Below are 115,343 nucleotides of genomic sequence, written 5' to 3'. Positions count from 1 at the left end.
CGGGGATGGAGATATTGAATATTGAAAATGTAGAGGACTCTATCGTGTTCCACGCAGGCACCAAATTGGTGGACGGGAAAGTAGTAACAGCAGGAGGTCGAGTAATCGCAGTAACAACGCTGCAAGATAACTTGCTTGATGCACTGCAACAGGCGACTGCAGATGCAGGAAGAATCTTCTACGAGCGTAAATATTTCCGTAGAGATATCGGCTTTGATCTTATTTAAAAAATAATCTTTTCAATGTCAATAGATTACAAAAAACTGCTTTAATTTATTTTGGTGATACAAATATTGCTCTTATATTTGCATCACCAAAAGCAATTGGCCCGTTCGTCTAGGGGTTAGGACGCAAGATTTTCATTCTTGAAACAGGGGTTCGATTCCCCTACGGGCTACGAAAAAAGCAACTCAAATGAGTTGCTTTTTTTTATGTTATGAAGAGCTGAAAATCACTAGAGCCAACCCGAATATATTATATACACGATCCCAAACCCATCTAGCGACAAGATGTATTCAACATCTTAGAAAAATAATCAAGATATAAATCTTTCATCGATGGATCGTAAATGATCCATTCTCACTAAACTTGAGTTAAAGAACACAATACCCGGCCATTTCTTTCACAAAGATTATTTCAATGCTTTTTTTGTGCACTGAGCAAACCTACTTTAGTGTTATACTTAAGGATTGCAGAATTCCGAAAAGGCAAAATAGAGTAGGAATAAATTTGTTGCTGCTGGAGTTGGTTTTTATAATGGTTACAGAAATGCAGCAAAATAGTATAAAATGGAGAACTTATTAAAAAATGGCTTAGTTAGTGAATTAGACTTCACAGAAGCAAGGAAAACGGAAGGTGGCATAAAATCTCTTGTTAAGCTCGTAATTTTAGTGGGCGGAGCAGCATATGGAGCTGGTTATGCCGCAGGAGAATTTGTTTACAACATCACACATCAAAGATAAGAAATGGAAAATTCCGTAGTAGATTTCTATATTAAGAATAGAAAAATTATTATAATTTCAATGGTCTCATTGTTTCTTATATATAAATTGTTCTACCATTTAGGCGAACTGTTTTACAAAGAATTGCATTATTAGACACCACCTCAGTAAAGTGGAAAACAAATTGTTTCAAAGATTAGTATAAGTAGCGTTCAACTCCCCTACGGGCTACGAAAAAAGCGACTTCAAAAGAGTCGCTTTTTTTATGTTATGAAAAGCTGAAAATCACCTGTTTTGTAACCTTGTCCTTTTTCAAACAATGAATGAGCATAAAAGCACATTTGAGCTACACTTCACTCCCCAAAAATGTGGGCTTTCCCTTCGTATCACCTCAACAAGCTACTAAACTAAAAAAAAAACGCAATTACAAAATTATCTTCTTCCTACTAATACTCCACACTAAAACCGAACACGTTGGTAGACCAAATTCTTCTCCCGCGGGATAGTTAATCTCGCTTTAGTACGTTGACAGAGAACAATCTCTCGACCAAGGGGACTAAAGGTTCATTTTAACTACTTCCCAATTTATTAAGGGAATTATTATTTCTTGAGGCTGTTTTTAAAAATCTGCCCATCCTTCATAATTAAAAGGAAATTCTTGTCCGGATTAGCAATCACCGATAGATCCTGCAACGGGTTACCATCCACCAAAAGTAAATCTGCCATTGCCCCCTCTTCGATTACACCTAGTTTCCCAGGATATGGGCTACGTAACCCTGCCAATTGTAAAACATCAGCATTATCCTGGGTAATCATTTTTAATATTTCGGCATTCGTAAACCATTTCTGCATACGCAAGATAAATGCATTCTGTTGTTCATTCAATTCAGGCTCGAAAAGGAAGTCCGTGCCCCAGGCCAATTTCACCCCATGTTTCTTCGCTAAAGGCCATACCTTCTCCTGTCCTTCAATTACAGGCTTACGCTTCAAACGACGTTGGGGATCCATATCAGGCGTATCATCCACCAAATTCTGTAAACTAAGCCAAATACCTTTCTGCGCAATAAGCGCTAACGTTTCCTCATCCAAAAGTTGCCCGTGCTCAATACACCGTACTCCCGCTTCTATAGCCCGTCTAATGGCACGTGGGGTATAGGCATGTACTGTTACATATGTCCCCCAATCTTCTGCCGCTTCAACCGCAGCCTTCATTTCGTCTAACGTATACTGCGTGACATCCACTGGGTCATACGCCGAAGAGGTACCACCCCCTGCCATCAGCTTGATCTGGCTCGCGCCAAACCGTAGGTTTTCACGAACAGCGGTCAGGACCTCATCACGTCCATCAGCAATAAAAGTTGCGCCATATCGCTCTGCCCGTGAAACTTCTCCAAAAAACCGTCGCGAGCGTTCATTTGGTGTCCGGAAGTCACCATGTCCCGCCGTCTGACTAATCGTTGCACCCGAAGGCCATATACGCGGCCCAGGAAGCTTTCCTTTATCGATTGCCGCCTTTAGTGGAAAAATAGGCCCTCCAACATCCCGAACGCTCGTAAAGCCACGCATCAACATCTGCTGTGCCGATTTTCCTACTTTATCCAATAAGAACTCATCCGACAAATCATTAGTCATCATCTGTGGCATCGTCAATGCGCCAAATACCATATGCACATGCACATCAATCAACCCCGGCATCAACGTTTTACCACCACCATTAATTCGTTCAACATCCTGCCCATTTACAGAAATAGGAGTCTTACTGATGGTCTGAATCACATTGTTAGCAATCAAAACATGCTGCGGCGCAGTAAGTGTCTGCGATGCATGATCTAAAATCCGCACATTTTCTAATAAAACAGACTTCTGCTGTGCCATGGTTGGAAAAAATCCAACCGCGCTCATAAAGACCGCACATAAATGTCGTAAAAGCATAATCAAAGAGTTTCTGAAGTAAATATTATAGTGATATAAATACATTTTTTCCGAAAAGGTTTACCAAACCCTTTGGATAAAAACCCTAAAATAGCTTTTTATAGGGATAAAAGGGAATATTTACATTTTCTTCACACGAAACATAAGCCCCATACTGTATGTAAAATATATCTACTAGAATTCACGGCAAAAAAAGACAGCGGAACAACCGAAGTCATCCCGCTGCTTAAAACAAACATATGAAGTTAGTATTTTCCCGTACGTTTATCCCACCACATCTGTTCACCCCAAACAAAGTCTTTCACTTTGCTTGCTGCAGCCTCTACATTTACTTTATTATTTTGGTACTCACTATTTGGATATGGAGCGCGCCATGGTTGGTCATTATGTGCTGTTCCATAAATAGAGTTTAGCGACGGATAGTTTGTGGAAGGAATACCTGTTCTACGGTATAAACTCCATGCTTCAGCATTCTCTTTAAAGAGTGCCACCCACGTATCCCACCAAATACGCTCTTTCGTACCATCCCAAGCTCCCGCTCCTGCTAAATAAGTATCGATATCTGCTTGTGCCACATCATGTTCCTCCATAGACAAGGTCACCGCTTTCTTATAGGCGTCCGCAGCGGTAGTACCTACGTTATAGCCTAAAAGCGCGGCTTCGGCCAATATGTAATACGTTTCACACGATTTATAGAAAGGCACAAAACCGCCAGCGTCACTCATATACTTCTCGCCGATCCAAGAAATAGACCGCAATGAAGGAGGTCCCGATTTTTCACCATTAGGATAGCCACGATAGGTATTATCATTGGTTTTCTGTGCAATAGCCGCAATCCGCGGATCTTTAGTCGCCATCATGTGATCAATAAAGATATCCGATAACCCCCAGTTGTCAATCCGCTTTCCTTGAATACCGGCGTTATACCAGGGTTCCAGGTAAGGCAAAGCTCCAGGGAAATGAACGTAACAGTTCTCCGCATTGCTTTCGATTAAAGGATACTTTACAGGATCACCGGCAATCTCTTCGATCGTAGTCTTCGCTAGACTGGCCGAAACACCCGATATACGCATCGCCATACGCAATCGCAAAGAGTTACAGAACTTTTGCCACATCTTCATATCCCCTTTATAGATAATATCGAAATCCCCAACATCATCTGTTCCATAACCAGCAGCCATCTCATCCGCAATAACCTTCAATTCCGCCATCACCGCGGGATAAATATCCTCCTGCTTATCATACTTCGCTAAAAAAATACTTCCATCCGTCGGCATCCCTTTCAAGGCTTCCGAGTAAGGGACATCCCGCCAGCCCTCCGTTAATAAAAACCACATATAGTTTTGCCAAACACGGCTGATTGTCCGCACATTTTTAAACCCGGCAGCATTCGGTTCTGTTTTTGCCAGCAGATCTTTAATCTGGGTATGGTTATAATAACAATTATACCACCTATTACCATATGTGTTATTGGTGGGAATAAGCCCAGCCATAAAATCCATATACTGTATTTTTACAATATATCCGGCAAAGGTTCCATAACCATCCACATCACCTCCATAGGACTCCGCTGTATTACGGAGAATATTAACTAACATATTATTCGGTGGTACACTTACTAATGCATCCGGATTAGTATTAATTTCTGCAAAATCTTTCGTACAACTTGCGAAGAACATCGTCGATGCTAAAGCAGGTATACCTAATTTTATCCATAAACTTTTCATAGTTTCTTATCTTGATCAGGACAACATTATTCATGTAGTCCCTTATTTACATTAAAATGAAAATCCTAATTTAAATCCAAAGCTTCTTGAGGTAGGAACTGTTGCTTGCTCAAAACCAACACCCCTACTATCACTACCTACACCGCCCGTTTCTGGATCTAAACGCATTGTATTAGATTTATCAACCCACAACAATGCTAAATTAGAACCGATCAATGACACATTAGCCCGCTTAATTCCTTTCAGTCTGCCATATATGTGTGCAGGAATAGTATAAGTTAGATAAGCTTCTCTAAGCTTCAAGAAAGAACCATCGAAGATATAGGACTCGGCAATTCCACCTGACTCATACCAATCCTGTGCACTTGTTTCTATTGTATTGGTTTTCCAGCCACCATTTCCGTCCGACATTACAAAACGTTCATGGCTCATCACATCTTTACCGGCAACAATAGCGCGTTCACGAATACCATCTGCTGCAGTGATCTCAGCCACCCCTGTTACATACCCATGATTCATTGTTTGTGACCAAATATCACCTCCCTTCCTAAAATCGAGCATAAAACCAAAACTAAAATCTTTGATTCTAAAATCATTGCGCATACTAGCCAAGTAGTTTGGTGTTGTATTTCCAATAATCTGATTTGGCTTGGACATGACTAATCCACTCTCATTTACCTTAATCGCTCCCTTAAACTCTCCGTCTTCCACACGATCATATCCCGTACTCCTCAAGGCACCCCAAGCTTCACCTGCTGTCGCCGTATTAGCTACCCCCCAAGTCCATCCCAACTGATGCGTCTTTAAATCTAACGCCGGATACAATTCTAGGATCTTATTCCGATCTTTTGCAAAGTTTATCGTTGTGGTCCAGTTCAACCCATTTTCCTGCTTCAGGATATCTCCCCGTAACTGCAACTCGACCCCTTTACTTTCAATTTCACCGGCATTCAACACCATACTGCTAAAACCAACAACATTAGACGTTGCAACGGGTAAAATCTGATTGAATGCCGTTTTATAGTAGTAGGTAAAGTCAGCATGAATGCGATCATTCAAGAATCCAAGTTCGGTACCGACCTCCCAAGTTTTGATGGTCTCTGGCTTCAACCCAGGAATAGCATACGTCATACTCTTGTACATCTGTGCCAAACCTGAATAAGCATTCGTCTGTGCAAAGTAATAGTTCCCATTTCGGTATGGGTCTGTTGCATTACCAATTTTCGCTAAATTAAGGCGAAGCTTCCAAAAAGACAGCACATCACCTTTCAGGTTGGCAAAGGAAGATGTTGGAATCCAGCTTAGGCTTGCAGAAGGATAGAAAAATGGATCATCAACCGTCGAAGACCAGTCATTACGCCCTGTTAAGTCCAAATACAATTGATCTTTCCATCCAAGAGACGCCTGCCCAAATACGGAATTGGAGCGCTTATTTGAGTGTCCCATATGTGTGACAGCATCCCCCATTTTATTGGTAATGGTATATACGCCCAAAACAGTTAATCCATCTGCACCTAATGTGTTTGTTTCATACCTACTGTCATTGTAATTTGCGCCCAAAGTAGTCAAGACATTAAAGTCCCCGTACTGCTTATTAAAAGTTGCCAAGAAATCTGCATTAAACTCTGTATTGCTTCGCTTAATTTGTCGAAAACTACCATCCGGATGATCATAATTATGATAATTACGCTCAAATATTTCTGTATGGTAGTAATCCATCCCCACACGTCCTTCAAATTTCAAAAATTCATACGGTTGATAGTAAAGCGATGATTTTCCAAAAATACGATTCGAATTCAACGTGTTTAAGGAATTATTCATTGTATAAAAAGGGTTCATATGATAACTGGAGTTCCAATTGTAGTATGTATAGTTACCTTGTTCATCACGCTGATCCCAATTGTTCTTCAGGTCCTTCATATCCACTTGGCGACCAAACCAGATAAAGCTATTCATCGGGTTAGAAGCATCATAACCCTGGGATATCAAGTTATCACTTTGTGTTCGTGTATAATTAGACATGATATCGTAACTCCACTTATCACTAATCTTATACATATTATTCACTTGTGCCGTGTACTTCCGTTGGTCGGTATTTGGCACCGTACCTTTCTGATTACGGAATGATAATGACGCCCGTGTAGAGGATCGTTCCGAATTGGCTGCTAAAGAAATATTGTGATTTTGCGAATATCCCAATTGGAAGAAATCCTTCACATTATTCGGATGCGAGATCCAGGGCGTAGCCTGTCGTACACCATTTACCACAGGGCTGTTAAATTGAGGTAAAGTAAGGCCGATATCCAACCGTGGACCCCAGGACTCATCAAAACCGTCATTGACCCCACCTCCAGCACCATCCACGTAGTTAAAGGAGTTTTTTGCGGCATAATCCTGATAGCTCATCCCACTCCCATTTTCACCAAAATGATACTCATCTCCGCGATTTCCTTGTCCATATAAATTCTGATACTTAGGAATAGTGGATGCCTGATCGATCGAAAAATTCCCGTCATACGATAATAAAACACCTTCTTTTGCACGCTTTCCAGACTTCGTGGTAATCATGATAACACCCTTACCAGCGCGCATCCCATATAAAGCCGCAGATCCCCCCTTAAGCACCACAATACTTTCAATATCCTCCGGGTTGATATCGTTCAGGCCAGATCCATAATCCACACCGTTATACGTATTATCTCCTGTCCGTTGAGCTGTATTATTCATTGGTACACCATCAACAACAATTAACGGTTGTTGATCAGGGTTTAACGAACTATTACCGCGAATGGAAATCCGTGCCGATGACCCCACCGCGCCGCCAAATTGATTCACCTGAACACCCGCCACCTTACCAGAAAGCGCACCGGTCAAACTAAGTTGCCCCGCATCGGTCAATTCTTTTGACTTTACCTCTTGCACGGCATAGCCTAAAGATTTTTTCTCCCGCGTAATACCCATCGCCGTAACAATAACCTCATCCATAATACGGTCATCGGAACTCAAGACAACTTCTAAGGAAGTTTGCCTCGAGAGGTTAACCTCTTTTCTTCCGTAACCAATAGCAGAAATACTTAAAGCGCCAGCTTGTTTGTAGCTAATCGTAAATTCACCATCAGGCCCTGTTTGGGTTCCGGTGCCATCCTTAAGTGAAATTGAAACTCCGGGAATAGGTTTTCCGTCCTGATCGACGACCTTTCCCTTCAAAACGGTCTGTGCATACAGCGCTGAGCTCACGAGAACGCTCATCGCGAGTAATGCGATACTTTTCTTGTTCATAAGTTTAGTTTCAGAAGTGTTAGTTTATAGTGTTTATACAACAACTAAGTTATCAACCGCCTTCCGCCGAAACTAACTATATATTAACCAATGACAACCGTTTATTAACCACAAATCGTAAAAAAAGCTTTTTAGAGATAATTTATTGATGTTCAAGATGATTTTATATTTTCACACAAGACGCTTCCCTAATCTATTGTCAAAACAACAAATAAGCTCATATATATCAAACATTTTTGCACAAACTCAATCAATTATCTCCTACAGAGGTAGGTTGAATAAAAACAAACGCTACCTTCCTAAATGAAATTTGTTAAGTTTACCACTCATAAACGGCATATGATAACAAACATTAAAATCCTAGAAACGGAAGTCCTTTCAGACAACTGGTATATCTTACGAAAAGTAACCTATAAATACACCAAATCCGACGGCACCAAAGCACAACAAAGCCGCGAAGCTTACGACAGAGGAAATGGTGCCACGATCTTATTATACAACAAGGAGCAACGCACCGTCATCCTTACCCGGCAATTTAGATTGCCCACCTATGTAAATGGAAACGAAACAGGCATGCTAATAGAAACCTGCGCCGGCCTCTTGGATTACGACAATCCCGAAGACTGCATCAGGCGAGAAACCGAAGAAGAGACAGGATACAAAATTGCAGCGGTAGAGAAAGTTTTTGAGGCCTACATGTCCCCCGGTTCGGTAACCGAGATTCTGCATTTCTTTATTGCGGAGTACGCCAAAGAAATGAAAGTAACCGACGGCGGAGGCGTAGCGCAAGAAGAGGAAAATATTGAAGTTCTAGAGTTATCAATCGAGGAAGCTATCGCCATGATCGGGACAGGAGAAATAAAAGATGGCAAAACCATTATGCTCTTGCAGTACATTAAGTTAAACAACATCTTGTAAAGAGCTTCCGGATGAAGCTAACTGTTTATTAATCGCAAGTCTCAAAAAAAAGCTTTATAGAGATCCTTTATTGATGTTCAAGATAATTTTACATTTTCACACGCACAAGACCTCTACCTAATCTCTTATCAAAGCCACAAACATAACAGGACTGGTCCATGTGTGATCTAAAGAAGATTAAAAATCGTTATTCCTCTTCCATTCATCTTTTGAAAATCGAGCTTAAAACAAAAGCTAAAATTTGTTATTTTTACGTAACCGATTGAAAAACGATATAGCATATTTAGTTACATACAATAGCTCGAATCACCAATATGACCGCATTAAAAACACAATTAACCGCGCAACAAACAGAAGATCTTCTATCCCTATTAAAGACGCGTTTTGAAAAAAACACAAAACGACACCCAGACATGCGCTGGGATACCGTCTTGGAGAAGCTTAATAAACAAACAGACAAACTATGGTCAATACAGCAAATGGAAGAAACCCAGGGAGAGCCCGATGTGGTTCTCTTGAACAATAACGAAATCACGTATGTCGACTGCGCCGCAGAAAGTCCAAAAGGGCGACGAAGTGTTTGTTACGATCACGAAGCGCTAGAGGCGCGTAAGCTCCATAAACCAGCCGATTCCGCTATCCACATGGCGCAACAGATGGGTGTCACCATCCTGAATGAAGCACAATACAAAAAACTACAAGAACACGGTGAGTTCGACCTGAAAACATCCAGCTGGATCGAAACGCCAGAAGCCATCCGTAAACATGGCGGTGCGCTATTTTGCGACCGCCGATACAAACATGTATTCACGTACCACAACGGTGCCGACTCCTACTATGCAGCAAGAGGTTTCCGCGCATACTTAATCCTATAAACAAAAAAAGAAGAACACGTTCTAATTTCCATTTATACAAGTAATTGCCTCACAATACTTCTTTTTTTCGTATATTACTTTAAACAACTATATAGCTATTGAATTATGGGAGAGTTTGTAAAGACTAATAACAATGAACACATCGCTTTTATTGCACTCGATCGAGGTAAATCCAATGCGCTACATCTCGAAATGGTACAAGAGTTGCAACAAGAAATAGAACGAGCAAAGGACAACCCCGCCATAGAAGCGATCATTATCCACGGAAAAGAAGGTTTTTTCTCCTCGGGCCTTGATCTCATTACGTTGTACAGTTACGATGAGGCAACAATGAAAAAGTTTTGGGAGGCTTTTATGGATCTGATATATAGCCTCACATCATTCCCAAAGCCTGCCGTTGCTTCTATTACCGGACATAGCCCCGCAGGCGGATGTGTTCTCGCCATCTGTTGCGATTACCGCGTCATGGCGGAGGGAGAGTATATCATCGGACTGAATGAAATTCCAGTAGGTATCACCGTGCCCTCGAGCATTTTCGCGTTATATAGCTTCTGGCTTGGGCAAGCAACTGCATATCGTAGCCTCCTAGAGGGAAAATTACGCACTCCAAAAGAAGCACTGGACAGCCATCTTATTGATGAGCTCGTTCCCGCAGATCGGGTGAACACGGCCGCAACAAGAAAGGCGAAAGCAGCCATGCAATACGATAAAAATGCATGGGGAACAACCAAGCTTAATCTGCGCAAAGAGCTGCTCGAAAAGATGCTCCAAGACAAAGAGATCGCCATCCAACAAGTACTGGAACAATGGTGGCGACCAAGCACCAGAGCGATTCTAAAAACAATCATTGAAAATCTCACCAAAAAGAAAGCATAACCATGGTAAAAGGAGCATTACATACAGATTCCCTACAGGGTAAGACCATTGTCGTTACCGGGGGCGGAACCGGATTAGGCAAGGCCATGTCAACATACTTCTCATCACTGGGTGCAAACCTGGTTATCAGCAGCCGGAAACTCGATGTCTTAACGGGAACCGCTGCCGAAATATCAAAACAAACTGGAAATCCGGTATTACCCGTTGCTTGTGACGTCCGTAATGAAGACGATATACAAAAAATGTTACAAGCCGCCGAAGAGAAGTTTGGACAAGTAGATATCTTGGTAAACAATGCCGCCGGTAATTTTATCTCACCAACGGAACGTCTGTCTGCCAATGCTTTCTCTACCATCATTGATATTGTCCTCAAGGGCACCGTCAACTGCACACTGGCTTTCGGCAAGAATTGGATCGCCAAAAAACAACGGGCTTCGGTCTTGAATATCGTCACGACCTACGCTTTTACAGGCTCAGGCTTTGTCGTGCCTTCGGCCGTTGCCAAAGCAGGCGTCGCCACCCTCACCAAATCACTCGCCGTAGAATGGGGAAAATATGGCATCCGTCACAATGCAATTGCTCCTGGCCCTTTCCCAACAAAAGGGGCATGGGAAAGACTCCTACCTGGCGATCTCATGGAAAAATTTGATTTTAAGAACAGAGTTCCTTTAAAGCGTGTTGGCGATCACCAAGAACTTGCTAACTTAGCGGCATTCCTTATTTCAGACTACGCACAATTCATCAATGGTGAAATTGTGACAATCGACGGCGGGGAATGGTTACAGGGTGCAGGTGAATTTAGCGGACTGGAAGCGATCCCTTCGACTATGTGGGACACAATCGAAGAAAATATACGCACCAGCAATAAGGCTAACAAAAAATAACAAGAGCTTACGACAATAGACCAAATGAAAACAAACAGCTTATTCCTTGGGACAATCCTCCTTCTCATTATCGCTTCCTGCGGGCGTTCCCAAAAGAAAACCGAGGAAACTAAAGATACCACAACAACAGTAGCGGTGACGCCAACGCAGGACAGTCTCTCTGCTGAAGAAGTAATCACACGCTTTACGCGCGCCTATCTCAGTCAGGATAATGAAAAAGCAAATGCACTGATTCATCCGGATCTCGGTCTCTATATTATTTTTAGACCCGGTGTAGCCGACACCTATGAACATGTCAAAAGCTTAGACTTTAAGAAACCTGTACCGGAACACTTTTTCTACGGGACCTTTGAAAACAACTACGTATTATCCTTTCAAAAACTTCCAGAATTCGACTGTTCGAAAGATAAATGGACCAAACAGGGTTTCTTCTGTGATAGCACCACCACACCCCGCGAGCTCTCTCAAATCTTAGATTTCAAGAAAGAATTTGAACCGGTTACCGCACAAGAAACTCAACAAATCAAAGCGATAGAAAAAGATAGCTACCGTGTAGTATTAACTGGCGGAGACAATCTCATTTTTCATATAAAAAAATACAATGGCACATGGTATGTAACAGTCTTGGATAGAGCCTATGGCTGGTGTGACGCCTAATATTTTCACGCTTTCTTCGTGCTCCTATTGTTTGTAAAAGCTTTTTTAACTATGTTTAAGCGAGCAAAATTAAACATTATGAGTAATATTGATCAGGCTACACAAGCCCGTATCCAACAGTGGTTGAGTCCAGAATATGATAGCAAGACCACCGCACTAGTGCAACAACTTATCGATAACAACGAAGAAACTGAACTAATTGACTCCTTCTATAAAGAATTGGAATTTGGAACTGGCGGTCTTCGTGGTATTATGGGCGTTGGATCCAATAGAATCAATAAATATACCATTGGTAAAGCCACACAAGGGCTTGCTAATTACTTAAAGAAACAGTTTCCAAATACCGTCCTTAAAGTGGCAGTATCTTACGACAGCCGAAACAATTCCCAAACACTGGGACATCTTGTAGCAGATGTATTCTCTGCCAATGGAATTTTGGTGTATCTCTTTGAGGAGCTTCGGCCAACGCCCGTATTATCGTATGCGGTACGTCATTTCGGTTGCCAAGGCGGAGTTATGCTTACGGCATCGCATAACCCGAAAGAATACAACGGTTATAAAGCCTACTGGAATGACGGCGGTCAGCTCGTCGCCCCACATGATAAGCAAGTAATCGAAGAAGTGAATGCGATTGAATCCGTGAGCGCGATTAAGTTTACACGCGACGAAAACTACATACAGCTTGTAAAGGAAGATTTTGACGACCTATACATCAATGCAAATAAAGCATTGAGCATCAATCCTGCTTTAGTAGCGCAACAAAAAGACCTTAAGATTGTATATTCACCGATTCACGGCACAGGGATCACGATTGTCCCGAAAATGCTCCAAGCATGGGGATTCGAAAATATAACTATTGTTGAAGCGCAGGCTGAACCGAATGGAAACTTCCCAACCGTAGTCTACCCGAATCCCGAAGAAGAAGATGCCATGAGCATGGCAATGCAAGAAGGGCAACGTTTGGATGCAGATATCGTGATGGCAACAGATCCAGATGCCGACCGCGTTGGCCTTGCTGTAAAAAATACGAATGGTGATTTCCAACTACTAAACGGGAATCAAATCGGGAGCCTCCTGATTCACTATGTACTCTCTTCTAAAAAAGCAAAGAATGAGCTAAAAGATAACGACTACATCGTAAAAACGATCGTAACGTCCAACCTGATGACCGATATCTCCGCAGCCTTTGGGGTTAAAAGCTATGAAACGCTAACGGGGTTTAAATTTATCGGAGAAGTGATGACCGCGCGTGAACGCACCGAAAATTATCTTGTAGGTGGTGAAGAGAGCTATGGCTTTTTAGTGGGCGACCTCGTTCGAGATAAAGATGCCGTTAATGCTTGTGCTTTTATGGCGGAGATGACCGCTTTCTACTGTGCACAAGGTAAATCGTTGTTCGAAGTATTGCAAGATATCTATGTAGAACATGGCTTCTACCAAGAAAAGCTTATCTCGTTGACGAAAAAAGGAAAAGCTGGTGCAGAAGAGATTCAACAGATGATGCAAACATTACGCGAAAACCCACCAAAGCAGTTAGGCGGAATTGCGGTCAAAGAAATCCGTGATTACGAAAGAAAACAAAGTCACATACTGGCGACAAGTGCTATCACACCTATTGACCTCCCTAAATCGGATGTATTGCAGTTTATCACGGTTGACGGCGATGTTATCTCTGCCCGTCCTTCCGGTACGGAGCCGAAAATAAAATTCTATTGTTCGGTTAAGGAACAACTAAAAGACAAAGCAGATTACGACGTTGTTTCGGCGAAATTGGAGGAAAAGGTGAAAAATATAATGGCTGATATCGTAAAATAATTTTCCATGGAGAAGTGGCAAGTTCTAGACTCAAAGTACCTCGTACAACGCCCATGGGCAACCCTGCGTGTGGATAAACTACGTATGCCGAATGGCAATATCAAAGAAGAATATTACGTAATGGAGTACCCGAGCTGGGTCAACATGATAGGGATTACCGAAAAGGGCACAATTCTCTTCGTAAAGCAATACCGTCATGGAGCCGAACAGGTTCTTATTGAACTTCCAGCAGGCGTGGTGGAAGCAGGGGAAGATCCCGCAGATGCGGCACGACGTGAGATGTTAGAGGAAACAGGCTACGCCTTTGACACCATCGAAAAGATTGCAGAACTCTATGCGAACCCTGCGACGAGTGGAAATATCACTTCTACGTACCTCCTCAAAAATGGACGTAAAGTTCAGGAACAAGAGCTAGATAGTTCTGAGGATATCGAAGTGTTAGAAATGACAATAGATGAAGCCAAGCAATTTGTGCTAGATAATAAAATTGGACAAGCCTTACATACCTCGGCTTTGTTTTATGCATTAATAAAGTTGGGTGCGCTGTAGCTCCCAACTTTATTCCCTAAAAAGTACCCAAACCCGAATTTTACTACTGTTTTTTGTACCTTTGCCGTATGGCAAGAGAAATTTTTGAAACAAAGAGAAAAGCACTTAAGATTAATTTAAACCCCGATATCTACGGAACCTTTGCCGAGATTGGGGCCGGACAGGAAGTTGCACGCAACTTTTTTGAAGCTGGAGCTGCCTCTGGAACAATCGCAAAATCTATCTCTGCCTACGATATGGCATTCAGCGATGCCATCTACGGCGAAGAAGAGTCCGGCCGCTATGTGAGCCGTACCAGACTAACCAAGATGCTGGAACACGAGTTCAACTTGCTTACCGAACGGTTGCACACCGAAAAATATGACTCTAAGAAATTCTTTGCCTTCGCCGATACCGTCACCACACTGAACTTTACCAAAACCAATGAGCCTCATGGTTGGATTGGAATACGTTTTCAGCATGAAGTAGACGGACCGATCAATGAAATTGTCATTCACGTCAGACTTCTTGACAGCGACTCTCGACTACAATCTAAAGTGCTAGGAATCTTAGGTGTTAACTTAATTTTCGCGGCTTATTATTACGCCGAAAATCCACAAGTAATGATCGAATCACTGGTCGACAACTTATCTGTTGGCTCCGTAGAAATTGACCTTGTTAAAGTATCAGGGCCTGTCTTCGAAAGCGCCAATGAGCGCTTGCTGAATCTTTACCTGATCGCAAAAGGGTTTGCTAAAGCAGCCATATTTAGACCCGATGGAAAAGCGGCCCAGATTAAGGATTATTTATACAAAAAGAACATTATTATTCTTAGAACCAAGTATCGCCAAAAATCGAACCCTAACTTCGACCTCTTTAACTTAGCGGTAGATCAGTTTCGTAAGAATACAGGTGCGTTACCGGAAAATACCGTTGTTCTAATTGAGGTTTTAATGGGAAATATCCTAGACGAAGAGCAACCTATTACAGACGACGATTTAAACTATTTTGCGCAACGAGCAGAATACCTGTGCTCAACAGGCAACAACATCATGGTGTCCAACTTTCGCCGAAACAACCACCTGGCCGAATTCATAAAAAGTTTTAAACCGCAACATATCGGTATTGCAACCAACGTATCCAACTTGAAGAATATCTTCAACTCGGACAACTACAATAAAGAGCAATATACAAACGAGTTGTTATCTTATATTTCAGGCATGTTCAGTAAGGACGTTAAGCTTTACGCCTATCCATATTTAGATCGCAAAACGAATACCATTATCACTACGAAAAATATGCCTGTATCCGATGAAGCACAACACTTGTTCGACTTCTTGATTCAGAACAGCTACATCGTAGATATCGAAAACTACGACGAAAAGTTTGTAAAAACGGTATAGTATATATTGAAAAAAGGCGACCACGAGAGTAGCCCCTACAGCATGACGCCGAGCGACAAGCCTACCGCAGGCAGACTCGCGTCAGCATAGAGTGCGGCAAGAATGAAAGCCGCATGGACTTATGCGCTAGTTGGAGCCTTCCTGTGCTGGTTCGAGCTTGAAGCTCGGACTTATCAGTATTTGCTGTTTAAGGAGACACGAGCCAAAGGCTCGCGCCAGCATGAGGTGAAAAAGAGTAGATGCCTAGGATACCTACCTATGCAAAGCAAGCTTCTCCCCCTCCCTTAACCGCCTGATGTCGCCTGAGGAATATTTGCAACCTGTAGAAACTTGCCAAAGCACCGCCCATCCCTGCAAAAATTCCTAGCGACGAATTTTTTGCTTCTTTTTTAAAGAAAAAAAGAAGAGCCACTCCGGCTTGAGGAGTAGTAAGTTCATTCCGATGTAGATCTTTACTTTTTTCTTGATAAAAAAGTAATCAAAAAATCAAGGCTGCATTCCTTATGCTACCTCATGCCATTCAAAGCTAAATCATCCAAAACTCACTCCGTTCAAACAAGGATGATTTTTGACGCTCTGTCTGGCATTCACAGACGCAGTCGGAACGCTAGGCCGTTTTGAAAAGCTTCTGCTTGTTATCGCTTCGGACTCCCCTTAACCGCCTTATGTCGCCTGAGGAATATTTGCAATCTGTACAAACTTGCCCATGCACAGGCCATCCCTGCAAAAATTCCTAGCGACGAATTTTTTGCTTCTTTTTTAGGGAAAAAAAGAAGAGCCACTCCGGCTTGAGGAGCCCCCGCCCTCTTACAAATACTTCTTAAAAATCGAATACAAAATCTTCAGATCCTGCTCCTCCAACGTTGCCGTATTCGTATTCTTCTGGATGTAGTGAATTTTAAACGCCTTAATAGCGGCATCCAGATTCTTCACATCATAACCAATAACGCGCAACGCCAACCTCGGATCAAAACCTACCGGAGGAGCTTCTAAATAATCATCATACCAATACCCAAACCCTTTATCCGCTAACACCTTCCAAGGAAAGCGTGACGGATCATTCTTCCGTGTCGGCGCATAATCCATATGTCCAATAAAATTAGCTTGTGGAATTTTATACGTATCCTTTAAATATTGCAGAAGAGCAACCAACGCATCCACCTGCGCCGCCGGCCATGGATCCGTAGTTCCGTTATTATCCAATTCAATACCAATCGACGAAGAATTCAAATCCGTATCATTACCCCAACGGCCAGCCCCTGCATGATGCCCACGATACAGATCGTTCACCATCTGTACAACTTTACCATTTCTACCAATCACATAATGCGAACTAACACCTGCCTTTACACTGTGAAAAGTTTTCACCGTTTGACCGAGAGAATCCTGTGCTGTATGATGGATCATCACATAATTAGGCTTACGAATACCGAAATTGATGGATGCGATCCATTCCTTATCCGGAGTCGCAATTTTTTCTAATTGTCCCGTTACAGGTGCCTCCTTATAAACCCCTGAAAATTCTTTCGCTTTCTTCTTATACACCTTTTCCGTTGCAGCATATTTTCCACCACCACAAGCAGAAAGGAATAACATAGCCGCAGCGGGCAATACATAATATAGTCTTTTCATCATAATCGTTTTCTCAAAAGTACAAGCTTTATTGCAGACTTCAGCATGTTTACAAAAACTACCGCAAACAAACTCGTTACAAAACATCAACAACCTGTTCCGGGAGGATATACCCCTCCCCCAGCGAAATCACCTTTAAGTTACGAAATTCTATCTTAGCCCCTTCAGACTCCAAACATAAGTAACCTTTACGCTTCGACGATTCGCGGATACCATTCACAAACTTCCCATTAACAGACAACTTAATCGTACCATCCACACAAACCACCCGATACCGATTCCATTCCCCAACACCCAAACAGCGGTTCTCAATAGACTTACTGCGTACGCCTCGCGGATTATCAGGCGTAGTCGTCGTTTTCCCTGCCCCAAAAAGCTCACCATGCACATACGCAATAGGCGGTTCCTGCCCATTCACCTTATGTTGATTCACCCAATCCAGCTCCAACATCTGCACCTCTACCCCGCTAGGTAACCTGTTATGCGCTTCCGGCTGTGCGTCGCACCACACAAAAATACCCGAATTCCCTCCCTTTTCCATATGACGCCATTCCACCTCCAGAATAAAGTTCTGATACATCTTCTCCGAGCGTACCACACCAATCGGCCACCCTTTACCGACCAACTTATCCTTTTCCTTGTACCAACTCGTATCCGATGTATTCACATCAATCCACCGCAACGCACTCCCCTTGTGCTTACCCGCTAATAAATCATCGAACGACAATCCCTCGCCAAATGTAAAGCTATGTGCGGGCTGCGCCTGCAATGCCTTTGTTGCAGAAGTCCACAGCAACACCATCGCGCAAAATAATTTTAAAGATATATTCATGATATCCATTTAGGTTTAGTATGCAATCATAAACCACTAAAATAAAAAAACTCCCTGAAACAAATGCTTCAGGGAGTTTTAAAATATCTAATCGGCCAGCTTATGCTTCCGCATACTCTTCGATCGACGGACAAGAACAAATCAATGTTCTATCCCCTTGCGAGTCGTTCACACGACCCACCGAAGGCCAGAATTTATTTACTTTTAAGTGAGGAAGCGGATAGGCCGCAGTCTGGCGACCATAAGGTCTGTTCCAGTCATCTGCCGTCACCACATCCGCCGTATGCGGCGCATGCTTCAACACATTTTCCTTTTGATCAGCCTCACCAGCTTCTACCGCTGCGATTTCCTGACGGATACCAATCATCGCTTCGCAGAAACGATCCAACTCCGCCTTAGACTCCGACTCTGTAGGCTCTACCATCAACGTACCAGCCACAGGGAAAGATACCGTTGGCGCATGGAAACCGTAGTCCATCAAACGTTTCGCAATATCAGCAACCTCAATACCTACATTCTTAAAGCCGCGACAATCAAGGATCATCTCATGCGCACAACGACCATTTGCACCAGCATACAATACCGGATAATGATGCTCTAGACGTGCTTTGATATAGTTCGCATTTAAGATCGCAGTTTTCGTTGCATTTGTTAAGCCGTCTGCACCCATCATCGCGATATATGCGTAAGAGATAGTCAAAATAGAAGCCGATCCGAAAGGTGCTGCAGAAACGGCAGAAATACCCTGATCACCCGATACGCTTACTACTTCATGGTTCGGCAAGAAAGGCACTAAGTGCGCTGCCACACCAATTGGACCCATACCAGGACCACCACCACCATGTGGAATACAGAAAGTCTTGTGCAAGTTCAAGTGACAAACGTCAGCACCAATAAAGCCCGGGCTGGTCAGACCAACCTGCGCATTCATATTCGCGCCATCCATATACACCTGACCGCCATTTGCATGGATAGCCTCACAGATTTCAATAATAGACTCCTCAAATACACCATGTGTCGATGGATAAGTAACCATCAAAGAGTTCAAGTTTGCAGCATGCTCCGCAGCTTTTGCTTTTAGATCCGCTACATCAATATTTCCAAACTCATCACATTTCACAACAACAACCTTCAAGCCAGCCATCGATGCTGATGCAGGATTTGTACCGTGTGCCGAAGCAGGAATCAAACAAATGTCACGGTGGTTATCACCACGGCTTTCGTGGTATGCACGAATCACCATTAGACCCGCATATTCACCCTGTGCACCCGAGTTTGGCTGGAATGACATTTTTGCAAATCCAGTAATCTCCGACAACCAATCGTTCAGCTCGTTGATTAACTGCATGTAACCTGAAGTCTGATCAACAGGAGCAAAAGGATGCAAACCACCGAAGTGCGCCCAAGTCAATGGAACCATCTCTGTAGTTGCATTCAACTTCATCGTACACGAACCCAATGGAATCATCGAGTGACAAAGAGACAAATCCTTAGACTCCAACGATTTGATATAGCGTAACATTTCACTTTCAGAATGATAGCTATTAAAGATTGGGTGTGTCAAGTACGACGACTGACGAACCAATTCCGCAGGGATCGAATCCCCTAAAGAATCGACCAATCCTTCCAAATCCACATCGCTTACATTTTTACCTTTTACCTTAGCAAAAACCTTAACGATCGTTTGGATATCTTCAAAAGAAGTCGTTTCATCAATAGAGATACCCACTACATCCTCGTGGTAGAAGAAGTTCAATTCGTGGTTTAATGCCTCGCTTTTAACACCACCGATATATTCGCCTACTTTAATACGCAATGTATCAAAATAAGAAGTATTTGTTTGTTCGTAACCTAAAGCCTGAAGCCCTTTATCCAATAATTTAGCAAGGTCGTTGATACGCATCGCGATATCTTTAACCCCTTGCGGACCATGGTACACCGCGTAGAATGACGCCATAATCGCTAATAATGCTTGCGCAGTACAGATATTAGATGAAGCTTTATCACGACGGATATGCTGCTCGCGCGTCTGTAAAGCCATACGCAAGGCATAATTCCCACTCGCATCCGAAGTAACCCCGATAATACGTCCCGGAATATTACGTTTGTAAGCATCTTTCGTTGCAAAGAAAGCAGCATGCGGCCCACCAAATCCCATTGGCACACCAAAACGCTGGGAGTTACCTACAACAACATCAGCACCCCATTCTCCCGGAGGCGTTAATAAAGCTAATGAAAGTAAATCTGCTGCCACACACGTTGTGATACCTTTAGCTTCTGCTGCCGTAGTAAATGCCTTGTAGTCCGAAACCGTACCATCCGCTGCCGGATATTGGATAAAGGAGGCAAATACATCATCCGTTAAATTTGCAGCATCAATATCTGCAACACGGATTTCCACCCCGAAAGGTACAGCACGTGTTTGCAACACATCAAGTGTCTGTGGGAAAATATTTGGTGTAACTAAGAACGTATTAGCATCCTTGTTTTTACGTGCATTGTACAACATAAACATAGCTTCCGCCGCTGCCGTTGCCTCATCTAATAACGAAGCATTAACAATCTCTAAACCTGTTAAGTCAGAAACAGCCGTTTGGAAATTTAACAACGCCTGCAAACGACCCTGCGCAATTTCCGCTTGGTATGGCGTGTACTGGGTGTACCATCCTGGATTCTCCAAAACATTACGTTGGATAACACCAGGAACAGTAACGTCGTAATATCCTTGACCGATATACGATTTAAAAACTTTGTTCTTGTCTGCAATCTGCTTCACCTTAGCTAAATAAGCCTTCTCACTCAATGCCTTAGGTAAAGACATTGATTTTTTTAATCGAATCTGACTCGGAACAGTCTGCTCGATCAGCTCATCCAATGATTGTACCCCTAAAAAGGATAACATTTCTTGCGCTTCTGTGGAACGAGGTCCATTATGGCGATCTTCAAATTTTTCTTGATAAAATACGTTGCTCATTTTTACGCTTAACTTTTTGACAAACATAGCTCTAACAAGTAGTACACACGCATTAGAAGCCACAATTCTCATACTCTTTTGAGAGCACAAAGATACGACTTTATAAGGGAATAAACACGCAACAAAAGTTGTGTTCTTTATCATTACACAAAACAAACGTTTGCAGACACTTAGAAAGGCAATAGAAAAATAAAAACTGGACTATAACGACCACATCTGTAACGCTTTCAAGACCAGCACAACGTCACAAATACATAAATCATGCGTAAAAAATAAGACCTCCGCCAATATCGAAAAGAGAATAATTTAAAAATACGTAATTTTGTCGTTATGAATTCGGAAAGAAAAGTTAGGGTACGTTTTGCCCCAAGTCCTACAGGCGGTTTACACCTTGGCGGTGTACGCACAGCATTGTTCAATTATCTTTTTGCGCGACACCACAAAGGAGAGTTTATCCTCAGAATAGAAGACACCGACCAAACGCGTTTTGTTCCTGGTGCGGAAGAATATATCACAGAATGTTTAGATTGGTGTGGCCTCACACCAGACGAAAGTCCGAACAAGCCGGGAGCTTTTGGCCCGTACCGCCAGAGTGAGCGTAAACCTTCGTACAGACAATATGCAGAACAACTGATAGAAAGCGGATATGCTTACTATGCATTCGACACGGCCGCAGAGCTCGACGAACAGCGTCAGCTACAACCGAATTTCCGCTATTCGCATGAAAATAGAATGCAATTGCGTAATTCCCTAAGCCTTCCGGCAGAAGAAACGCAAAAAATATTGGCCGAAGGACATCCACATACCATACGAATCAAAGTTCCTACGGATGAAACCGTTGCCTTTGAAGATATGATTAGAGGTTGGGTTTCTTTTGAAACCAATCTTGTCGACGACAAAGTATTGCTTAAAGCAGATGGCATGCCAACGTATCACCTCGCGGTGGTTGTAGATGACCGTGCGATGGAAATATCTCATATTTTCCGCGGTGAAGAATGGCTTCCATCAGCGCCCGTACATATCTTATTATGGGAATACCTAGGTTGGAAAACAGAAATGCCTAACTGGGCACACTTACCGCTAATCCTTAAACCAGATGGCAACGGTAAACTGAGCAAACGCGATGGTGACAGATTGGGCTTCCCGGTTTATGCCATGAATTGGAACGACCCTAAAACAGGCGACCTGACCAAAGGATTCCGCGAGATGGGCTTCTTATCGGAAGCATTTGTCAACATGTTAGGCGTCTTGGGTTGGAACGATGGAACCGAGCAAGAGCTTTTCACGATGGATGAATTGATCGAAAAATTCAGTGTAGAGCGCATCAATAAAGCCGGAGCAAAATTTGATTTCGAAAAAGCAAAATGGTTCAACCACGAGTGGATCAAAAAAATTGACCAGCCTATTATCTTGGCTCGTGTGCTGCCTATCCTGGCCGTACACCAGGTAACAGGAGAGGACGAAACATACGTAAATCAAGTACTGACATTGGTTAAGGAACGAATGACGTTTGTCGAAGATTTCTGGGAACAAGCTTCTTTCTTCTTCCAACGCCCGACACAGTTTGATACCGATGCTGTTAAACCAAAATGGAATGCAGACAAAACAGCATTTTTCCAAAGTTTAATCACCGATTTTAATACAGTCGAATCGTGGGAGGCCGCAACATTGGAGCCCCTATTCAAAGAAAAAATCGCAACCTCCGGCATGAAGATCGGTGAATTGATGATGCCATTCCGTATCATGTTGGTCGGTGGTAAATTTGGTCCGGATGTATTCCAGATCACGCAATTACTCGGCAAAAAAGAGGTTAATGCACGTATTGCAAACGCTCTTCCACACTTCGAATAGTTATTACGCATTATACAATAGTAGAGCCACAAGATTTAGCTACGCTGAGCCCTTCGGGGTTTGTAGCTTTTTTGTGGCTCTTTTTGTAGCCATCCTTAACTTTCTACCACCTTCCTTCAAGCTCAAACTAGCGCATAAGCTCATACTGGTTTCATTCTTGCCGCACTACATGCGGACCACTTACGCTGGCGCGAGCCTTCGGCTCGTGTCCTTTACCTCTCTCACCCCTTAACTCCTTCACTCCTCACCTTTTTTTCCTATATTAGCCTTTACTTAAACCTTAAAGACACATGAAACTAAAATCTATTGCAAGCACGCTGCTATGGGCTTTTTGCCTTTTTTTTACCTTTACTGTAACCGCTCAACGTTCTGCTAAACACCCAGAAGAGAAATTAGGATGGAAACTCGGCGCACAAGCCTACACCTTCCGTTTATTCACTTTTGCCGAAGCGCTAGAGAAAATAAAAAGCTGCGACCTGCGCTTTGTAGAAGCCTTTCCCGGACAGACAATAGGAGCTGGAAGCACCGAAAAATTTGGCTACACCCTATCCGCCGAAGGTCGTCAATTGGTAAAAAAATTATTGAAAGATAATGGAATTACCCTACATGCATTCGGCGTTGTCGGCGGAAAAGATGCTGAAGAATGGGAAAAAATATTCGCCTTTGCCAAAGAAATGGGCATCCAGGTAATCACCTGCGAGCCGCAGGAATCACACCTCGATATCGTATCCGCTTTATGCGATAAATACAATGTAAAAGCAGCTTTGCATAACCACCCTGATCCTTCCCACTACTGGAAACCTGAGGTCGTACTAAACGCCCTAAAAGGCAGAAGTAAAAACATGGGAGCCGCCGCCGATGTAGGCCATTGGATGCGTTCTGGTCTTGACCCTATCACTTGTTTAAAACAACTAGAAGGCAGAGTTATCCACTCTCATTTTAAGGATCTGAATGAGTTTGGTGATAAAAAAGCCCACGATGTGCATTGGGGAACAGGTAAGCTGCCAATCAAAGAAGTAATTGCTGAATTGAAAAGACAAAAATTCAAAGGTATGCTTTCCGCAGAATATGAATACAATTGGGAAAACAGTGTAACCGATGTAAAACAAAGTGCAGCCAACTTCAGGGCTTTACTGAAATAGCTAAAAGGGGCGAATGCCCCTTTTTCATTTTGTCCCTTTTCAGCAATCGCACACATGTGAGAAAAAAAAAGTAATTTGCAGGTGCAATGGTAAACAAGGAACATCTATATCAATACAATAATAAACAACGCTGGAAGGTTCTTTTGTTCCTTTTCGCCGCATGTATAGCTGCTGCGTCTTTATTTTACACCAACCATCTTGTAAAAAGCCTATCCCGTTCAGAAAGAACGAAAGCTGAAGTTTGGGCAATGAGCACCAAGAGCATCATCAGCATGCCCGATGTAGACGATGAATTTATTAGTTTCGTCTACGCCGTGCGCGACAGTCTCTCTACGCCAGCAATCATCACAGATAGTGCGCACAACATCATCTTCTGGCGTGATTTGGATGAGACAAAAACCAATGTAAAAAATCAAACAGATAGCGCACATCGAGGGTTACAGTACGATCCAGTTTACTTTCAGAAACAACTGGAAGCTATGCAAGAAAACCATGACCCGATTTCTCTACATTTGGAAACTGGTGAAGAGTGGCTTGTCTACTACCGCGATTCAGACGCCCTCCGCCAGCTCCGTATCTTTCCGTACGTACAGCTATCATTGATTGCTATATTTCTAATTATTGCATATACCGTATTCAACTCCATCAAAAAATCAGAACAAAACTTGGTTTGGGTAGGTATGGCCAAAGAAGCAGCACATCAGTTAGGCACACCGATCTCCTCCCTCATGGGCTGGCTTGAGCTGGTTCGCACCAAATATGAAGCACAAGACGACAGCATTCTTAACGAAATGGAACGTGATGTCAAGCGTCTCGAAATTGTAGCTGATCGCTTCTCAAAAATTGGTTCTATCCCTTCGCTAACTAGCCATGTTGTATACCCTGTTATTCAAGACTACATCAATTACTTTAAAGTCAGGACAAGCGAGAAAATTCAATTTGAACTGACCGGAGACCAAAGCTTAGAGGCCAAAATCAACATCCAATTGTTCGATTGGATTATTGAAAACCTTCTTAAAAATGCGGTCAATGCGATTGAGTCAGAAGGAAAAATAACCGTCAACATCATTGATAACATTGCAAAAGAGGAAATTTTTATAGACATTAGTGATACAGGAAAAGGAATACCAAAGTCAAATTTTGACACCATATTCCAACCCGGCTTCACCACACGAAAGCGCGGATGGGGATTGGGACTTAGTTTAACCAAACGAATGGTGGAATACCACCAAGGACATATTTTTGTAAAAGAATCCGAAATAGGAAAAGGAACTACATTTAGAATTATACTTAAAAGCAATTTAAAATATGAACCCACTGAAGTCTGACGAATATCCAGCCATTTACAACAACTATGTTGAACATGTGGTTGGCGATGTCCTTGCTGTACTACAGGAGCAGCTAGATTCATTTACCGAGTTTATCCGCAGCATACCTGAAGACATGGGGGATTATGCATATGCCGAAGATAAATGGACCATTAAAGAAGTGCTCTGTCATATCTTGGATACGGAACGGGTAATGGTATATCGCGCTTTGCGCTTTTCGCGGAACGATATGACCGAACTGGAAGCTTTTGAACAAGATGAGTTTGTACAAAATGCCCGTCACAACGAACGCTCCTTTGATAGCATCAGCGAAGAGTTCATGTACCTCCGTAAGGCCAACCTACTCTTCTTTGAAACCCTCAACGAAAGTGAACTAGAACGAAAAGGAATGGCATCAGGTCGCTTAGTTACCGTGAAAGCCTTTCTGTACGTGATTGCGGGCCACCTTACACACCACAGAATCATCCTTAAAGAAAGGTATTTAAACAATGAAAACATCGAACATCTGGTTTAGAACATATACCCTCGAAGAGATCAATCATATCTTCGCAAAGTTTATGACCGGTTATCTTGAAATTAAGGCAACCACGATAACAGAAGATAGCCTGGTGGTAAGTATGCCAATATCCGATAAAGTGCGGCAACCCTATGGCATCCTTCATGGTGGCGCATCAGTAGTTCTTGCCGAATCAGTAGGAAGTGTCGCTTCCGCCCTCGTGGTAGACCCAGACAAATACGCAGCTGTGGGTATGGAAATCAATGCCAATCATCTTAAATCTGTTCGTGAAGGTATAATCCATGCCTACTGCACGCCCTTACATATTGGAAAAAAAAGCCATGTCTGGGATATCAAAATAAAGAACGAAAACGAGGACTTAATTTGCGTATCTCGCTTAACAATAGCGGTAATAGATAAGTTGCCCCTCGCTTAACGCACCGCGTAAATAAGTATCCTATTTTTAACAGCTTTTAACAAAAAAGCAACAAAACAATACGTGATCCTAATTGTAGTACTATATGAAACCCTATAGCTTGGTTTCATGATACGGTTTAGGTTTCGAAGAGACTATGCCCCACGTAGTCTCTTCGATGTTTTTAGTGGTATAAGCCCCACTTCACACCCTAATCCTAAAGAAAACAAAAGTCATTTATTCCGTTTATTGAACGATTAATAATTTAGACTCTTTAAAGCGTTTTTTTCATGCGCAACCGTTTGTCTTTTTGATTATGCTTCCGTATTTCAATATATTTTATTAGTCTTGTAATATGGAATGTTCCATACACAAAAAATCAACCACATTAACGTAAACTTTTTTTATCGATGAATGGTATAGATACGCAAAAAAAGACAGCATTGGTACCGATGTTAATCTGCTGTGCTTTATTCTTTATTTTAGGCTATGTCACTTGGGCAAACGGGGCATTGATACCCTTTGTGAGATTAGCCTTCAACCTGGAGACCGACCTACAGGCATTCTTTATTTTATTTGCTTCTTATATTGCTTATTTTTTCTTGGCACTACCTAGTTCCTGGATCTTGGGCAAAGTAGGATTTAAAAACGGACTTATTCTTAGCCTTCTACTGATTGTCCTTGGCGCCTTAATCATTTTACCGGCTGCCTCACAGTTGAGCTATGGTTTATTTTTGTTAGCAATCTTTGTACAGGCTTCCGGAATGGCGCTTTTGCAAACAGCTATCAACCCGTACCTTAGCATTATCGGTCCAATAGAAAGTGCTGCACAACGGATCTCTATCGTAGGAATTTTCAACAAAGGGGCCGGTATTATTGTACCGATCGTCCTTGGTAGTATCTTACTAAAAGACTATGACACCATCTCGCACAAAGTACAGGAATTACACAGCGGCCCTGAACACGATGCACTCCTAACAGATCTTGCTGCCCGACTTCATGGTCCATACATTGGTGTTGCTATTGGCGTTGCTCTTCTAGCGGTGATTGTATATGTAGTGAAAATGCCAGAAGTGGATGTCAACAAGGAAGAAGAAACACTAGAAACAGCAGCAGGTTCGAAAAAGAAAAACAGCGTATTTGATTTCCCTCACTTATTCTTAGGCACATTGGCGATCTTCTTTTGTGTTGCTGTAGAAGTAATGGCAGGAGACATTATCGGAACCTATGGAAAACTATTGTCTTTACCACCATTCTTTGTTAAATACGGTACAGCCTTTACATTAGGTTGTATGTTACTCGGATATTTCATCGGTATTGCTACGATTCCAAAATACATCTCACAACAGGCAGCACTTCGCCTATGTACCATTATCGGTATTACATTCACCGTTATTTCTGTCTTCACAACAGGTATGACATCGTACATCTTCGTGGCGTTATTGGGGGTAGCCAACGCGTTAATGTGGCCCGCTATCTTCCCGCTGGGAATTAAAGGATTGGGGCGCTTTACAAAAGTAGGATCTGGTATCATGATTATGGGTATCGCCGGAGGTGCAATCTGGCCGTTAATCTATGGTTACCTGAAAGATACATTACATATCGATTTCCAACATGCATTTTTATATGCCATGGTTCCAGCTTACTTATATATCCTATACTTCGCTAGTGCAGGTCACAAAGTAGGTCAGAAAAACGGATAAGAATCCATCTCGAAGTTTCGATCGAGGAAAAGGAGAAATCTAAAAACTTGCTTAATATGGTTTTTGGGTTTCTCCTTTTTTACATAAACATGTATTTATCAACCTTGTATATTCCCCTTTTTTGGGTATTTTTAAACACATAAAACACTAAACAGAATATGAAAAAGACATTCTTATCTCTTCTAAGTGCCGCTGCTGTGTTCGTTTCGGTACAAACCGTCGATGCGCAAGTAAAACTTCCACAAGCAAGTAGCACTACAAAAATTGAGCAAGGCGTAGGTATTAAAAACGTAACGCTAGTCTACCAACGTCCTAATGTGAACAACCGCGTAATCTTTGGCGGATTGGTTCCTTACGACGAAGTATGGCGTACGGGAGCAAACAACATTCCATCGATCACGTTTGAAGAAGAGGTAACGATTGCCGGAAATAAAGTGCCTGCTGGTACATACGGAATATTTTCCATCCCGACCAAAGGAGATTGGACCATTATCCTAACAAAGAACGAAAAACAATGGGGCGCATACCAATACAACAAAGCGGAGGACTTTGTGCGTTTCACAGCAAAAGCACAAAAAGTAAATGGTAAAGTAGAGACCTTTACCATGGCTTTTGAAAATGTTACGCCTAAGGGGGCAGATCTAAGCTTAGCATGGGAAAATGCAAAAGTATCATTCCATATTGCCGTTGATCAATCCAAAGAGATTATGGCTTCTATTGAGGAGGCAATGAAAGGAGATAAAAAACCATACTTCCAAGCAGCACAATACTATTTCAACAACGACCTCGATATCAAGAAAGCCGTTGAATGGGCAAACGAAGCAGATAAAGGCAACACAAAGGCGCCACACATCAAATATTGGAGAGCACGCATCTTGTTAAAATCTGGTGACAAAGCCGGCGCTATCAAAACAGCAACTGAAGGTGTAGAGATGGCAAAAGCTGGAAACAACGAGGAATACGTGAAGCTAAATGGACAAGTGATCGCAGAAGCGAAAAAATAATCGTTGATAAACGAATCCTAAAAAAGGAGCTCTACATGATGTAGAGCTCCTTTTTTACGTCTTCAGTGCGTCATATAAAATCTCGACAGGGTGATAAGCACGCTCCTGTACGCCATCCTGAATCTGATGGCGACACGATGCACCCGGCGCAGCCACCACAACACCTTCTGCCTTCGCTCGAATTGCAGGGAACAATACCAGTTCACCTATGTCCTGAGATATTTTATAGTGCTCTTCTTCGTACCCAAAAGACCCCGCCATACCACAACAGCCAGATGGAATATTTTTAACAGAATAGCCACTTGGCACAGCTAAAACCTCCGCAACGGTCGGCTGCAAGCCCCAAGCCTTCTGTTGGCAGTGCGTATGCAAAAGAACCTCTTTCTCTTGGTTTGTAAACTGCTCCGGACCTATCCGGCCAGCGCGCTTCTCACGCAACAGGAACTCCTCGATGGTCAACGCATACTTTGCTGTATACTTCGCCTCCTCGATTAAATCCTCCTGCACCAGATCCACGTACTCATCCCGAAAGGTAAGTATCGTGGATGGTTCTACAGCAACCAGGCAAACCTCCTCGTTCAGCAATTTCGCAAACCGACGAACATTCGCCTTCGCCAACTTTCTTGCCTCGCGCAAAAAACCTTTTGACAGCAACCCTCTACCACTAAAAGCGTGTGGCACATTCAACACCTGATACCCCAAGCGTTCCAGTAAAAGGATAGCCTTTTTTCCAACCTCTACATCATTGTAATTCGTAAACTCATCGAAAAAAAAGTAGACCTGACGGTTTGGTTTATCTCGGGAATTTAACTGAGCTCGATCGGTAAACCATTTACGCAATGACACTTCTCCAACAGTAGGAATCGAACGCTCCGAAGCGAAACCAAGTATTCGTTTCATAACCCCACTCGTCCAACTATTTCCAACAGCCCAGTTATATAGCTTCGGGAAGTGGGACACTAACTTTGTCATCTGATCCACATGGCCGATCATCCACGAGCGAAAAGGGACACCGTTACTATCGTAGTAAGCCTGTAGAAAATCAGCTTTCAACTTAGCCATATCGACGCTGGACGGGCATTCCGATTTACATCCCTTACAGCTCAAGCATAAGTCCATCACCTCTTTGATCTCCTCATGGTCAAACGGGTTGCGCTCCGTCGAGGTAGTAAGCATCTCCCGTAACATATTGGCGCGGGCACGCGTCGTATCCTGCTCATTCCGCGTTGCCATATACGACGGACACATTGTACCTCCGGAAAGCTCCGTTTTCCGACAGTCACCCGAGCCATTACATTGCTCTGCGTGTTGCAAAATACTTTGTCCGTTATACCGAAAAACGGATTTTATCGCTTTGGCCGGTTTCTCCGGATCATACCGTAGCGAACTATTCATCGGTGCCGTATCGACAATTTTTCCAGGATTAAAGATTCCCTTTGGATCCCATGTTCTCTTAATATCTTTTAATAGCTTATAGTTGTGTTCGCCCAACATCAGCGCAATAAATTCACCCCGTAAGCGTCCGTCACCATGCTCCCCACTCAAGGAACCACCGTACCGCTTCACGAGCTGTGCAATTTGCGTAGCAACCAACCGGAACTGTGCATTCCCTTCTTTTGTTTTTAGGTTGATAATAGGTCTTAAATGCAACTCTCCTGTGGCCGCATGGGCATAATGTACCGAGTAAAGACCTTGCTCCGCAAGGATTTTATTAAACTCGGCAATATAAGCTGGTAGATCGCGCACATCAACCGCCGTATCTTCAATAACAGCCACCGGTTTATTATCCCCTGGCGTATTGCTTAGTAAGCCAAGCCCTGCTTTTCGTAAATCCCAAACACGCTTTTTATCTGATCCCAACACCAGCGGAAAAGAATAACCAAGCCCCCCTGCACGCATGTCAGCCTCCACCAGTGCAACCTTACGCTTGATATCCGCGATATCATCACCGTCATACTCCACCACCAAAATAGCACCCGGATCACCTTCCACAAAAAAGCTGTTCCGTGCCTGCTGTATATTATTTTTGGTGCATTCCAGAATATAATGGTCCATCAGTTCAGAGACCAATGGTTTATGTTTAAGCGCAATGAGATTCGCTTCTAATGCCTCCGCAACATCTGCAAAATGGATACACAACAAACCAGAAGGCTTGACAGGCCGGTCAACAAGATTTAATTTAATGGAGGTAATAAAAGCCAGCGTTCCTTCCGATCCACAAAGTAACTTACAAAAGTTAAAAGGTTCTGCACCCGCCATGAACGGATCGCTATCAAGGAGCATATCAAGCGCATATCCCGTATTTCTACGATCAATCGTGGGCTTTGGAAACTCCCGACGTATATGCTCTTGATTCTGGTAATCACCAAGCATCGAACGTATTTCCCGGTAAAGCATCCCCTCCAAATCCTGCTGTTCACATTTCTCACAAAATGCATCAAAGGACAATGCTTTAAATGTAACGGCTGACCCATCGCTTAACAATGCATCGATCTCCAGACAATGTTCTCGGGTGCTTCGATAGATCAATGAATTTGATCCGCAAGAATTATTACCAACCATGCCACCAATCATAGCACGGTTAGCCGTTGATGTTTCAGGACCGAAATACAGACCATGCGGCTGAAGGAATGTATTCAGCTCATCCCGAATAACTCCCGGCTGCACACGCACCCATTTCTCAGCGGCATTCAGCTCCAAGATATCCGTAAAATGGCGTGAAATATCCACGACAATGCCATGCCCAACCACCTGCCCCGCTAAAGAGGTTCCAGCAGCACGTGGAATCAAGGATGTGCCATGTTCCGCCGCAAAAGCGATTAAATTGCTTAAATCCGTAACCGATCTAGGGATCGCCACCGCCAGCGGCAACTCCCGATAAGCCGAAGCATCAGTAGCATATAGAATACGCATCTTCTGATCCCAGTACAACTCCCCCTCTAAGATCGCTGCCAGTTGCTTCAGCAGTAATTCATCCATGTTATCTTAATAATATTGAACTCCAAAGTGTTTTCCGTGGATTCCTCCTCCTAACCACGCTCGGAATGACGAAAAAGGTTACACCGTCATGCTCTTTTCTTTGTCCCGTGATACTCTTTTCTCTGCACCGTTATCCAGTTCACTTTACACCGTTATCCGTTTCCCCTTACTCCGTCATGCCGACGACAGGAGACATCTAAACACTATATCTGTTTATTTAGAGATTCCTACTCGTAACCTCATTCGGAATGACGAAAAGGTTACTTCCCGATCTGCGACGTATATGTACTTTCAAAAATCTTATCCGCATTATCCGTTTCAAAGCCATCCCGGCGATGCTTCGCCCGCAGCTCCTCACGCGGCACATCAGCAAAAGCAGGTAATACCCCCCGTTCAGCAAACTCCACATAACTCCCTGCGATCTTCAATGTTTTACCATCCGAAAACGTTGCGTCATATAAAGCGGACACCGTGCTGCTCTGCCGCAACAACCCATCTCCACTTGTCTTGATCTTTCCGCCCGAAGTATTTAGCGCGATCCCAATACCCTCCAGAAAAGCATTGAACTCCTCTATCGTGTTATAACCATCCGGTAGCTCGTGGATACTGATGGTATAATGATTCAAGTAATACCGATTGAAGATAACCCACGCCGCATACTCGCTCTCCTCCAACAAGCGTTGATACTCGACCGAAGTCGGTAACTCCCACAACGGCTTCTGCAAGAAATTCGCAGCCTGCTGCCCATCTTTCAGGTTTAGTGCGTCCACCGGGTCACTCGTTATCTTATCGGTATACCTATGAACAATAGCTTGAGCCTCTTCACTCAACGCAGAAACAACCAATTCCGAAACAAAAATACGCGGATAATCCGTCGAGGGTGGAGCATACCAGTACGCATTCAACTTCTTCCCTTCAAAATAATAATAATCCTTTCGGGTATAGCCATATTCCAGGAATATCTTCTCAAACGACTGAATGCCCAAGTGCGGAACACCTAACGTACGAAAAGCGATGTGATCGTTTACAATATCCGCTTGCGAGGCAATAACGTTCTTCTCCAGTAAACTGTTTGTAATTTTCGATACATCAACGACATGATCACGGTAATGATCAAACAAATCGTTCAACACAATATCTAATGGTTTTTGCTCATCGAAATGCATAGCCAAAAATTTAAGGTTTATACTGCATTAAATTTACGTAAACATTCGAACAATAAAAAGAAGTGGTAAACAAAATTCGATAGAAGGATTAAGATATCGAATTAAATACAAGAAACTATAATTCTTCCCTAAGAATTTTCTCCAACTCCTCTGGAGAAAGATTCATATTCACATTTCCATCCTTCGCCAAAGAGATCTCACCCGTTTCTTCCGAAACAATAACGGCTATCGCCTCCGAAACCTCTGTCACTCCAATAGCAGCGCGATGACGAAGTCCAAATTGTGGTGGCAGATCCTCACTATCCGATAACGGAAGCACACTGCTTGCCGTCATTATACGAAAATCGACAATTACAACAGCACCATCGTGTAACGGGCTATTTTTAAAGAAAATCGTTTCTAACAAGCGTTTAGAAACAGGCGCATCAATATACTCTCCACTGGACTGATAATATTCTTCATCAAAGTAACGAGAAAACACCAACAAAGCTCCTGTCCGCGATTTAGACATACTACGGCACGCCTCCACAATAGGTTTTAGATGTTCTGAGTTATCAACCTGTGTTGTTTTTTTATTGCCCAAGAACGACCAAAAAAACTTCTTTCGCCGAAGGGATATATTTTTTCCGATATGAATAAGGAATCGTCGTATTTCTTGTTGAAAGACAACTATAAGTGCAATTGAACCGACCGAGATAAAGCCGCCAAATATTTCGGTTAACAGCCGCATCTCCATCTGCTTAACCACCAGATAAACACCGTAGAAAAGCATCACACCAATCAAAATATTAACCGCAATAGTACCCTTTATCAAACTATATACGTAATAGATGATAATGGCAACCAGTAGAATGTCGATAATATCTAACAATCGAAACCCACTCAGAATATCTAGATCGAAGCCTCCCATGTGTATGTTATGCAATTTAGGAAAATTATTAACACAAAAAAATAAATACCTTTGCATAGAACAAGAAAGATCATTATGACAAAACTATCCGTTAATATTAACAAGATTGCGACTCTACGCAACTCAAGAGGCGGTAATGTTCCCAACGTAGTCGCTGCTGCGCTCGCGTGCGAACGCTTCGGTGCCGAAGGGATTACGGTACATCCACGTCCTGACGAACGCCATATCCGTTATCAAGATGTGTATGATCTAAAAGCAGAGATTGCCACCGAATTCAATATAGAAGGAAATTGCCAGGAGCAAAAATTTATCGACCTGGTAGTAGCGAACAAACCAACACAGGTTACCTTAGTTCCTGATGCCTTAGGACAGATCACATCTAACCACGGTTGGGATACCGTCCAGCACCGCGATTACCTAAAAGACATGGTTAAGCTCTTCAAGGATCAAGGCATTCGTGTCTCTATTTTTGTCGATCCCGATATCGATATGGTAGAAGCAGCAGCAGAGACAGGCACCGACCGAATAGAACTGTATACAGAAGCCTATGCAGCATCCTTTGGGTTCGATAGCGAGAAAGCTATTTCCCCTTACTTTCAAGCCGCCAAGAAAGCGCAAGAGGTCGGTCTTGGTCTAAATGCAGGACACGATCTAGACCTCAACAACCTAAAATATTTTAATGAACACATCCCCGGATTATTGGAAGTCAGCATCGGACATGCCCTTATCGCGGACGCGCTCTACTTAGGCCTAGAAGAAACTATAAAACGCTACTTAGCTGCGCTAAGAGCATAAAAAAAGAGGAGCTTCTTATAAAGCTCCTCTTTTTTTATTTTATCCCTTTAAAGATTCTATTCCAACGTATTTTTGACAGGAACGACCCTTGTTCATCATAACTTAACCAGGTAAACAACGCCTTACCAACGATATGATCTTCTGGGACAAAACCCCAAGCCCGAGAGTCTAGTGAGTTGTGTCTATTATCTCCCATCATCCAGTAATAGTTTTGTTTAAAGGTATAGCTTGTTGCCTTCTGCCCATTCACATAATAACCATCCGCTCTCTTTTCAAATTTATTTCCTTCATAATCCCGGATCGCACGCACATACATCGGCACGGTCAGCGAGTCCAAAGCAACCATCCAACCTTTTGCAGGAATGGTAATGGGACCAAAATTATCAAAGTTCCAATTCGCGTAATGTGGATCATGTGGATAGGTGTCTCCCGTCGCTTCACCCTTCGGCAAAATCCCTATCTCAACCGCTTTGACATTACTCCACCCCTTCACAATCGCTGCTTCGTCTTCTGTCATAAACATCTGAAAAACGTTCGGTTGATTCGTTGGGCGAGTTTCTAAGCGTAATTCCAATATCTTTTCCTGGCTTAAGCCTGATTCATCAGTATACACAAAGTAGTCCATCTGCATTTCTGGTGGCACAAAGCCTGGCTTGCCATTTACAATCAACTTTGCCCCTTCCATTTCAATTTTATCACCAGGTAAGCCTACGCAACGCTTAATGTAGTTCTCACGCTTATCAATAGGACGAGTAACTACCGTAAACTGACGGTCAACCGCCTCTTTACCAATACTGCGTACCACATCGGCATATGTCTGATCTTGGTATTCTAAAATTACGGTATCTCCAGCTGGAAAGTTAAAGACCACAACGTCGTTTCGTTTTATTTCCTGAAAACCAGGCAATCGCTTATAATCTAATTTAATTAACTCAGAATAAGCCTTTCCTCCTGTTAGCGGCATCGTATGATGCGCAAAAGGAAACGCCAACGGCGTCATGGGCACCCGCGGTCCATAATTCAATTTACTCACAAAAAGAAAATCACCGATCAATAAGCTACGCTCCATCGATCCCGTCGGAATCATATAGGCTTCAATCAAGAAACCACGAATTAAAGAAGCAGCAACGGTTGCGAAAATAATGGCATCGGCCCATTCCCGTGCAACACTTTTATGATAGGGATATTTCTTTTTAAATTCTTCAGTATGCGACTGTCCCAAATACTTCACCTGTGGATCTCTACCCCATAGCGGTAAAAAGATGAACGGAAACAAAACAGCAACAGCTGTTTCCCAGAATCTTCTCTTACCAAAACATTTAAGAAAATCCAGGTACAACCCATAAAAAATAAAAATATTGACGATAGGTACCAATAAAAGGAATACCCACCAAGTCGGACGCGCAGTCAATTGCGCCATTACATACTCCCGATAAAAAGGCACGATGGCCTCCCATCCTTGTTTTCCTGCTTTCTTAAATAACAGCCACAATCCGTAAATGGATAGAGCAATCAATAGCGCAAAAATTATATACCACATATACAAATGTCTTTTTTATACTCAACAAGGTACGGATTATGCCTGATTAAAATCAAACATTTCCGTCACTTGATAAAAACCTTTCTTACCAAACAACCACTCCGCAGCAACCACTGCCCCCAAGGCAAAACCAGCTCGATTATGCGCCGTATGCTTAAATTCTATCTGATCGACCTCCGAACTATAAAGTACGGTATGCGTTCCCGGTACCTCTTCAATACGTAAACTCTCGATCAACAGTTCCTCCGGCTTAGCGATCAACTCATCTCCTTCGCCTACCACATCATTTATCCACTTATTCTTGTGATCCGTTTCACCCAAAATACCCTCTGCGATCGTAATTGCAGTCCCGCTTGGGGCATCTAATTTATGGATATGATGAATTTCCTCCACCTGCACATCATACTGTTTATACGGGTTAATCGCCTTTGCTAAAAGCTTATTTACATGAAAAAATATGTTCACGCCAATACTAAAGTTAGACCCATAAAGAAGAGATTGATCCGCTTCAATGCAGATGCTTTTCACTTCCTCCAAATGATCGTACCAACCTGTAGTGCCCACCACAACAGGGAGGTCTGCTTCAAAGCACAAACTTATATTACTAAGGGCTGCGGCAGGTTCACTAAAATCGATAGCGATATCTGCATCCGCCAGATCAGCCGCTGTTAAACTTTCTCGATTGTCTTTATCCACGATCAACGAAATTTCATGACCGCGTTTCAGCGCAAATTTCTCTATTTGCTGGCCCATTTTTCCATAGCCTAATAGTACAATCTTCATAATATAATTGGGTTGTTTTTTAATTCAGAGTCATTGTTAACTTCAGGCCCGGCACAACGCCAAAACCGTTCAGTGCTACGTTATCTCCACCAGTTGTCGGCAGTACGGTAGGTGTCACTTTCATTTTCATATCCCGACCGATATTCCATCTATTTTTAAGCATCGAGTCCGCATAAGCCTCAATCACATTTAGGCCCCACCATCCTGCGGTAACCAAAATGGTTAAATCTCTATTCCGACGTGCATAATCCTTTTGTTGAATCAAACTATTCGTATCCCGCCAATTCTGCAATTGACCATCCGGATCAGGTTGCCCATTATTAGCAATACGATAATCAAGCTCATTTAAAAACAACTTATAGTACCATTGCCAATAGTCAAACACCAAATAAGCGCCAACAAAACCACCATAAATCACCGGCACCTTAACCCACCATAGCCCCTTGTTGGTATACTGCCCCCAACCGGGAACCATCAACGAACGGCGCCACGCAATACGTGACAAATGTTCGATCTCCAAACGCGCCGAATCCTTCTTTATACCGTTATAATAGTATTTCTCATGCTCTTTTTCAGCCTTCTCCCTCGCTTTCCGTTCTTTACGTGTCTCCTTCTTCACCGAATCTTGAGCAGCTCCAACCCCAGCGGTCGAATCCTGCAACGCTTCTTTCTTACCCAAACTATCGACACGAACCGGCCCTACCTCTTGTCCAACTGCGGTAAGCGCAGCGAACAGCACTAAAAAAGTTGCAATTATATGGCGCATTACCAATCTAATAATTCCAGAATACGGCTTAAATCATCCTCACTCTCAAATGGTATTTCTATCGCTCCCTTGCCACGTGCATTCTTTAAATTCAAACGCACACGAGTCGAAAAGCGAGACGCTAAATCATCTTCTATCTTCTGATATTGAAAATCAAGCTGCTTACCTACTTCGTGTTTCTTCGGTTTCGATTGTTGCTGTATGTTACGCACCAAAATCTCGGTCATACGTACAGACAATCCTTTATCGATAATCTCTTGATACACGTACAACTGCTTATCCACCTCACCCACATTAATCAATGCACGAGCATGTCCCATAGAAACTTCACCATCCCGTATTCCAGCCTGAATAACAGGCGGCAATTTCAGCAAACGCAAGTAGTTGGTCACTGTAGAGCGATTTTTACTCACACGTTCACCAAGCTCTTCCTGTTTCAAATTACATTCCTCGATCATCCGTTGAAAACTCAAAGCCACCTCAATAGCGTTTAAGTTCTCCCGTTGAATATTTTCGATCAGGGCCATCTCCAGCATCTGCTGGTCATTGGCCGTACGAACATAAGCTGGAATCTCGGTAATACCTGCTAATTTGGATGCACGCAAACGACGCTCACCACTAATTAACTGATATTCGTTTTTATTTACCTGACGAACCGTAATCGGCTGAATCAATCCTTGTACTTTGATAGACTCTGCAAGCTCAAGCAATGCCTGCTCATCAAAATCTGTACGCGGCTGAAAAGGATTGACAGCCACCTGATCTACACGAATAAAATTTATGCTGCCCGCAGCACTAATTCCTGTTTCCTTAATATCTGCAGCACCATCACTCCCACTTCTCGAAACCTGAATATCCTCACTCTGCAATAAAGCGCCCAGTCCTTTCCCTAATCCTGTCTTTCTTTGTAGTGCCATATTATACTGTTGCTGTTTGCGTTTCTTCTGTAACTAAACCATTTTTCTGCAAAATCTCTCTTGCTAAGTTTAAGTAATTGATAGACCCCTTACAAGAGGCATCGTGCATAATCACCGAAATACCAAAACTTGGCGCTTCACTCAAACGGGTATTCCGTTGAATGATGGTATCGAATACCAACTCGCTGAAATGGGTACGAACCTCTTCGACCACTTGATTTGACAAGCGTAAACGCACATCATACATCGTCAATAAGATTCCTTCAATCTCTAAACTTGTGTTAAGACGTGTTTGCACAATCTTAATTGTATTTAAAAGCTTACCTAAACCTTCTAGTGCAAAATACTCACACTGTACCGGAATGATCACCGAATCAGATGCTGTTAACGCATTAATAGTAATCAAGCCTAATGAAGGAGAACAGTCAATAATGATAAAATCATAATCATCTTTAATCTGCTCCAACATTTTCATCATCTTGTATTCACGCTCGTGCATATTGATCATTTCGATCTCCGCACCAACTAAATCAATATGCGCCGGCAGCAAATCTAAGTTTGGGGTATCTGTTGCCTGTATAGCATCACGAGGATCCAAGTCATTCACGAGGCACTCATAAACACTCGCCTTAATTGCTCGTGGATCAAAACCAATACCCGACGTGGAATTTGCCTGCGGATCTGCATCTACTAATAATGTCTTGTGTTCCAAGACAGCCAAACTAGCTGCGAGATTGATGGAAGTTGTCGTTTTCCCTACACCACCTTTTTGATTAGCAATTGCTATAATTTTTCCCATGAGATTGAAATCCTTTATAATTCTTACCACTTGCGACTAGAATCCGATCAAAAATAACACTAATTAACATGCCTTCCCGCACGTAAATCCTTAAATCATGTTAAAAATCGCCTTTTTAAAGGGTATAGCTCGCCACAAGCTAAGGTTGCTAAGATACAAAAAATAGGTAAATTGTGAAGTAAAGATTAGGGAGTTGATGGCAGGAATTTGGAAGTATATGGAACGAAATGATTAAATCGTCCCATTCACAATACTACGCAACAATTCCTCTAAACTAATTCGAAAACGAGCCTCTTCGACACCGCTATGCTGCAGCTTACTTTTCTCTTTTTCATAGTAAAACATGGTCCACGCACGATCGTGATATTCCAATGCAGATAAATTTTCGATCCAATCCCCTGAATTCATATACATACAACTTCCTTTCTTGGTTTCGAATCGACGCATCTGTGGCTGATGGATATGTCCGCAGATTACGTAATCGTAGCCATTTTCAATCGCCAAATGAGATGCCGTCTCCTCAAAATCACCAACAAACTTCACCGCCTTCTTAACCGAATTTTTAATACGCTTAGAAAGCGAATACTTTTCCCGACCGATCTTTTGCAGCATCCAGTTTACCACATTATTCAACTGAATCAACCGATCATAACCCCAACCACCAAGCTTGGCTAACCACTTGGCATGTTGGACAGAAGCATCAAAAACATCACCATGAAAAATCCATGTTTGTTTACCATTGAGATTCAGTAGCAAGCGATTCGTCAACGTGATTTGTCCAAACTCCATCTTACCAAACTTACGCAACATCTCATCGTGGTTTCCAGTAATATAGATCACCTCACAGCCTTGATACGCCAAATCGAGGATATATTTTAACACCCGTAGGTGCGATTCCGGAAAATAGCTTTTTCGAAACTGCCAGATATCGATGATATCCCCATTAAGCACGAGCATTTTCGGGTTGATCGACCCCAAGTACCGTAAGAGCTCTTCTGCTCGACAACCATACGTTCCTAAATGCACATCCGAGATAACAACAAGTTCAACGTTTCTTTTCATAATTCTTTTTTGAATTGTAAGCATCTAATATCAAGCTCTTAATCAAAAGAAATAAAAAAAGATGAAGCTAACATTTCTTAAAGATTAAGAAATTATCATTTATTGAGCTGTTTCTCAAAGACGGTGCCCTATGAAATTTATATACAATATCGCCGTCATATTTTACAACATAATTCGGGCTTTCTACACGAAGGAACAATAATATTCTATATCTTTAAGCAACCACATTATAGACAGGCTATGTTAAAAATTCAAGTAAAAAATGAGACCGGTCGGTTGCGTTCTGTTATTTTGGGTACAGCGCATGACAATGGACCGATTCCGACCGTTGAAGAAGCATATGATCCAAAATCATTGGAGCACATCCTAGCAGGTACCTATCCGGCCGAATCCGATATGGTTTATGAGATGACAGCCTTCCAACATGTCTTGGAGCGTTACGGTGTCACCGTACATCGACCAAAAGTCATCCCCGATCTCAACCAAATATTTACGCGTGACATTGGGTTCGTTATTGAGAACAAATTTATCAAAGCCAATATTCTTCCCGAACGTGCAGATGAATGGCAGGCTATTAAATTTCTTGTTGACAAAATAGATCCGAATGACATCATAGAAGCACCTTCCACCGTACACATCGAAGGAGGAGATGTGATTCTCTGGAACGACTATATCTTTGTAGGCACGTACACCGGTAGTGATTATGCACAGATAAACACCGCGCGAACGAATATACAAGGCGTCGGTTTCCTTGCGGAAATATTTCCTACGAAAATGGTTCTAGGCTTTGACCTCATAAAATCAATGACCGACGCCAGAAAAAATGCACTGCATCTCGATTGTTGTTTTCAACCAGTCGGCAAGGACAAAGCCATTATCTACAAAGGTGGATTTCGAAACCCCGAACACTACAACCAATTGGTGACTCTTTTCGGATTAGAAAACCTGTTCCACATCACGGCCGAGGAAATGTACAACATGTTTAGCAATGTTTTTTCCATTTCGGAAAACGTGGTCGTCACAGAACGTCGATTTGACCGCCTGAATCATTGGTTGCGCGAAAACGGCTTCCATGTAGAAGAAATCCCATACCACGAAATCGGCAAACAAGAAGGCTTGCTCCGCTGTTCTACATTACCTCTTTATCGTGATTAATTTTATGACACAAACAACAGACACCTTACTCTTGGTTCGCCCTTTTGCCTTTCGAAAAAATGAACAAACAGCCGTAAACAACTACTTTCAGACGGACATATCTGTTGCCGCCCCGACAAGCTCCGCGCAAAAAGAATTTGACGCATTTGTCGAGCAGTTAAATCTTGCCGGAATAAAAACCTTGGTCATACAAGATACGGGCACCTGGGATACGCCCGATAGCGTATTCCCGAACAATTGCATCTCCTTGCACCAAGGGACAGCCGTATTGTATCCCATGTTTGCCGAAAACAGACGCCTCGAGCGGAAGCTCGATTACATTTCCTTCTTGCGCAATAACGGGTACGAGATCAACCAACTGATTGACTACACCCATTACGAAAACGAGAACATATTTCTGGAGGGCACGGGTTGCCTAATTTTAGATCGCGTACAACAGATTGCTTATTGCTCGATGTCGTATCGTGCTGACGAGCTCCCTATCCGCAACTTCTGCGCCGATTTGAGCTACACCCCCTGCATTTTTCAGGCAAACCAATCCGTCAATGGCTCCCGACTCCCTATCTACCATACCAATGTGATGTTATCGGTAGGAACACACTATGCTGTAATATGCCTAAGTAGCATAGATAATCTCGCGCAACGAGAAGAAGTTATCGCACAGCTTAAGCGTACCAACAAAGAGATTATCGACATCAGCGAAGAACAAATGTATAATTTTGCAGGCAACATCCTCGAGGTAAAATCTACTGATGGAGAACCACGCATTGTGATGAGCAGCGCCGCTTACAACAGCTTCACATCGGCACAGCTTGACATTCTTAGGAAATATGGAGGCATTATACATGCTCCCCTAGACACAATAGAAACCTGCGGCGGCGGCAGTGCCCGCTGTATGTTGGCTGAGGTTTTTTATTAGTTGGTAGGGAGTAGTTCGTTGTTCGTAGTTGACAGGAAATGGTTAGTAGATGGTCGTTAGCAGGAAGTAGAGAGCAGGAAGTAATGAGAAGAATTAATCGTCATATCCACGACAGGAGATATCTATCAACAGTATAGATTAGATGGCAGATAGTAGTTGTTTGTTGGTAGGAAGTAGTGAAGACGTTTACACATCGTCATTCCGAACGAGGGACGAGGAGGAATCTATAAACTATGGCCAAGCACGTTTTAGAAATAAGGTGCATTATACGACTGAGATGTCTCCAAAGTCGACATGACGAAATAGTGTGGTAACGGAGGGTTAACATGAGAGAGGGAACATATTATAGCATAAAAAAGGTGGACCAACGTTGGCCCACCTTTTCAAATCAACAATATATCTAAATCAAGATCTTTCGTGCTAACACGAATATTAATATTCTATCGGGAAGTTAAACTCAACAGTTCCTTCTTCTGACGTACCTTTGATACGTACAATATTTCGTTTGGTGCTTCCCAACGCACTCTCCACCTCGTCCACATTGTTCACCGGCTTACCGTTCACATGTGTCACGATTAATCCCTTTTCCACACCAAAGTACTCAAACATACCACCACGGTGCACTTGCGTAATAACAACCCCCGAACTCACCCCGAATTTCTTCTTCTGTGCATCTGATGCAGGTGTAAAGCTCGCACCTAGTTTATTGAAAATCTCCGTTGCACTCTTACTATTCGCTTCTTCAGCCGCTGATTTCTTTGCTTCTTGCGCTTTCAACGTAATAGTCGCTTCACGCTCCTTACCTTCTCGTTTGTAAGCAATCTTAACCTTATCGCCCGGACGCAAACGTGCTACACGCTCCTGTAGATCGGATGACGAGTAAATAACATTACCTTCTATCTTCGTGATCACGTCACCTTTCTTCAAGCCTGCACTTGCTGCAGCTCCATCTTTCACCACATCCTGAACAAATAAGCCATTTACATCATCAATATTATACTCTTTACGTACCGCCTCATTAATCTCATTGAAAGTAACACCTATATAACCACGCTGCACCGCACCAAACTCTTTAAAGTCATCCATGATTTTCTTCACCAAGTTCACTGGAATCGCAAAGCCATAACCTGCATAAACTCCAGTTGGCGACGCAATCGCCGCATTGATACCAATCAGCTCACCACGTGCATTAACAAGGGCTCCTCCACTATTTCCTTTATTTATTACGGCATCCGTCTGGATGAAAGACTCAATCGCTGTATTCACAATCGGCTCTTGCGACTGACCATAGCCATACGGAGAACGCTGGTTCTGCTCCCCAAGGATACCAATCTGTCGTCCCTTCGCACTAACGATCCCGGCTGTTACTGTAGACTGCAGACTCAACGGGTAACCAACCGCTAACACCCATTCGCCTATCTGTACATTATCGGAGTTACCAAAACGCACAAACGGAAGGTTCGACCCACTAACTTTTAACAACGCCAAATCAAAATCAGGATCACGACCAATCACCTTAGCTTCAAACGTCCGCTTATCTGTCAGCTGCACCTCAATCTTGTCTGCATCTTCTACCACGTGATTATTTGTTACAATGTATCCATCCTGCGAGATCAACACGCCCGACCCAGAAGCTTGTGCTTGCCGAGGTTCTGCGCGACGTTGCTGTGGCATACCGAAAAATTCTTCAAACATATCAAATGGTGATCCACTGCCTCCCCCGCCACGCTGGGAACCACGCGCGGTCATCGTCACTTTAATATGGACAACACCTGGAGATACCGCTGCTGCAGCTTGTGTAAAATCCGGATTTCCAGTAGAGGCCATAACTTCCGCACCTGGATTATTGGCGTAAAATACCTTTTGCTGTTCTTCGAACGACATTTTATTCATCTGCCTATTTTCGAAGACCTTATACCCCCCAATAGCAACAGCTCCACCGACGAAAGCTGTCAATAAACTTATTCCTATTTTTTTCATATTCGTAATTGCTATTATTATCTTAAATTGTTTTACTCTTGTATGAAGAGTCTATTCAAATGTAATACCATTAGGCATGGCATAACATCATTTGTCAGTTAAAAAATGTTAACAACAAGCTCTTTAGGACTATTTTTAACAAGTTTTAACAATCATTCTCACAATTGTAACAAGAATATTAATTTTACATCAAATTTTCACGTTCATGGATGCAAAAATCAAATTCTCAAAATACCAAGGTGCTGGAAACGATTTTATTTTAGTAGACAATCGGAATGCCGCTTTTAATCGAGAAAACACAACTTTGGTCAATCAACTGTGCGACCGTAGGTTTGGCATTGGTGCCGACGGCCTGATGCTCCTACAATATACAGAAAATTTTGATTTTGAAATGGTTTACTACAATGCGGATGGCAACGAAGGCACCATGTGTGGAAATGGAGGTCGTTGCATTGTTGCGTTTGCACGAGACCTTGGCATTATTGACAAGGAAACTGCCTTTTTGGCAGTAGACGGACCGCACCACGCTTCAATTGAAGGAGATCAAGTAAATCTAGGGATGATCGATGTCCACGAAGTGACGCGAGACGGCGAGGCATACGTCCTAAACACAGGATCCCCGCACTTCATAAAGCAAGTAGACAATCTCCAGGAACTAAATGTCTACGAAGCGGGGTACAGCATCCGCAACAACGACACATACAAACAAGAAGGGATCAATGTGAACTTCATTGAAAAAGAAGCAAATGGTTATTTTGTACGAACTTTCGAACGAGGCGTAGAAGATGAAACATTGGCGTGTGGCACCGGCGCTACCGCAGCCGCAATGGCAATGGCAATAGCTGAAAACAAAACAGGCCAACAGGAGATTCCTATTCGTGTTTTGGGTGGCCAGCTTTACATCGCCTTCTACCGCGATAACAACAACTTCACGAACGTACGACTTAAAGGACCTGCAAATTTTGTTTTCGACGGCAAAATATAGCTTTTCACCTTTATAAGTCGACCTTTTAGGTATTTATTGTGTATATTGGTACCTTTTTCAGGAAAGAAGGAAGCTATTATTTCCATGCAACAAGTCGACAGTAAATTGCCATTCAAGTTAGTCTATTCGTTAGGAGAACACCCCTATCTCGGGTTTCTTATTGAGCCTCATGTTGTTCAACTTAATCCGAATGGTTCTTACTCGCTTAGCTACAAGCGCATCTTCACGAATACGATTGGTGACTTCGCGTCTGCCCTTGATGAAACCGACTATCAAATCATCAAATTATTAGATGAAATCGAACAGACGAACATCATCAAACGACACCATAAAAAAGCTATTCGCCCAGTCGATTTCTTTGGAAAAATATTTGACAAGAAAATCCTAGAACACCTCCGCCCAAAAATTGAGCAGAATATGATTCTAGCGCTCGAAAAAATCGGAAACAAACCTCTATTCTTAATGAGTAAGGACGGTTATCCGGCAGATCAAGAGCTCCGCATCGCAGATGAACCAATGTTCATCTTGTTTCATTTCCGCCGGGATGACATCGAAACCCGATATTTCCCAACGCTCAAATACAAAGGAAATCGATTGGATTTCATGTACAAAGGTGCCCAGGTCATCATCAACAAACAGGCATGGCTGCTCCTCGAAAACACACTGTTTCATTTTGATCAGGATATAGACGGCAAAAAACTCAGCCCTTTCTTAAATAAGCGCTATATCGCCGTTCCTCGTGCAACCGAGAAGCGTTACTTCGAAACCTTCGTGGTCGGATTGATCGAGAAGTATCATGTTTATGCGGAAGGCTTTGAAATCAAAACCCACAAGGAAGACGCACGCCCCATTATCAAGCTTTTTTATGTCACCTCAGGCGATTCTTTCATACAACTATCTTTCGCCTATGGCCCGTATGAGTTTTCCTCGGGAGGCGAACAGCCGACAACCGTACGACTACAGCACCATGAGGAGACAGACACCTATACATTTCATCGCATTAAGCGGTCGTTAGCCTGGGAGAAAAAGCAAACCACCTTTCTAGAAAGCATCGGCTTACACAAGAAAGATGCGCTATTTGGTTCCTATGTCACCGCTGATGATAGCTCGGTTATCACTTGGCTGAATCAATATCAAGAGTTGCTCCAGGAAAAAGGTTTTTCTGTGACGCAAGAGAAAGGAGACAAAACTATCTTTATTGGGAAAACATCCCTTGAAATAGAAATTCAAGAAGAAAACGATTGGTTCGATGTAAAGGCAATGGCTTATTTTGGGCCATACGAAATCCCTTTCATTGAGCTTCGCGACAATATCCTGAACAGAATAAGAGAGTTTACCCTGCCTAATGGCGAGATCGCTATCATTCCTGAAGAGTGGTTCGCACAATATGAACATCTATTTCATTTTGCAACAAAGCGTGATTCCCTGACCTTCAGCAAGACCCATATCGGCTTACTCCACGAAATCTCAGAACACACGCAGGTCACTTTCCATCGAAAACTGGAGAAACTCATGGAATTTGATGAAATCGATGACCAGCCCGTTCCTGAACATTTCAATGGAGAACTACGCCCCTACCAAAAAGCAGGATACAACTGGTTTCATTTTTTGCAACGTTACAAATTTGGAGGTTGCCTGGCCGATGATATGGGACTTGGAAAGACGGTACAAACCCTAGCCTTGCTACAGAAACAACGCGAAGAACTCAGGGATAGTGAACAATCGAAAACATCTTTATTAATTCTGCCCACTTCCTTAATATATAATTGGCAAAAGGAAGCCGAAAAATTTGCACCGGCATTACGTGTCTTGCTCCATACCGGCTCCAACAGGTTAAAAGATCCGTTTGGATTTTCACATTTTGACCTCGTCATCACCACCTATGGAATCGCACGCAGTGATGAGCAGTTACTCGCCAAATTCTTCTTCAACTATATCATTCTGGACGAAAGTCAGCATATCAAAAACCCGACATCGAAGTCCTTTAAAGCCATAAAGACGCTGAAGAGTAAACATAAACTCGCGCTCAGTGGAACGCCTATCGAAAACTCTGTAGGTGACATCTGGTCGCAGATGCATTTCACAAACCCGGGATTATTGGGCTCATACAGCTTCTTTCAAAAAGAATTTGTACTTCCTATCGAGAAGAAGAAAGACGAAGAAAAGGCAGCGCGTCTACAAGCTATAATAAAGCCTTTTATCTTACGCCGTACCAAAGACCAAGTCGCCAAGGAGCTTCCACCAAAAACGGAACAGACGATATACTGCCAGATGAACGAAGAGCAAGCGGAACAGTATGAAAGTGTAAAATCGGAATACCGCAATGCCTTGCTCGACAATGCCCTCCAACAAAATGGAAAAGGCAACCAAATTTTACTTCTGCAAGGGCTTACCAAGCTGCGTCAGTTAGCCAATCATCCACGGATGCTGGACGAGAACGCCGATATATCTTCGGGCAAATTTGATGCTGTGACAGAAATGTTATCTTCCATTATGGCAGAGGGACACAAGGTATTGGTGTTTTCTCAGTTCGTCAAGCAACTACAGCTCTTTAAGCAGCACTTCGATAAACAGAAGGTTGCTTATGCGTATCTGGACGGTAGCACAAAAGATCGACAAGAGGCCGTTTCTGTGTTTAAAGAAAATGAAGCCGTACAAGTCTTTTTGATTTCGATCAAAGCCGGTGGAGTCGGATTGAACCTCACAGAGGCAGATTACGTATTCATCCTAGACCCATGGTGGAACCCCGCCGTAGAGCAGCAAGCCATAGACCGCTCCCATCGTATCGGACAAAAGAAAAACGTATTTATCTATAAATTCATCAGTAAAGATACCGTAGAAGAGAAAATATTGGCCTTACAAGGGCGAAAGAAAGCGCTATCAAGTGCACTGATCACAACGGAGGAAAGCTTTATCAAGTCACTAAGCAAAGAGGACATTCAAGAACTCCTTAAATAAGAAACGGCGACCAGGGCGGTCGCCGTTTAACTTTACAATAAACTATTAAACAAAAATTAACTCGTATTTAACTACGGTTTACTTGCTCTTGAAGGCTTCAATCCCTCGCAGCAGGTAAGCCGCATAACTCGTTACATCATAATCTGCGCCACTAGGCGGAAGAAGTAGCTTTCCATCGGTACCTACGATCGCATACAACGGCTGTGAATTGCTATTGAATGTAGATGCCTGAAAATCACTATTCTTTTTACCTATCGTATTAATCTTTTTACCTGAATAAGTCGAAACATACTGCTCCTCAGGTTTCAATTCTGTTCTGTCATCCACGAAGAGTTCGATCATCACAAACTCATCACGTAGAAGCGACGCAACCTTTGGATCCGTCCATACGTTCGCTTCCATCTTACGGCAGTTCACACAATTCCAACCTGTAAAATCGATCAACACGGGTTTGTTCAATTCTTTGGCAGCAGCTAATCCTTCTTCATAATCATAATAAGGATCAAAACCTTTTGGTGTACCACGCTCGTGGAATATTTCATGGTATTTCTTCGTTTTACCTGTACCATGTGATGCCGCCGGTGCTGCACCCAGATTCGCTACCGAAAGATCAAAATCCTGCGTCGCAGATGGAGGGAGAAATGCAGAAATAGATTTCAATGGTGCACCCCACATGCCTGGAATCATATACATTACAAAAGCAAAAACTACAATCGCGAAGAATGTGCGTGGAACAGACATATAAGCCAAAGGACTATCGTGCGAGAAGCTGATCTTTCCGATAAGGTAAAGCCCCATCAGACCAAAGATAACGATCCACAACGCCAAAAACACCTCTCTATCCAACCAGTTCCAGTGGTAAGCCAAATCCACATTGGAAAGAAACTTCAAAGCTAATGCTAACTCCAAGAAACCAAGGACAACTTTCACACTGTTTAACCAACCGCCCGACTTAGGCATCGCCTTCATCATAGAAGGGAATACTGCAAAAATTACAAACGGAATAGCCAACGCAATAGAGAAGCCTAACATCCCGATTGCAGGACCTAAGCGCTCTCCTTTTGAAGCAGCTTCTACCAGTAGTGTACCAATAATTGGTCCAGTACAAGAGAATGAAACCAACGCCAAACTGAAGGCCATAAAGAACAAACCTAAGAGGCCTCCTTTATCTGATTTCGCATCAATTTTATTGACGAAAGAACTTGGTAAGGTCATTTCAAATGCACCGAAAAACGACGCCGCAAAAATGACTAATATCAAGAAAAAGATAAAGTTAAAGACACCGTTCGTAGACAAAGCGTTAAGCGCATCGGAACCGAACACAATGGTGATTAACATCCCCAAGGCTACGTAAATCACAATAATAAACAAGCCATATAGTAACGCTTGCGATATCGCTTTTGCACGTGAACCACTCTTTTTGGTGAAGAAACTGACCGTTAATGGTACCATAGGGAAGATACACGGCATAATAAAGGCCGCAAAACCGCCCAATAAGCCCGCAATAAAAATACCCCACATGGACTGTTTCTCTTCTCCTCCGCCCGCAGGAGCAATCTCACCACTGGTAGCAGCTGTACTGTCTTTGGATACTGTATCAGGCGCGCTCTCACTAAACACGAGATCCGCAGGAACTTGTGCCAACGTATCTGGAGAGACTGATTCTTCCGTAAACTCAACACCTTCTAACGACACCAAACTATCTGCCTCTTGCGCAAACAAAACTGCCGGAGCCATCAGGCACACAAACAGTATAATTTTAAAAAGACTTTTCATATACTTTAGGTTATATATGTCTATTAAACTAACGGACTAGCTAAACGGCTAATCGGATGAAATCCTTCAAAAGATACGTCTGTAGAGATGAATCCGTCTTTAACAGGCTCTTCTTTTACTAAATCTGTACTTAAGTATTTCTTATTGTCATCGCATAATAGTGTTACCACTGTCGCGTCATCGCCTAACTCTTCTTTCAGCTTAATCGCTCCAATAACATTCGCTCCTGAAGAGATACCAACGGCCAAACCAAGTTGTTGTGCCAATTTCTGCGCCATAATGATGGAATCGCCATCTGAAGCCTGGATAACAGGGTCTAAATCGTTCAATTTGACGATCGCCGGAATAAATTCATCGGAGATACCTTGGATACGGTGCGATCCTACTTTATAACCGGTAGTCAATGTTGGACTTTCAGCCGGCTCTAATGGGTGCACCTTAACAAATGGGTTTACTTTTTTCAAGCTGTTTCCAACGCCCATTACTGTACCACCTGTTCCAACACCTGCAACGAAAGCATCAGCTACTTTACCGATACTATCTAACTGCTGTATAATTTCTTTACCTGTTGTCAACTCATGCGCTTCCGCATTGTATTGATTCTCGAACTGACGAGGAAGGAAGACTCCACCTTTAGCCGCTTGCTCTTCACTCATACGGATACTACCCAAGAAACCGCCCTCTTCTTTAGAGACCAATTGAATGTCGGCGCCCATACTTTTAATAATGTCGATACGCTCTTTACTTAACCAGTTCGGCATAATGATCTTCACGCCATGCCCCAATGCCTTACCAATAGCAGAGAATGCAATCCCTGTGTTACCACTTGTTGCTTCTACAATAACATCTGTTGGACGGATTGCACAATTCATATATGCTTTGTATAAAATATACAAGGCCATACGATCTTTAATACTTCCGGTAAGATTGTAATTCTCACATTTTACATAAATCTGGCCAGGCTTACCTTTATAGGTATACTGTAACTCCAACATTGGCGTGTTACCAACCAAACACCATAAATGCTTAAACTTTGAATCTAATTTAGGTGACAAACACTCACTTATCATCTCTTGCATAACAATACTATATTAACACACAAAAATTGAATATTACAAGATAATATTCAACAACAACATATAATTTCCATAAATTTTATTGAAATAATGATATTAAACAATAATACATACAATAAAATTATATAAATTTGATTCGCGACAAGAAAACTTATTATGGAACTGGATAACACAGACATCAAACTTCTCCGCCTTCTACAGAAGGATGCATCGTTAAGCAATAAAGAATTGTCTTACCATCTCAGCAAATCTATTGCAGCTGTGCACGAAAGGGTAAAAAAATTAAAAGCGAACGGCTACATTCAACGGACTGTAGCAATTCTAGATCGAAAGAAAGTTGGCATTGGCTTGATCTCTTTTTCGCAGGTGTTCCTAAAGGCACATACCGCAGAGGTGCTCAACGAGTTTGAACGTGAAGTAGCAAAGTTCCCTGAAGTGATGGAATGCTATCAAATGGCCGGATCCTACGATTTTATGCTGCGTATTGCCACAAAAGACATGGAAGGGTACCACATGTTCCTACGCCATAAACTAGCGGTACTACCGCATGTAAATACGGTACAAACCTACTTTGTCTTATCGGAAACAAAAAATGAAACGGCGTATCCTATTTAGTGGTTGGGCAAAAAAAAAGACACAATATCTTGTGTCTCTACATGTAGCTTACGCGCTAAAAAATGTGGGAATTACTGGGTTCGAACCAGTGACCCCTACCTTGTCGAGGTAGTGCTCTAAACCAGCTGAGCTAAACTCCCCTATTTTGATCTTTGTCGTCGCATTTTCATACGCCTTCTAAAGATAACCATTTTTCATAAAAAAAGCACCAATTTCTTGATGCTTTCTGTGGAGGCTACTGGATTCGAACCAGTGACCCTCTGCTTGTAAGGCAGATGCTCTGAACCAGCTGAGCTAAGCCTCCTTTTTTGTTGTGGAGAATACTGGATTCGAACCAGTGACCCTCTGCTTGTAAGGCAGATGCTCTGAACCAGCTGAGCTAATTCTCCATGCCTTTTTGCTTATTGCGTGTGCAAATATAAGCCTAAAATCTAATCTTCAAAAATATTTATGCTTTTTTTTTACCCTAAATCAGCAATCGACTAACAGACAATAAATTAAATTTACTAACCTTAGTCATAAAATTTCCAGGAAACCCCAAACCGGAAGTTTGCATCGTTCATCGGATACCTACGAACCGTGTAATATCCCTTCGGATATATCATTTGGTTCATAAAATTATAAGCAAGGAACAAATTAACACGTCTAATATTCGCTGTAACCCATGCATCCATGATTGGATACGTCGAATATTCAATCCGCGCATTATCATTATAGAACTGCCCTATATTAATAGCATAGGATGGTGAGCGGAAAGGCGTATTAAAGCGCGCATCGACACCAATTCGAAAATCAGCCACCTTATATAATACGTTTGCATAGTAGAAACTATGCCATGTATACAGCTCCGGAACCGCCAGTACATCTTCGGCATTCGACTTTTGGTACACCACCATATTGTCTAAATGAAAACGACCGAATTTAAAATTCTGCCCCACCGACACCTTCAACAAGTTAAGATTACCATATTGCGCCGGTTCTACTTGACGAACCAATAGCTCATCGTTATCCGGGTTATCAACCTCCTTAAAGTAAAGATAATTGTCAATCAGGAAATACTCCACTTTACCCGAAAAACCCAGCTTCTTATTGAGATATGCAAAAGAAAGATTCTGCGTTTTCGTTTTCTCAAAATTATTCGCCCACTGATGATATGTATAATTCATACGGTCAAATGCCATCTCCGGGGACTTATTCTGCGAATACGCCCCAAGACTGATCTTTCCTGCATTCTCACTCAACAAGACATCTGCCGTAGCTTCATAGAGAAAGTCGCCCGCATTCCGACCTACCACAATCTGATTGACCGTCCCCAAAACATTTACGCGGTCACTAAACTTGTACCCAATCTCCCCCTTGACCATACTATTCTGATAAAAATCAGAAGTCAAACTATCCGCATACCAGATCAAATCATTCTGAAAGCCCAAGTTTATCTTCGCTTCATTCTTCATGGCTCCTCTGGGACGCAAATAAAAACTATAGGTAAACTCATTCGTTACGGTCGTAATCTTTGTCGTATCATTTACCAGCACCGCGTCTCCAAAAGGGAAAGCCCCCTCCAAATCTTCCTCATTTTTAAAGAACGTATAGTTGCGCATCCGAATAGACGAGTTGTGCGCCACCGCATTCGTTGGATGCACCTCCATCAGCGGTGTACCCACATTAACGGTGTCCAAGCGCCCAAAATAGTAAGATTGACGGAGGAATACCCCATTATCTCTCCATTTATTATGTGGCCTCGTTGCATTCCGTCCACGTAATCGTGTTAGATAACTAAGGTTGGAACTGTTTTCCGAATTATTAAAAATATTCTCCTCCACCACAGCGCCGTTTTCCGGACTGTTTAAGTTGTTAAAAGTCGCATTCACCAGCATATTATAGCGGTGGCTCGCCGACTCATACCAAGAAAAAATAGCCGCCTTACGCTCATTATAATCCTGGTTGGTATAGTACCCATCCGTATTCGTTGCATGATACTCCGCACCAATATTCCATCGCGGATTAATATTCTGCGCTAATCGCGCACGAAACACCTGATCATCGAAAAAGAAACCGACCGCATACAACTCCGAATAACGAGCCCGTGCACGAAAATACTGAATGCTATCACTCAATAATAGATTTCGCTCCAAGGCATGAAAGCCCGACTGGAAACCAATACTCTTGTTTGGATTAAAAAGAAGGTCTCGCGTAGCAAGACCATATGCCCCAAGGTTAATACTCGGATTCCACGGTAAATTCTGCTTGTTGTAGTACTGAAAATTAATATGCGATGTATCAATCTGCACCGTATGCGTAAATTGTTTTAACATAGGGAGCGTAGCATAACGCACATATTTAGCTGTAAAAACAACAGAATCCTTCTTATTATCCTCCTTAGCCCGCGCCGAATCCAGCGCGCTGCTAAACTCTTCTTCTACCTGCGCCGAAACATAGGATAGACTATATATACTAAAAACAAAAAAAAGGGACAGCAGTCTAAGATACCTGTTCATCAATGCCTATATATTCACGTAAATAACAACAAAAGTACGTCTAAAAATCACATTTATTGCAAGGCTATCAATTCTTTTAGAATCTTTGTCATCTTCGGTTCCGCAGCAGCTGCAACAGCAACAATCTCCGCCAAGGATACAGGCTGCAAGTCGTTATGGAAACCCTCATCTGTGATGACCGAAATCGCAAATACAGGCAGGCTCATATGATTGGCAACAATTACCTCCGGAACCGTACTCATCCCCACAATATCACCTCCAATAATTTGCATATAACGATACTCTGCTTTTGTTTCCAAATTCGGCCCTGGCGCCGCCACATACACCACTTTATGTGCGCGTACATCCAGCTCCATCGCAATATCACTCGCCTGCTCAATCATTTTCCGATTATACGGTTGGCTCATATCCGGAAAACGCGGACCAAAGTCATCGTCATTTGGACCCCGCAGCGGATTATCCGGCAGCAGATTGATATGATCCTCAATGATACCGATATCTCCCTTTAATATACTGGAGTTTAGCGAACCAGACGCATTCGACACAAAAAGCTTCTGGATTCCTAAACCTTTCATCACACGAATAGGAAACGTGATTTCCTGCATACTATAGCCCTCATAGTAATGTAGACGCCCTTGCATGGCCACCACACGCCGGCCATTAAGTAAACCAAAAATCAACTTCCCTGTATGAAACTCCACGGTAGAAATTGGGAAATTGGGAATATTGGAGTACATCAGCTGATGCTCCACCTCAATCTCGTCAACTAACTTACCTAAGCCTGTCCCGAGGACGATACCAAATTCTGGCGTAAAATCGCCTACCTTACGACGAATAAATTCTAGGGTCTCTTCAATTAAATGATACATCTGTAGAAAAATCTGTTTACTCAAACTTACAAAAAAAAACCTTCATTGCATCAGCTCGTTAACCGCACTGACGTAATGAAGGTTTTGTATAATTAAGCGAACTGAGCTTACAAACTCGCTGCTTTCGCGTCTTTATCCAATTTGCCCGGCGAGGTAAACCACAACATCAAGATTGTGATCAATGCGTTATAAACGATCAACTCAAACCCAATACGATAGCTGGTATGTGGTACAATGACATACGTATTTAAAAGGAACAAGATGATTGGTGACAAGATACAGAAGTAAGGCACCAAGTTATCATTCACCTTATATTTCGTCAAGATACCAAAAGCAAATAACCCAAGAAGTGGACCATAGGTATAACTAGCCGCCGTGAAAATAGCTGTTACAACAGAGTCGTTATTCAATAAACGAAATATCAAAATAACCACTAACATGATCACTGAAAATGCAAAATGCACGATATTACGTTGTTTAACCAAAGCAGGATCATTCGGGTCTTCCTTTTTATTAAAATTCAAGAAGTCAACACAGTACGATGTTGTCAATGCCGTTAATGCCGAGTCTGTCGTTGCAAAAGTTGCAGCCGTTAATCCCATCATAAAGATAATTCCCGCAGATACCGATAAATGGTTCAATGCAATCTCTGGGTAAAGGTAATCTGGTGTGCGTAATGCAGAAATATCAATTCCTTTCTCCGCAACAAAAATATACAACAAGGCACCTACCGCTAAGAAGAACAAGTTAATCACGACGAAGATACTGGTAAAAGTCAGCATGTTTTTCTGCGCCTCACCGATCGTCTTCATACTTAAGTTCTTCTGCATTAAATCTTGGTCAAGTCCCGTCATCGCTATAGTTACAAAAGCTCCACCAATGACATGTTTCCAAAAATGATTCTTATCCCCAAGCAAATTTTCCCATACGACAATCTGTGAATAGGTACTATCTTTCACCTTTTCAAAAGCTTCGAGAACCGAAACACCAAGGCCGTCCGCCATAAAATAAATGGATAGAATCACGGCGAACAACAAACAGAACGTTTGTAACGTATCCGTAATAATAATGGTTTTCAACCCACCCTTATTGGTATACATCCAGATCAATAGCAAACATCCCGCTACAGTTACACCAAACGGAACATTCCAAGCGTCAAAAATAAATTTCTGAAGGATAATAGTGACCAAATAAAGTCTGAACGCCGATCCAATGGTACGTGATACCAAAAAAATCATCGCTCCTGTTTTATAGCTTTTATGCCCCAGACGTTCCTCTAAATATGTATAGATAGAGGTTAGATTCATACGATAATACAACGGCAATAACACATAAGCAATCACGAGAAAACCTAATGCATTACCCAGTACAAACTGGAAATAGCTGAAATTGGAAACACCAACCGCACCCGGTACGGAGATAAATGTCACCCCGGAAAGCGCTGTTCCAATCATTCCGAAAGCAACCATATACCACTTTGAGTTTCTGTTTGCGACGAAGAAGGTCGAGTTATCCGACGTACCTTTAGATGTAAAATAAGACACCGCTAGTAATACCCCGAAGTAGACCACTAGAAATGTCAATAATATAAATGGAGACATATATTTAGATTAGTTTATATTGACTATTTATTATGCTGATAGTTCTCAATAGCTTTCCGTACGTTACCGAACTCTTCCAATAATGCTGATGCTGTTTCTTCATCTGCCCCTGTTTCATCCATCACCATACGCACACCACGTGCTACCAATTTAATATTGGACAGCTGCATATCCACCATCTTATTACCTTTCACTCGCCCTAATTGAATCATTACAGACGTGCTTAACATATTCAGCACCAATTTCTGTGCAGTCCCTGATTTCATCCGTGTAGACCCCGTCACAAATTCAGGCCCCACAACCACCTCTACCGGATATTGTGCAACAGCTGCAATTGGAGAACCATCATTACATACGATACATCCCGTTGCCAAGCCTTCTTGATTAGCGCGCTCTAACCCACCAATTACATACGGCGTTGTTCCAGAAGCTGCGATACCAACGATTACATCATTTTCATGCACCCCAAACTCTTCCAGATCTTTCCAAGCTTGCTCCATATCATCTTCAGCAAACTCAACCGCTTTACGGATCGCCGTATCCCCTCCAGCAATTAATCCAATAACCCAATCAAAAGGAACACCAAAAGTAGGTGGGCATTCTGATGCATCAAGAATTCCAAGACGTCCACTCGTTCCCGCACCAATGTAAAATAGCCGACCGCCCTTTTTCATCTTCTCTACGGTCACCTCAACCAAACGCTCCAGCTGTGGTATAGCTTGCTCTACAGCATTGGGAACTGTTTTATCCTCTTGATTAATGTTTGTCAAAAGTTCTTTGACAGACATTTTATCTAAATCCTGGTAATTCGACTCCTTTTCAGTTACTCTTATCATATCACAAATAAAAACTTCTATTATACAAATATGCAAATTTTAATCAAAAACATGCACAAACACGCAGCATTTTATTGCGCCAATAACTCATTTATTTTCACGAAGGAATACCCTCGTTTTTTAAGGCCATTTATCAGCTCAGGCAAGCGATTATACAGCTTGTCTGCACGTCTTTCATCAACGCCTAGATGAACCAAAATTATGTGACCATTTAGGTTTTTAAGGTCGGCTCGGTTATATAATTGTTCTAAAATTGCTTCCGAACTCATATACTTATTTCCCATTCCCGGAAATGTATAATCCGCAGCAGTGCGCAGTCCTGGTGTATAGTTCACGGTATATAGCCCCAAAGTGCTAGCCCAGCGGACAACATCATCATTATACCACTCGTAAGCAGGCATAAAGAAGAGCGCATTGTCCTTCTTAATCCCTACAGCTTGCAAAGCTCGATAATTATCTTCTAAATCTTTCAAAAAATTTTCACGTGAGATAATCGTACTATCGCGCTTCTCCCAAGGTGCATACAGCAAGTGTTTATCGGAATGCGGACCGATATAATGCTTGCTTTTAATAGCATTCAAGAAAAGCTGGTTTTCTGGATTTCGCAGAAAATCGCCTGTAAAGAAAAAACTAGCTTCCACTTTATTCTTTCGCAATACCTCAGCAATAACATCTTTCCCATCATTTAAATCGTGTCCTGTGAAAACGAGACTCACTTTTCTCGCCGTGGTATCGCCTTGCACCAATACGCCATAGCGGTCCTTCTTCCGTGTCTCCTGCTGCTCTTGGGATGCCAACAAGTAAATCAGTGATGCCGTGCCATCCATCGTTGGCTCATTACTACTGTAATCGCCATAATCATCATGATACACCACGAGGTCACTCTGAAAATTTTTATACTCATCCTCCTCATTCAGACGGATGCCGATGAGGTTATTGAAAATACTGGTATATACAGGACCATCAACTAAACCTCCATCGATGGGATAATTATGCAGGTGTGTAAAAGCGGAATGTGGATCTACGGGCGTATCGCCCCAAGCTGGTAAACCATAAACCATACTCGTTCCCCATGGATTTACACCGAACAACCAATCGATATTAGCTTGCATCAACTCTTCGTATTGTTTATCTTTTGTGAGCTCTGCGTACCATACACATTGAATTGCAAAAGAAACCGTCAGGTTGTTACTGCACCAAATAAAAGGCACGCCCCTATAGAATGCATTTTGTTGCGCACGTCCCCATACCTGTTCAATCCCTTCTTTATAATACGCAATAATCTCTTCCCGTTTCGCTCCATCAAGCTGCTTCGCCAACTCGTAGTGACCGAGATTAATGAAGGGATAATATTGGTAATGATTTGCGGTATCTTTCACTAACCAGGGCGTAATAGATTCTTCTCGTGCATACTTCAAGGCGCCATCCACATATTTTTGATCCTTATTGCGACCATACATCGTGGCGTAGGCAAGCTCCATATCATCCACCCAATTATCTTCCGCATAAATATAAGGCGACTTGACAGACACCGTCTGCGTAACCCCTAATTTCTGATGCGCAAAGGAGAAAGCTGTTTCCGCCTTTTGCTGAAGTAATTGACTGTAATCCACATTCTTCGACGCAAAAAGTTGAGCCCCTAGATTAAAGGCACTCACAAACTTCGCAGCTGTAGAACTCGTACCCGTTGTATTGTTCAGGAACTTGCCCCGCTGTTGCGGCTTTCCGTCAATAAAATAAACCGGTCTTTCGTAACCCCGTCCGTAGAAAGGATCTTCCCCCGGCATCCGCATGGACGCATGGTCTCTATCGTCAGCAATTTGATTGAACATGATGTGCGGCTGCGGGTGCATCTTGACCAACCAATCCAGTCCCCACTTCGCCTCGTCCAACACATCCTTAATCCCATTGGATCCATCCAAGCCATTCGCTTGTTTATAATCGGTAAACACATTAGGAAAATCTCGATACGCCGCCAAAAGGTGATACGTCGCATTGGCAGATGTTGTCGCATATTGCAAGTAGTCGGACGCATCATGCCAGCCGCCACCGACATCAATCTGCGTACTATCTTTCAGCCCTGCCGATGCACCGTAGAGCGTAAACCCGTCGTGCGTATGGCAACTATCCTTCAGAAAAGGATTGAAAAGCGTACGTTGCTGGCGCATATAGCGTAGCGTAAAATCAGCCGTACCATTATAGACATCTTCCCCGATTCGTATTTCAGGAGACGCCACACCATCAACCTCTACGATATACCGTCCCGGTTTCAGGAAAGCAGAGAAGTCTAACCGATAAGACTGCACGAAAGGGCCGTATGCCCCAAAGGCTTTCGAGGATTTACCCTTATAGACAACTTTGTTTGTCTTTTTATCTTTCAGCGTAAACGAGGAAACCTTCTTATCGGTCTTACTTGCCCACACGGCAACCTTTTTCCCCGCAGATTTATACCCCAATTGATTAACCCGAATCCAGGTATCCTGCGCTACGCCTGATAAGCTCGTCAGCACGAGAAGAAATAGGGCACAAAGTCTCATCTTATTCATTGGATAACAGATGAATTTTTGCAATCACCCCATCCATTGTTGAGACAACTACATGGTTAGCATCTAAAACAAATATAGGGTTTATCATCGCATTTGATAATTTATATTGCCAGGAGACCGCTCCACTTTTAGCATTAATACCAGAAACCAATCCCGAGTGACTCGGCACAAAAACCTGCTTACCATTGGTTTCAATAGCGGATGGCGTAAGCTCATAAGGAAGCTGTAAAGCTGATTTCCAAGCGACCTCCATACTATCCGCTTTAGTGGATACACCCAGTAGGTTTCCGTCCATGGTTTTAACGTATACATATTGACCGTCCTTCGACAAGCCCATTGACTCACGAACACGGATAGGGTCTTTCTTTTCGCGCCAAATCACCTCTCCTGTTTCCACATCGAGACAGGTCATAAAACGGTCTGGTGCGACAAGAAACACGCGGTTGTTGCTGACCACCGGGTAGCAGGCCGCCGCCGAAAACATCCGATTTGCATGTCCGTTATTCCACTCCCATAACAGCTGCCCAGATTTACGATCCAACGCATAGAAACCGTTGCCCCAATCACCAAAAATCACCTTTTCTTTATACAAAGTTGGTTTCGTCGAAACGAAGCCTTTTAGCTTATCGAAAGACCAGCGCAGTTTGCCTGTCTTCACATCGATCGCTCTAAACTGTCCGTCTGAAGCGCCAATAAAGGCGATCCCATCGCTGTCGATCGTTGTGCTTCCCAAAACAGCTTTTGCAGTTTGCAATTTCCAATTAAGTTTACCTGTTTTTGCGTCCAAGCCATAGATGTTTCCATCGGAAGAGCCTACCACAACAGTGGTCTTCCACACAGCCGGTGTGGCATATACTTTCCCGCCTGTTTTATAGGTCCATATTTTCTTTCCAGTTTGTACATCGAGGGCATAAACCGCTCCGGTGGTATTTCCGGTAATCAATAGGTTTCCGTATTTCGCAAAACCGGCTCCCAGGTCACTATTGTCTTGAAAGGTCCAGGCAACCTGTACTTTATTATTGTAGCGTTGGTTTACGGAGAAATCAGGACGCTTGTAGCTTACTTTCTGTAGGTCGAACCGGTGATTGATAAGCGGCACTTCCAACCAGCTGGCCTCGGTTATAGCGAGTGGTCTGCGTACCTCATAGTGTGCCATACCGTTGCCTATCGTGATAATGTTGTATCCGCCGATCGAGTCTTTTGCTCGAAGGTTGGAGCGCCCCATCACGCCTGGAATTCCTTCCCAATTGTAGAGCTTGTTGGCATGCCCATGTCCGCAAAGCGCAAGTTGTACATTGCGTCCTTTTAAACGATCGATCGCTTCGTACCAATTGTTTAGTGAGGAATCTTGTGGATAGTGGTTTATATATATAAGGGGTGTTTCTTTATCGGGGTTGGCTTGGAAGACAGAATCCATCCAAACGAGGTTTTCACGTGGAATCTGTCCGGGGCTCATCCGCATATTCGGGCCCGAAGTGGTTCCCATAAATTGGTAGCCTTTATGCTTAAAGAAAAACATCTCGCTACCGAATACTTTGCGGAAAGAATTGGCGCCACTCTCAGACCAGTTGCTATCGTGATTTCCAGGAATTACGTATAAGGGTAATTTTAGACTATCCAAGATCTGCTTGGCCAATGCGAGTTCGAGATCGGAACCGAATTCGGTGACGTCGCCTGAGAGGATCACGAAGTCGATATCTTTTTGTGTGTTTAGGTCTTTGACGGTTCGCCGCAGGTCATCAGCTCCAGTTGCTCCGCCAACGTGGGTATCGGTTACCTGCGCAAACTTAAAGGTTTGCTGCGCGGAGAGCGAGAGCGAAAACGCCGTAAAAAGTAGAAAAAGAAAAGAATATCTCAAAAACATTGTCGAAAGAATTAATTATTATATAAAGCAACATGGGGAAGAAACTCTGTCAAAGATTATCTTCCCCATGTTCAATACCACAAGTCGGTCATTATTTTTGAACCGTTGCTGACGCAGCACTTTCTTGGTTGTCAACGTTAATCGTTGTCACACAATAGTGTCCTGTCTTATCTATCGCGACAGATTGTTCACTCGTCACAGCAACCACTTCGCCTTCTTTCTTAAGATCGCTAAAGTAGTACACCACCGACTTCACGTTGCCAGAGGTTGCCCATTTTAATTGACCACCTTCGACACGAACATTCGTCGGTTTTATTGGCGCTGCTGCGATTGCTCGACCTACGAATGGCATAACAGCAGGTTTACTATACAATGAAGTCAACTTATCAGTAATACCAATCTTATTGTCGGTAATATACTTAGCACTGTACATTGCACTACCTACCACCTTCGCATTTCGCTTCGCCATATTCAGCTGACTCTCCAACTCAAGCGTGGTCTGGAACGCAGATGGTTGTGTCGCATCCCCAAACTTATAAAAACCGTGCCCGATAACCACAGCGGCTTTATTAGCACTTTGTGACCAACTTGCAAGATTTACTTGAAAATCGTTAGACTTGTTCCCAATTTCTTGATAAAGTTGCGGGATCAACACATCTACCCAGCCTTGCTGGCACCATTTGGCGACATCAGCATATAATGTTTTAAAATTGTAATCTTTGCTCGCTGCAGGTGAAATGGAAAAAACAACGGCGGGTTTCGTTGCTACAATAGTCTCATAGATTCCTTTTATAGCTTTATCAACGTTATCTCTTCTCCAATTTTCAATGTTCGTAAACCCAGCTCCATATGTTTTATAGTCATCCTGATCGGAAACCATAGTTCCCGCAGAGGATGGATCTGGATAGAAATAATCATCCAAATGTACACCATCCACATCATACTTGGTGATGAGCTCCTTTACGATATCCGAAATACGCTGACGCACTTCAGGTCTTGCAGGATTATAAATCTGTATCTTTTCGTGGCTTACCACCCAGCTGGCATTAATCGAACTGTGCAAATTCGGATACGTAGATCCAGTATTTGCTCGTGTAGCTATGCGATAAGGATTCATCCACGCATGAAACTCGATACCGCGCGCATGTGCCTCATCAATCATAAACTTCAACACATCGTAGCCAGGATCCTTTCCTCGCGTATTCGTAATCGATGTTGCCCAGGGCTCATAAGCAGAGCTATAGTATGCATCGCCCATCGCACGCACCTGAAAGAAAATGGTATTTACTTTCATTGCTTTAAATTTATCCAGATACTGAATATATTTTTGCTTTTGGGAGGCTTGGCTATAATCGCCCATTGGCCAATCTATCCCCCAAGCAGTAGTCATCCACACTGCTCTCATTTCTTTTTTGGGGAAAATCAATCCATCGCCAACAGGAGGTTCAGGCTCCGGAGTAGGAGTCCCACCTCCGCCACCACTCTTGCTACAGCTATTAAAAACCAAGCAAGCAGCCACGAAAAGTGCTAATTTTGATACGATTTTCTTCATCTTGTTCAAATAATAAGTTCAGAAAAATAGCGAGCCCCTTTCACAACAAGGCTCGCTATTTTAATCTTTTTTTTAGTCTTCTAATGTCTTTTTAGGAAGATCAATGATAACAAACCCAGCATCACTGGCTCCCGAATAGAGCACAAGAGTTTGGTCTTTCCCTTCACTATCCTTAACAACGTGCCATCCCGTTTGAGTTGATGGAGATGTATTTACCGGACCTAGGAAAGAGTGCTCAAAGAGAGGCTTTCTCTCACCTTGCTCAAAAGCTGTTAGTGCGTCAACAATGTTCCCCCCTTTAGTAATATCATACAAAGCAAGTACTGTCGCTTCCGACCCTGTTCGAGCAGCTGTCGTTGTAAGCAAATAACGCTCTCCATTAAAGTTTACAACACGTGCATCAGAACTTCTAATAGGAATAGCTGTTCTAGAAAGGGTATGCGCAACCGAACCAGTACCACTAACCACCATAATTGGGGCGTCATGTCCAGTGAATAAGTAATTATCTGTATTTCCTACCCTATTATATGAGCTCCATGAACCGACATTTACTGCTGATGTAATCACTAATGGGCTACCAATTGTCTTATAGTTGGTAACAGTTAAACGTAGCACTTTCGTTCCCGCGTTATCACCCAAAAAGATATATCCATTTCCTGCTTCATCCAAGGTAATAGAAAAATTATCGCCATGACGTACACCTGCTCCAATAATAGTACTCACATTGATATTCGCAATGATCTCTGGCTCCTGTGTTGGATCGGTCCAGTGATAAATCTTTAGTGGACTAGCCGCCGTATTTCCTGAAAGATTAGCGATGTACGTGTGTCCATTTACAATATTACCCACGTTTACTATAAAAGTTCCTTGCGTAACACCTGTCAAATTCAATGGAATTTTCTTTATCGTATTGTTTTTTAAATCACTCACTTTTAACAAATGGGATCCAGCACCGTGACGCGTAACAACTAAAACATGCTCACCATCAAAGCCAGACCCTCTTGTCAAGGCTGACACAAAGCTCTCATAGATCGGATTTCCCAACTCGTTATTCGTATAGTCGTATATAACTCGCTTAGAAACATCTGCCCCAAAAACAGGGATTAGTAAACGAATTGTTGTAAAATACTCTTTGAATCGAGGATTATTTACGACTTTCAAAACAATCGTTTTTTCCGATTCTCCTTCGTTAAAAGGAAAGCTATACACCTCTTTATCCAAAGTTGCACCTGAAGCAAGAGTCGCTTCAAATTTTACCTTCGTGAAATCTGTTGCGGGATCAATCCTCGGAAAAGATATTGTCTTCTTATCCTCATCGATAACACCTTGCACAACAGTATTGCCATTAGCACCCGCATTTACGATTTTTATTTCTTTAAGATCTGTAAATTTATCAGAGGGCACGTTCTGAGGAAAGTCATCCTTACATGCATTCAAAAACAGTGTGAAAACACCCAAAAGCATGGCTAAAAATAGCTTTCCCGTTTTAAATATTAAATTCTTCATAACATTGTATTAAATATCCCAACTTAATTTTGTGGCCACCCTTCAGTCTGCTTTAAGACATATCCTTTCGCAACATACTCATCCATTTGATTTCTACCAACAGGAGTTAGGTATGGATTAATATTCACCTGTCCTACAAATGGCAGACGATCGTTATTACTCTTATGCCTAAAGAATCCTCTCATAGCCGCAGCATTTGAACCATTGTATTGTAGGTAAGTTCCTGTAGTTGAAACCACACCCAAATCAGCATTAATTAAATTTGGCAACTGTGCTTGAAAATTCACCCAACCACCCGAAAGTAGATCTGGATTTAGTTTCGTGTCCATATATTCTAATTTACCCCAACGCTCTAAATCTGCAATTCGTGAGAATTCAAATGTAAATTCCATACGTCGCTCACGTCTAATTTCCCACAACAATGGACTTACGGTAATATCACGCTCTGGATCAGATGGAAGACTACCTAGTTGTAAAGCAGCCGTCTGCTTCACTCCTCTTGCCACAGCCTCAGCCGCGATGGGTCTTAACCGGATTTTATTCACACTCTTATCAAGATCAGCCTGAGAAACAGCTGCCCCCCCCATGGTTGCTAGCTCAGCTTTAGCCTCGATCCAGTTTAATAAAACTTCAGCATAACGAAGCACAGGATAGTCTGTTGTATTACGGTTAGCTGTAAACGCAGTTACCGGAGCGCTGTTCAGATTCTCATGAATAGCCTCAACATCACGCGGCAAGAATTTTGCGATATATACCAGGGACGCTCGGTTAGCTGGCAATGGCTTACGGTGAAATGTCGCCTCAAACCGTGGATCTCTGGTTTTAATCATATTATCCAAATCAAATGCGGTAGAGTTTTCTACTGCAGAGTTTTGCCAAACCTTGCCATCATTACAGATAAAAGCTTTCATCAGATCTGTAGTTGGGCCATTGTTAGTAGATTCACGCAAGTTAGAATTTGTGGCAACAGCATGTTGTACACCACCAGCTTCATTGTATATTCTATAAAGCAAGCAATCCTTATTTCCCTTCAAGTCTTCCGAGCTAAACAATGTTCTATACTCCGTTACAATATCATACCTACCGCTATTAATAACCATATCTCCTGCGGTAACAGCTAATTCCAAAAACTTCTTCGCTTGATCGCCATTGTTATAGTAGTACTTTTGCCATGTCGCTTCATGCAAAGCTACTCTCGAAATAATTCCAGCAACGATATAACGGTTTACATTTTGTTCCCCATCAGCCAATCGAACATTCTCAAGCGCAAATTTTAAGTCCTCATATACCGCATCCATTACTTCATTTCTCGGTGTACGAGGTTTAAATAAAGCATCAAAATCAGTATCACTTAACACTTGGTTATAGTAAGGAATATCTCCAAAAGAGGCTACGACTTGTGAATAACGCCACCCTCTATAAAAACGAGCAATCCCCAACCAATGCGCTTTGGCTTCTGTCGACAAAACACCTCCCATACGGCTCTCAATCCGATCAATCATAATGTTCAACGATCGGATAGACGTATAATCCCAAATAGAACTGTTTGGTACCGAACGTGTAAAATTCTCTTGATTACCCAAGGCCAAAACATCATCACTAAATCTAAAGCCCGTTAAGGCTGCACCAGTAGCCGTTGTACCGACATTATATCCCACAAAGAAAGTAGGCAAAAACTTATTGGCGTATAAGCGCACGTTATCTTCTGTTGTCCAAGCCGTTTCGTCTTGCTCTGTCGTTAAAGGAGGTTTATCCAAAAACTTATCACAACTTGTCAAAGAAAGACATAACCCCGCAACTATATATGTTAGTTTATTAAGTTTCATAATTATCCTATTTATTATAAACCGATTTGAATACCCATGGAAGCGGACTTGAACGTTGGTGTCCCTGTTCCCGTACGTCCCAAATTATAATTCCCGTTTGTTAACAGCATAGAATTACCAGAGATCGTTTCCGGATCAATTGGCAACCCTCTTAGCTTGTCAAACGTAAACATGTTTTCGAGTGAAACGTATATTCTTGCTTTTGACAAATGCATCCTTTTCAACAAATTATCGGGAACAGTATATCCAAAAGTGATATTCTTAATCTTCACATAAGCCATATCCAACATGTATCTGGTTTGTGGACGCATTACAAATCCATTATTAGAACCGTTATAATTCCAAGCTCTAGGATAAAATGCATCGGTACGATCTGCTCGCCAATAATCTGAAGCAAATACCTGCGGCATTCCTCCTTCTTTTGAATAGTATCCTGGAATAGCCAGTTGACCATCTCCCCAAATTTTTCGCTCACCAATTCCTTGCACAAAAACAGATAGATCAAAGTTCTTATATTCAGCACCAACCCTGAATCCAAAATCGTATCTCGGTGTACTATTACCAATAACAACCTGGTCACCCATGTCGCCAAAAGTATTTTTCCCCGGCGTAATGAATCCATCTCCATTTACATCGACAAACTTCACATCCCCTGGGGACATAAGAAGAATCTGATTTCCGTCCTCGAAGAACGTTTGATAAACAGGGTTATCCCCTGAAAGCATATTTGTTCTTTTCGCATTTCCGTCATAGATAATTGTTGTTTGAGCAAACTTTCCATCACTATCATAAACGAAATCATCTTTTTGATACAAACGATCTGTTACATATCCGTAAACATCACCATAACGCTTACCAGTTACCCATGTATTATGAATATTTCTGTTTTCAAAAGGAGTTCTCCAATCCGCAGCCTTTGTGATCATAGTGACCGCATCCGCAAGATTTGCATTAAAGTTAAGACGTAGTCCATTATCAAAACTATGACTAAAATCCGCAGCAATCTCCCAGCCTCTTGTACGAAGGTTACCGTAGTTACCCAATGGCGCAGACGCCCCGAAGGTTGCGGGAAGTGCATCCCCTCCGATAATCATATCTTTAGTAGAACGCTGATACCACTCAAACACAAAGCCCAACTTATTATTAAATAAGCGAACATCTGCCCCTAAGTTTAAGTGTTCAATATTTTGCCAGCCAAGGCCAGCCGAGATTGCATTAGGCGTCCCTAACTGGAAATACTTAGCATTCTCCGACGACAACCAGTTATTCTGTGTTATAGCCATTTTTGCCCAATAAAGACCGTTAGATACCGACTGATCACCAATTATACCATAAGAACCTCTAAGCTTTAAGAAGCTCAAAGTATTGGCAATTGGCTCCATAAAGGACTCACTTGTCACAATCCATCCTGCAGACACAGAAGGATACCATTTCCAACGCAAATGCTCTGGAAACAAAGAAGTTCCATCATAACGTAAGTTTCCTTCTAATAAATATTTACCCTTATACGCGTAGTTCAAACGTCCAAATACACCAAACTGAGAACTCCAGTCCTGATCTCCGGCAGACTCTTGAGCTCCAGTGGCAAAATTAAATTGCGGATTATCGTTTTTAAGCAACTCTTTTCTGAAAGATTCGTTTCTAATCCATTTGTCACTAACCACATTCGTACCTAACATAAACTTAAACTCGTGGTCATCATTTACATTATATCGATAAGTCGTAAAAGCATTGAAAGTATGTTTCTGTGACTCGAATGCAGATCGATACACGTAAGAATTTCCTTTAGTAGCATAATTCACCAAAGGAAACTTATATCCTGCCATCCCTACACCAGGCTCTGTCCGGTTCCCACTTTCATCAACCCAAATACGTTGTCCTGTTTCATCATTCCATACAACCGGACTATACCATGGCTCTGCTCCTGTAATCGTTGGTTGTGATTTATCCAAGGAATTGAATTCCGAAGTGTACGCATAGTCTGCCTTCAAGTCCCAATTCTTAGTAAAATCAATTGTCGTTCCCAGATTAAGATTTATGTAACGATCTCGCTTCGTTGCAGTATGCGCAAGCGTCGCATCGGTCGCAGGGTCGCGCATATAGACTCCATTTTCTTGCACACCAATCGGAAACAAAGAACTCCATCTGTACAAATACAACCATGGATCTGACGCAAATCCGTTAGAGGCTATAGTATTCGGAGACGTATTTATAGCGTTAGGGTACCTCTTCGTTCCATCAGAATACATTGCCCCTCCACGAAGAGTCAAGAAATCAGTTGCCTTCGTCGAAACATTCAAATTAGAGGTCAACCTTCTATAATCATCATGAGCAGCAGGTTTCATCATCCCCTCTTGACCTAAATAGCCGACAGAAAAATTATAATGCGTATCATTTCTTTTTCCACTCAATCCGAGATTGTGCAAGTGTGAGAAGGCATTATTCTTAATCATGGCATCAGCCGCATCATAAATACGATAACCATATTTATCTACACCATCAAAAAACCAATCTCGCCCGTATACAACAGGATCGCTGTTCTTAACCGTTCCTCCATATTTTTGTTGCCATTCCTTAATCTTCTCAAAGCTATCCCAGTTTAAGCGCCAAAAGCCCCCCGCCGGTCCACTTTGTTTCATATTGTCGTGCGCATCCAATGTATACTGTAACCCATCTATACCAGCAATATCGATATCCTTAAAAGGTGTTTGCAAAGAATAATTGCCCGAATATGTTACATTCGTACGATCAGTCTTTGCGCCTTTTTTTGTTGTAATCAAGATTACACCAAACGCTGCTTTAGCCCCATAAATAGAAGCTGAAGCAGCATCCTTAAGAACTGTAACACTTTCTATATCATCCGGATTAACAACCTGAACATTCGGAACCTCAACATTATCAACCAAAACCAAAGGATTACTGGAGCCTTGCTGCGATGCTATTTGACCACGAATCTTCATAACAGGATTAGAGCCAACCTCACCTGAGGGAACTTGAATTGTCAATCCAGGAATTGTTCCCTGTAAACCTCGCGCAAAGTCAGGAATTGGCCGACTACCTAATGTTTTTTCCACATCAACAGTAGACACCGCTCCTGTTAGGTGTGCTTTCTTTTGCTGACCGTATCCGACGACTACCACAGATTCTAAAGAAGAATTATCAACCTCTAGACTCACATTAACAGTATTCGAAGAAACGGTAACATCTTTTGATTTGTAACCAATTGAACTAAAGCGTAGAACAGCACCTATCGGCGCGTTCACGGAATATTTTCCGTTTGCATCAGTCATTGTCGAAGTTGAACTTCCTACGACACTCACTGTAATACCTGCCAACGGCCCATCCGCCCCATTTACTGTCCCTTGCACCGTACTTTGCAGTGCTCTGCTGGACGAATAAGATGTCGCCGCAGAAGAATTAAAATATCCAGCCGCCGTAACTGCATTATAGTCTGTGGATAGAAAAACTCCCAAAGCAACAGAAAATAGTAAAGATTTTCTCATTGTTAGTTTGTTAAATAATAAATGATTTGTACCATAATTTGGTTTTTATATCTGCGTTTTTGTTACGAAAAACACAAAAACATTCATAAACCGACACTAATATAGTTAAGAATTGTTAAAATCAAAATATTTATGCGTTTTTTAACGTTTTCTTATGGAAACAAAAAAAAACACGCACAAAGGCGTGTTTTTAATATATTTTCGATTTCTTCTAGTTGAAGTCTGCATAAAGGAGATACTTCTTACGCATCTCTTTGTACTCTTTTAAATCTTTCTCCCAGCTTTTACGGATTTCCTTTTCCGATTTACCCGCCAGAATCTGTTTTCTTAATTCGTCTGTTCCCGCAAGTTTATCGAAGAATTCTGCACGTGTAAAGAATTTGGTTTTATCGGGCATCTTGTTGTAAAAATCTAAGACATACTTCAACGTGAACTTTTGTTTATCTGCATCAATCCCTCTCAAATCGTAACCATACATCGTCTGCCCTTTTCCTTCGACATGCTTTACCATACCTGATTTTTCTCCCGGTGTATATTTGAAATCGCCATAAATAGGATTGTCGTAACCAACCACTTGAAAAGGCCAGTCCGTACCTCGTCCAACAGAAATTTCCGTTCCTTCAAACAAGCACAAAGAAGAATACAAACGAACCGATAAATGATTCGGTAAGCTTGGGGATGGAATAACAGGTAAATCATACATTTTCGTGTGATCCCAATTTGCTACCGGCACAACCGTCAGCTTACATTGTTTACCTTGCTCCAACCATTTTTCTCCATTGATCATTTTTGCGAGCTCACCCACAGTTAAACCATGAATCATCGCGATTTTATGAAAAGAAACGTTTGATTTAAATTTATCGTCTTTCCGTACAGGACCGTCCACCTGATCACCACATGGATTTGGTCGATCCAATACAATCAGTTCTTTATTGTGTTTAGCACACAGCTCCATGACACGATGCAACGATGTAATATAGGTATAGAAACGTGCGCCGACATCCTGCAAGTCAAAAATCATGACATCGATGGACTTCACAATAGAGTCTTGCTTTTCATTACCACCATACAAGGTGTATAAAGGCAAACCTGTTTTTGTATCGACATCATTGCTCACCTTTTCACCACGTTCTACATTACCCCGGAAACCGTGCTCCGGAGCAAATCCAAATTGCAAGTTTACTTTTTCACGCAATAAGACGTCTACAAGATGTTCATTATTCTTACCAACAACAGAGGTTTGGTTTCCCATGAGACCTACTTTCTTTCCTTTTAATATGGGAAGGTATTGAGATAATTGATCTGCGGCAGGTGTTATTTGAGATTGGCTAACCGCAGCAATACTGTCGGAATTTGTGTTTTTTTCTTTCTTATTCTGTGCTGTACACGATGAGAGCAAAAGAGCAAGCACCGTAAGCAGACTGAAGCATTTGTTCATATTTGTGCGGTTTTTAATTTACAACAAACATAAACAAGAAAAATGACATATGGAGAATATCGAAAAAAAGAAAATGAAAAACGGTAGATCAAAATCACTTTGACCTACCGTTAAACCTTACAAAAGACGATTAAATCGAGAAAAGCAGACTGCTATTATCGCAATTAATCCTTTACGACAAACCCGATACCATTCACGTTTGCCCCTCCTGCCGCTGTGGCTGGTTTATTAACAACTCTCCATGCCACTTCATTATCAATACCCTTATCTCGTTGTACCATAACAGCACTTGTACCTACGCTGGTAGAAAAAGCGTGGGAACAACCAAGCGTTTTCATAATCTTACCAAGATCATTGAAGGTGATACCAACTGAGAAGGCATTGTTCACACCATCCACCAGTACCGCATAGATTTTTTTATCCGCTGTAATTCCAATAGCCGTATTTGCTTGCACCGTTGTAACCGTACTTGTAATTAATCCGCCTTTATACACCAACCAAGTACCTCCGGAAACCAAATGCTTAAAATCATTAAGATTATACGGATCTAGAGTAACTGTGGTATTGGGTCTGTTGCCGATCACTACTGTTTCATCATTTTTAACAGCAATGAAAGGGCGAGTATTTGCTGTAGCTGTTGTGGTAGAAGTCTTAATTTGTCGCCCTAATCGGATAAAAGATCCTGTTGGAGCCCCACTTGTTGCCACATCTCCATTAATAGCTGCAATGATACGGCCTCCAGTGCGTCCCTCATTATACTTCGCCATATCGCTCAACACCTGGGTTGTAAACAAGTTGTCATCAAAAGGACTTAGTGCAAACACACTAATTTTTGGCTGTGTCAAATCAAGCTCCAACACCTGCATACTCATAGCTTGATCAAGTTTATTCTTGAATCGTACATGCATACGATTTACACCAGGCGCTAAAACAGTCATAGAGTCCATCTGAAACGTTTTTATCACATCTGTACCATCGATTATCTTTTGCGTTAAAGCCTCCTTCGTATTATCTGGAGGAATGGTGTCCTTCTCTACCTCAACGATCTTTGGATCCTCAAACACAGGATAATCATCTCGTTGTTTACACGAAAACAACAGCAACCATGCACATAAAGAAACTCCGAGCTTCAGGTGCTTTTTAATATTTGTTATATTCATATCTATCTCACTAAGAAAAATGAAACATAAGGACGCATAATCGTCGTAGTAAACCCCTGATAACCTAAAGCATAAATAGTATACGCTCTTCGATCAAGTAACGCTCCGGCATTGGAATAAGAAGCAAGCACCGAAGCATTCGTAACAGGCGCGCCTGCAGGACGAATCTTCCAGGTTCTACTTGTTATTCGATTCAATTGAAAATAATCACTTGTCTCCAAGTATTTAATATTCTTGGCAACCAAAGAGTCTTGTGTCGGTTCCGCCGTACCCGCTACAGCTCCATAGTACAAATCTATCGCCGGCACATTCGGCATTAGATTTGTAAAGCGGTACCTCGCAAACGTCGAATCCGGACGCGACAGATCTTCCTCATTCAAAATCAGTTTAGTAGAAGCAGCTGTATCTGCTATATGCAAAGTATATCTCTTTCCCGCCTCAAAGGTCAAATTAGATTCGTATAGAATCAGGGAGTCAAGTCCTCGATCGACCTTATGAGGTAAAGCAACTTTCACATTTACAGTTCCTGCTGTATACTTCAAAAAATCTGGCCTAGAGTCACCACGCGTATTATACCCTCCCCCTGGAAAGGGCTCACGCGCACGAATTAGTGAAGTTATTCGGCTATCGTTAAACTTCACGTACATATATCGATCGTCCGGATAAACGGATGCCATATTAATCTTAACAATTACGTCGTTTGCCGACATAAAATCCACTTCTCCAAAATCTTGAATTGGTTTATCGCAGGAGTAAAAGCCCATAGCCGCTACACCTGCTATACATAATTTCATTAAAAATTTCATAACGAACTATTTATTAGTATTAGTTATCAGCAGTCATAGACCAGGTCGGCTTAATGACATAAGTAGGATCCAATGCCCCCCATTTATCCAATTCCGTCGCATTCCAAGCATATTCAGAATTGTAACGTGGTCTTACCCGGTAACAATATTCACGATACTGCAATGACGCTCCACTTAATGGTTGAAATTGTTTAAACACATTTACATCATATTTATACTTCCGAAGATCACACCATTGCTCCATACCACCCCAACCCCATTGGACAATATACTTTTGTCCCATAATATCCGCTAATGTTAAATCGGCTGACACTTGTGGAATCTCTGAGCTCTTCAAATAATTTACAATCTCAACCTCTTTTATTTGCGCTTCATTTGCACTTGCATACTTATTCACAAATGTCATATGCGATCGAATAGCTTTTAAATAGGCGTCATAGGCACCATCTTTATCCCCCTTGATAAACAATGCTTCAGCTTTAATCAGCTGCAATTGGGCATATGTCATAAGTGGAAAATCCACTTTATCACGAAAGATAAACCGACCTTCATACACGTTGTCGATAATTTTCCCCATAATATGCGGAACAGTGCCATTCGCAACATTTGGTACCCCTCCCGTATACGTACTGTCGACAGTAGTCGGGTTTAACATAAGGACCAATCGAGGGTCGACAGACGGCCTCACCGGGGTAGCAGCTGTGCCGCGAAGCCCTCCGCCCAAATAATTAACAATGGGTTGACCTGCACGACTGTAATAGGTACTCGTAAAGTTCGCTTGCATAGGACCCGCAACACTAGATGTCTCTTTCTTATCTCCAGCAAACTTAATATTTGCATCATCTGCATTGGATGAGAATGATTTATCCACAAAATACACGACTGAATCCGCATACTTTGAAGCAAAATCTGGCTTATTGATCAAATGAATATACTGCGTCGCCTTAATAGCATAAATAAATTTACGCCAACGCTCCATATTGCCCCTAAAAAGATTGTCTCCCTTTTCTGAACTCAAACTACCTGAATAATCTAAAGGGCTTTTCTGATCTAGAAAAAACAAAGCAGAATCACACCATAACCGCACTTTAGCATACACCTCTTTTTGATCCTGATAGGTGAAGGATAGCTGATCACGTAAGGCTTCGTCTAAAATAACAGGACCGTGGTAATCTGTCAACATTTGGTACCCCCAAGCCTTGACAGCATACCCAATCGCTGCATATTCATATTTTTCGTTTTCGATCGCATCTTTGACCATCAACGCAAGGTTTCGTCCATGATTGAAATAAACCATTCGCCACATAACACCACCAACATCGGACTGCGACCTGTACCCGTGCCGCTCCCACACTCTGGAAGCATCATCGGCAGATGAACCAAAGACTGTTTGATTAAACTTATTCACCATCGGCAAATCTTGCGCAACACCATTTCCCATCTGAAAAATAATAGGAGCAAGCAATAGCTCTGCTTTTACATTTTGCGGCAACGATGGATTTTCATTGATATCTAAAAACTTCCGGCATCCTACTAGCATTGTTGATAATGCAAGAAGGGCCAATAATATATTCCTTTTCATAATTTTCCGAATTACAGTTTTAAACTCAAACCAAAATTGTACCCCTTCGGCTTACCCATATTCCCAAAGTCGATACCATATCCACCAATCCCCCCTAAGCCCGGTGTATTTAAATTCGACTCTGGATCTAATCCCGTATAGTTGGTAAACATAAGCAGGTCTGTTGCCGTGAAAAACACACTCAAAGAGGATTTTTGTCCTAAGAATCGAGTCGCTGTTTTAGGTAGCTTATAGCTTAATGTGACATCACGCAAACGGAACGTATACACATTTCTCTCAACAAACATTTCCGGTTCAATATTAGTATAGTAATACGTAGAGGCACTATAAGGAGTAACTGCGATATGGTTCGCGGTTGGATTCGCGGTATTTTCCAAACCATCCTGTAAAACCCCTTTAATTACACGAGGCTCTTCCCTATTCAACGTTTTGGTAGACATCCCTAAGGTGAACAACGTATAATCAAGACCGTTCAATACATCTCCTCCGTAACGCCAGTCCCATAAAAAAGTAAGATACAGATCCTTATAATTGAACTTATTTATTGTCCCCAAAGTAAATTTGGGGAGTCGATCCGCAATAGGATAATACCGATCTGTTCCTGCCACTGGCAAACCCGTAGATGGGTTAATAATTACGTCACCATTGTCATTTCTCAAAAACCGTGTTCCACTAAGTGCCCCAATACTATAGCCTGGAAGCACCGCAGAACGCACGCCTCCCAAGACCCAGGTATCAGAATCATAGAGCTCAGGCAGTTCATCAGCTAGAGAAAGTACTTTTCCTTTGTACTGGGTATAATTGAACGTGATGTTCCAATTAAAATCTTTTTTCTTTATCGGATTAAATATAGCTTGAATCTCCGTTCCATAGTTCTTTACTTCTCCACCATTCATCATCTTCAGTACAAAACCAGAACCATAACTCAAGCGTGGCAAAATAATCTGACCATCACTCAGACGCGAAAAATAAGCAATATCAAATGTTACGAATTTATTGAAAAGAGAAAACTCGATCCCCGTTTCGAATTCTTTTGTCATCTCTGCATGCAATAACGGGTTTCCGCCATTAAACCCATAGGCATACCCGCCACCCGTCGAATATTGCGGTTCGTAATTGGACCTCGTAAAATACGATCTACCTGGACCTTTCCCTGTTTTTCCCACAGAAAGACGCAGTTTTCCATCTTTCAACCACGTTTCATCATTTTTAAATATATTCAGATCCGTAAAATTGAACGCCAAGGATGCTGATGGGTAGGCGAAGAATGGATCGTTAGGCATTAATCTAGAGCTTCCATCAAGTCGTCCTGACAGTGTCAGATACAACAACTCTTTATATCCAAAAACAGCCTGTCCGAAATACCCCAGTGATCGATAATCGTTATATGCATTTTTTGACAAACGCGTTGAGGCATAGGTATTATTGATATTGTAAAAATCCGGATCAAAAAAGTTAGTCCCATACTGGGAATCTGTAATCGAACTTAAATCACGAATCTCAAACCCTAAACTTCCACTCACGGAGAAGTCTTTTCCTATCTGAGTATTTGCTGATGCGTTGAAATTCCCGTAAAGTATTCTCGTATTATTCTGATAGGAACTAAACCTTCCTCCTGTAGGAGCAGTGGCTGTTCCCGAACCCGAATAGGATTGAGGATGCAATACACTGATCCCTCTTGTATTCGAATAATCCAACCCTAAAGTTCCTTTAAACCTTATCCAAGAAAATGGTTTATAAGCAAAGTTTGTAGAAGCCATAGTCCTGTTCACCTCATCATTTGATGGGTTTCGATATGTATCCCAAAAAGGATTATCCAGTTCATTATAAATATCCTTGGTGTTTAGAACACGATTTTTCTTAACATCAATCCAGTCACGAACATCATACAAAGGATTAAAGCGCATTAAGGTCATTAAATAACCCGTCGCTCCCTTTCGTGCTTTATCGTTATCTGAATACACATAGTTAAACGAGGTATTTAGATCAAACTTCTCAGAGAATTTAGCCGTTGCATTTAATCGCGATGAAACACGCGTGTAACGTGTGTTGGGAACCATCCCTGTATTGTCATTGTACTCGTTTGACCAACGATAGGATAGATTATCACTCCCTCCCGAAAAGGTCATATTATGTTTTTGATTATAACCCTTTCTAAAAAAATTGTCAATATTATCTGTATGGAGAACCATATCATCCTTATACTTGGGACCTAAGGCGTACGATGAAGTGCCGTCATATGCTCCGTTTAACCCCTGCATGTACACATACTGTCTTTCCGGAAACTTATTGACTGATTCAATACGGTTCGAGTAATTATAACTTACGCCAAAACTACCTGCTTTAGCTTTCTTCGTTGTAATCAAAATCGCTCCACCCGCACCTTGGCTTCCATATAATGCCGTGGCCTCAGGACCTTTCATAATAACATATGATTCAATATCTTCTGGGTTAAGATCCATTGCCCTATTCGAATAATCTAGATCCCGATTGGGGCCATTCATCGCCAAATCATTTTCGTTGACCGTCGAATTATTAATAGGCACTCCATCCACCACAATCAATGCACTATTATCGCCTGATATAGAAGCAAACCCCCGTAACACAATCTGCGCGGAGGCCCCGGGCATCCCACTCGTACTATTAATGGACAATCCCGGCACTCGTCCCTGCAGACCATTAAAAAAAGCTTCTCGTTGTGTATCAGAGACCTCATCACCCGCAACTTTAGGTGTAGAATAACCAAGAGATTTTGCTGAACGCTCAATACCCATTGCTGTTACCACAATCTCATCAATAGCCTTATCGTCTTTTTCAAGGACAACATTTGCAACCTCGGCTGTAATAACAACTTCTTTTTGCATAAAACCAATTGCCGTAAAACGTAACTTGTCTCCAACGGAGGCTCGAATGGAATAATTTCCGTTTTGATCAGTTTGAACACTCACAGACTTCCCGACCACACTAACAGTAACCCCACCCATGGGGCCATCGGCGTCTCGAACGAGTCCTCGAATCAGGTTTTGCTCTTCAGAATCCCCATAGGGAACTGCCACCCAAGGATCAGCCAACATCAAACAGCCCGAAATATCCCGTGCGTTTATTTGACAGCTAATTCCTAAAGCAACAGAAAGCAGTAAAGACTTTCTCATTGTTTAGATGTTAATAAGTGATTAAATAATAGTCATTGATTAGTAGTCTCCAAGGTCTTTTCACCTCCCAGAGAGTATCTACACTCTTTTTCTTTAGTTAATCTAAGTTAGTAGTTTGTTAAAACGTTAATTAATTAGTGAGACTAATCTACGTTATTTTTCTGATTCTTGCAATAAAATGCAAAATATACTAAAGAAAAAAGAATAAACTGCTTAAAATGTCGTTAAAACATGTTTTTTACAAAAACAAAACATACAGAAATGGCATAAACAAGCAAGAAGAAGAAAACAAGAATAGAAACAATGTTTTTTAATCAAGAACCTACGCTAATGGAAACATATGCCGATTAGCTCATAAACTTTACTCCCCGGGAGCAACAAGTCGCTTATTTGGGGTAGAAACAAAAAAAGAGGGCCAAAGCCCTCTTTTTTATCAACTAAAAATTAATTTTTCTTATCCCACCAAATTCTTTTTGCGGTATACACAGCCTCTGAAGCATCAGGGTCCGCAGCAATAACTTGCGCATAATTATAACTAATTCCATAAGAAGCAACAGCAAACCTTCTTGGCCACATGTCATCAGAAGGAAAGGCAAGAGAAAATACCGCCTTCGGTCTTTTTAATCCTTTATAAACACCTGTTGATTCATTATACTTCCCGCTAGCATCCGTACAATACTCTAATCTCCTAACATCGTTAAAAACTTCTGGAGAATAAGAGAGTGCAATATACTTCTGAATCATTATATGACTAATTGTAAGCAAATTAAAATCCTGAACAACGGACGAACTTGCTAAGAAAGCATTGATTGATGCAATAGGAATGCCTAAAACTTCCATATGATCCTTAATACCATCCTTGTATGCCTTTAATGCTCCACTCTTATCCCCTTGCCCCAAAAGAACTTCAGCTTTAATAAAGTGCATCTCGGAGCTGGTCAGTAAAAGACCTTTTGCATCTGTTTTTGCATACACGGAGCCTGTCGAGACATTAGGCGTTGGTCGTAATGCCGCATAATTTGCTATGCTTGAAGCAAAACCAGCATCTGGAATCTCTTGCATATTAACACCCGGCGTACGCATGTTCGTTGCAACAAACCTTGGTATTAAATAATTAGCACGAGGATCCTCTAAATCATTACCTCCCGTAGGAGCGCCCAAATAATTATTCAAAATGTAATCAATATACAATTTTGTCACTCTATTACTTGCATTATTTTGGTACTGTAATGATTCAGTTGAAGAACTTGCCGAAGTCGATCTATCCTGGTACTGATACAAAGCACTTTCATTTGCTGTTTTTGGTGCTTTTTCTAACAAACTCAAGATCTCTTGCGCATTATACTTATCCGTTTTTGATTGATGGTTAAGCATCCGAGCTTTTAATCCGTAAGCTAATTTAATCCATTTGCTCGTGTCACCGCCAAAAAGATAATCTCCTTTTGATAGCGCCGGAGCAGATGTTCCTTGAGTTCTTTGCAAAAAGGCTATCGCCTCGTCTAACTCTTTTATACACCTTTCATAAACAAGATCTCCCTGATCATACTTTGGAACCATATTCCCCCCAACAAATGCTTCATCATAAGGTAGCATTCCATATAAATCAGAGAACATGCCGAACCCCCAAGCCCACACAATCTTTCCAGCTCCCATATAATGATAAGCCTCAGACTCTTGCCCCTTCTCAATCAAATCCGGTATGTTTACAGCGGTATAAATATACCACGGTTGGTAGGGCCAGTTAACCGCTGCCGCAGTAATATTCCACCTAGATAGGTTCCAGTTATTAGCTGTTGTCCCCGAGACTTGTTGCGCTATCAACGCAGCCCTGGTCCCACCACTCTCATAAGCTTCAGCAAAGCGTGCTATAATTGACGGCAATCTTAAATCTACTGTAGGAACCTTTGTATTTGGATTGTTCGGATTATCGTTAATATCAAGCCATTTATCACAAGAAGACATTAAAAGTGCTCCCGCAATAGTTATAATTGATAATATTTTTTTCATCTCTGTTTAGAATTTTAAATTAACACCAAAAGTAAACCCCCGTGTATTTGGCACTCCCGCATAATCAACACCGACAGAACCAGAACCAATCACACCCGCACCTGCCGCACTCGTCTCAGGATCCATTCCAGAATAATTTGTGATCAAGAAAAGGTTCGTTGCATTCACATTTAGAGATGCCCCTTTGATCACTTTTGTACGGGCTAGAAAACTTTTTGGTAAGTTATAGGACAAATCTACCGACCTTAAGCGCAACCAATTAACTTTCTCGATAAAGTTACTAGTTTGATTAATGTAGTAACGCGTGTAAAAGTCTTGGTTAGCTACAACTTCCCGTGTTACATCTTCATACTGATTGGTAGCCGGATTAAGAGCTACACCTGTCATAGAAATTGTTCCTCCCCGATTTTCGGTCTGTTTACTTAATCCATATTGTGTCAATAGAACTTCAGTACCATTAAAAACATCCCCGCCTTTTCTAAAGTCCAACAAGAACGACAAATTCCAATCCTTATACGTGAAACTATTGTTCAAACCACCAATCAACTTTGGCTCTCTATTCCCGACATGAACTGTTGAATTAGAATTTGTAGTCGGTAATCCTGTCGTCCAATTAAGAATGTATTTTCCCTCGTCATTGCGTGTCCAGTCTTTTCCACTAATCGCCATGAAGTCACCATCATTATAAGAAGCAGCTTTCCCATCTGCAACCTGAACATCTGTGACATATAGAATAGCTATCCCTCCCGGCAGCTCCTTCACCTTTCCTTTGTTATGTGATAAATTCAACATAACATCCCAAGAAAAATTATCTCTTTTAATCGGAGAAGTCGTCAAAGTAAGTTCGACACCTTTATTTTGCAGGACACCCGCATTTACATATTGAAAAATACCTCCTGTAGCATTATCTACGCGTGGTGATAAAATCTGATCTACTGATTTATTATTGTAGTATGTAAACTCTAAGCCTAACTTATTCTTAAAGAACTTAAGGTCCGTCCCAACCTCAAAAGACTGTGTCTTCTCTGGGACAAGATTGGGATTCCCTAATGTCCAAGAGTTTTTATACCCTCCTCCAATGGTTAACTCAACTGGATCCAAATAAGAATTAGTTTGATACGCAGGAGCATCCTTACCAACTTCAGCCCATGACCCCCGAAGCTTACCATATGTAAGTATATTGTTCTTTTCAAACAATTCGGTAAAAATAAAGCTCGCACTGTATGAAGGATACATGAATGATCTATTTTTCTTCGGCAGAGTTGACGACCAGTCATTTCTTAATGTCATCCCCACAAAAGCCATATTCTTATAGCCAACCTTTAAATCACCAAAAACACCAAAGCGTCTGATATTATTCACATTATCGGACAAGAATTTATCTTCCTGTTTAGCGTTGTTAAACGAATAAAAACCCGGAACAACAAAATTCTGAGCCTTCGTTGCGCTTGATTTTGAGCTAATATCTTCAGAAGAAGCCCCTAACAAAAGATTAACATCCCAAACATCCGCAAAAACCTTATGGGAGTTCAGTAAAAAATTATTTGTTAAAAAATTATATTGTCTAATATTTTGCGACAACATTCCTTTTTGATAATCTCTAATTACAGCAGACCCTGCCGATATTTTAGACGTATACGTTGAGGTATAATTATCGACACCTAATCGATAAGTAAAATCCAACCAGTCTGTCAATTTTGCATTCGTATAAAATGTTCCTAAAAAACGATTTGTTTTATCATTTTGAGGATTCATATTTACAGTCCAGTAAGGATTATCAATAGCCCCTAATAATATTTCTTCTTGATCATTACCCACAGAAACTAAAAGCTTTTGCGAACCATCAGGATTTCTCCAGTCTTTCATGTTGGCACTCTGAGGCCAAGCAATTATAGACTCCATATATCCGTTACCGCCAGAACCCCATAACCCCGTCCCCGTTAATGTCTTCGTTGTTTTACTTTCGGAATAGGCCGCATTAGCCCCAAAAGTTAAGATACCAACTTTTTGCTCTCCATTAAAACGGAAGTTTGTTCTATTGTAATCTGTTGTAGGCACTATACCAGACTGACTAACATTAGCTCCTGAGAGATAGAAGTTTCCTTTTGCATTTCCCCCACTAACGTTAAAACTATTATCATACGTTACGCCAGTTTTGAAAAAGTCTTCCAAATTATTATAGATGACCTCTCCCGGAGCAAATTGATCCCCCCATGATAAATAGGTAACAGGGTCTACTCCTGCACCATCGAGATTGGTTCCTTGCTTATAACGCTTTTGAAGTTCAGGAAGTTTATTTACCGTATTGGTTCCTACTCTTGAAGAAACACCTATTGAGGCCACACCATCTTTACCTTTTTTTGTTGTAATAACAATAGCACCTGCAGCAGCCCGGATTCCATACAATGCAGCAGCGGTTGGTCCTTTTAGCACAGAGATGGACTCAATATCATCCGGATTGATATCCATTGCGCGGTTACCATTCGTTGTTGAAATATTTGTGTTACCATCAAATTGTGACATATCCCCCACTCCAGTAGAGTTATCCATCGGCATACCGTCTATTACGAAAAGAGGCTGATTATCCCGCTCTAACGATGTGCCTCCTCGAATTACAATTGACGCGGATGCGCCTGGAGAACCTCCAGAATTTGTAATATTCAACCCTGCGATCTTGCCATTGAGCGAATTAATCATATTCGGATTTTTGTTCTTCATCAACTCATCGGCCTTAATATCCTGCACAGCATAACCAAGAGCTTTTTTCTCTTTTTTGATCCCCATAGCAGTTACCACAACCTCGTCAATTGCAGCATCACTACGCTCTAATATGACTTGAACTTGATTTGATGTAGCAAGCACATCTTTTGACTGATACCCAATAGCAGAAAAACGAAGTGTACTTCCTGTAGGAGCAGAAATCGAAAACCGGCCACTTTGGTCAGTTTGCGTTCCTAAATTGGTTCCTACAACAGCGACCGAAATACCTGACACGGGGCCATTTCCATCACGAACCACTCCAGAAATTTGATTTTGAATGACAACACGCGGCTCAGGAAATTTCGCACTTCTCGAATTTGGGATATTCGTCCCGAAGCCTGCCTGGGCTCCATGAAGTGTAAATCCTAAAGCCACTGTCAAAAGTAGAGCTTTATTCATATTGTTTAGTTTTTATGGATTATCATAATGGTCAATTGATTACTATACGTGCATAGACAACAAACGACGGTACAAGTGTAGCACATTCTAGCGTATGATGCAAGAGATTGCGTTATTTTTTGTTAAAAAACGAGAAATAAAGCGAACAATAAAAGATTTATCCTGAAAATAAAAAATCACCCCGTGCAAACGCGCATAAACATGCTTAATCCAGTGGCACATATAGAGAGAGAATAAATTCTACGGTTCTCCGCTACTAGCCCCTAAGATGCTCCTTCAACCACAAATCCTCTACTAGTCAAGTAATAAAACTAGAGGGTTTCCCAAGGAAAAACCAAGGTTTAACAGAGGGTTCATAGAGGGTTCATAGAGGTAAATCTATAAAAACCCATTAATTAGATCAGCTTTCCCTTCTGTTTACCCCCTATTTTTGTTAACTTACCAGTACCTCTACAGGCAACCCATTGCCAACTTCATTATAAACAAACGTCTATGGCTATTTTAAAAAACAGTATGATTTGGAGTTTCTCAGGTAAACTAGGAGGCATTGTTGGTTACGAACTCAATGGGCAACACATTATACGCGCCATGCCCGTCGTAAGCAAGCGCAAAGCATCCCCCTTAGAAATCATCAATAGAGCACGCATGAAGGCCGTATCCAAGTACTTATCTCCTATACGCAGAGCAATCAAATTTGGTTATCAAAACCTAGCTCCGCCAGGCAGTCGAATTGGCGCTTTCCAACAAGCACAATCTTACACCTTTAAACACAGCTTAGATTACGATGAGAACACTGTACCTTTCGTGAACCCAGAAAAGGTATTAGTCTTTAGAGGAAAGCTCCCTACCCCAGTACAAGCAACAGTTGAAGTTGCACAAGACCATAGCTTAGTCTTCTCCTGGCCCAGCATGAAGAGCACGGGCACACACCTGCATCTCGTGGCTTTCCTATACGACGGTATACGAAAACACGATCTCTTAAGCAGTGGCCCAAACCTGAGCGAACAAAGCTATACCTGGCGTCATTCGTTTTTGCAGCACCCGGACAAAACACCTATTCATGTATACTTTGGTTTTCGGAATTCTTTGACAGGAGAATTTTCAGATTCACAGTACTGGGGTTCTTTTAACACACAGTAGAACGGCATCAACGTAAACTCAGTTGCTCATGTAGTCCCAATGCTTTACGCAACCGCATCATAAACGACGCACCAGGATCATCTTTGTGTGTTATATAAGTAGGATCTGTTTCTTTCCACCAGGAAGTAGGCTTAAAAGATTGGTATTCATGGTGTCCGATTACATAGTTGATTGGATACTTCGCCATCAGATATTTGATAAGCGCTGTATTAGCACTAAGTTGTTCCTCCGTAAGCGGGCGTCTCGCCGATCCGACATTCTCAATGCCAATCGCACAATAGTTCAGACCAATCGTATGTCGGGCAAAAGTAGTCTCGGGAAGCAGTTGGAAAATTGTACCATCCCGCCCAATTAGGAACTGGGAAGAAACATTCAGCATACTCGCTTTCTGAAGGTTTGGGCGCGCAGGAAGTTGCACAGGATCAAAGGTCTTAAACGTCTTATCAACAGAAAGGACATCTGTCCAATGCACGACAATAATCTTAGGCGTAATTTCCGCTCGCCTACTATCAAGGCCATGACGATCTGTCAGATAAGCTATCGAAAGGGTTTCCCTCTCCGCATTCCATGTAATGGGGCGTTGTACGATAACTGGACGATCCTGTCCCAGTACCACAAGATTCATCAATAAAACGCAACAAAACAAACTAACCCGAAGTCCCATAAAAACAAAGCTACCTAAAAAATTTAGGTAGCTTTGTAATATATCCGTTGTTTTTAACCTAAAATTAAAAAACCTTCTTGGCAACATATTCACTCTCATTGCTCAAGCGATCAATCGCCTTAATAGCAATAGCTTGTAATTTTTTGCCGTCTTTCACCTTTGGAAATCCCTTTTCAGTTTCTAATTTATCTAAAATCTCATAATGCCATTCGCCGCCATACTGGGCGTAAGCAACCCATTGGAAGACTTGCTCTGGCTGCTTATGTAACCATTTCGCAAAAACACTACTCGTTTCGTTAGTCAAGAGCAATGTCGGAGCCAATAGAGGATTTGCATTTAACCATGGCGAACGGGGCACTAATGCTTTCTCACGATATGGGCCTGATTTTAATGTCTCCACCATCGCCGAACTCTTTGTCAAGCCAGCAATACTCCAATGCACGGCACCCACACTATTCGGAACAATCTCACGTGTCGCCTCAATCTGGTTCACAATCTCTTGTGGTTTATTTGATGCACGAACTTCCACGGTATTTAAGCCCGGCCAAAGATGACGCTTATACGTATTCTCCGACTCCCACCACTTTAACAGCGCAGTAAAACTCTGCCGTTGTGGCTCAATGGGCCAATACAACTGTGGCGTAAAATAGTCAATCCAACCCTTATTGAGCCATAACTTAGCATCCGCATACAACTCATCGTATTGCGAAGACCCCGTTATGCCTGCTGGATAGCCCGGTTTCCATATACCAAAAGGACTCAAACCAAATTTAACATAGTTCTTCTCTGCCTTGATCTCTTTATATACGCGTTCAATAAACTTATTTACATTATCGCGTCTCCAGTCTCCGCGCGACAAGCTACCGCCATTACTTTTGTAAACAGACCATGAAGCATTGTCCGGAAAATCACCTCCACCATTATAACTCGCGTACGGATAAAAGTAGTCATCAAAGTGTACACCGTCAATATTATAGCGTTTTACAATATCTAAAACCACTTTAGCAGCATGATCTTGTGTTTTAGGATTTGCTGGATCAAACCAGTACATTCCGTTCTTCAACCGAACCACCATATCTGGGGTTTTGCGCACCATCGATTCGCTGGTCACGGCTCCTCCAGCCGAATGGTGAGCACGGTAAGGATTTAACCAAACATGCAGCTCTAACCCTCTTTTATGCGCCTCGTCCACCCAGAACTCCAATGGATCGTAGTATGGAGTAGGTTGTTTACCGATCTCTCCCGTAAGGAAGTAGGACCAAGGTTCATGCTCACTTTTATATAAAGCATCTCCGGACGGTCTTACCTGAAAGATAACTGCATTAAAATTGTTCTCCTTCAGAAAATCCAACAAAGCGATCGCTTCCCGCTTTTGAGATTCTGTATTAAAATTATTTTTAGTCGGCCAGTTTATGTTCGCCACTGTAGCGACCCAAGCACCTCTAAATTCACGCTGAACAGTCGGCAAGGTAACACGATAGTTTTCTTCTACAACAGGACGTTTTTCTGCTGGGACAGCAACCCCTGGTTGTACTAGAACTCCGGTAGAAGTATTTGCAGGACGCTCAACAGCGGCTTCAGTTGTTGTTAAAACGTTGCTTCTTTCCTTCTTTCCTTTATTCCGAGATCCGCATGAAGATAATACGGTCGAAAATATCAAAGCAGCTAAAGCTGCCGTTTTTATCGGTTTTAATATCATATAACGCAAAGATAAGTTTTTTCCCCGTTGGATGGCACCACTCGTACAAAACGTGACGGGGATTTGTGTATTGAATGACAACAGAATCATGATTTAACGATACTGCGTATATCAGGAAACCTGCCTCTACTTGTTATAAACACGCGTATCTGCACTAATAAAGAGGCCATCACCATAAATAAAGCACCTAGCAGCGACAACGGTGAACTACAGGCGACCAACTAATCAACTAACTCCCCCTCTAAATAAACAGATTGAACTTCATAGTCGGCATTAAAAACTAAGATGTTAGCCAACGACCCCACATTTAGATTCCCAATATCTGACCGACCAATTAACTCGGCTGGATATTGGGTAGCCATCCGGATTGCTTCATCCATAGGAATATGGACTTTTTCCACACAATTACGAATTGCTTGAAGCATCGTCAGCGCGCTTCCACTTAGTGTACCGTTCGGTAATGTGAAATGATCCTTTTGTTTTATGTGCTGATAGATCCCTTTTTCACAGGCACCTACAGCATCGGTAATAAGAAATAACCGACGTCCCAACAGCTGCTTACTTAAGCGCACGGCTTCAAAATCAACATGAATACCATCTACAATAACAGACGCCATCACATCCATATGCGCAAAAGCTGCACCGGGAAGCCCCACTTCTCGGTGATGCAGCCCCGACATTGCATTCCATAAATGTGTGGTCGCTTTTATTCCCTGATCAAACCCGCGTATCGCTTCATCAAATGTAGCAGCACTATGTCCTGCACTCAACAGTACGCCCTTTTCTAACAGTAATGTCAAACAAGCATCGGATAAAAGCTCCGGTGCCACCGTCATCATCTTTACCGCATCTCCAGCTTCTGCCAACAGATCATTTATATCTGTCACATTTGCCTCCACAATTAATTCCGCAGGGTGCGCCCCTCGTTTAAGCACATTCAAAAAAGGACCTTCCAAATGCAACCCCAATGCCATCGGAGAACCTGACGTACGATACACCGCAATAGCTTCTTTAAAGACCGCTAATGTATTGGTCGCTAAGGTTAGAAGGTAGGAAGTGCAGCCCTGCTTCAACAACTGTTGATCGATGCTTAAAAGAGACTCCGACGTCAACTCAGCGGAGAACAGATCTTCACCCGTCCCATAAATCTGTAAATCAATGAGTCCTGGACAAATCACCCCCTGTTGGACATCAATCTGTCTATAGTCGGCAGGAATAGCATGCTTTGGAAAAATTCCCTGAATCACTTCCCCATTGATTAACAAGGCCTGTCCGATAAAACTATCGTCTCCATTGTAAATCTGTCCATTAACCAAAGCAATCTTATTTCCCATCGGATCGAACAATTAGTTTATCAACTTATTACCTTCACTAGAAGATTTCAATAAATTATCTTTCAGCTCATTTTCCGCCTGCAACAGCTCTTGCTCTACGACTTTCCGCTTCTCCCGACCGTCGCGCTGAATCTGTAACACTTGCTCAATGGTAGAAACAATATCTTGGTTTGCTTTTTTGATGGTTTCAATATCCACAATACCGCGTTCGGTTTCCTTCGCCACGTTGATCGTGGATTCTTTCAGCATTTCCGAGTTCCGACGCAATAACTCATTCGTTGCATCGGTCACTGCCTTTTGTGCTTCTAACGCACGTTGCGAATGTGCAATGCCGAGTGTCAACACCATTTGATTTTTCCAGAGCGGAATGGTATTCACCAAAGAGGACTGTATTTTTTCCATCAATGCCGAACTATTGTTTTGCACCAATCGAATTTGCGGAGCCGTTTGCAACACCACCATACGCGTAAGCTTCAAGTCATGCACTTTCCGTTCAAAACGAACCACATGTTGTTCCATATCTTTGTACGCTTGAATCTTGTGCTGATCACCAGACTCCTCCGCTTCCCGCTTCATTTGAGGCAATGTTTGCTCATGTGCCTCTTTTAATTTTTCTTCGCCTGCCGCAATGTAGAGCGACAATTCTTTAAAATAATTTTGATTTTCGACAAACAGTTTATCAAAGATATTGACATCTTTTGCGAGACTTTTGTAATGCCCTTCCAGCTTCAGCTCAATCTGATGTATATTCTTTTCTACTGATTGATATTCCGTACGCATACGCTGCAATTTCTTTTTCATATTGTCGAAAAACGGAATAAGCGGTTTCTTATTGAGGTTCGCATCAAATGCCTTCACATCAGAGCGCAGCCCCAAAAGAATATCTTCTGCCCCGCCCATATCTTTCGTCCGAACCTGCTTTAATATCTCATTCGAAAAATTACTCACCTTGGATTGACTCCCTACACCAAACTGAATAACATTGGTGGCTGAAGTCAGGTCTATTTTATCCTTATGCTGCTGGATAATGGATTTCTCCTCATCCGTAAAATTTACAGCAAGGTTATTCTTTTTATCTTGATTATCTTCAAACTCCGTCAGTTCCAAATTGGCCATAGTTTAATCTTTTAAAAGGTTTCTATTTTTTAATGTTTGAATATATACATCCGTTTCTGCCGAGACATCTAAAATCCCTGCTTTAAACTGATTGGTAACTTCTTGCTCAATAGCAACAGCAGCTTGCGCAAGAACCTCTTCTAATTTTCGTTTCGAATCTGTCGTCACAGCGTTTTTCAACTTCGAATTTTCAATCTCATCGTATTTCATCAATACACTGACAACGGTCGAATGTCGCACCAAAAACTTATCTGCTTCAATCTTATCTTTACTCTCCAGGAGCTGAAAGAGGTGAATAATCTTATCAATATCCCGCTGCATCGATACATTTGTAATTTCTCGTCGCCAATACAACATGCGTTCGATAAAAACCTGCGGCGTATCCAGCGTAGCTTCTGTTAACTCGAGCTTCCCACTAGAGGATGCTGTAGGGATCCAGCGCAAAGGATGGATTTCAGCCAACTCCAGCCGCTGCAAATAAGGCTTAGCGCGATTTAGAAGCAAGCCATTTCCAACAATATAAGCGGACACATATCCACCAAATGTCAACAATAACCCTTGAGACATAGCCCCAACAAAATATATAAAGGAGGCGAACAATGCGAATTCCAATAACATAAAAGCGATAGCGGTCGCATACCAAGACTTAATCTTACTCTTCTTTGCTTGTGCTAACATCACAAACAGAAATAAGTGCACGGGCAATGGAATAAACATCACGATAGAGACAAAAGTCCATGTGAGCTGCTGTAATTCCCAACGCTTGGTTTTTTTTGTGGCAAATCCCATGTTGCAATTTAAATATTTTTTTTGAATGTGAATGCGCCACTTTCCTAGTATCTTCGCCTTCATGAAGATACTCATGGTTTGTCTAGGCAACATTTGCCGTTCGCCTTTGGCGCATGGCGTATTACAACACTATGCGACGCAGAAGGGTCTTCCTTGGGAAGTAGACTCTGCAGGCACCGGCGACTGGCATATCGGCCAAGCTCCGGATCGACGGTCTATAGCGGTAGCCCAAAAATATGGCATCGACATCTCCACACAACGTGCCCAATGGTTTGAACCTCATCTTTTTGATCAGTTTGATCAAATCTTAGTGATGGATCGCAATAATCTTCGCGACGTATTAGCTCAAGCGAGAAATGTAGCTGACAAGGCGAAGGTGCAACTATTCTTAACGGAGGGAGAGGTTCCTGACCCATACTACGATGATAACCTTTTTGAACCCGTTTATCGGCTTATTGCAGACCGGTGCGAAGAAATTGTTGTTCGATTTTAGTAAGTTTGCTTTTATAGATAAATATGAAAGCATCAGAAATAAATAAAAAATGGTCCGAACTGCAAAAGGCGGTTTCGCAGGACTTCGATACAGAAACGCCCGACATCAAAGTAATGTTGTTCTTAATTGGCGTACAAGAGCTTGGAAAAGGACCACAGACCTTCTCTAAACGTCAAAAAGAGGAACTTATGCACATTGCAACTTGTCGTCTTTTCAGTGCAATGGGTTTTTATGAACTCAAAGGTCTCGACGAAGAGGGTTGGCCACACTGGGAGCTCGCAAAACCAATCCCGAACTATACGCTCTTAGAACAAGAAATGATCATGAAATCATTGATCATTGATTATTTTGACGGCATCTATACATTTGCTTAACTCATGATGAAAAAGAACAAAAATCTGAAGTCTTTGGTGCTATTGGCATGTAGCTTCTTTATATGCACAGCGCTTTTTGCAAAGACCCCTCTAAACCACTATGTACTGATCAAAACAGACAAGGGAGAATGTTTACTAAAACTGTATAATGAGACACCAAAACACCGAGACAACTTCGTGAAGTTGGTAAAAACAGGGTATTACGACAATTTGTTGTTCCACCGTGTTATCAATAACTTCATGGTACAAGGTGGGGATCCGGACTCCCGCAATGCTGCTCCAAAGCAAGAACTTGGCAATGGTGGCCCGGAATATAAAATCATGTCAGAAATCCAGGAAGGACTGTTCCATAAGAAAGGAACAATTGGTGCTGCGCGCGACAACAACCCTGCAAAAGAATCTTCTGCATCTCAATTTTACTTGGTTCAGGGCAAGAAGTTCACCGAAGCTGGGTTGGATTCACTCGAGACACTTCGGATGCAAGGCAAGAAATTCTCTGCCGCGCAACGAGCTGCCTATACAACGATTGGCGGCACACCACATTTAGATGGTAATTACACCGTTTTTGGCGAATTGCTTCGTGGTATCCCTACGGTTGATGCGATTGCAGTGGTGAAAACCGACAGCAAAGATCGTCCTGTAGAGGATGTACATATGTCGATGAAACTTTTAACTCGTCGTGAAGCACTAAATCTCGAGCGTGAGGCAGCAGGCCTAAAACCTAAAACAGGATTTTTCACCAAGTTAGGAGACATGTTTTCCTCTAAGTATTATTAATCTATGAAGATTGTATCGTACAACGTGAATGGCATACGTGCGGCACTAAAGAAAGATTGGCTGGGTTGGCTAAAAGAAGAAAACCCAGATGTAGTTTGCCTCCAAGAGATCAAAGCACCCCCCGATCAAGTTCCTGAAATAACGCTACTCGAAGAGATGGGCTACGAACATTACTGGTATCCTGCCCAAAAGAAAGGGTATAGCGGAACGGCTATCTTTACCAAAATCACCCCGAAGCATATCGAATATGGCTGCGGCCATGAAGACTATGATTTTGAAGGACGGATAATACGGGCTGATTTCGATGATATCTCGGTTATCAGTGCTTATTTTCCTTCAGGAACGACAGGTGATGTACGTCAAGATTTCAAATATCAGTTTTTAGATGATTTCCAGGTCTACAGTGAAAAGCTTCGTTTAGAAAAACCAAATCTGGTGGTCTCGGGAGATTATAATATTTGTCATCGACCGATTGACATCCATAACCCCAAATCTAATGCGAACAGTTCTGGTTTCTTGCCAGCTGAGCGTGAATGGATGGAAAATTTTATCAATTCTGGTTTTATAGATTCTTTTCGACACTTAAACCCAGACCCTCATCAGTATACCTGGTGGAGTTATAGGGCCGGAGCTAGGGCTAAAAATCTAGGCTGGCGGATTGACTACAACATGGTTTCGGAACCGCTTCGGGATCGTATCGTCGCGAGTAGCATTCGTCCGCTCGCTGTACACTCTGACCACTGCCCGACGATTGTTGAAATAAAATAATAAAATTAGGGGGCGATTGCCCCCTAATAAATTCCTTAACGCCCTTGCTAGCTTGCCCGCGGTAGGCCGGTTTTCAACTCGTGTTTTTTTAGTAACGGACACGCGCTACAAGCTCACGCCAGTACCTCCTTTATAGAGATAAATTCTTTAACTTACCAAAAGCTTATACCCTTTCCCGTGCACATTTACAATCTCTACACTAGGATCTTCCTTCAGGTATTTACGGAGTTTACTTAGAAATACATCCATACTCCGTCCCGTAAAATAATTATCATCATGCCAGATCTTAACCAGTGCTTCTTCTCGTGTCAAGACATCATTTTTATTCAAACACAACAGCCGTAACAGTTCAGCTTCTTTGGTAGACAACTTTTGCTGCTGACCTTTATATGAAATAATCTGACTGGTGTAATCGAAGAAATAATTACCTATTTCAAACTTATCCACGACTTGCTCATCGGTATCTTTCGCTGATCGCTTCAACAACGCATTAATACGAAGTAACAACTCCTCTACGCGAAAAGGTTTGGTGATATAATCATCTCCTCCAAGCTCGAAGGCCTGTGTTTTATCCTCCATCATCCCTTTTGCTGTCGCATAGATTATAGGAACAGTTTTGTCTACCTTACGAATATCCTTGCCTAAGGTAAATCCATCTTTTTTAGGCATCATAACATCCAAAATGCAGAGGTCAAACGTATCTTTTCGGAAAGCGTTCAATGCTTCTTCCCCATCTTGGCATAATGTCACGTCGAACTTTCCTTTTAACTCTAAATAGTCTTTTAAAAGTTCGCCTAAATTCGGGTCATCTTCAGCTAATAATATCTTTTGCATATAATGAAGCTATGTAAGTTTAATAATCAAGTTTCTCGTTTTTCAACGGAAAAGAAAGTTCAAACACCGTGCCTTTCTCTTTTTCACTCTTTACCTGTATTTTACCGTTCAATCGTTTTACGATGTCGTTGACATAACTAAGCCCCAAACCAAATCCTTTCACATTATGCACATTCCCTGTCGGGATACGGTAAAACTGGTCAAAAATCTTTTCTTTCTGGTCCTTTGTCATACCCATCCCTTTATCGGCAACGGTTATCACAATGCTATTCTTCACATTTTCAGTTCTGACAGTAATTTCAGGTTTATCACTACTGTATTTTATAGCGTTGTCAACTAAGTTAAAAAATACATTGGACAGATGCAATTCATCACCTATCACGAGGTCATCGGTTGCCAACATCTCCGTTTGCAAGGTACCACCCGCCTTTTGCAATTGCAGGTTCATACTATCCAACACGCCTTCAACCACCGAGTTAACATGCACATTAACCGATTCAATTTTCAGGTTTTCCTTCTCCAACCGGGCAATATTAAGCACCCGTTCTATATGATTCCCCAAGCGAACATTCTCTTCGTAAATGATATTCGCCAACCGGTTTACCCGTCTTTCATCCGAAGCAATCTCCGGATCCCGCAATGACTCACTTGCAATCATAATAGTTGCTACTGGCGTCTTGAACTCATGCGTCATGTTATTCATAAAATCGGTTTTCATTTCCGATATCTTCTTCTGTCGGAAAATAATGCTCAATGTATAAGCAAACGCACCAATCAACAAACCTAATAACGCAACCATCGGCACCATGAGATAACTCATGGTATCCCGGATAACAGATGACTTATTGGGGAAATATACCGAAAACAAACCGGGTGAGCTCCCCAAATCGTTCTCAAACAGCTTGGTGCTATAACGGGCATTTCGTTTATCGTTCTTCGGATATTTACTGTGCACCGTTTCGTAAATTATCGCAAGCTGGTTATCACGAACTTCAATATTAAATGGCGCATGAATATCTCTTTTTGCCAGTTCTATCTCTAACTCGTTCTTCAGAAACTCAATATTTATTCTTTCCCGGAATGGGCGTTTCGCCAATTCCATTCCAAATTCTACATCTTTTAAAATATCTCGGCTTTTCCCTCCAATAATTGCTAAGGTATCAAAAAGATTTTCCGCTCCCGCAAACTGTCGCTCGTTCAACGATCCAAGCTGTTGCTCTAATGCATGTAACTCAAAGGCAACTTTCGCATTGGTCTTCGGCATTAACGTTGCCGTTTGGATAGCCACGACCTGCCCATTGCGCACATACGGGATGATGAATCGTGTACTGTCATCCTTTGCCGGAATTAACGGAATCTGCTTCTTCGCAGTAAGTTCGATACCGGTATCAAAATACCCCTCTCCAATATACTTCTCCACGACGTTGAAATCAATCAGGTCCTGGTACCTCTTTCTCTTGATATAGGTCTCATAAAAGGCATTATTTACCGCGATGGCATTTGGATACTGCCCTTTTAGGTTGTCTTCAAACTCCTTATACTGTTGTTGGTAATCGAACTGCTGTATCTGAAGTTTTTTAATTTTATCCTGAATCTTTAGCTGATCGGCTAACAATTCTTCTTTTCGCTGTCTCTTTTCTTGATCCGCCTTATATTTCTGCTGGCTCAATCGCTCCTGCTCTTGCGCAAACTCAAAAATCTCACGCTTCTCTATTTTGCCTGCCACTGCAGTCAACGATGCTTTCACGGCCTCATCGAACAGCTGGCCCTTTTGCTTGTACGATTCACGTACAAAATAATATTGCATAGCCATCACCCCCAAAAGGGCAATGGACATCAACCATATGATCAGTGTTATACTACGCTTCTTCATTTTTTACAAAAATAACCATGCTCTTTGTATACAAACTTGTTTTAACACATTTTAACAGCCTCAGAATAAACGCTTAGCTTCATTTAACTCAATATAGAGCGTTTAGTTCTGTCCGAAAAACGGCCTTCTAATAACAAAGAAGCACTAACCTACGAATTATAAACAACAACAAAATCCCTGACCCAAAGGATTTATCACAAAAGCCAAAACAAAAAACCTAATTTCTTATCATTCAAAAGACAAAAAATCCAAAAAATGGCGCGATATTCGCACCACAAACATTTAGGCATAATTCTAATGGCCTCATAAAACACAAATACGTATGCTAAAACTACGACCCTTTTTTTTAATCCTACTAACGGTACTGTTTCTCAGCAGCTGTATCAAGGATGAAGCACAGAATATGGAGGCAGACATCACCCAGGTGGTTATCGATCCTTCCACAACCCCCATGACACCCATCATTGGAAACAACACCATTGTACTTTATGTTTCTCCGAACATCTATGATGTAACTAAATTCAAATTTGATTTTAAAACGACAGAAGGAGCTAAAGTCAGCCCTGCAGCAGGTAGCGAGCAAGATTTCTCTGCGCCCATCACCTATACAGTAACCTCTCAAGATGGTCAGTTTAACAAACAATACACGGTGCAAGTCATTGAGCTTTCGGAGAGCACGATACCCAATGAATTTGCATTTGACAATTACATCATTGATGCCGCCAAACACTACACTATTTTTGTAGATGTTGTGAACGGTAAAACATTCGACAACTGGGCATCAGGAAATGGTGGATTTGCTATCAGTCAAACAGGGCTTAACAATCCGGAACAATACCCTACAACATTCACAACAACAGATAAAAGAAGTGGCACTTCGGCCGCGTTACTAGAGACGAAGTTAACGGGAGCTCTGGGTGCTATGTTTGGAAAACCTATTGCTGCAGGAAATCTGTTTATCGGTTCATTCAACACCAATTCTGCATTATTGGACCCACTGAACGCTACCCGTTTTGGCTTACCATACAATAGAATTCCGCTCGCCTTAGAAGGCTACTATAAATACAGCCCTGGGCCAAAGGTTACGGACAAAAACATGAAAGAGGTTAACATGGCAGACTCTTGCGACATATATGCCGTCCTGTACAACCGGGAAGAGCTTGCCGCGACAGAAAAAGGCAGAACCTACCTAAATGGTGGCGATATTCTAACACATAAAAGCATTGTAGCTATTGCCCGTTTAGAAAATGGAAGCAAGACAGAAGGAACAGGCTTTGTGCACTTCCGAGTACCTTTCCAATATAAAGCAGCCTTCAATGAGCGGCTCGTATTTAACATGGATTACAACCTTGCCATTGTGATGTCCTCTTCCAAATATGGCGATCAATTTTTGGGAGCTGTAGGCAGCAAACTGACCGTTGACGATATAAAGATTATTACCCAACAATGAGAAAGAACAACATAAAACCATACGTCATCGTCCTTCTAGCTCTTTTATGCTACAACTTGGGCCATGCAACTTCAATAGACAGTATTTTATCTAAAATTGAATTCAAAGTAATCGCCGGCTCCAAGGTTGGTGGTGCTGCTCCCCTATCGATGCCGGTTGAGATTCGAAAAATCCGAAGCTATTCGCCCGCAAATCCATACTTCATCGGGGCGGGTGCTCAATATCCGATTACTCCGAAATGGGGCGTATCATTAGGAGTCGTTTTTGAAGGAAAAGGCATGAACACCGATGCCACAGTAAAAGGCTATAAAACAACGTTCAATGCCAATGAAGATCCGACGGCTAATATCACGGGATACTATACGGGTGATATAACCACGAATGTGCAGAATTTATATATCAGCATCCCAATCCAGGCCACATATCAGCTATCACATCGTTGGCGGATGGAGCTTGGCCCATACATCTCCTTTGCGGTAAAACGTAAATTCTTTGGATCTGCTTATAATGGCTATATGCGCGAAGGCACGCCTGTTGGAGACCAAGTAGATATTGATAACGCAGACTATGACTTTAAGAACAGTGTGCGCCCTATTGATGTAGGTTTTAGCGCGGGTACACGTTACGGAATTTCCAAGCGTATTTTTGCTTTAGGACAATTAGACTACGGCTTTAACAACATTATGAAGACAGGTTTTGAAAGTATCAGCTTCGGTCTACATAACATCTTTCTTAACGTTGGTGTTGGCGTGAAATTTTAATATTAAACCATTTAAGTTTATGGCAGTCTAACTGCCATAAACTCAGATATTATGAAAAATTTTTTATTGACGGCACTTGGGACATTCTGTGCTCTTGCTGGCGTTATAGCACAAGAAAATAGTCCTTGCGACACCCCGCAAAAGACGAATTCCGATAAAAAATCATTGGAGAAAGTCTCCGTTACTAGCGGCGATAAAATAGAAGAAAAAGCGCGTTATAAAGTTTTCGCAAGTCCAAGCAATAAAACGACACCTCAACAAACGATGATCGAAATTCCCGTTGCAAAACCTAATACGCTCTATGAGTTTAATACGCAAATAAAAACACTTTCTGGAAAAGGTAGTGTTAAAATGCCAGGAACAGAATTGCTTGATCTTGCAGAAAGAAGAAGAGATTCCCTCATGCAGAAGAATAGTATTATCAAAATAAGAACAATACCGATAAAATAGAATCTAAAAAGCCGAAATGCGATAACACACCCCGGCTTTTAAGTAGAAGCTTACGATGTAATTACATCTTAAGACCAATTTCACGTAAACGTTCATCGAGATACTGTCCAGCAGTATAATCTTCATACAATTTCGGATACGTTTCTGATACTGTAGAAGGCAAACTCGCCAGGCTCATTGCTGCTTTCGGGTGCAAGAAAAACGGCACAGAATAACGAGAGGTCTTCATCAATTCACGTGGCGGATTTACCACACGGTGCGTTGTAGACTTCAACTTATTATTAGTCAATCGCTGCAACATATCACCCACATTAACGACAATATCTTCGCCTTTTGCCTTGATTGGAAACCAATCTCCCTCTTTCGTCATCACTTCTAAACCATCTGCACTAGCCCCAATCAGTAACGTGATTAAGTTAATATCTTCATGGGCCCCAGCGCGTACCGCATCCGGTGAAATTGCATCAGGATTTTCTATTGGAAAATAATGAATAGCCCGTAAAATCGAGTTGCCATTAATTACATATTGTTCAAAATAATCCTCTTCCAATGCCAAATAAGTAGCAATAGCTTTAAGCAGGTTTCGTCCTGCATCCTCCAATTTTTTATACACCTCCGCTGTTACTGCATTAAATCGAGGTAATTCTTCTACCAATGGATTATCTGGAAAATCGGCTTTACTATACGTCTCGCCAACAATCGTTTGACCGCGCTGCCAAAACTCCTTCAGATCGGGCGTATTAGCATCTTTCGCCTTCTCTCTACCCTTGGCCGTATAGCCGCGTTGTCCGGCAAGCTCAGGAAACTCATACTTTCGTTTAGTTTCCTCTTCTTGATCAAAAAAAGCCTTTACTACGGCATACAGCTCATCGATTAAATCTTGGCTTAAGCCATGGTTAGCGATCGTTACAAACCCCGTCTCGTTAAATGCTTTTCCAATATCTTGTGCAAATTGGTGACGTTGCTCGGCGGTACCTTCTGTATATTGTAGAAGGTCCAATCTCGGAATGTTTACTAATGCCATAGTTTTTGTAAATTTGTATACAAAGGTAACAGAATAATAATGGCATAAACCTAAATGATGTTTGTAATGCCACAAAAAACCAATATAAACAACAGTAATACAGCAATTAAAGTTTTCAACATTCAAAAAAAAGCGATAAAATACTCCCTTCTTTCTACAGCCGTTCTGTTTTCGCCCATATTTTATCTTTTTTATTCAAAAGCCTTGTTTTCTAAAATACAATCTCGTAGATTTGTTATGCTTGCATAGCAAATTAAAATCAGATTATGAGCCAAGATAATACTATAGACTACTTTTTAAAGACGAGCTGGCAGAACGTCGCCAATAAGTATAATGTCATTGCCAGTCAATACGGGTTCACCCAGGCGGCAGGTTACATTTTGATAAACATTCACAAAGACGGGACCTCTGTTTCACAAATCGCTAATTCTACGGGTGTCAAAACAACTTCCCTATCTAGAGTGTTAAGTAATTTAGAATCACTAGGTTTTATTTATCGCGAGGTAAATGCTTCCGACAAACGTTCGGTAAAAGTATACCTTACAGCATTAGGAAAAGAAAAGCGAAAAATTGCTAAAGATGTGGTTCGGGAGTTCAATGAGCATCTGGAGTCTCATTTAACAGAAAAAGAAAAAGCTCAGCTCATCAAATCTTTACAACGGATCAACGAGCTAGCAGCAACATACGCTCCAAAAGTAGAAGAAGCTATTTGATAATATAAATTAATAAATCGCTTGGCAGGCAATCTGTTCGAACAAAGAAATATTGTTATAAACCAAAACAGCGCGTCTCCAGCATGATTAAATGATAAATAGTATGCATACAAACAGAAATATTAGAAAAGTTGCTGTCCTTGGCTCGGGTGTAATGGGCTCTCGGATCGCTTGTCACTTTGCCAACATCGGTGTGGAGGTGCTACTTTTAGATATCGTTCCGCGTGAGCTATTGCCAGCAGAGGAAGCCAAGGGCTTAACCTTAGAACACCCTGCTGTACGCAACCGCATTGTAAACAGCTCGCTTGAAACAGCTTTAAAAACAAACCCTTCCCCTATTTATAGCAAAAGCTATATTTCACGCGTAAAAACCGGGAATTTTGACGATAACATGAAAGATATTGCTCAATATGATTGGGTTATCGAAGTGGTTGTCGAACGCTTAGACATTAAAAAATCTGTTTTCGAACAGGTTGAACAATACCGTAAACCGGGGACCTTAATTACATCCAACACCTCGGGTATCCCTATTCACTTGATGACAGAAGGTCGTTCGGATGATTTTAAAGCGCATTTCTGCGGCACACACTTTTTCAATCCGCCCCGTTACTTAGAGCTTCTCGAAATAATCCCAACGCCAGCCACCAAACCAGAGGTTGTTGACTTTTTGGTTCATTTTGGTGACAAAATGTTGGGAAAAACAGTCGTACTATGTAAAGACACGCCTGCATTTATCGGAAACCGTGTCGGTGTATACTCTATGTTAGCGGTTGCCCACCTCGTAGAGCAGATGGGCCTAACGGTTGAAGAAGTCGACAAATATACGGGACCAGCAATGGGACACCCTAAGTCGGCAACATTCCGAACAGCTGATGTTGTCGGGCTAGACACGCTGGTAAACGTCGCTAACGGTCTGACACAAAATGCACCGAATGATGAAGCAAAAGGGGCATTTCAACTCCCGGCCTATCTGACAAAAATGGTAGAAAACAAATGGCTTGGAGAGAAATCAAAACAAGGGTTCTACAAAAAAGTCAAGGATGAACAAGGCAATTCGGCCATTCTTTCCTTAGACCTAAAGACGCTTGAATATAAAGAGCAAACAAAAGTCAAATCCGCCACCCTTGAAGCAACGAAACCTGTCGAAGATATCCGCAAGCGGATGAAGGTTTATGAAAAAGGAACGGACACAGCAGGGCAGTTTTTTCGCGCCATGCATTATCCTTTGTTTGAATATGTGTCGCACCGCGTACCAGAGATAACCGATGATTTTTATCGAATTGACGACGCAATGCGCGCTGGTTTTGGTTGGGAAATAGGCCCCTTCGAAGTGTGGGATGCACTAGGCGTACGTGAAACAATAGAAAAAATAAAAACCGAAGAAAAGCGCCTTCCCGGACAAACAGGTACGGTAGCAACTTGGGTACAAGAGATGCTGGACGCAGGGGTCGAATCCTTTTATAAAGTGATCGACGGCGTGCGCAACTACTACGATATCAAAACAAAATCATACCTCCCAATCCCAGGCACAGAAGATCTGATTGTATTAGATCATATCCGGGAGAGCAAAACGATATGGAAAAATACCGGGGTCACGATTACTGACTTGGGCGACGGCATCATCAATTGTGAATTTCATACGAAGATGAACACAATTGGCGGTGATGTTATTCAAGGCATAAATAAAGCGATTGACATCGCAGAAAAGGAATACCGGGGGCTGGTAATCACCAATGAAGGCAAGAACTTCTCCGCCGGTGCAAACATCGGGATGATCTTTATGATGGCAGTAGAGCAGGATTATGATGAATTAAACATGTCGGTTCGTATGTTCCAAAATACTTCCATGCGTATCCGTTACTCTTCTATCCCTGTTGTCGTTGCCCCATTCCAGATGACATTAGGTGGTGGCTGTGAGTTCTCCATGCATGCTGATTTTGTACAGCTTCATGCAGAAACTTATATGGGCCTTGTAGAGTTCGGTGTTGGTGTAATCCCTGGCGGAGGAGGGACAAAGGAGTTTGCATTACGCGCTTCCGATGAGTTTAGAGCGGACCAGATTACGCAGAACACTTTACGCGAGCGGTTCCTTACGGTAGGTCAAGCGAAGGTGTCAACTTCAGCTGTTGAAGCGGCTGAGCTAGGTTACCTGGAAGCCGGTAAATATGCGATTACAATGAATCGGAAACGCCTGCTTGCGGATGCTAAGGCAAAAGCACTTGAACTTGCGAATGCGGGTTATGTACAGCCAGCACCACGTAACAACATTAAAGTATTGGGTAATCAAGGTCTAGGTATTGTTTATGTGGGGGCATCGTCTATGCGTGCAGGAAACTACATCTCTGACCACGATAAAAAGATTTCCGAAAAATTAGGATGGGTGATGTGTGGCGGCAACTTATCTGCACCAACAGAAGTATCAGAACAATACTTACTTGATATGGAACGGAAAGCCTTCTTAGAGCTTTGCGCTGAGCGCAAAACCGTAGAGCGAATTCAATTTATGCTCACGAAGGGAAAACCATTGCGCAATTAGAGAGTAGATGGCAGGGAGTAGATTGTAGAGACACAAATCCCGAAGGGCTCAGTGTAGCTAAATTTTGTGTCTAAAACTAAAAAAATAACAAAACATGGAAGCATACATCATAGCAGGATATCGCACAGCAGTAGGCAAAGCCCCACGTGGAGCTTTCCGATTTATGCGTGCAGACGATTTAGCCGCTGACGTCATAAAGCAGCTCGTGGCGAGTGTCCCTAATCTTAATGTTGAAGAAATAGACGACGTGATTGTCGGAAATGCCATGCCAGAGGCTGAACAAGGACTTAACGTAGGTCGTTTGATTTCTCTGATGGGTTTAAATACAGATAAAGTCCCAGGAGTAACTGTAAACCGTTACTGTGCATCTGGACTAGAAACTATTGCAACAGCTGTTGCTAAAATAAAAGCCGGTATGGCCGATTGTATTATTGCCGGAGGGGTGGAGGTTATGTCAGGCATGCCTTTCGGGGGATGGAAAATTGTACCAAACCCCGTGGTGGCAAAAGAAAATCCAGATTGGTACTGGGGAATGGGCCTTACCGCTGAAGCTGTAGCAAAAGAGTACAATGTTTCACGTGCCGATCAGGACGCCTTTGCCTTACGCTCACACCAAAAAGCAATCGAGGCACAGAAGAATGGCTATTTAAATGCGGGTATCGTGCCGATTACCGTTACCGAGAACTACGTCAAAGATGGAAAAATCGCACAACGGACGTATACGGTAGACCGTGATGAGGGTCCGCGCGCGGACACAACTACTGATGCTTTAGCCAAATTACGCCCTGTGTTCGCTGCTGATGGCTGTGTAACAGCCGGAAATTCTTCACAAACATCGGATGGCGCGGCTTTTGTATTAGTCGTTTCAGAGACCAAACTTAAAGAACTTGGCGTTAAACCTATTGCCCGGCTAGTCAGTTATGCCGCAGCAGGTGTCCCTCCAAGGATTATGGGCATAGGTCCAATCTATGCTATTCCAAAAGCGCTAAAGCAAGCTAATCTAAAAAAGGAAGATCTCAGCTTGATCGAACTCAACGAAGCATTTGCTTCCCAATCTCTTGCCGTCATTCGAGAACTCGGCCTGGATGAATCCAAAGTAAATATTAACGGTGGCGCTATAGCCTTGGGACACCCACTCGGTTGTACTGGAGCCAAGCTAACGGTTCAATTGTTGAATGATCTTCAGCGACGAAAAGAGAAATACGGAATGGTAACAATGTGCGTAGGAACCGGACAGGGAGCTGCGGGAATATTCGAAATGTTAGATTAATTTATAAACTGAAAATAACATGGAAGCAAATAAAAAAACAATCAAAGGCGGAGAATTTGTAATTCGCGAAACAGCATATACAGACATCTTTATTCCTGAAGAGTTTGATGAAGAGGCAAAGATGATACGCCAAACCTGCCTGGACTTTCTCGAAGCGGAAGTCTTGGACAACCTCGATCGTATAGACGCACAAGAGGAAGGTTTGATGCAAAGTCTGATGGATAAAGCGGGCGAATTGGGTATGCTAGGCGTATCTATTCCAGAAGAATACGGTGGTTTTGGCAAAAACTTCAACACTTCCATGCTTGTTGCAGAAGCTGTTGGGGGAGGCTTCTCTTTTGCCGTCGCCCTATCAGCACATACAGGAATTGGAACTTTACCCATTTTGTACTACGGTAATGCCGAGCAAAAAACCAAATATATCCCCAAGCTCGCTACCGGCGAGTGGAAGGCTGCTTATTGTTTAACGGAGCCAAATGCGGGGTCGGATGCAAACTCGGGACGTACCGCAGCGAAGCTAAATCCAGAAGGCACACATTACTTGATCAACGGTCAAAAGATGTGGATTACTAATGGTGGGTTTGCCGATATCTTTATTGTATTTGCTAAAATTGACGACGATAAAAACCTAACTGCATTTATTGTAGAGAAAGACTTTGGAGGAATCACAATGAATCCAGAGGAGCATAAGCTGGGCATCAAAGGTTCTTCTACCCGCCAGATCTTTTTTAATGACTGTGCGGTTCCGGTTGAAAATATGCTATCCACGCGTGAGAATGGTTTTAAAATCGCTGTAAACATCTTAAATATCGGCCGTATTAAACTGGGTGCCGCAACGATAGGATCGGCTCGTATGGTGGCTTCACAAGCTGTAAAATACGCGAACGAACGGGTTCAGTTTAACCTACCGATTTCTAAATTTGGTGCTATTCGTTATAAGCTGGCAGAAATGGCGACTCGCCTTTATGCCAATGAATCGGCCGCTTATCGGGCTGGACAAAATATAGACGATGCCTTTGAATCGTTGGTCGCTGGCGGTATGAGCGAGGCGGATGCAAAGCTTAAATCCGTGGAACAATTTGCGATCGAATGTGCCATCATCAAGGTATGGGGATCCGAAATGTTGGATTATGTGGTCGATGAAGGCGTACAGATTTACGGTGGTATGGGCTATTCAGCAGAAGCTCCAATGGAAAGAGCTTATCGCGATTCACGAATCAACCGGATCTTTGAGGGCACCAACGAAGTCAACCGTCTTCTTGTTGTAGACATGCTTTTAAAACGCGCCATGAAAGGCGAGCTTGACCTCATGGGTCCAGCAACAGCGGTAGCCAATGAGCTGATGTCTATTCCTGACTTTGCGGAAGAAGATGAGACTCCTTTTGCCGCAGAAAAGAAAATATTGGCCAACCTAAAAAAAGCGGGACTTCTTGTGGCAGGTGCAGCCGTACAGAAACTTATGATGTCTCTATCTAAAGAAGAGGAAATATTAATGAATATTGCAGATGTGATAGGTTATATCTACGTTGCTGAATCAGTATTACTGCGTGCCGAAAAAATTCATCACACCCAAGGTGCAGATGCAGCAAGCTACCCGGTAGATATGGCTCGAGTATATCTGTATAGCACGATAGATAAAGTATATGTTGCGGCTAAAGAAGCATTGTATTCGTTCGGTGAAGGCGATGAGTTGAAAATGATGTTAGTTGGTTTACGTCGCTTTACAAAAGCAGAACCGTTTAATGTTAAAGACGCGAGACAACGTATTGCTAAAAAGATGATCGACGATAATAAATACAATTTTTAAGGTTACATAGTTTTGTTTAATGAGGCTCTCAAAATTTAGTTTTGAGAGCCTTTTTTGTGTTCTTGAAAAAATAGTCTACTAAAAAGATAGATTATATAAATATTATTTATATTTTCGCAAAACACTCGTTATCAAGAGGCATTGACAACGACAATTTGAATACGGACATAATTATTCATACAACATGGAACCATCTTACTACACCCAAACAACAAACCGACTTCGACAACGACGGCTTAGTACCTCTTCTACCTACTCGACTTCCCGAATGCGAATGTGTTGCTAAAGACACCCTCTACCTAACCACAATATCCAAACAACATATATACATATTTATGAAAAAAGAACTTTTTCAAGTAGCCTTGCTATTTGCCGGCCTCTCGATAGGCTATATAGAAACCGCTCGCGCACAGGTCGAAACAAAACCCATTATTAATGCGTCCTTAACAGGAACTATTATTGATGCCGAGACCAAAGAACCACTAGAAGGTGTCACCGTACAGCTGGATGCCGTAACGCACCAAGTCAAAACAGATAGGCAAGGCTTTTTCCAATTTGTGACCGGACAAAAACTCCCTTTCACCTTAATCGTAAGCAGAGTGGGTTACCAAACGCGTCGTCTAGTGATAGAGACCTCGCCAACCCAGATTGAATTAACCCCCAGTTTAGCCTCTCTAGAACAAGTAACCGTAACCTCCCGTCGTCGGAAAGAACAAATACAAGAAGTCCCCATTCCCATCTCTTTAATCCGCGGTACAACACTCGAAGAAGCAGGGGCATTTAATGTAAACCGATTAAAAGAGCTCATTCCTACCGTTCAACTCTATGCATCCAACGCCCGCAACACGACACTTAATATTCGCGGTTTGGGTTCCACTTATGGCTTAACCAACGACGGTATTGATCCCGGTGTTGGTTTCTATCTTGATGGCGTTTATCTAGCGCGTCCTGCCGCCACCGCATTAGATTTTATAGATATTGAACAAATAGAGGTGCTTCGTGGTCCCCAAGGCACACTATTTGGTAAGAACACAACTTCAGGTGCTTTCAATATAACATCACGTTTACCACAGTTTAAGCCAGAAGCAACGTTTGAAGCCAGTTACGGGAACTACGGCTATGTACAAGCCAAAACATCCATCACTGGTCCTTTGTCCAGCAAACTTGCGGCACGTATCTCATTTTCAGGCACACAGCGAGATGGAACGCTCTTCAATGTACACACTAACCGAAACATCAACAACACCAATAATCTTGGTCTGCGAGGACAACTTCTTTACACCCCAACTGATGATGTGAAGATCGTTCTAGCGGCCGACAAAACAACCCAACGCCCAGATGGTTACGGTTGGGGGGTTGCCGGCGTTGTCACCACAAAACGAGCGGCATATAGGCAATTTAATGCGATAATTGACGATTTAGGCTATACCCTACCTTATCAAAGTGCATTCGAACGCAAAATCGATCTCGATACACAATCCAAAGCCGACAATGAACTCGGAGGCGTTTCGCTTACCGCCGATGTAAAAATAGGTAACGGCACCTTAACTTCAACGTCGGCCTGGCGCTATTGGGACTGGGTTCCGTTAAACGACCGTGACTATATTGGTCTTCCTGTTTTCACCATATCTGCCGGCAATTCTAAACATAACCAATGGTCGCAAGAGTTTCGATACTCCGGAAAGATCAGCGAGTCTGTCAGCGGCGTAGTTGGTTTGTTTGGTCTATGGCAAGACCTTAACACCGATCCCGTGCATACCGAGGAAGGAGGCTCTGCTTTATGGCGCTTCGCACAATCATCCACCAGTGCCTTATGGAAAACGCCGGGCCTTTTCGATAATTTTGGTATAAAAACAACCTATGGCATTCGCAGTACGAGCTTAGCAGCCTACACACAAATAGACTGGGCGATCACACCGAAATTACATCTACTTCCAGGATTACGGTATAACTACGACAAGAAAAAAGCCGATTATGATCGTCAGCGCTACGGTGGACTCGAGACAACGGACCCCGCGTTACTCGCACTTAAAAACAGTATCTATAGCAATCAGTCTTTTAATACAGATGCCTCCGCGGATAATATCTCCGGACAGCTTTCGATACAATATAAAGTCAACAGTCAGCTCAATGGTTATGCCACTTATGCAATTAGCTATAAACCGGTCGGCATCAATGTTGGTGGTTTACCGACAGCTAATGGCGAAGTCCTGTTGGATTTAGCACGCGTAAAACCGGAAGCCGTAAACCATAAAGAATTTGGTTTAAAATCTAATCCGACTAAGAACTCGATCCTAAACATTACCTTCTACCAAACGGACATCAAAGACTACCAAACGCAAGTACAAACCCCAGACCCAGGGGTAAACAGGGGCTACCTAGCGAATGCCGAGAAAGTACGCGTAAAAGGTATCGAGCTTGATGGAAGTGTCAGAATTGGGCAGCACCTCCGCTTTAATACCGCCTTAGCTTATACCGACGGAAAGTATGTGAAGTTTACCAATGCACCGGTTCCACTCGAAGAAGTCGGAGGACCAGAGGCCTTCAAAGATATCTCTGGAGGCGCACTTCCTGGTATATCAAAGTGGTCCGGTTCCTTCGGCGGAGAAGTAAACACAGAAGGAAACCTACTTGGTCTGTCCGGGAACTTCTTCTTAGCGGCCGATCTTTTCTTCCGCTCCAAATTTTCATCGAGCCCCTCCCCTTCCGAATATCTTAATATCGACGCATATAGCTTGATTAACGCACGTGTAGGCTTCCGTGCAAACAATGGTGTCTCGGTCTTGGTATGGAGCCGCAATTTAACCAACAAAGATTACTACGAACAACTACTTGCTGCACCAGGAAGCTACGGGCAATACGCTGGCATTGTCGGCGACCCTCGTACCTATGGCGTGACATTACGATATAGCTGGAAATAATCCTTCTATGAAATGATGGTAACAATTCTTTGATGCTGAGATATAACAATGTCGAAAGGGTGGTAATTCCTATAAATTGTGTACTTTCACGACAATTTTATCAGGAAGCTGATCAACTTAAACATTATTATGTCCACATCAAAGAAAATTACCTTCACGGAAGATTGGGTTGTTGTAATTCTAGGATTAGCCATTATATTTTTGGCTTTATTAGGTGTTAACATTCCTAAACCTTCGTTTTCATGGGAAACAATCGAAGTACTAAGCACAAAAATCCTTGGCGCAGACAATTTACTTAAAATAGGTGGGCAGTTTTTATTGGTTTATGGTATTGCCATTTTGGGTGCCTTTCTATTAGGCAAACCCGTTAAGCACCTGTTAACTGTTTTTCCGATCGTTTTTGTCGTCACGCTTATTGCTTTGGTTATCGCAGGAAACAATGTTGTCAAAGAATATAACCTAGAGGCCGTTATTTTCAGTTTAGCCATCGGCCTTGCTATCAGTAATTTTTTCAAACTACCAAACTGGTTTAAAGAAGCTTTGTCCACAGAGCTCTATGTAAAAATAGGCTTAGTTCTCCTCGGAACCACCGTTATTTTTGGGGACATTCTAAAGGCGGGTTCATTGGGCCTTATTCAAGCCTTGGTGGTTGTTATCTCGGTATGGTATTTTGCGTTTTGGCTTTGTAAAAAGCTTAAGATCGATGAAGAGATGTCAATGATGCTCTCAAGCGCAGTTTCAATCTGCGGTGTCTCGGCAGCCATAGCGACCTCTGGCGCAATAAAAGGTGATTCGAAAAAGCTGTCTTATGTCATCTCTTTGGTATTAATCACCGCTATTCCGATGATGATTTTTATGCCATACATGGCCAACTGGATGGGTCTATCCCAAGAGGTGACCGGCGCCTGGCTCGGCGGTAGTATCGACACCACAGGGGCCGTTGTCGCTTCAGGCTCCCTTGTTGGCGATGAAGCTTTAAAAATCAGTACTATTGTTAAATTCTCCCAAAACGTATTATTAGGAATTGCAGCATTTGCGATCAGTATCTATTGGACATATTCCAAATCTAAGAGTGCCGAAAATGCAGAGAAGCCGACCCTTAAAGTTATCTGGGATCGCTTTCCAAAATTTGTCCTCGGCTTTATATTTGCCTCTCTTCTATTTTCATTCGTAATATCTCCCGAAAAGATTGACACCGTAAAAGATGGGCTTAAAAGTGTTCAAGGTCTTTGGTTTACCCTTGCTTTTACATCCATTGGGCTAGAAACAAATTTCAAGGACTTATTTGTACACAACAACAAAAAGCCCTTGTACGCCTTTCTTATTGCACAAACATTTAATGTGATTGTGACATTATTGGTGGCGTTAGTATTGTTTGGATAATACTTTTTGTTCGCTACTTTTTTATCAATGGCTTAAGCAAATATTCTAAGCCATTGAGTTTTATTTCGTAGAGGGTTGCAAGCTGTACACCTAGCTTTCCGGCAGGGAATCCCTTTTGGTGGAACCAAACCAGGTATGGCTCAGGCAAATTACATAACAACCAACCTTGATACTTGCCAAAAGGCATTTTTGTGTTGGCCAATTCTACCAAAATATCCGGGTTGAGCATGCCGTTGTTAGTCTCTTGTTTTGCCATTTTTTAATCGGTGTAAAAGTAACCGTGCCGCAATAACCCCATGGTTTATTATATTCGGCACTGTACCGTAGTATTTCTTAAAAATATCATACCGTTCTTTAAGGCTCTCCCGGTGCCGTTGCTGGGACATGCCTCCGACAAGATACTTCGCTACATACTGATTGACATTAACAATCTTATCTGCCTTTTGTGCTGCACGGATAATCCAATCTATATCGGCACTCAAGCGATACTGCATATCGTAAGGCTCGGCAATACTCCGTTTTATATAAATGGCCTGATGACAGACATTCATGCCATATTTAAACGATTTCCAATCAAATTTCTTTGGCGCCTTATGACGCCTATCTCCCAATATATTACGATCCTCATCCACCAATTTGGTTTCCCCATAGTAGATATCAGCATTCTCCGCACTCGAAAACACTTTCTCTAAGGTCATATCTTCATACAATTCATCGCCGGAGTTTAAAAACAAGACGTAATCTCCTGTCGCTAAGGCCAGTCCCTTGTTCATCGCATCATAAATCCCCTTATCTTTTTCGGAGACTAGTACTGAAATCTCTTCCCGATACTGCTCAATAACCTCCAATGTGCCGTCCGTAGAAAGACCATCTACCACAATATATTCTATATTAGGATAGGTCTGCTTCATTACAGAACGAATGGTGTATTCAATGTCTCTGACATTATTATACACAATAGTAATAATCGAAATCTTGGGTGTCAGCACGTTTTATTTTTTAGAGAATTTTTTCATTAAAAAACGAACAGCACGTTCAAGCAAATTACCTTTTCGATGCGCATAAAAATATTTTATCGATTCATACGCCTTTTTGTGCTCTTCAATTTCTGTTGGGAAATACTTTATCTTAGTAGTAGCCAGTTCAACACGGTATACATTATCTACATCGGAATGCGTTCCGGATCCATCGGTACCAATATTTTGGGTCATGGAGCTTCGCGGATACAAAACCAGCCCATTTTGATTAAAAACGGAAAGATACCAACGAATAGCCCACGAATTAATCTTTCCTGCTTTAAAATCCTTTACTTGCTTCCAGAAGTTCTCTTTACCATCAATACTAAAGCGGCGGATATCCTTCCGCTTAAAATCTTTTGTTAGGACATCAATATCCGGGTTAAATTTATCCCAGCTTCGTTTCCAGGTCGCCCAGCCCCAACTATTGGCCACACGAAAGAAAAAGGATTTTGGTAATCGCTTTGGGTGTTGTACCGGGTACATATAACCACTAATCTGCATCACCCGTTCTTCCTCCACATAACAATCCAAGGCATCATTAAAGAAAGTCAACGCATAGGGCGAAGTGACAAGGTCGTCTTCTAACACGATAATACGTCCATGCTCATTCACCACTTTCGTTACCCCATCAATCACATTCTCTGCAAGTCCAATATTTTTTGTGCGCTCTATGATATGAATATGTTTGAACTCCCATGGTTCACGGATAATAGCACGTACTTGATTAACAAGTTCAATCGCATCTGCATTTTTAGGGCCATCCGATACTATATAAAGAACGGATTCTGAAGCCAGTAGATTTTTTTCCAAAGCCACCAATGTCTGCCGTGTGTGCTTCGGTCTATTATAAACAAATAAAACAATGGGAGCTAATTCGCGCATCTATATTCCTAAACAGTTTTGATCCCGGTAAAAAACAACCGTGGATTTATCATGGATAGCACCAATAGCTATGCCAGAAAAAGGTATATGTCTGAATCCTTTTGCTTTCATATATTCGAAAGCTTCTTTGTACTTCTCCCGTTCCGCATCATCTAAGATAATAACCCCCTTATTGCTCAGCTTTTGCATTGCATTCTTTAGACATGCAACACGCTCTCTACCGTCCACTAATACAATGTCAAAATCACTATTTTCATGAAGAATAGCCTCTTGATACGCTTTATCTCCAAGCGGGACGAAAGAAATATCAACATTTGTTGGTAGGTTACCTTTTATCTTAGCGTACCATTCTTCATTATTTTCAATCGACCGAACGGTTTTAACTTGTTTAGCGAAAAAAAAAGTAGAATTTCCAGCACCATACTCAAATAGTGACAGCTCTTTGTTCAACCGCCCTTCAATAAAGTCCAAAAAAGAGTACGTCAGCCAAGGAATAGGTTCGCCTGTAGGCGATAAAGCTTGTTTATGCTTATACGACTGAAGCCAGCCGCGCTGCACAAAATATCCCTTTCCACCGAGTGACAACAGCCCTCGTAAGACCCTTGTGTTTAATAATGACGTGTATGAACCTTCTTGTTTCATAATTATGGTTTTGGTCTAAACTAGCGATTTATTTTGAATGTCTATCAACGATTTTCGATAAAATATTAAGAAAAAATAAAGACCGTAGTAAGATAAATCCTTGCGCCCTGGTTTTCGCAAAAACAAGCAGCGAAAACGTTGATACCGCTTGTGCCAAAACATTTGCTGCTGCTGCCCCAACCATCCCGTATTTAGGAATCAACAACAGGTTCAAAATTATGATGGTTATAGCGCCAAAGAGGGTCCGCAAGAGACTGATCCGTGTTAAGCCTTCGGCAATAAGATACTGCCCACTAGCCGTTCCTAAAAAGGCAAACACACCAGCCCAAGCATTCACTTGTAGCGCCTGTGCTCCAGCCAAGTACTCTGGCTTTAGAAACGTTGCATACAAAAATGGTGCAACAAAAGTAATAGCGAGCGCAATAGTCACGCTGACGACCACCATAAGATCATACAAATTGGTCATCCGCTTCTGGTAGAGCGTAGGTTCGTTCTTACGAAAATTCATAATCGCAGGAAATACCGCCGTACAAATTGCCGTTGCAATGAAAAACCAACTTTCCGTATGTTGTGAAACAACACTATATATACCAGACACACTATTTCCCTTTATCATATCAAGCATGATCTGTCCTACTTTCATATAGAGACTGACGAAAATAGCAGAGAAAGCCAGAGGCCACCCCAACAGCAACAATTGTCGCGCTATAGCCGGGTTGTATTTCCAATTGAAAATAGACTTACCTTGCTTGCGGTAATACCGAATATAACCTACTTGTAACAGGAGAACATCGATCACCAACATGACAATGAATGCAGCGATAGGCGCTTTCAGGAGGACCAGCCCTAGTTTTAACAAGGCAGACAGGATATTTGCTGTCACTTGCACATACATAATGTATTTGCCTTGTGTCTTCGATTGAAAATAACTATCTATAATCTGTGTTGCCTGCACTAAACAGATAAGCGACATCATTACAATTTGCTTAAAAGAGGCAGCAGGTGCATTTGTCCCAAAGTGACTTATCCCGTAATATGTCAAATAAATCAAGGGGATAGCAACCAGTCCGCCGACCAACCGCAATCGTAACGCAGAACCTAATAGCTCATTTTCCTTTTCCGGATGTTGCAATAACTGCCGGGTAACGAGCGCATCCGTTCCGAGGGTACAAATACCTGTAAAAAGAATGATCAGTGGATAGTTTAAGGCTGCAGTAAGCTCCGGCCCTAGATAGTTGGGTAACAGCAAAGCTGTTACCAACATTTTTATAAACAAAGAACCAACACGGGCTAGCATTAACCAGCCCGTATTTTTAAAATATTTGTCGAACGCTTCTGGCGTAAAACCAGGCAATGACGGAATCCTCATACACACGTAATCCTTACAGAATTCTTAAAAGCAATAATTCTCGAGCTTATAATACCGTCAACGATTTCGCAAACTCCTTCAATTTGTGATTATCCGGATCTAGATCGGTAACTAAGTAAGAGACGTCTCGTAACGGGGCAACTCGCATTTTTTGGTTAGAATTCAATTTCTCGGCGATACTAAGAATAACGACCTTTTGTGAAGCTTTGATCATCGCGCGCTTAATTTGTACCACCTCCCAATCCGAGTCGGTAATTCCTTCGTCTACGGACAAACTATTTGTTCCCAGTAGACATAGGTCGACGCGGATTTCAGACAACTCATTAATAACCTGCGCACCAGTGACAATATTGGTATTTCTAGACAATTTGCCCCCAACTAATATAACATCGATATTATCTTTTTCAGCTAATTCTAAGGCAACAAGCGGGCTAATAGTAAAAAAAGTACACTGTACATCATTGGGAATCAAACGTGCTAACTCGATCATGGTTGTCCCACCACCAACCAAAACCGTCATTCCATTTTGGATTAATGAAATAGCCTTTTTAGCAATCTCTTTCTTAGACTCCTTTGCATATACATTTCCGTCTTGAAACGGAAATTGAAATGATTTTGATAGTGCTCCTCCGTATACTTTAAGCACCTGCCCGTTCTCCGCAAGCTCATTCAAATCTCTACGAATAGTATCCTCAGAAACGTTAAGCTGAACACTTAAGTCTGAAGATAACACTTTGTTGTGTAGATTTATTTGGTGAATAATATAGGCTTGTCTTTCTTCCTTTAACATGTTTACATTAATTAGGTTATAATTTTATATGTTTTCAGATGAACCCGCATCTGATGGTTTATTTTTGGTAATACCGGCCTTAAAACGCGGCTTGAACCCTGTTGGGGCACTCGTCGTCGTAGGCTTTGCCTCTACTGCAGGATTATCTTCCTTAACTGGCTCTGCGA

Annotated in this window: 86 protein-coding genes and 4 tRNA genes (1 of these 90 cut by a window edge); 38 read left to right on the top strand and 52 right to left on the bottom strand. The window is 42.1% G+C overall.

Features of this window, described 5'->3' with window-relative positions; all coding sequences use genetic code 11:
• The 3 genes from purD to B9Y69_RS19125 all read left to right on the top strand — a co-directional run.
• Positions 1-227 carry the final stretch of a phosphoribosylamine--glycine ligase gene (gene purD / locus B9Y69_RS16555; protein ID WP_085474091.1) on the top strand. The gene continues 1,048 nt to the left of window position 1, outside the view, so 227 of the gene's 1,275 nt are visible here — the last part of the coding sequence; its start codon lies off the left edge, out of view; it ends in the stop codon at positions 225-227.
• 98 nt (positions 228-325) lie between these two features.
• Positions 326-397 (top strand) — tRNA-Glu (locus B9Y69_RS16550).
• Positions 398-788: 391 nt separating this feature from the next.
• Positions 789-962, top strand: coding sequence for a class IIb bacteriocin, lactobin A/cerein 7B family (locus B9Y69_RS19125; protein ID WP_144036610.1), 174 nt, complete (start codon positions 789-791; stop codon positions 960-962).
• 579 nt (positions 963-1,541) lie between these two features.
• Here the strand turns inward: B9Y69_RS19125 and B9Y69_RS16545 are convergent.
• The 3 genes from B9Y69_RS16545 to B9Y69_RS16535 form a co-directional block, all read right to left on the bottom strand.
• Positions 1,542-2,873, bottom strand: a complete 1,332-nt coding sequence (locus B9Y69_RS16545) for a metal-dependent hydrolase family protein (protein WP_085474209.1) — start codon at positions 2,871-2,873, stop codon at positions 1,542-1,544.
• A gap of 245 nt (positions 2,874-3,118) precedes the next feature.
• Positions 3,119-4,600 (bottom strand): SusD/RagB family nutrient-binding outer membrane lipoprotein, encoded by a 1,482-nt coding sequence (locus tag B9Y69_RS16540; protein WP_085474090.1) that lies wholly within the window; start codon positions 4,598-4,600, stop codon positions 3,119-3,121.
• Positions 4,601-4,651: 51 nt separating this feature from the next.
• Positions 4,652-7,879: a SusC/RagA family TonB-linked outer membrane protein gene (locus B9Y69_RS16535; protein WP_085474089.1), complete on the bottom strand. Its 3,228-nt coding sequence runs from the start codon at positions 7,877-7,879 to the stop codon at positions 4,652-4,654.
• A gap of 339 nt (positions 7,880-8,218) precedes the next feature.
• On the opposite strand from B9Y69_RS16535, the gene nudK reads away from it, so the two are divergent.
• The 8 genes from nudK to B9Y69_RS16495 all read left to right on the top strand — a co-directional run bounded on the left by nudK (position 8,219) and on the right by B9Y69_RS16495 (position 15,835).
• Positions 8,219-8,797: a GDP-mannose pyrophosphatase NudK gene (nudK, locus tag B9Y69_RS16530; RefSeq protein WP_085474088.1), complete on the top strand. Its 579-nt coding sequence runs from the start codon at positions 8,219-8,221 to the stop codon at positions 8,795-8,797.
• 314 nt (positions 8,798-9,111) lie between these two features.
• Positions 9,112-9,672 carry a DUF4256 domain-containing protein gene (locus tag B9Y69_RS16525; RefSeq protein WP_085474087.1) on the top strand — a complete coding sequence of 187 codons (561 nt, stop codon included), beginning with the start codon at positions 9,112-9,114 and terminating at the stop codon, positions 9,670-9,672.
• A gap of 105 nt (positions 9,673-9,777) precedes the next feature.
• Entirely contained in the window at positions 9,778-10,548 is a 771-nt protein-coding gene (locus B9Y69_RS16520; RefSeq protein WP_085474086.1) for an enoyl-CoA hydratase/isomerase family protein, read from the top strand.
• Positions 10,549-10,550: 2 nt separating this feature from the next.
• A complete protein-coding gene (locus B9Y69_RS16515) occupies positions 10,551-11,432 on the top strand; it encodes an SDR family oxidoreductase (protein WP_085474085.1) in 882 nt (293 codons plus the stop codon).
• Positions 11,433-11,456: 24 nt separating this feature from the next.
• Positions 11,457-12,089 carry a hypothetical protein gene (locus B9Y69_RS16510; protein WP_085474084.1) on the top strand — a complete coding sequence of 211 codons (633 nt, stop codon included), beginning with the start codon at positions 11,457-11,459 and terminating at the stop codon, positions 12,087-12,089.
• 78 nt (positions 12,090-12,167) lie between these two features.
• Entirely contained in the window at positions 12,168-13,904 is a 1,737-nt protein-coding gene (locus B9Y69_RS16505; protein ID WP_085474208.1) for a phospho-sugar mutase, read from the top strand.
• 6 nt (positions 13,905-13,910) lie between these two features.
• A complete protein-coding gene (locus tag B9Y69_RS16500; RefSeq protein ID WP_085474083.1) occupies positions 13,911-14,453 on the top strand; it encodes an NUDIX hydrolase in 543 nt (180 codons plus the stop codon).
• Between the two features lie 68 nt (positions 14,454-14,521).
• On the top strand, positions 14,522-15,835 hold the full coding sequence (locus tag B9Y69_RS16495; protein ID WP_085474082.1) for a nicotinamide mononucleotide adenylyltransferase: 1,314 nt from the start codon (positions 14,522-14,524) through the stop codon (positions 15,833-15,835).
• Between the two features lie 807 nt (positions 15,836-16,642).
• On the opposite strand, the gene B9Y69_RS16490 is transcribed toward B9Y69_RS16495, so the two are convergent.
• The 3 genes from B9Y69_RS16490 to gcvP form a co-directional block, all read right to left on the bottom strand.
• Positions 16,643-17,470, bottom strand: a complete 828-nt coding sequence (locus B9Y69_RS16490) for an N-acetylmuramoyl-L-alanine amidase (RefSeq protein ID WP_144036609.1) — start codon at positions 17,468-17,470, stop codon at positions 16,643-16,645.
• 73 nt (positions 17,471-17,543) lie between these two features.
• Positions 17,544-18,299 (bottom strand): 3-keto-disaccharide hydrolase, encoded by a 756-nt coding sequence (locus B9Y69_RS16485; protein ID WP_085474206.1) that lies wholly within the window; start codon positions 18,297-18,299, stop codon positions 17,544-17,546.
• 100 nt (positions 18,300-18,399) lie between these two features.
• Positions 18,400-21,273 (bottom strand): aminomethyl-transferring glycine dehydrogenase, encoded by a 2,874-nt coding sequence (gcvP, locus tag B9Y69_RS16480; protein WP_085474081.1) that lies wholly within the window; start codon positions 21,271-21,273, stop codon positions 18,400-18,402.
• 330 nt (positions 21,274-21,603) lie between these two features.
• Here gcvP and gltX point away from each other — a divergent pair, with 330 nt between their 5' ends.
• The 7 genes from gltX (at position 21,604) to B9Y69_RS16445 (ending at position 29,212) form a co-directional block, all read left to right on the top strand.
• Positions 21,604-23,124, top strand: a complete 1,521-nt coding sequence (gene gltX / locus B9Y69_RS16475) for a glutamate--tRNA ligase (protein WP_085474080.1) — start codon at positions 21,604-21,606, stop codon at positions 23,122-23,124.
• 290 nt (positions 23,125-23,414) lie between these two features.
• Positions 23,415-24,266 carry a sugar phosphate isomerase/epimerase family protein gene (locus B9Y69_RS16470; RefSeq protein WP_085474079.1) on the top strand — a complete coding sequence of 284 codons (852 nt, stop codon included), beginning with the start codon at positions 23,415-23,417 and terminating at the stop codon, positions 24,264-24,266.
• Between the two features lie 86 nt (positions 24,267-24,352).
• Positions 24,353-25,594, top strand: a complete 1,242-nt coding sequence (locus B9Y69_RS16465) for a sensor histidine kinase (RefSeq protein WP_085474078.1) — start codon at positions 24,353-24,355, stop codon at positions 25,592-25,594.
• On the top strand, positions 25,575-26,108 hold the full coding sequence (locus tag B9Y69_RS16460; protein WP_085474077.1) for a DinB family protein: 534 nt from the start codon (positions 25,575-25,577) through the stop codon (positions 26,106-26,108). The genes B9Y69_RS16465 and B9Y69_RS16460 overlap by 20 nt, the downstream gene beginning before the upstream one ends.
• On the top strand, positions 26,083-26,526 hold the full coding sequence (locus tag B9Y69_RS16455; protein WP_085474076.1) for a hotdog fold thioesterase: 444 nt from the start codon (positions 26,083-26,085) through the stop codon (positions 26,524-26,526). The genes B9Y69_RS16460 and B9Y69_RS16455 overlap by 26 nt, the downstream gene beginning before the upstream one ends.
• A 389-nt stretch (positions 26,527-26,915) precedes the next feature.
• On the top strand, positions 26,916-28,208 hold the full coding sequence (locus B9Y69_RS16450; RefSeq protein ID WP_085474075.1) for a sugar MFS transporter: 1,293 nt from the start codon (positions 26,916-26,918) through the stop codon (positions 28,206-28,208).
• A 158-nt stretch (positions 28,209-28,366) separates the two neighbouring features.
• Positions 28,367-29,212: a DUF2911 domain-containing protein gene (locus B9Y69_RS16445; protein WP_085474074.1), complete on the top strand. Its 846-nt coding sequence runs from the start codon at positions 28,367-28,369 to the stop codon at positions 29,210-29,212.
• 54 nt (positions 29,213-29,266) lie between these two features.
• Here B9Y69_RS16445 and B9Y69_RS16440 read toward each other — a convergent pair whose 3' ends face one another.
• From B9Y69_RS16440 to cdaA, 3 genes are all read right to left on the bottom strand, one after another.
• Positions 29,267-32,191, bottom strand: coding sequence for an FAD-binding and (Fe-S)-binding domain-containing protein (locus B9Y69_RS16440; protein WP_085474073.1), 2,925 nt, complete (start codon positions 32,189-32,191; stop codon positions 29,267-29,269).
• A gap of 260 nt (positions 32,192-32,451) precedes the next feature.
• Entirely contained in the window at positions 32,452-33,357 is a 906-nt protein-coding gene (locus B9Y69_RS16435) for a DUF1338 domain-containing protein (protein ID WP_085474072.1), read from the bottom strand.
• A 115-nt stretch (positions 33,358-33,472) separates the two neighbouring features.
• Positions 33,473-34,267 (bottom strand): diadenylate cyclase CdaA, encoded by a 795-nt coding sequence (gene cdaA / locus B9Y69_RS16430; RefSeq protein ID WP_085474071.1) that lies wholly within the window; start codon positions 34,265-34,267, stop codon positions 33,473-33,475.
• A 75-nt stretch (positions 34,268-34,342) separates the two neighbouring features.
• Here cdaA and B9Y69_RS16425 point away from each other — a divergent pair, with 75 nt between their 5' ends.
• A complete protein-coding gene (locus B9Y69_RS16425) occupies positions 34,343-35,062 on the top strand; it encodes a pyridoxine 5'-phosphate synthase (RefSeq protein ID WP_085474070.1) in 720 nt (239 codons plus the stop codon).
• A gap of 34 nt (positions 35,063-35,096) precedes the next feature.
• Here B9Y69_RS16425 and lepB read toward each other — a convergent pair whose 3' ends face one another.
• The 6 genes from lepB to B9Y69_RS16395 form a co-directional block, all read right to left on the bottom strand.
• Entirely contained in the window at positions 35,097-36,602 is a 1,506-nt protein-coding gene (gene lepB / locus B9Y69_RS16420) for a signal peptidase I (protein ID WP_085474069.1), read from the bottom strand.
• A gap of 36 nt (positions 36,603-36,638) precedes the next feature.
• Complete coding sequence (gene dapB / locus B9Y69_RS16415) at positions 36,639-37,385, bottom strand: 4-hydroxy-tetrahydrodipicolinate reductase (protein WP_085474068.1); 747 nt, start codon at positions 37,383-37,385, stop codon at positions 36,639-36,641.
• A 19-nt stretch (positions 37,386-37,404) separates the two neighbouring features.
• Positions 37,405-38,151: a DUF5683 domain-containing protein gene (locus tag B9Y69_RS16410; RefSeq protein WP_085474067.1), complete on the bottom strand. Its 747-nt coding sequence runs from the start codon at positions 38,149-38,151 to the stop codon at positions 37,405-37,407.
• Positions 38,151-39,068, bottom strand: a complete 918-nt coding sequence (locus B9Y69_RS16405; RefSeq protein WP_085474066.1) for a ParB/RepB/Spo0J family partition protein — start codon at positions 39,066-39,068, stop codon at positions 38,151-38,153. The genes B9Y69_RS16410 and B9Y69_RS16405 overlap by 1 nt, the downstream gene beginning before the upstream one ends.
• Before the next feature lies 1 nt (position 39,069).
• Positions 39,070-39,867, bottom strand: a complete 798-nt coding sequence (locus B9Y69_RS16400; protein ID WP_085474065.1) for a ParA family protein — start codon at positions 39,865-39,867, stop codon at positions 39,070-39,072.
• 231 nt (positions 39,868-40,098) lie between these two features.
• Positions 40,099-40,929 (bottom strand): UDP-2,3-diacylglucosamine diphosphatase, encoded by an 831-nt coding sequence (locus B9Y69_RS16395; RefSeq protein WP_085474205.1) that lies wholly within the window; start codon positions 40,927-40,929, stop codon positions 40,099-40,101.
• A gap of 240 nt (positions 40,930-41,169) precedes the next feature.
• Here B9Y69_RS16395 and B9Y69_RS16390 point away from each other — a divergent pair, with 240 nt between their 5' ends.
• A complete protein-coding gene (locus B9Y69_RS16390; protein ID WP_085474064.1) occupies positions 41,170-42,084 on the top strand; it encodes a dimethylarginine dimethylaminohydrolase family protein in 915 nt (304 codons plus the stop codon).
• Positions 42,085-42,088: 4 nt separating this feature from the next.
• Positions 42,089-43,003 carry a citrulline utilization hydrolase CtlX gene (ctlX, locus tag B9Y69_RS16385; RefSeq protein ID WP_085474063.1) on the top strand — a complete coding sequence of 305 codons (915 nt, stop codon included), beginning with the start codon at positions 42,089-42,091 and terminating at the stop codon, positions 43,001-43,003.
• Positions 43,004-43,435: 432 nt separating this feature from the next.
• Here ctlX and B9Y69_RS16380 read toward each other — a convergent pair whose 3' ends face one another.
• Positions 43,436-44,983: a Do family serine endopeptidase gene (locus B9Y69_RS16380; RefSeq protein ID WP_085474062.1), complete on the bottom strand. Its 1,548-nt coding sequence runs from the start codon at positions 44,981-44,983 to the stop codon at positions 43,436-43,438.
• A 205-nt stretch (positions 44,984-45,188) separates the two neighbouring features.
• Between B9Y69_RS16380 and dapF the strand changes: the two genes are divergently transcribed.
• A complete protein-coding gene (gene dapF / locus B9Y69_RS16375) occupies positions 45,189-45,968 on the top strand; it encodes a diaminopimelate epimerase (RefSeq protein ID WP_085474061.1) in 780 nt (259 codons plus the stop codon).
• 84 nt (positions 45,969-46,052) lie between these two features.
• Positions 46,053-48,926, top strand: coding sequence for a DEAD/DEAH box helicase (locus B9Y69_RS16370; RefSeq protein ID WP_085474204.1), 2,874 nt, complete (start codon positions 46,053-46,055; stop codon positions 48,924-48,926).
• Positions 48,927-49,004: 78 nt separating this feature from the next.
• Here the strand turns inward: B9Y69_RS16370 and B9Y69_RS16365 are convergent, their stop codons facing one another.
• Together B9Y69_RS16365 and B9Y69_RS16360 are read right to left on the bottom strand one after the other, a co-directional pair.
• On the bottom strand, positions 49,005-50,702 hold the full coding sequence (locus B9Y69_RS16365) for a protein-disulfide reductase DsbD family protein (RefSeq protein WP_085474060.1): 1,698 nt from the start codon (positions 50,700-50,702) through the stop codon (positions 49,005-49,007).
• Between the two features lie 23 nt (positions 50,703-50,725).
• Positions 50,726-51,781, bottom strand: a complete 1,056-nt coding sequence (locus B9Y69_RS16360) for a PLP-dependent cysteine synthase family protein (protein WP_085474059.1) — start codon at positions 51,779-51,781, stop codon at positions 50,726-50,728.
• 150 nt (positions 51,782-51,931) lie between these two features.
• Between B9Y69_RS16360 and B9Y69_RS16355 the strand changes: the two genes are divergently transcribed.
• Positions 51,932-52,393, top strand: coding sequence for an Lrp/AsnC family transcriptional regulator (locus B9Y69_RS16355; RefSeq protein ID WP_134430068.1), 462 nt, complete (start codon positions 51,932-51,934; stop codon positions 52,391-52,393).
• 65 nt (positions 52,394-52,458) lie between these two features.
• Here B9Y69_RS16355 and B9Y69_RS16350 read toward each other — a convergent pair.
• The 20 genes from B9Y69_RS16350 to B9Y69_RS16255 all read right to left on the bottom strand — a co-directional run bounded on the left by B9Y69_RS16350 (position 52,459) and on the right by B9Y69_RS16255 (position 84,298).
• Positions 52,459-52,533, bottom strand: a tRNA-Val gene (locus B9Y69_RS16350).
• 89 nt (positions 52,534-52,622) lie between these two features.
• A tRNA-Val gene (locus tag B9Y69_RS16345) sits at positions 52,623-52,697 on the bottom strand.
• Between the two features lie 10 nt (positions 52,698-52,707).
• Positions 52,708-52,782: transfer RNA gene (locus B9Y69_RS16340), tRNA-Val, on the bottom strand.
• Between the two features lie 123 nt (positions 52,783-52,905).
• The gene (locus B9Y69_RS16335) at positions 52,906-54,891 is read right to left on the bottom strand and encodes a putative porin (protein ID WP_085474057.1); all 1,986 of its coding nucleotides are present in this window, start codon (positions 54,889-54,891) and stop codon (positions 52,906-52,908) included.
• A gap of 53 nt (positions 54,892-54,944) precedes the next feature.
• The gene (locus tag B9Y69_RS16330; RefSeq protein ID WP_085474056.1) at positions 54,945-55,760 is read right to left on the bottom strand and encodes a purine-nucleoside phosphorylase; all 816 of its coding nucleotides are present in this window, start codon (positions 55,758-55,760) and stop codon (positions 54,945-54,947) included.
• 107 nt (positions 55,761-55,867) lie between these two features.
• Positions 55,868-57,361, bottom strand: coding sequence for a sodium:solute symporter (locus B9Y69_RS16325; RefSeq protein WP_085474055.1), 1,494 nt, complete (start codon positions 57,359-57,361; stop codon positions 55,868-55,870).
• 23 nt (positions 57,362-57,384) lie between these two features.
• On the bottom strand, positions 57,385-58,197 hold the full coding sequence (gene murQ / locus B9Y69_RS16320) for an N-acetylmuramic acid 6-phosphate etherase (protein WP_085474054.1): 813 nt from the start codon (positions 58,195-58,197) through the stop codon (positions 57,385-57,387).
• A 71-nt stretch (positions 58,198-58,268) separates the two neighbouring features.
• Positions 58,269-60,743 (bottom strand): bifunctional glycoside hydrolase family 9 protein/polysaccharide deacetylase, encoded by a 2,475-nt coding sequence (locus tag B9Y69_RS16315; protein WP_200811822.1) that lies wholly within the window; start codon positions 60,741-60,743, stop codon positions 58,269-58,271.
• Complete coding sequence (locus tag B9Y69_RS16310; protein WP_085474053.1) at positions 60,736-62,607, bottom strand: outer membrane protein assembly factor BamB family protein; 1,872 nt, start codon at positions 62,605-62,607, stop codon at positions 60,736-60,738. Before B9Y69_RS16310 ends, B9Y69_RS16315 begins: the two co-directional genes overlap by 8 nt.
• Positions 62,608-62,698: 91 nt before the next feature.
• Entirely contained in the window at positions 62,699-64,159 is a 1,461-nt protein-coding gene (locus B9Y69_RS16305; RefSeq protein ID WP_085474052.1) for a glycoside hydrolase family 10-like protein, read from the bottom strand.
• Positions 64,160-64,231: 72 nt separating this feature from the next.
• On the bottom strand, positions 64,232-65,665 hold the full coding sequence (locus B9Y69_RS16300; protein ID WP_085474051.1) for a DUF4623 domain-containing protein: 1,434 nt from the start codon (positions 65,663-65,665) through the stop codon (positions 64,232-64,234).
• Between the two features lie 23 nt (positions 65,666-65,688).
• Positions 65,689-67,491 carry a RagB/SusD family nutrient uptake outer membrane protein gene (locus tag B9Y69_RS16295; RefSeq protein ID WP_085474050.1) on the bottom strand — a complete coding sequence of 601 codons (1,803 nt, stop codon included), beginning with the start codon at positions 67,489-67,491 and terminating at the stop codon, positions 65,689-65,691.
• Positions 67,492-67,505: 14 nt separating this feature from the next.
• Entirely contained in the window at positions 67,506-70,994 is a 3,489-nt protein-coding gene (locus B9Y69_RS16290; RefSeq protein WP_085474049.1) for a SusC/RagA family TonB-linked outer membrane protein, read from the bottom strand.
• Between the two features lie 211 nt (positions 70,995-71,205).
• Positions 71,206-72,432 carry an exo-beta-N-acetylmuramidase NamZ family protein gene (locus B9Y69_RS16285; RefSeq protein WP_085474048.1) on the bottom strand — a complete coding sequence of 409 codons (1,227 nt, stop codon included), beginning with the start codon at positions 72,430-72,432 and terminating at the stop codon, positions 71,206-71,208.
• A 164-nt stretch (positions 72,433-72,596) separates the two neighbouring features.
• Entirely contained in the window at positions 72,597-73,592 is a 996-nt protein-coding gene (locus B9Y69_RS16280; RefSeq protein ID WP_085474047.1) for a phosphodiester glycosidase family protein, read from the bottom strand.
• A 2-nt stretch (positions 73,593-73,594) separates the two neighbouring features.
• The gene (locus B9Y69_RS16275) at positions 73,595-74,386 is read right to left on the bottom strand and encodes a DUF4397 domain-containing protein (protein WP_234991287.1); all 792 of its coding nucleotides are present in this window, start codon (positions 74,384-74,386) and stop codon (positions 73,595-73,597) included.
• Between the two features lie 31 nt (positions 74,387-74,417).
• A complete protein-coding gene (locus tag B9Y69_RS16270; protein ID WP_085474045.1) occupies positions 74,418-75,980 on the bottom strand; it encodes a SusD/RagB family nutrient-binding outer membrane lipoprotein in 1,563 nt (520 codons plus the stop codon).
• Between the two features lie 11 nt (positions 75,981-75,991).
• Positions 75,992-79,132: a SusC/RagA family TonB-linked outer membrane protein gene (locus B9Y69_RS16265; RefSeq protein WP_085474044.1), complete on the bottom strand. Its 3,141-nt coding sequence runs from the start codon at positions 79,130-79,132 to the stop codon at positions 75,992-75,994.
• Positions 79,133-79,576: 444 nt separating this feature from the next.
• Positions 79,577-81,139, bottom strand: a complete 1,563-nt coding sequence (locus B9Y69_RS16260; RefSeq protein WP_085474043.1) for a SusD/RagB family nutrient-binding outer membrane lipoprotein — start codon at positions 81,137-81,139, stop codon at positions 79,577-79,579.
• A gap of 6 nt (positions 81,140-81,145) precedes the next feature.
• Entirely contained in the window at positions 81,146-84,298 is a 3,153-nt protein-coding gene (locus tag B9Y69_RS16255) for a SusC/RagA family TonB-linked outer membrane protein (protein ID WP_085474042.1), read from the bottom strand.
• A gap of 492 nt (positions 84,299-84,790) precedes the next feature.
• Here B9Y69_RS16255 and B9Y69_RS16250 point away from each other — a divergent pair, with 492 nt between their 5' ends.
• Entirely contained in the window at positions 84,791-85,438 is a 648-nt protein-coding gene (locus tag B9Y69_RS16250; RefSeq protein WP_085474041.1) for a DUF6266 family protein, read from the top strand.
• A 7-nt stretch (positions 85,439-85,445) separates the two neighbouring features.
• Here B9Y69_RS16250 and B9Y69_RS16245 read toward each other — a convergent pair whose 3' ends face one another.
• From B9Y69_RS16245 to B9Y69_RS16225, 5 genes are all read right to left on the bottom strand, one after another.
• Positions 85,446-86,063 carry an N-acetylmuramoyl-L-alanine amidase gene (locus B9Y69_RS16245; protein WP_200811821.1) on the bottom strand — a complete coding sequence of 206 codons (618 nt, stop codon included), beginning with the start codon at positions 86,061-86,063 and terminating at the stop codon, positions 85,446-85,448.
• Positions 86,064-86,166: 103 nt separating this feature from the next.
• Positions 86,167-87,801 carry a glycoside hydrolase family 10-like protein gene (locus B9Y69_RS16240; RefSeq protein WP_085474039.1) on the bottom strand — a complete coding sequence of 545 codons (1,635 nt, stop codon included), beginning with the start codon at positions 87,799-87,801 and terminating at the stop codon, positions 86,167-86,169.
• Between the two features lie 221 nt (positions 87,802-88,022).
• On the bottom strand, positions 88,023-89,135 hold the full coding sequence (gene nagA, locus B9Y69_RS16235) for an N-acetylglucosamine-6-phosphate deacetylase (protein ID WP_085474038.1): 1,113 nt from the start codon (positions 89,133-89,135) through the stop codon (positions 88,023-88,025).
• Positions 89,136-89,147: 12 nt separating this feature from the next.
• Positions 89,148-90,251, bottom strand: a complete 1,104-nt coding sequence (locus B9Y69_RS16230) for a toxic anion resistance protein (protein ID WP_085474037.1) — start codon at positions 90,249-90,251, stop codon at positions 89,148-89,150.
• Between the two features lie 3 nt (positions 90,252-90,254).
• Positions 90,255-91,040, bottom strand: a complete 786-nt coding sequence (locus B9Y69_RS16225; protein WP_085474036.1) for a hypothetical protein — start codon at positions 91,038-91,040, stop codon at positions 90,255-90,257.
• 61 nt (positions 91,041-91,101) lie between these two features.
• On the opposite strand from B9Y69_RS16225, the gene B9Y69_RS16220 reads away from it, so the two are divergent.
• From B9Y69_RS16220 to B9Y69_RS16205, 4 genes are read left to right on the top strand one after another with little or no spacing between them, the layout of a single operon-like run.
• Positions 91,102-91,533 (top strand): low molecular weight protein-tyrosine-phosphatase, encoded by a 432-nt coding sequence (locus B9Y69_RS16220; protein WP_085474202.1) that lies wholly within the window; start codon positions 91,102-91,104, stop codon positions 91,531-91,533.
• Positions 91,534-91,556: 23 nt separating this feature from the next.
• Positions 91,557-91,907 (top strand): hypothetical protein, encoded by a 351-nt coding sequence (locus B9Y69_RS16215; RefSeq protein WP_085474035.1) that lies wholly within the window; start codon positions 91,557-91,559, stop codon positions 91,905-91,907.
• Positions 91,908-91,910: 3 nt separating this feature from the next.
• On the top strand, positions 91,911-92,684 hold the full coding sequence (locus B9Y69_RS16210; protein ID WP_085474034.1) for a peptidylprolyl isomerase: 774 nt from the start codon (positions 91,911-91,913) through the stop codon (positions 92,682-92,684).
• Positions 92,685-92,687: 3 nt separating this feature from the next.
• A complete protein-coding gene (locus tag B9Y69_RS16205; RefSeq protein WP_085474033.1) occupies positions 92,688-93,452 on the top strand; it encodes an exodeoxyribonuclease III in 765 nt (254 codons plus the stop codon).
• A 147-nt stretch (positions 93,453-93,599) separates the two neighbouring features.
• Here B9Y69_RS16205 and B9Y69_RS16200 read toward each other — a convergent pair whose 3' ends face one another.
• Positions 93,600-94,286, bottom strand: a complete 687-nt coding sequence (locus tag B9Y69_RS16200) for a response regulator transcription factor (protein WP_085474032.1) — start codon at positions 94,284-94,286, stop codon at positions 93,600-93,602.
• Positions 94,287-94,305: 19 nt separating this feature from the next.
• Complete coding sequence (locus B9Y69_RS16195) at positions 94,306-96,159, bottom strand: sensor histidine kinase (protein ID WP_085474031.1); 1,854 nt, start codon at positions 96,157-96,159, stop codon at positions 94,306-94,308.
• Between the two features lie 322 nt (positions 96,160-96,481).
• On the opposite strand from B9Y69_RS16195, the gene B9Y69_RS16190 reads away from it, so the two are divergent.
• Genes B9Y69_RS16190 through B9Y69_RS16180 form a run of 3 tightly spaced genes read left to right on the top strand, consistent with a single transcriptional unit; the run spans position 96,482 to position 98,820 of the window.
• Complete coding sequence (locus B9Y69_RS16190; protein WP_085474030.1) at positions 96,482-97,609, top strand: PCMD domain-containing protein; 1,128 nt, start codon at positions 96,482-96,484, stop codon at positions 97,607-97,609.
• A complete protein-coding gene (locus B9Y69_RS16185) occupies positions 97,606-98,370 on the top strand; it encodes a porin family protein (RefSeq protein ID WP_085474029.1) in 765 nt (254 codons plus the stop codon). Before B9Y69_RS16190 ends, B9Y69_RS16185 begins: the two co-directional genes overlap by 4 nt.
• Before the next feature lie 51 nt (positions 98,371-98,421).
• On the top strand, positions 98,422-98,820 hold the full coding sequence (locus B9Y69_RS16180) for a hypothetical protein (RefSeq protein WP_085474028.1): 399 nt from the start codon (positions 98,422-98,424) through the stop codon (positions 98,818-98,820).
• Positions 98,821-98,881: 61 nt separating this feature from the next.
• Here the strand turns inward: B9Y69_RS16180 and B9Y69_RS16175 are convergent, their stop codons facing one another.
• Positions 98,882-99,844 (bottom strand): isopenicillin N synthase family dioxygenase, encoded by a 963-nt coding sequence (locus B9Y69_RS16175; protein WP_085474027.1) that lies wholly within the window; start codon positions 99,842-99,844, stop codon positions 98,882-98,884.
• 266 nt (positions 99,845-100,110) lie between these two features.
• On the opposite strand from B9Y69_RS16175, the gene B9Y69_RS16165 reads away from it, so the two are divergent.
• The 6 genes from B9Y69_RS16165 (at position 100,111) to B9Y69_RS16140 (ending at position 110,474) form a co-directional block, all read left to right on the top strand.
• Positions 100,111-100,557: a MarR family winged helix-turn-helix transcriptional regulator gene (locus B9Y69_RS16165; RefSeq protein ID WP_085474025.1), complete on the top strand. Its 447-nt coding sequence runs from the start codon at positions 100,111-100,113 to the stop codon at positions 100,555-100,557.
• Between the two features lie 103 nt (positions 100,558-100,660).
• Positions 100,661-103,093 carry a 3-hydroxyacyl-CoA dehydrogenase/enoyl-CoA hydratase family protein gene (locus tag B9Y69_RS16160; RefSeq protein ID WP_085474201.1) on the top strand — a complete coding sequence of 811 codons (2,433 nt, stop codon included), beginning with the start codon at positions 100,661-100,663 and terminating at the stop codon, positions 103,091-103,093.
• A 94-nt stretch (positions 103,094-103,187) separates the two neighbouring features.
• On the top strand, positions 103,188-104,363 hold the full coding sequence (locus tag B9Y69_RS16155; protein WP_085474024.1) for an acetyl-CoA C-acyltransferase: 1,176 nt from the start codon (positions 103,188-103,190) through the stop codon (positions 104,361-104,363).
• Positions 104,364-104,382: 19 nt separating this feature from the next.
• Positions 104,383-106,170 (top strand): acyl-CoA dehydrogenase family protein, encoded by a 1,788-nt coding sequence (locus tag B9Y69_RS16150; protein ID WP_085474023.1) that lies wholly within the window; start codon positions 104,383-104,385, stop codon positions 106,168-106,170.
• 335 nt (positions 106,171-106,505) lie between these two features.
• Positions 106,506-109,091, top strand: coding sequence for a TonB-dependent receptor (locus B9Y69_RS16145; RefSeq protein ID WP_085474022.1), 2,586 nt, complete (start codon positions 106,506-106,508; stop codon positions 109,089-109,091).
• A gap of 129 nt (positions 109,092-109,220) precedes the next feature.
• The gene (locus B9Y69_RS16140) at positions 109,221-110,474 is read left to right on the top strand and encodes a YeiH family protein (RefSeq protein ID WP_085474021.1); all 1,254 of its coding nucleotides are present in this window, start codon (positions 109,221-109,223) and stop codon (positions 110,472-110,474) included.
• 13 nt (positions 110,475-110,487) lie between these two features.
• Here the strand turns inward: B9Y69_RS16140 and B9Y69_RS16135 are convergent, their stop codons facing one another.
• From B9Y69_RS16135 to B9Y69_RS16110, 6 genes are read right to left on the bottom strand one after another with little or no spacing between them, the layout of a single operon-like run.
• Positions 110,488-110,703 carry a DUF3820 family protein gene (locus B9Y69_RS16135; protein ID WP_085474200.1) on the bottom strand — a complete coding sequence of 72 codons (216 nt, stop codon included), beginning with the start codon at positions 110,701-110,703 and terminating at the stop codon, positions 110,488-110,490.
• A 7-nt stretch (positions 110,704-110,710) separates the two neighbouring features.
• The gene (locus B9Y69_RS16130; protein WP_134430010.1) at positions 110,711-111,463 is read right to left on the bottom strand and encodes a glycosyltransferase family 2 protein; all 753 of its coding nucleotides are present in this window, start codon (positions 111,461-111,463) and stop codon (positions 110,711-110,713) included.
• Positions 111,464-111,466: 3 nt separating this feature from the next.
• Entirely contained in the window at positions 111,467-112,375 is a 909-nt protein-coding gene (locus tag B9Y69_RS16125; RefSeq protein WP_085474020.1) for a glycosyltransferase, read from the bottom strand.
• Positions 112,376-113,017, bottom strand: a complete 642-nt coding sequence (locus B9Y69_RS16120; RefSeq protein ID WP_085474019.1) for a class I SAM-dependent methyltransferase — start codon at positions 113,015-113,017, stop codon at positions 112,376-112,378.
• A 28-nt stretch (positions 113,018-113,045) separates the two neighbouring features.
• On the bottom strand, positions 113,046-114,386 hold the full coding sequence (locus B9Y69_RS16115) for a flippase (RefSeq protein ID WP_085474018.1): 1,341 nt from the start codon (positions 114,384-114,386) through the stop codon (positions 113,046-113,048).
• Positions 114,387-114,432: 46 nt separating this feature from the next.
• Entirely contained in the window at positions 114,433-115,176 is a 744-nt protein-coding gene (locus B9Y69_RS16110) for a DeoR/GlpR family DNA-binding transcription regulator (protein ID WP_085474017.1), read from the bottom strand.
• Positions 115,177-115,343: the final 167 nt, after the last annotated feature.

Source organism: Sphingobacterium psychroaquaticum, from assembly GCF_900177625.1.
Lineage (GTDB): Bacteria > Bacteroidota > Bacteroidia > Sphingobacteriales > Sphingobacteriaceae > Sphingobacterium > Sphingobacterium psychroaquaticum.
This window is presented reverse-complemented; position numbering and strand designations above follow the sequence as displayed.

Excerpts from the sequence above, each read along its gene's own strand:
- B9Y69_RS19125 (WP_144036610.1), top strand. The coding sequence starts at position 789 with ATGGAGAACTTATTAAAAAATGGCTTAGTTAGTGAATTAGACTTCACA.
- B9Y69_RS16545 (WP_085474209.1), bottom strand. The coding sequence starts at position 2,873 with ATGCTTTTACGACATTTATGTGCGGTCTTTATGAGCGCGGTTGGATTT.
- B9Y69_RS16540 (WP_085474090.1), bottom strand. The coding sequence starts at position 4,600 with ATGAAAAGTTTATGGATAAAATTAGGTATACCTGCTTTAGCATCGACG.
- B9Y69_RS16535 (WP_085474089.1), bottom strand. The coding sequence starts at position 7,879 with ATGAACAAGAAAAGTATCGCATTACTCGCGATGAGCGTTCTCGTGAGC.
- nudK (WP_085474088.1), top strand. The coding sequence starts at position 8,219 with ATGATAACAAACATTAAAATCCTAGAAACGGAAGTCCTTTCAGACAAC.
- B9Y69_RS16525 (WP_085474087.1), top strand. The coding sequence starts at position 9,112 with ATGACCGCATTAAAAACACAATTAACCGCGCAACAAACAGAAGATCTT.
- B9Y69_RS16520 (WP_085474086.1), top strand. The coding sequence starts at position 9,778 with ATGGGAGAGTTTGTAAAGACTAATAACAATGAACACATCGCTTTTATT.
- B9Y69_RS16515 (WP_085474085.1), top strand. The coding sequence starts at position 10,551 with ATGGTAAAAGGAGCATTACATACAGATTCCCTACAGGGTAAGACCATT.
- B9Y69_RS16510 (WP_085474084.1), top strand. The coding sequence starts at position 11,457 with ATGAAAACAAACAGCTTATTCCTTGGGACAATCCTCCTTCTCATTATC.
- B9Y69_RS16505 (WP_085474208.1), top strand. The coding sequence starts at position 12,168 with ATGAGTAATATTGATCAGGCTACACAAGCCCGTATCCAACAGTGGTTG.
- B9Y69_RS16500 (WP_085474083.1), top strand. The coding sequence starts at position 13,911 with ATGGAGAAGTGGCAAGTTCTAGACTCAAAGTACCTCGTACAACGCCCA.
- B9Y69_RS16495 (WP_085474082.1), top strand. The coding sequence starts at position 14,522 with ATGGCAAGAGAAATTTTTGAAACAAAGAGAAAAGCACTTAAGATTAAT.
- B9Y69_RS16490 (WP_144036609.1), bottom strand. The coding sequence starts at position 17,470 with ATGATGAAAAGACTATATTATGTATTGCCCGCTGCGGCTATGTTATTC.
- B9Y69_RS16485 (WP_085474206.1), bottom strand. The coding sequence starts at position 18,299 with ATGAATATATCTTTAAAATTATTTTGCGCGATGGTGTTGCTGTGGACT.
- gcvP (WP_085474081.1), bottom strand. The coding sequence starts at position 21,273 with ATGAGCAACGTATTTTATCAAGAAAAATTTGAAGATCGCCATAATGGA.
- gltX (WP_085474080.1), top strand. The coding sequence starts at position 21,604 with ATGAATTCGGAAAGAAAAGTTAGGGTACGTTTTGCCCCAAGTCCTACA.
- B9Y69_RS16470 (WP_085474079.1), top strand. The coding sequence starts at position 23,415 with ATGAAACTAAAATCTATTGCAAGCACGCTGCTATGGGCTTTTTGCCTT.
- B9Y69_RS16465 (WP_085474078.1), top strand. The coding sequence starts at position 24,353 with ATGGTAAACAAGGAACATCTATATCAATACAATAATAAACAACGCTGG.
- B9Y69_RS16460 (WP_085474077.1), top strand. The coding sequence starts at position 25,575 with ATGAACCCACTGAAGTCTGACGAATATCCAGCCATTTACAACAACTAT.
- B9Y69_RS16455 (WP_085474076.1), top strand. The coding sequence starts at position 26,083 with ATGAAAACATCGAACATCTGGTTTAGAACATATACCCTCGAAGAGATC.
- B9Y69_RS16450 (WP_085474075.1), top strand. The coding sequence starts at position 26,916 with ATGAATGGTATAGATACGCAAAAAAAGACAGCATTGGTACCGATGTTA.
- B9Y69_RS16445 (WP_085474074.1), top strand. The coding sequence starts at position 28,367 with ATGAAAAAGACATTCTTATCTCTTCTAAGTGCCGCTGCTGTGTTCGTT.
- B9Y69_RS16440 (WP_085474073.1), bottom strand. The coding sequence starts at position 32,191 with ATGGATGAATTACTGCTGAAGCAACTGGCAGCGATCTTAGAGGGGGAG.
- B9Y69_RS16435 (WP_085474072.1), bottom strand. The coding sequence starts at position 33,357 with ATGCATTTCGATGAGCAAAAACCATTAGATATTGTGTTGAACGATTTG.
- cdaA (WP_085474071.1), bottom strand. The coding sequence starts at position 34,267 with ATGGGAGGCTTCGATCTAGATATTCTGAGTGGGTTTCGATTGTTAGAT.
- B9Y69_RS16425 (WP_085474070.1), top strand. The coding sequence starts at position 34,343 with ATGACAAAACTATCCGTTAATATTAACAAGATTGCGACTCTACGCAAC.
- lepB (WP_085474069.1), bottom strand. The coding sequence starts at position 36,602 with ATGTGGTATATAATTTTTGCGCTATTGATTGCTCTATCCATTTACGGA.
- dapB (WP_085474068.1), bottom strand. The coding sequence starts at position 37,385 with ATGAAGATTGTACTATTAGGCTATGGAAAAATGGGCCAGCAAATAGAG.
- B9Y69_RS16410 (WP_085474067.1), bottom strand. The coding sequence starts at position 38,151 with ATGCGCCATATAATTGCAACTTTTTTAGTGCTGTTCGCTGCGCTTACC.
- B9Y69_RS16405 (WP_085474066.1), bottom strand. The coding sequence starts at position 39,068 with ATGGCACTACAAAGAAAGACAGGATTAGGGAAAGGACTGGGCGCTTTA.
- B9Y69_RS16400 (WP_085474065.1), bottom strand. The coding sequence starts at position 39,867 with ATGGGAAAAATTATAGCAATTGCTAATCAAAAAGGTGGTGTAGGGAAA.
- B9Y69_RS16395 (WP_085474205.1), bottom strand. The coding sequence starts at position 40,929 with ATGAAAAGAAACGTTGAACTTGTTGTTATCTCGGATGTGCATTTAGGA.
- B9Y69_RS16390 (WP_085474064.1), top strand. The coding sequence starts at position 41,170 with ATGTTAAAAATTCAAGTAAAAAATGAGACCGGTCGGTTGCGTTCTGTT.
- ctlX (WP_085474063.1), top strand. The coding sequence starts at position 42,089 with ATGACACAAACAACAGACACCTTACTCTTGGTTCGCCCTTTTGCCTTT.
- B9Y69_RS16380 (WP_085474062.1), bottom strand. The coding sequence starts at position 44,983 with ATGAAAAAAATAGGAATAAGTTTATTGACAGCTTTCGTCGGTGGAGCT.
- dapF (WP_085474061.1), top strand. The coding sequence starts at position 45,189 with ATGGATGCAAAAATCAAATTCTCAAAATACCAAGGTGCTGGAAACGAT.
- B9Y69_RS16370 (WP_085474204.1), top strand. The coding sequence starts at position 46,053 with ATGCAACAAGTCGACAGTAAATTGCCATTCAAGTTAGTCTATTCGTTA.
- B9Y69_RS16365 (WP_085474060.1), bottom strand. The coding sequence starts at position 50,702 with ATGAAAAGTCTTTTTAAAATTATACTGTTTGTGTGCCTGATGGCTCCG.
- B9Y69_RS16360 (WP_085474059.1), bottom strand. The coding sequence starts at position 51,781 with ATGCAAGAGATGATAAGTGAGTGTTTGTCACCTAAATTAGATTCAAAG.
- B9Y69_RS16335 (WP_085474057.1), bottom strand. The coding sequence starts at position 54,891 with ATGAACAGGTATCTTAGACTGCTGTCCCTTTTTTTTGTTTTTAGTATA.
- B9Y69_RS16330 (WP_085474056.1), bottom strand. The coding sequence starts at position 55,760 with ATGTATCATTTAATTGAAGAGACCCTAGAATTTATTCGTCGTAAGGTA.
- B9Y69_RS16325 (WP_085474055.1), bottom strand. The coding sequence starts at position 57,361 with ATGTCTCCATTTATATTATTGACATTTCTAGTGGTCTACTTCGGGGTA.
- murQ (WP_085474054.1), bottom strand. The coding sequence starts at position 58,197 with ATGATAAGAGTAACTGAAAAGGAGTCGAATTACCAGGATTTAGATAAA.
- B9Y69_RS16315 (WP_200811822.1), bottom strand. The coding sequence starts at position 60,743 with ATGAATAAGATGAGACTTTGTGCCCTATTTCTTCTCGTGCTGACGAGC.
- B9Y69_RS16310 (WP_085474053.1), bottom strand. The coding sequence starts at position 62,607 with ATGTTTTTGAGATATTCTTTTCTTTTTCTACTTTTTACGGCGTTTTCG.
- B9Y69_RS16305 (WP_085474052.1), bottom strand. The coding sequence starts at position 64,159 with ATGAAGAAAATCGTATCAAAATTAGCACTTTTCGTGGCTGCTTGCTTG.
- B9Y69_RS16300 (WP_085474051.1), bottom strand. The coding sequence starts at position 65,665 with ATGAAGAATTTAATATTTAAAACGGGAAAGCTATTTTTAGCCATGCTT.
- B9Y69_RS16295 (WP_085474050.1), bottom strand. The coding sequence starts at position 67,491 with ATGAAACTTAATAAACTAACATATATAGTTGCGGGGTTATGTCTTTCT.
- B9Y69_RS16290 (WP_085474049.1), bottom strand. The coding sequence starts at position 70,994 with ATGAGAAAATCTTTACTATTTTCTGTTGCTTTGGGAGTTTTTCTATCC.
- B9Y69_RS16285 (WP_085474048.1), bottom strand. The coding sequence starts at position 72,432 with ATGAACAAATGCTTCAGTCTGCTTACGGTGCTTGCTCTTTTGCTCTCA.
- B9Y69_RS16280 (WP_085474047.1), bottom strand. The coding sequence starts at position 73,592 with ATGAATATAACAAATATTAAAAAGCACCTGAAGCTCGGAGTTTCTTTA.
- B9Y69_RS16275 (WP_234991287.1), bottom strand. The coding sequence starts at position 74,386 with ATGAAATTATGTATAGCAGGTGTAGCGGCTATGGGCTTTTACTCCTGC.
- B9Y69_RS16270 (WP_085474045.1), bottom strand. The coding sequence starts at position 75,980 with ATGAAAAGGAATATATTATTGGCCCTTCTTGCATTATCAACAATGCTA.
- B9Y69_RS16265 (WP_085474044.1), bottom strand. The coding sequence starts at position 79,132 with ATGAGAAAGTCTTTACTGCTTTCTGTTGCTTTAGGAATTAGCTGTCAA.
- B9Y69_RS16260 (WP_085474043.1), bottom strand. The coding sequence starts at position 81,139 with ATGAAAAAAATATTATCAATTATAACTATTGCGGGAGCACTTTTAATG.
- B9Y69_RS16255 (WP_085474042.1), bottom strand. The coding sequence starts at position 84,298 with ATGAATAAAGCTCTACTTTTGACAGTGGCTTTAGGATTTACACTTCAT.
- B9Y69_RS16250 (WP_085474041.1), top strand. The coding sequence starts at position 84,791 with ATGGCTATTTTAAAAAACAGTATGATTTGGAGTTTCTCAGGTAAACTA.
- B9Y69_RS16245 (WP_200811821.1), bottom strand. The coding sequence starts at position 86,063 with ATGAATCTTGTGGTACTGGGACAGGATCGTCCAGTTATCGTACAACGC.
- B9Y69_RS16240 (WP_085474039.1), bottom strand. The coding sequence starts at position 87,801 with ATGATATTAAAACCGATAAAAACGGCAGCTTTAGCTGCTTTGATATTT.
- nagA (WP_085474038.1), bottom strand. The coding sequence starts at position 89,135 with ATGGGAAATAAGATTGCTTTGGTTAATGGACAGATTTACAATGGAGAC.
- B9Y69_RS16230 (WP_085474037.1), bottom strand. The coding sequence starts at position 90,251 with ATGGCCAATTTGGAACTGACGGAGTTTGAAGATAATCAAGATAAAAAG.
- B9Y69_RS16225 (WP_085474036.1), bottom strand. The coding sequence starts at position 91,040 with ATGGGATTTGCCACAAAAAAAACCAAGCGTTGGGAATTACAGCAGCTC.
- B9Y69_RS16220 (WP_085474202.1), top strand. The coding sequence starts at position 91,102 with ATGAAGATACTCATGGTTTGTCTAGGCAACATTTGCCGTTCGCCTTTG.
- B9Y69_RS16215 (WP_085474035.1), top strand. The coding sequence starts at position 91,557 with ATGAAAGCATCAGAAATAAATAAAAAATGGTCCGAACTGCAAAAGGCG.
- B9Y69_RS16210 (WP_085474034.1), top strand. The coding sequence starts at position 91,911 with ATGATGAAAAAGAACAAAAATCTGAAGTCTTTGGTGCTATTGGCATGT.
- B9Y69_RS16205 (WP_085474033.1), top strand. The coding sequence starts at position 92,688 with ATGAAGATTGTATCGTACAACGTGAATGGCATACGTGCGGCACTAAAG.
- B9Y69_RS16200 (WP_085474032.1), bottom strand. The coding sequence starts at position 94,286 with ATGCAAAAGATATTATTAGCTGAAGATGACCCGAATTTAGGCGAACTT.
- B9Y69_RS16195 (WP_085474031.1), bottom strand. The coding sequence starts at position 96,159 with ATGAAGAAGCGTAGTATAACACTGATCATATGGTTGATGTCCATTGCC.
- B9Y69_RS16190 (WP_085474030.1), top strand. The coding sequence starts at position 96,482 with ATGCTAAAACTACGACCCTTTTTTTTAATCCTACTAACGGTACTGTTT.
- B9Y69_RS16185 (WP_085474029.1), top strand. The coding sequence starts at position 97,606 with ATGAGAAAGAACAACATAAAACCATACGTCATCGTCCTTCTAGCTCTT.
- B9Y69_RS16180 (WP_085474028.1), top strand. The coding sequence starts at position 98,422 with ATGAAAAATTTTTTATTGACGGCACTTGGGACATTCTGTGCTCTTGCT.
- B9Y69_RS16175 (WP_085474027.1), bottom strand. The coding sequence starts at position 99,844 with ATGGCATTAGTAAACATTCCGAGATTGGACCTTCTACAATATACAGAA.
- B9Y69_RS16165 (WP_085474025.1), top strand. The coding sequence starts at position 100,111 with ATGAGCCAAGATAATACTATAGACTACTTTTTAAAGACGAGCTGGCAG.
- B9Y69_RS16160 (WP_085474201.1), top strand. The coding sequence starts at position 100,661 with ATGCATACAAACAGAAATATTAGAAAAGTTGCTGTCCTTGGCTCGGGT.
- B9Y69_RS16155 (WP_085474024.1), top strand. The coding sequence starts at position 103,188 with ATGGAAGCATACATCATAGCAGGATATCGCACAGCAGTAGGCAAAGCC.
- B9Y69_RS16150 (WP_085474023.1), top strand. The coding sequence starts at position 104,383 with ATGGAAGCAAATAAAAAAACAATCAAAGGCGGAGAATTTGTAATTCGC.
- B9Y69_RS16145 (WP_085474022.1), top strand. The coding sequence starts at position 106,506 with ATGAAAAAAGAACTTTTTCAAGTAGCCTTGCTATTTGCCGGCCTCTCG.
- B9Y69_RS16140 (WP_085474021.1), top strand. The coding sequence starts at position 109,221 with ATGTCCACATCAAAGAAAATTACCTTCACGGAAGATTGGGTTGTTGTA.
- B9Y69_RS16135 (WP_085474200.1), bottom strand. The coding sequence starts at position 110,703 with ATGCTCAACCCGGATATTTTGGTAGAATTGGCCAACACAAAAATGCCT.
- B9Y69_RS16125 (WP_085474020.1), bottom strand. The coding sequence starts at position 112,375 with ATGCGCGAATTAGCTCCCATTGTTTTATTTGTTTATAATAGACCGAAG.
- B9Y69_RS16120 (WP_085474019.1), bottom strand. The coding sequence starts at position 113,017 with ATGAAACAAGAAGGTTCATACACGTCATTATTAAACACAAGGGTCTTA.
- B9Y69_RS16115 (WP_085474018.1), bottom strand. The coding sequence starts at position 114,386 with ATGAGGATTCCGTCATTGCCTGGTTTTACGCCAGAAGCGTTCGACAAA.
- B9Y69_RS16110 (WP_085474017.1), bottom strand. The coding sequence starts at position 115,176 with ATGTTAAAGGAAGAAAGACAAGCCTATATTATTCACCAAATAAATCTA.